This is a genomic window from Ramlibacter monticola (genome assembly GCF_016722785.1).
Classification (GTDB): domain Bacteria; phylum Pseudomonadota; class Gammaproteobacteria; order Burkholderiales; family Burkholderiaceae_C; genus Ramlibacter; species Ramlibacter monticola.
The window spans coordinates 511,103-621,059 of record NZ_JAEQNE010000003.1 but is presented as its reverse complement, the minus strand read 5'-3'; the positions used below and the strand labels follow the sequence as shown (position 1 = coordinate 621,059).

The 109,957-nt window shown below is 69.2% G+C and carries 112 protein-coding genes and 4 tRNA genes (2 of these 116 cut by a window edge); 37 read left to right on the top strand and 79 right to left on the bottom strand.

The window, feature by feature from the left end; all coding sequences use genetic code 11:
- From rpoB to JJ685_RS16485, 12 genes are all read right to left on the bottom strand, one after another.
- Positions 1–1,122, bottom strand: partial view of a DNA-directed RNA polymerase subunit beta gene (gene rpoB, locus JJ685_RS16540; RefSeq protein ID WP_201675353.1) — the 5' portion only. The gene continues 2,991 nt to the left of window position 1, outside the view; the window shows 1,122 of its 4,113 coding nt (coding positions 1–1,122); the start codon lies at positions 1,120–1,122; its stop codon lies beyond the left edge, outside the window.
- Positions 1,123–1,417: 295 nt separating this feature from the next.
- Positions 1,418–1,795 carry a 50S ribosomal protein L7/L12 gene (gene rplL / locus JJ685_RS16535; RefSeq protein WP_201675352.1) on the bottom strand — a complete coding sequence of 126 codons (378 nt, stop codon included), beginning with the start codon at positions 1,793–1,795 and terminating at the stop codon, positions 1,418–1,420.
- A gap of 51 nt (positions 1,796–1,846) precedes the next feature.
- Entirely contained in the window at positions 1,847–2,362 is a 516-nt protein-coding gene (gene rplJ / locus JJ685_RS16530; RefSeq protein ID WP_201675351.1) for a 50S ribosomal protein L10, read from the bottom strand.
- Positions 2,363–2,641: 279 nt separating this feature from the next.
- A complete protein-coding gene (gene rplA, locus JJ685_RS16525; protein ID WP_201675350.1) occupies positions 2,642–3,358 on the bottom strand; it encodes a 50S ribosomal protein L1 in 717 nt (238 codons plus the stop codon).
- Between the two features lie 3 nt (positions 3,359–3,361).
- Positions 3,362–3,793, bottom strand: a complete 432-nt coding sequence (rplK, locus tag JJ685_RS16520) for a 50S ribosomal protein L11 (protein WP_198970173.1) — start codon at positions 3,791–3,793, stop codon at positions 3,362–3,364.
- 119 nt (positions 3,794–3,912) lie between these two features.
- Complete coding sequence (gene nusG / locus JJ685_RS16515) at positions 3,913–4,512, bottom strand: transcription termination/antitermination protein NusG (protein ID WP_236599023.1); 600 nt, start codon at positions 4,510–4,512, stop codon at positions 3,913–3,915.
- A complete protein-coding gene (secE, locus tag JJ685_RS16510; RefSeq protein ID WP_201675349.1) occupies positions 4,512–4,895 on the bottom strand; it encodes a preprotein translocase subunit SecE in 384 nt (127 codons plus the stop codon). The genes nusG and secE overlap by 1 nt, the downstream gene beginning before the upstream one ends.
- Positions 4,896–4,987: 92 nt before the next feature.
- Positions 4,988–5,063, bottom strand: a tRNA-Trp gene (locus JJ685_RS16505).
- 57 nt (positions 5,064–5,120) lie between these two features.
- Positions 5,121–6,311, bottom strand: a complete 1,191-nt coding sequence (gene tuf / locus JJ685_RS16500) for an elongation factor Tu (RefSeq protein ID WP_201675348.1) — start codon at positions 6,309–6,311, stop codon at positions 5,121–5,123.
- Between the two features lie 42 nt (positions 6,312–6,353).
- A tRNA-Thr gene (locus tag JJ685_RS16495) sits at positions 6,354–6,428 on the bottom strand.
- A gap of 34 nt (positions 6,429–6,462) precedes the next feature.
- A tRNA-Gly gene (locus JJ685_RS16490) sits at positions 6,463–6,536 on the bottom strand.
- Positions 6,537–6,650: 114 nt separating this feature from the next.
- Positions 6,651–6,736 (bottom strand) — tRNA-Tyr (locus JJ685_RS16485).
- A 141-nt stretch (positions 6,737–6,877) separates the two neighbouring features.
- Between JJ685_RS16485 and JJ685_RS16480 the strand changes: the two genes are divergently transcribed.
- Complete coding sequence (locus JJ685_RS16480) at positions 6,878–7,957, top strand: patatin-like phospholipase family protein (protein ID WP_201675347.1); 1,080 nt, start codon at positions 6,878–6,880, stop codon at positions 7,955–7,957.
- 3 nt (positions 7,958–7,960) lie between these two features.
- Here JJ685_RS16480 and JJ685_RS16475 read toward each other — a convergent pair whose 3' ends face one another.
- From JJ685_RS16475 to JJ685_RS30125, 12 genes are all read right to left on the bottom strand, one after another.
- Positions 7,961–8,722: a uracil-DNA glycosylase gene (locus JJ685_RS16475; RefSeq protein WP_330901786.1), complete on the bottom strand. Its 762-nt coding sequence runs from the start codon at positions 8,720–8,722 to the stop codon at positions 7,961–7,963.
- Between the two features lies 1 nt (position 8,723).
- Complete coding sequence (trpC, locus tag JJ685_RS16470) at positions 8,724–9,512, bottom strand: indole-3-glycerol phosphate synthase TrpC (protein WP_201675345.1); 789 nt, start codon at positions 9,510–9,512, stop codon at positions 8,724–8,726.
- A complete protein-coding gene (gene trpD / locus JJ685_RS16465; RefSeq protein WP_201675344.1) occupies positions 9,509–10,546 on the bottom strand; it encodes an anthranilate phosphoribosyltransferase in 1,038 nt (345 codons plus the stop codon). Before trpD ends, trpC begins: the two co-directional genes overlap by 4 nt.
- A 21-nt stretch (positions 10,547–10,567) precedes the next feature.
- Positions 10,568–11,218, bottom strand: a complete 651-nt coding sequence (locus JJ685_RS16460) for a LysE family translocator (protein ID WP_201675343.1) — start codon at positions 11,216–11,218, stop codon at positions 10,568–10,570.
- A 9-nt stretch (positions 11,219–11,227) separates the two neighbouring features.
- Positions 11,228–12,271: a low-specificity L-threonine aldolase gene (gene ltaE, locus JJ685_RS16455; RefSeq protein WP_201675342.1), complete on the bottom strand. Its 1,044-nt coding sequence runs from the start codon at positions 12,269–12,271 to the stop codon at positions 11,228–11,230.
- Positions 12,268–12,840, bottom strand: a complete 573-nt coding sequence (locus JJ685_RS16450; protein WP_201675341.1) for an anthranilate synthase component II — start codon at positions 12,838–12,840, stop codon at positions 12,268–12,270. The genes ltaE and JJ685_RS16450 overlap by 4 nt, the downstream gene beginning before the upstream one ends.
- An 82-nt stretch (positions 12,841–12,922) precedes the next feature.
- Complete coding sequence (locus tag JJ685_RS16445; protein ID WP_201675340.1) at positions 12,923–13,369, bottom strand: GxxExxY protein; 447 nt, start codon at positions 13,367–13,369, stop codon at positions 12,923–12,925.
- Positions 13,366–14,886, bottom strand: coding sequence for an anthranilate synthase component I (gene trpE, locus JJ685_RS16440; RefSeq protein WP_201675339.1), 1,521 nt, complete (start codon positions 14,884–14,886; stop codon positions 13,366–13,368). Before trpE ends, JJ685_RS16445 begins: the two co-directional genes overlap by 4 nt.
- A 314-nt stretch (positions 14,887–15,200) precedes the next feature.
- Entirely contained in the window at positions 15,201–15,896 is a 696-nt protein-coding gene (gene gph, locus JJ685_RS16435) for a phosphoglycolate phosphatase (RefSeq protein ID WP_330901785.1), read from the bottom strand.
- Positions 15,897–15,926: 30 nt separating this feature from the next.
- On the bottom strand, positions 15,927–16,160 hold the full coding sequence (locus tag JJ685_RS16430) for a hypothetical protein (protein WP_201675337.1): 234 nt from the start codon (positions 16,158–16,160) through the stop codon (positions 15,927–15,929).
- 144 nt (positions 16,161–16,304) lie between these two features.
- Positions 16,305–18,461 (bottom strand): catalase, encoded by a 2,157-nt coding sequence (locus JJ685_RS16425; protein WP_201675336.1) that lies wholly within the window; start codon positions 18,459–18,461, stop codon positions 16,305–16,307.
- A 78-nt stretch (positions 18,462–18,539) separates the two neighbouring features.
- A complete protein-coding gene (locus JJ685_RS30125) occupies positions 18,540–18,662 on the bottom strand; it encodes a hypothetical protein (protein ID WP_269117405.1) in 123 nt (40 codons plus the stop codon).
- 227 nt (positions 18,663–18,889) lie between these two features.
- On the opposite strand from JJ685_RS30125, the gene JJ685_RS16420 reads away from it, so the two are divergent.
- The gene (locus JJ685_RS16420) at positions 18,890–19,150 is read left to right on the top strand and encodes a hypothetical protein (protein WP_201675335.1); all 261 of its coding nucleotides are present in this window, start codon (positions 18,890–18,892) and stop codon (positions 19,148–19,150) included.
- Between the two features lie 11 nt (positions 19,151–19,161).
- On the opposite strand, the gene rpe is transcribed toward JJ685_RS16420, so the two are convergent.
- Positions 19,162–19,848, bottom strand: a complete 687-nt coding sequence (gene rpe / locus JJ685_RS16415) for a ribulose-phosphate 3-epimerase (protein WP_201675334.1) — start codon at positions 19,846–19,848, stop codon at positions 19,162–19,164.
- Positions 19,849–19,905: 57 nt separating this feature from the next.
- On the opposite strand from rpe, the gene apaG reads away from it, so the two are divergent.
- From apaG to JJ685_RS16375, 8 genes are all read left to right on the top strand, one after another.
- On the top strand, positions 19,906–20,289 hold the full coding sequence (gene apaG / locus JJ685_RS16410; protein WP_201675333.1) for a Co2+/Mg2+ efflux protein ApaG: 384 nt from the start codon (positions 19,906–19,908) through the stop codon (positions 20,287–20,289).
- A gap of 10 nt (positions 20,290–20,299) precedes the next feature.
- On the top strand, positions 20,300–21,556 hold the full coding sequence (locus JJ685_RS16405; RefSeq protein ID WP_201675332.1) for a cation:proton antiporter: 1,257 nt from the start codon (positions 20,300–20,302) through the stop codon (positions 21,554–21,556).
- A complete protein-coding gene (locus JJ685_RS16400; RefSeq protein ID WP_201675331.1) occupies positions 21,549–22,748 on the top strand; it encodes a YbdK family carboxylate-amine ligase in 1,200 nt (399 codons plus the stop codon). The genes JJ685_RS16405 and JJ685_RS16400 overlap by 8 nt, the downstream gene beginning before the upstream one ends.
- A gap of 11 nt (positions 22,749–22,759) precedes the next feature.
- The gene (gene thiL, locus JJ685_RS16395; RefSeq protein WP_201675330.1) at positions 22,760–23,746 is read left to right on the top strand and encodes a thiamine-phosphate kinase; all 987 of its coding nucleotides are present in this window, start codon (positions 22,760–22,762) and stop codon (positions 23,744–23,746) included.
- A 208-nt stretch (positions 23,747–23,954) separates the two neighbouring features.
- A complete protein-coding gene (locus tag JJ685_RS16390; protein ID WP_201675329.1) occupies positions 23,955–24,776 on the top strand; it encodes a helix-turn-helix transcriptional regulator in 822 nt (273 codons plus the stop codon).
- A 19-nt stretch (positions 24,777–24,795) separates the two neighbouring features.
- A complete protein-coding gene (locus tag JJ685_RS16385; RefSeq protein WP_330901784.1) occupies positions 24,796–25,320 on the top strand; it encodes a thermonuclease family protein in 525 nt (174 codons plus the stop codon).
- A 62-nt stretch (positions 25,321–25,382) separates the two neighbouring features.
- Positions 25,383–25,856, top strand: a complete 474-nt coding sequence (locus JJ685_RS16380; protein WP_201675418.1) for a phosphatidylglycerophosphatase A family protein — start codon at positions 25,383–25,385, stop codon at positions 25,854–25,856.
- On the top strand, positions 25,850–26,335 hold the full coding sequence (locus JJ685_RS16375; RefSeq protein WP_408015474.1) for a CinA family protein: 486 nt from the start codon (positions 25,850–25,852) through the stop codon (positions 26,333–26,335). The genes JJ685_RS16380 and JJ685_RS16375 overlap by 7 nt, the downstream gene beginning before the upstream one ends.
- Positions 26,336–26,344: 9 nt before the next feature.
- On the opposite strand, the gene JJ685_RS16370 is transcribed toward JJ685_RS16375, so the two are convergent.
- The 13 genes from JJ685_RS16370 to JJ685_RS16310 all read right to left on the bottom strand — a co-directional run bounded on the left by JJ685_RS16370 (position 26,345) and on the right by JJ685_RS16310 (position 38,239).
- Positions 26,345–26,635: a hypothetical protein gene (locus JJ685_RS16370; protein WP_201675328.1), complete on the bottom strand. Its 291-nt coding sequence runs from the start codon at positions 26,633–26,635 to the stop codon at positions 26,345–26,347.
- A gap of 144 nt (positions 26,636–26,779) precedes the next feature.
- Positions 26,780–27,187: a putative toxin-antitoxin system toxin component, PIN family gene (locus JJ685_RS16365; RefSeq protein ID WP_201675327.1), complete on the bottom strand. Its 408-nt coding sequence runs from the start codon at positions 27,185–27,187 to the stop codon at positions 26,780–26,782.
- Positions 27,171–28,400: a THUMP domain-containing class I SAM-dependent RNA methyltransferase gene (locus JJ685_RS16360; protein ID WP_201675326.1), complete on the bottom strand. Its 1,230-nt coding sequence runs from the start codon at positions 28,398–28,400 to the stop codon at positions 27,171–27,173. Before JJ685_RS16360 ends, JJ685_RS16365 begins: the two co-directional genes overlap by 17 nt.
- A 1-nt stretch (position 28,401) precedes the next feature.
- Entirely contained in the window at positions 28,402–29,979 is a 1,578-nt protein-coding gene (locus tag JJ685_RS16355) for an RNA polymerase factor sigma-54 (protein WP_201675325.1), read from the bottom strand.
- A 26-nt stretch (positions 29,980–30,005) separates the two neighbouring features.
- Positions 30,006–30,791 carry an LPS export ABC transporter ATP-binding protein gene (lptB, locus tag JJ685_RS16350; protein ID WP_201675324.1) on the bottom strand — a complete coding sequence of 262 codons (786 nt, stop codon included), beginning with the start codon at positions 30,789–30,791 and terminating at the stop codon, positions 30,006–30,008.
- The gene (gene lptA, locus JJ685_RS16345; protein ID WP_201675323.1) at positions 30,791–31,447 is read right to left on the bottom strand and encodes a lipopolysaccharide transport periplasmic protein LptA; all 657 of its coding nucleotides are present in this window, start codon (positions 31,445–31,447) and stop codon (positions 30,791–30,793) included. Before lptA ends, lptB begins: the two co-directional genes overlap by 1 nt.
- A 109-nt stretch (positions 31,448–31,556) precedes the next feature.
- Positions 31,557–32,210: a thiol:disulfide interchange protein DsbA/DsbL gene (locus JJ685_RS16340; protein WP_201675322.1), complete on the bottom strand. Its 654-nt coding sequence runs from the start codon at positions 32,208–32,210 to the stop codon at positions 31,557–31,559.
- Positions 32,211–32,269: 59 nt separating this feature from the next.
- Positions 32,270–32,926, bottom strand: a complete 657-nt coding sequence (locus JJ685_RS16335) for an SPOR domain-containing protein (protein WP_201675321.1) — start codon at positions 32,924–32,926, stop codon at positions 32,270–32,272.
- 2 nt (positions 32,927–32,928) lie between these two features.
- Positions 32,929–34,602 (bottom strand): arginine--tRNA ligase, encoded by a 1,674-nt coding sequence (gene argS / locus JJ685_RS16330; RefSeq protein WP_201675320.1) that lies wholly within the window; start codon positions 34,600–34,602, stop codon positions 32,929–32,931.
- A gap of 41 nt (positions 34,603–34,643) precedes the next feature.
- Entirely contained in the window at positions 34,644–35,090 is a 447-nt protein-coding gene (locus JJ685_RS16325) for a DUF2214 family protein (protein ID WP_201675319.1), read from the bottom strand.
- Positions 35,087–36,019, bottom strand: a complete 933-nt coding sequence (locus tag JJ685_RS16320; protein ID WP_201675318.1) for a LysR family transcriptional regulator — start codon at positions 36,017–36,019, stop codon at positions 35,087–35,089. Before JJ685_RS16320 ends, JJ685_RS16325 begins: the two co-directional genes overlap by 4 nt.
- A 113-nt stretch (positions 36,020–36,132) precedes the next feature.
- Positions 36,133–37,317 carry a CaiB/BaiF CoA transferase family protein gene (locus tag JJ685_RS16315; RefSeq protein ID WP_201675317.1) on the bottom strand — a complete coding sequence of 395 codons (1,185 nt, stop codon included), beginning with the start codon at positions 37,315–37,317 and terminating at the stop codon, positions 36,133–36,135.
- Positions 37,310–38,239, bottom strand: coding sequence for a hydroxymethylglutaryl-CoA lyase (locus JJ685_RS16310; RefSeq protein ID WP_201675316.1), 930 nt, complete (start codon positions 38,237–38,239; stop codon positions 37,310–37,312). The genes JJ685_RS16315 and JJ685_RS16310 overlap by 8 nt, the downstream gene beginning before the upstream one ends.
- A gap of 109 nt (positions 38,240–38,348) precedes the next feature.
- Between JJ685_RS16310 and JJ685_RS16305 the strand changes: the two genes are divergently transcribed.
- Positions 38,349–39,086: an IclR family transcriptional regulator gene (locus JJ685_RS16305; protein WP_201675315.1), complete on the top strand. Its 738-nt coding sequence runs from the start codon at positions 38,349–38,351 to the stop codon at positions 39,084–39,086.
- A gap of 6 nt (positions 39,087–39,092) precedes the next feature.
- Here the strand turns inward: JJ685_RS16305 and JJ685_RS16300 are convergent, their stop codons facing one another.
- Positions 39,093–40,061, bottom strand: a complete 969-nt coding sequence (locus JJ685_RS16300; protein ID WP_201675314.1) for a Bug family tripartite tricarboxylate transporter substrate binding protein — start codon at positions 40,059–40,061, stop codon at positions 39,093–39,095.
- A gap of 127 nt (positions 40,062–40,188) precedes the next feature.
- Here JJ685_RS16300 and JJ685_RS16295 point away from each other — a divergent pair, with 127 nt between their 5' ends.
- The 9 genes from JJ685_RS16295 to JJ685_RS16255 all read left to right on the top strand — a co-directional run bounded on the left by JJ685_RS16295 (position 40,189) and on the right by JJ685_RS16255 (position 52,198).
- Positions 40,189–41,169: an amidohydrolase family protein gene (locus JJ685_RS16295; RefSeq protein WP_201675313.1), complete on the top strand. Its 981-nt coding sequence runs from the start codon at positions 40,189–40,191 to the stop codon at positions 41,167–41,169.
- 136 nt (positions 41,170–41,305) lie between these two features.
- A complete protein-coding gene (locus JJ685_RS16290; RefSeq protein ID WP_201675312.1) occupies positions 41,306–41,986 on the top strand; it encodes a haloacid dehalogenase type II in 681 nt (226 codons plus the stop codon).
- A gap of 24 nt (positions 41,987–42,010) precedes the next feature.
- Positions 42,011–44,212 carry a malate synthase G gene (locus tag JJ685_RS16285; protein ID WP_201675311.1) on the top strand — a complete coding sequence of 734 codons (2,202 nt, stop codon included), beginning with the start codon at positions 42,011–42,013 and terminating at the stop codon, positions 44,210–44,212.
- Positions 44,213–44,437: 225 nt separating this feature from the next.
- On the top strand, positions 44,438–44,902 hold the full coding sequence (locus JJ685_RS16280; RefSeq protein WP_201675310.1) for a (2Fe-2S)-binding protein: 465 nt from the start codon (positions 44,438–44,440) through the stop codon (positions 44,900–44,902).
- A gap of 11 nt (positions 44,903–44,913) precedes the next feature.
- Positions 44,914–47,136, top strand: a complete 2,223-nt coding sequence (locus JJ685_RS16275; protein ID WP_236599022.1) for a xanthine dehydrogenase family protein molybdopterin-binding subunit — start codon at positions 44,914–44,916, stop codon at positions 47,134–47,136.
- Between the two features lie 113 nt (positions 47,137–47,249).
- On the top strand, positions 47,250–49,688 hold the full coding sequence (locus JJ685_RS16270) for a DUF1631 family protein (protein ID WP_201675308.1): 2,439 nt from the start codon (positions 47,250–47,252) through the stop codon (positions 49,686–49,688).
- Between the two features lie 53 nt (positions 49,689–49,741).
- On the top strand, positions 49,742–49,957 hold the full coding sequence (locus JJ685_RS16265; RefSeq protein WP_408015473.1) for a cysteine-rich CWC family protein: 216 nt from the start codon (positions 49,742–49,744) through the stop codon (positions 49,955–49,957).
- A 68-nt stretch (positions 49,958–50,025) separates the two neighbouring features.
- Positions 50,026–51,429, top strand: a complete 1,404-nt coding sequence (locus JJ685_RS16260; protein WP_201675414.1) for a DHA2 family efflux MFS transporter permease subunit — start codon at positions 50,026–50,028, stop codon at positions 51,427–51,429.
- Between the two features lie 7 nt (positions 51,430–51,436).
- Positions 51,437–52,198: a class II glutamine amidotransferase gene (locus tag JJ685_RS16255; RefSeq protein WP_201675306.1), complete on the top strand. Its 762-nt coding sequence runs from the start codon at positions 51,437–51,439 to the stop codon at positions 52,196–52,198.
- 138 nt (positions 52,199–52,336) lie between these two features.
- On the opposite strand, the gene gshB is transcribed toward JJ685_RS16255, so the two are convergent.
- The 12 genes from gshB to JJ685_RS16195 form a co-directional block, all read right to left on the bottom strand.
- The gene (gene gshB / locus JJ685_RS16250; RefSeq protein WP_201675305.1) at positions 52,337–53,299 is read right to left on the bottom strand and encodes a glutathione synthase; all 963 of its coding nucleotides are present in this window, start codon (positions 53,297–53,299) and stop codon (positions 52,337–52,339) included.
- 96 nt (positions 53,300–53,395) lie between these two features.
- Positions 53,396–55,264 (bottom strand): potassium transporter Kup, encoded by a 1,869-nt coding sequence (locus tag JJ685_RS16245; protein ID WP_201675304.1) that lies wholly within the window; start codon positions 55,262–55,264, stop codon positions 53,396–53,398.
- Positions 55,265–55,392: 128 nt separating this feature from the next.
- On the bottom strand, positions 55,393–56,688 hold the full coding sequence (gshA, locus tag JJ685_RS16240) for a glutamate--cysteine ligase (RefSeq protein ID WP_201675303.1): 1,296 nt from the start codon (positions 56,686–56,688) through the stop codon (positions 55,393–55,395).
- Positions 56,689–56,785: 97 nt separating this feature from the next.
- The gene (locus tag JJ685_RS16235; RefSeq protein WP_201675302.1) at positions 56,786–58,066 is read right to left on the bottom strand and encodes a glutamate-5-semialdehyde dehydrogenase; all 1,281 of its coding nucleotides are present in this window, start codon (positions 58,064–58,066) and stop codon (positions 56,786–56,788) included.
- A gap of 7 nt (positions 58,067–58,073) precedes the next feature.
- Entirely contained in the window at positions 58,074–59,156 is a 1,083-nt protein-coding gene (holA, locus tag JJ685_RS16230; RefSeq protein WP_201675301.1) for a DNA polymerase III subunit delta, read from the bottom strand.
- 167 nt (positions 59,157–59,323) lie between these two features.
- Positions 59,324–60,592: an ornithine--oxo-acid transaminase gene (gene rocD / locus JJ685_RS16225; RefSeq protein ID WP_201675300.1), complete on the bottom strand. Its 1,269-nt coding sequence runs from the start codon at positions 60,590–60,592 to the stop codon at positions 59,324–59,326.
- 166 nt (positions 60,593–60,758) lie between these two features.
- Positions 60,759–61,256 (bottom strand): LPS-assembly lipoprotein LptE, encoded by a 498-nt coding sequence (locus JJ685_RS16220; protein ID WP_201675299.1) that lies wholly within the window; start codon positions 61,254–61,256, stop codon positions 60,759–60,761.
- Positions 61,253–63,868, bottom strand: coding sequence for a leucine--tRNA ligase (leuS, locus tag JJ685_RS16215; protein WP_201675298.1), 2,616 nt, complete (start codon positions 63,866–63,868; stop codon positions 61,253–61,255). Before leuS ends, JJ685_RS16220 begins: the two co-directional genes overlap by 4 nt.
- 34 nt (positions 63,869–63,902) lie before the next feature.
- Positions 63,903–64,319 (bottom strand): ExbD/TolR family protein, encoded by a 417-nt coding sequence (locus tag JJ685_RS16210; protein WP_201675297.1) that lies wholly within the window; start codon positions 64,317–64,319, stop codon positions 63,903–63,905.
- A 1-nt stretch (position 64,320) separates the two neighbouring features.
- Positions 64,321–64,980: a MotA/TolQ/ExbB proton channel family protein gene (locus JJ685_RS16205; protein ID WP_201675296.1), complete on the bottom strand. Its 660-nt coding sequence runs from the start codon at positions 64,978–64,980 to the stop codon at positions 64,321–64,323.
- A gap of 58 nt (positions 64,981–65,038) precedes the next feature.
- Entirely contained in the window at positions 65,039–65,917 is an 879-nt protein-coding gene (gene dapB, locus JJ685_RS16200) for a 4-hydroxy-tetrahydrodipicolinate reductase (RefSeq protein WP_201675295.1), read from the bottom strand.
- Between the two features lie 7 nt (positions 65,918–65,924).
- Complete coding sequence (locus JJ685_RS16195; protein WP_201675294.1) at positions 65,925–66,497, bottom strand: outer membrane protein assembly factor BamE; 573 nt, start codon at positions 66,495–66,497, stop codon at positions 65,925–65,927.
- A gap of 56 nt (positions 66,498–66,553) precedes the next feature.
- Between JJ685_RS16195 and fur the strand changes: the two genes are divergently transcribed.
- Positions 66,554–66,985 carry a ferric iron uptake transcriptional regulator gene (gene fur / locus JJ685_RS16190; RefSeq protein ID WP_201675293.1) on the top strand — a complete coding sequence of 144 codons (432 nt, stop codon included), beginning with the start codon at positions 66,554–66,556 and terminating at the stop codon, positions 66,983–66,985.
- A gap of 25 nt (positions 66,986–67,010) precedes the next feature.
- Here fur and hprK read toward each other — a convergent pair whose 3' ends face one another.
- From hprK to JJ685_RS16165, 5 genes are all read right to left on the bottom strand, one after another.
- Positions 67,011–67,961 carry an HPr(Ser) kinase/phosphatase gene (gene hprK, locus JJ685_RS16185; protein WP_201675292.1) on the bottom strand — a complete coding sequence of 317 codons (951 nt, stop codon included), beginning with the start codon at positions 67,959–67,961 and terminating at the stop codon, positions 67,011–67,013.
- 16 nt (positions 67,962–67,977) lie between these two features.
- Positions 67,978–68,445: a PTS sugar transporter subunit IIA gene (locus tag JJ685_RS16180; RefSeq protein WP_201675291.1), complete on the bottom strand. Its 468-nt coding sequence runs from the start codon at positions 68,443–68,445 to the stop codon at positions 67,978–67,980.
- Positions 68,446–68,577: 132 nt separating this feature from the next.
- Entirely contained in the window at positions 68,578–68,907 is a 330-nt protein-coding gene (gene hpf / locus JJ685_RS16175; protein ID WP_201675290.1) for a ribosome hibernation-promoting factor, HPF/YfiA family, read from the bottom strand.
- Positions 68,908–69,229: 322 nt separating this feature from the next.
- The gene (locus JJ685_RS16170; protein WP_201675289.1) at positions 69,230–69,403 is read right to left on the bottom strand and encodes a hypothetical protein; all 174 of its coding nucleotides are present in this window, start codon (positions 69,401–69,403) and stop codon (positions 69,230–69,232) included.
- Between the two features lie 25 nt (positions 69,404–69,428).
- Positions 69,429–69,626 carry a hypothetical protein gene (locus tag JJ685_RS16165; protein ID WP_201675288.1) on the bottom strand — a complete coding sequence of 66 codons (198 nt, stop codon included), beginning with the start codon at positions 69,624–69,626 and terminating at the stop codon, positions 69,429–69,431.
- 360 nt (positions 69,627–69,986) lie between these two features.
- Between JJ685_RS16165 and JJ685_RS16160 the strand changes: the two genes are divergently transcribed.
- The 5 genes from JJ685_RS16160 to JJ685_RS16140 all read left to right on the top strand — a co-directional run bounded on the left by JJ685_RS16160 (position 69,987) and on the right by JJ685_RS16140 (position 74,541).
- Positions 69,987–70,976, top strand: coding sequence for a magnesium and cobalt transport protein CorA (locus JJ685_RS16160; RefSeq protein WP_201675287.1), 990 nt, complete (start codon positions 69,987–69,989; stop codon positions 70,974–70,976).
- 35 nt (positions 70,977–71,011) lie between these two features.
- Positions 71,012–71,359, top strand: coding sequence for a hypothetical protein (locus JJ685_RS16155; RefSeq protein WP_201675286.1), 348 nt, complete (start codon positions 71,012–71,014; stop codon positions 71,357–71,359).
- Positions 71,360–71,420: 61 nt separating this feature from the next.
- Entirely contained in the window at positions 71,421–72,797 is a 1,377-nt protein-coding gene (locus tag JJ685_RS16150) for a porin (protein ID WP_201675285.1), read from the top strand.
- A gap of 14 nt (positions 72,798–72,811) precedes the next feature.
- Positions 72,812–73,732 carry a metal ABC transporter substrate-binding protein gene (locus JJ685_RS16145; RefSeq protein ID WP_201675284.1) on the top strand — a complete coding sequence of 307 codons (921 nt, stop codon included), beginning with the start codon at positions 72,812–72,814 and terminating at the stop codon, positions 73,730–73,732.
- On the top strand, positions 73,729–74,541 hold the full coding sequence (locus tag JJ685_RS16140; RefSeq protein ID WP_201675283.1) for a metal ABC transporter permease: 813 nt from the start codon (positions 73,729–73,731) through the stop codon (positions 74,539–74,541). The genes JJ685_RS16145 and JJ685_RS16140 overlap by 4 nt, the downstream gene beginning before the upstream one ends.
- Positions 74,542–74,596: 55 nt before the next feature.
- Here JJ685_RS16140 and JJ685_RS16135 read toward each other — a convergent pair whose 3' ends face one another.
- The gene (locus JJ685_RS16135; RefSeq protein WP_201675282.1) at positions 74,597–75,292 is read right to left on the bottom strand and encodes a 5'-methylthioadenosine/adenosylhomocysteine nucleosidase; all 696 of its coding nucleotides are present in this window, start codon (positions 75,290–75,292) and stop codon (positions 74,597–74,599) included.
- A 113-nt stretch (positions 75,293–75,405) separates the two neighbouring features.
- On the opposite strand from JJ685_RS16135, the gene JJ685_RS30530 reads away from it, so the two are divergent.
- On the top strand, positions 75,406–75,489 hold the full coding sequence (locus JJ685_RS30530) for a small membrane protein YohP (RefSeq protein ID WP_456320564.1): 84 nt from the start codon (positions 75,406–75,408) through the stop codon (positions 75,487–75,489).
- Between the two features lie 432 nt (positions 75,490–75,921).
- Here JJ685_RS30530 and JJ685_RS16130 read toward each other — a convergent pair whose 3' ends face one another.
- The 8 genes from JJ685_RS16130 to JJ685_RS16095 form a co-directional block, all read right to left on the bottom strand.
- Positions 75,922–77,523 (bottom strand): ABC transporter substrate-binding protein, encoded by a 1,602-nt coding sequence (locus tag JJ685_RS16130; protein WP_201675281.1) that lies wholly within the window; start codon positions 77,521–77,523, stop codon positions 75,922–75,924.
- Positions 77,524–77,572: 49 nt separating this feature from the next.
- Positions 77,573–78,592: a dipeptide ABC transporter ATP-binding protein gene (locus tag JJ685_RS16125; RefSeq protein ID WP_201675280.1), complete on the bottom strand. Its 1,020-nt coding sequence runs from the start codon at positions 78,590–78,592 to the stop codon at positions 77,573–77,575.
- Positions 78,589–79,611, bottom strand: a complete 1,023-nt coding sequence (locus JJ685_RS16120) for an ABC transporter ATP-binding protein (protein WP_201675279.1) — start codon at positions 79,609–79,611, stop codon at positions 78,589–78,591. Before JJ685_RS16120 ends, JJ685_RS16125 begins: the two co-directional genes overlap by 4 nt.
- 157 nt (positions 79,612–79,768) lie before the next feature.
- Positions 79,769–80,671 carry an ABC transporter permease subunit gene (locus JJ685_RS16115; protein ID WP_201675278.1) on the bottom strand — a complete coding sequence of 301 codons (903 nt, stop codon included), beginning with the start codon at positions 80,669–80,671 and terminating at the stop codon, positions 79,769–79,771.
- Position 80,672: 1 nt separating this feature from the next.
- Positions 80,673–81,686, bottom strand: a complete 1,014-nt coding sequence (locus JJ685_RS16110; protein WP_201675277.1) for an ABC transporter permease subunit — start codon at positions 81,684–81,686, stop codon at positions 80,673–80,675.
- Positions 81,687–81,845: 159 nt separating this feature from the next.
- Entirely contained in the window at positions 81,846–83,522 is a 1,677-nt protein-coding gene (locus tag JJ685_RS16105; RefSeq protein WP_201675276.1) for a long-chain-fatty-acid--CoA ligase, read from the bottom strand.
- A 136-nt stretch (positions 83,523–83,658) separates the two neighbouring features.
- Complete coding sequence (gene pntB / locus JJ685_RS16100) at positions 83,659–85,074, bottom strand: Re/Si-specific NAD(P)(+) transhydrogenase subunit beta (protein WP_201675275.1); 1,416 nt, start codon at positions 85,072–85,074, stop codon at positions 83,659–83,661.
- Positions 85,075–85,084: 10 nt separating this feature from the next.
- On the bottom strand, positions 85,085–86,746 hold the full coding sequence (locus JJ685_RS16095; protein ID WP_201675274.1) for a Re/Si-specific NAD(P)(+) transhydrogenase subunit alpha: 1,662 nt from the start codon (positions 86,744–86,746) through the stop codon (positions 85,085–85,087).
- Positions 86,747–86,877: 131 nt separating this feature from the next.
- Between JJ685_RS16095 and JJ685_RS16090 the strand changes: the two genes are divergently transcribed.
- Together JJ685_RS16090 and JJ685_RS16085 are read left to right on the top strand one after the other, a co-directional pair.
- The gene (locus JJ685_RS16090) at positions 86,878–87,996 is read left to right on the top strand and encodes a metallophosphoesterase (protein ID WP_201675273.1); all 1,119 of its coding nucleotides are present in this window, start codon (positions 86,878–86,880) and stop codon (positions 87,994–87,996) included.
- A 65-nt stretch (positions 87,997–88,061) separates the two neighbouring features.
- Positions 88,062–88,784 (top strand): hypothetical protein, encoded by a 723-nt coding sequence (locus JJ685_RS16085; protein ID WP_201675272.1) that lies wholly within the window; start codon positions 88,062–88,064, stop codon positions 88,782–88,784.
- On the opposite strand, the gene JJ685_RS16080 is transcribed toward JJ685_RS16085, so the two are convergent.
- The 4 genes from JJ685_RS16080 to JJ685_RS16065 form a co-directional block, all read right to left on the bottom strand.
- Positions 88,781–89,332 (bottom strand): diguanylate cyclase, encoded by a 552-nt coding sequence (locus JJ685_RS16080; protein ID WP_201675271.1) that lies wholly within the window; start codon positions 89,330–89,332, stop codon positions 88,781–88,783. The two genes, JJ685_RS16085 and JJ685_RS16080, sit on opposite strands and share 4 nt — an antisense overlap.
- The gene (locus JJ685_RS16075) at positions 89,329–89,751 is read right to left on the bottom strand and encodes an ExbD/TolR family protein (protein WP_201675270.1); all 423 of its coding nucleotides are present in this window, start codon (positions 89,749–89,751) and stop codon (positions 89,329–89,331) included. The genes JJ685_RS16080 and JJ685_RS16075 overlap by 4 nt, the downstream gene beginning before the upstream one ends.
- A complete protein-coding gene (locus JJ685_RS16070; RefSeq protein ID WP_201675269.1) occupies positions 89,751–90,176 on the bottom strand; it encodes an ExbD/TolR family protein in 426 nt (141 codons plus the stop codon). Before JJ685_RS16070 ends, JJ685_RS16075 begins: the two co-directional genes overlap by 1 nt.
- Positions 90,177–90,264: 88 nt before the next feature.
- Positions 90,265–91,029 (bottom strand): MotA/TolQ/ExbB proton channel family protein, encoded by a 765-nt coding sequence (locus JJ685_RS16065; RefSeq protein WP_201675268.1) that lies wholly within the window; start codon positions 91,027–91,029, stop codon positions 90,265–90,267.
- Between the two features lie 60 nt (positions 91,030–91,089).
- Here JJ685_RS16065 and JJ685_RS16060 point away from each other — a divergent pair, with 60 nt between their 5' ends.
- A complete protein-coding gene (locus JJ685_RS16060; protein WP_201675267.1) occupies positions 91,090–91,608 on the top strand; it encodes an NUDIX hydrolase in 519 nt (172 codons plus the stop codon).
- Positions 91,609–91,701: 93 nt separating this feature from the next.
- Here JJ685_RS16060 and JJ685_RS16055 read toward each other — a convergent pair whose 3' ends face one another.
- From JJ685_RS16055 to JJ685_RS16040, 4 genes are all read right to left on the bottom strand, one after another.
- A complete protein-coding gene (locus JJ685_RS16055; RefSeq protein ID WP_330901782.1) occupies positions 91,702–92,721 on the bottom strand; it encodes a D-2-hydroxyacid dehydrogenase in 1,020 nt (339 codons plus the stop codon).
- Positions 92,679–93,668 carry a Bug family tripartite tricarboxylate transporter substrate binding protein gene (locus tag JJ685_RS16050; RefSeq protein ID WP_201675266.1) on the bottom strand — a complete coding sequence of 330 codons (990 nt, stop codon included), beginning with the start codon at positions 93,666–93,668 and terminating at the stop codon, positions 92,679–92,681. Before JJ685_RS16050 ends, JJ685_RS16055 begins: the two co-directional genes overlap by 43 nt.
- A gap of 17 nt (positions 93,669–93,685) precedes the next feature.
- The gene (locus JJ685_RS16045) at positions 93,686–94,477 is read right to left on the bottom strand and encodes a class II aldolase/adducin family protein (RefSeq protein WP_201675265.1); all 792 of its coding nucleotides are present in this window, start codon (positions 94,475–94,477) and stop codon (positions 93,686–93,688) included.
- Between the two features lie 61 nt (positions 94,478–94,538).
- Complete coding sequence (locus JJ685_RS16040; protein ID WP_201675264.1) at positions 94,539–94,943, bottom strand: hypothetical protein; 405 nt, start codon at positions 94,941–94,943, stop codon at positions 94,539–94,541.
- A 454-nt stretch (positions 94,944–95,397) separates the two neighbouring features.
- Here JJ685_RS16040 and JJ685_RS16035 point away from each other — a divergent pair, with 454 nt between their 5' ends.
- Together JJ685_RS16035 and JJ685_RS16030 are read left to right on the top strand one after the other, a co-directional pair.
- Positions 95,398–95,763 (top strand): hypothetical protein, encoded by a 366-nt coding sequence (locus tag JJ685_RS16035; RefSeq protein WP_201675263.1) that lies wholly within the window; start codon positions 95,398–95,400, stop codon positions 95,761–95,763.
- Between the two features lie 174 nt (positions 95,764–95,937).
- On the top strand, positions 95,938–97,152 hold the full coding sequence (locus JJ685_RS16030) for an MnmA/TRMU family protein (protein WP_201675262.1): 1,215 nt from the start codon (positions 95,938–95,940) through the stop codon (positions 97,150–97,152).
- A gap of 117 nt (positions 97,153–97,269) precedes the next feature.
- On the opposite strand, the gene JJ685_RS16025 is transcribed toward JJ685_RS16030, so the two are convergent.
- Both JJ685_RS16025 and JJ685_RS16020 read right to left on the bottom strand, forming a co-directional pair.
- Positions 97,270–98,781 (bottom strand): tripartite tricarboxylate transporter permease, encoded by a 1,512-nt coding sequence (locus JJ685_RS16025; protein ID WP_201675261.1) that lies wholly within the window; start codon positions 98,779–98,781, stop codon positions 97,270–97,272.
- 9 nt (positions 98,782–98,790) lie between these two features.
- A complete protein-coding gene (locus tag JJ685_RS16020) occupies positions 98,791–99,279 on the bottom strand; it encodes a tripartite tricarboxylate transporter TctB family protein (protein WP_201675260.1) in 489 nt (162 codons plus the stop codon).
- A 111-nt stretch (positions 99,280–99,390) separates the two neighbouring features.
- Here JJ685_RS16020 and JJ685_RS16015 point away from each other — a divergent pair, with 111 nt between their 5' ends.
- Positions 99,391–100,080 carry a response regulator transcription factor gene (locus JJ685_RS16015; RefSeq protein ID WP_201675259.1) on the top strand — a complete coding sequence of 230 codons (690 nt, stop codon included), beginning with the start codon at positions 99,391–99,393 and terminating at the stop codon, positions 100,078–100,080.
- On the top strand, positions 100,077–101,465 hold the full coding sequence (locus JJ685_RS16010; protein ID WP_201675258.1) for a sensor histidine kinase: 1,389 nt from the start codon (positions 100,077–100,079) through the stop codon (positions 101,463–101,465). The genes JJ685_RS16015 and JJ685_RS16010 overlap by 4 nt, the downstream gene beginning before the upstream one ends.
- Before the next feature lie 40 nt (positions 101,466–101,505).
- Here the strand turns inward: JJ685_RS16010 and ssb are convergent, their stop codons facing one another.
- The 3 genes from ssb to JJ685_RS15995 form a co-directional block, all read right to left on the bottom strand.
- Positions 101,506–102,006 carry a single-stranded DNA-binding protein gene (gene ssb, locus JJ685_RS16005; protein ID WP_201675257.1) on the bottom strand — a complete coding sequence of 167 codons (501 nt, stop codon included), beginning with the start codon at positions 102,004–102,006 and terminating at the stop codon, positions 101,506–101,508.
- 47 nt (positions 102,007–102,053) lie between these two features.
- Positions 102,054–103,259 carry an MFS transporter gene (locus JJ685_RS16000; protein ID WP_201675411.1) on the bottom strand — a complete coding sequence of 402 codons (1,206 nt, stop codon included), beginning with the start codon at positions 103,257–103,259 and terminating at the stop codon, positions 102,054–102,056.
- 149 nt (positions 103,260–103,408) lie between these two features.
- Positions 103,409–104,029, bottom strand: coding sequence for a hypothetical protein (locus JJ685_RS15995; protein ID WP_201675256.1), 621 nt, complete (start codon positions 104,027–104,029; stop codon positions 103,409–103,411).
- Positions 104,030–104,212: 183 nt separating this feature from the next.
- Between JJ685_RS15995 and uvrA the strand changes: the two genes are divergently transcribed.
- Together uvrA and JJ685_RS15985 are read left to right on the top strand one after the other, a co-directional pair.
- A complete protein-coding gene (gene uvrA, locus JJ685_RS15990) occupies positions 104,213–107,110 on the top strand; it encodes an excinuclease ABC subunit UvrA (protein ID WP_201675255.1) in 2,898 nt (965 codons plus the stop codon).
- 32 nt (positions 107,111–107,142) lie between these two features.
- Positions 107,143–107,397 (top strand): GlsB/YeaQ/YmgE family stress response membrane protein, encoded by a 255-nt coding sequence (locus JJ685_RS15985; RefSeq protein WP_201675254.1) that lies wholly within the window; start codon positions 107,143–107,145, stop codon positions 107,395–107,397.
- Positions 107,398–107,419: 22 nt separating this feature from the next.
- Here the strand turns inward: JJ685_RS15985 and pyrF are convergent, their stop codons facing one another.
- Positions 107,420–108,262 carry an orotidine-5'-phosphate decarboxylase gene (gene pyrF, locus JJ685_RS15980; RefSeq protein WP_201675253.1) on the bottom strand — a complete coding sequence of 281 codons (843 nt, stop codon included), beginning with the start codon at positions 108,260–108,262 and terminating at the stop codon, positions 107,420–107,422.
- Between the two features lie 72 nt (positions 108,263–108,334).
- On the opposite strand from pyrF, the gene JJ685_RS15975 reads away from it, so the two are divergent.
- Positions 108,335–109,957, top strand: partial view of an ATP-binding protein gene (locus JJ685_RS15975; protein ID WP_201675252.1) — the 5' portion only. It continues 339 nt past the right edge of the window; only the first 1,623 of its 1,962 coding nucleotides appear in the window; its start codon is at positions 108,335–108,337; the stop codon falls past the right edge of the window.

Sequence of the window (109,957 nt, the reverse complement as noted above, 5' to 3'; positions counted from 1 at the left end):
GATGGCGACGCGGGCGGCGAACTCGTCGACGGTCTCGTCGATTCGCAGCGTCTGCGACATGTACGGACCCTGGTCCAGCTCGTTCGTGTAGATCGCCTGGATTTCCTGGATGCCGGCGGCGCGCAGCTTCTTGAGCAGCGCCTCGGTCAATTCGTCGTTGGCCTTGGCGATGATCTCGCCCGTGTCCGGGTCGATGATGTTGCGCGCGACCACGCGGCCCACGAGGTAGTCCTCGGGCACGCTGATGTGCGTGGTGCCGGACTGCTCCAGCTCGCGGGTGTGGCGGGCGGTGACGCGCTTGTCCTTCGCCACCACGACCTTGCCGGACTTGTCGGTCAGGTCGAAGCGGGCGACTTCACCGCGGATGCGCTCGGGCACGAACTCGAGCTGTGCGCCGCTGTCCATCAGGCGGAAGTTGTCGTTGACGAAGAAGTTCGCCAGGATGGTTTCCGGCGTCAGGCCGATGGCCTTCAGCAGGATGGTGACCGGCATCTTGCGGCGGCGGTCGACGCGGAAGTACAGCACGTCCTTCGGGTCGAACTCGAAGTCCAGCCAGGAGCCGCGGTAGGGAATGATGCGGGCCGAGAACAGCAGCTTGCCGGAGCTGTGCGTCTTGCCCTTGTCGTGCTCGAAGAACACGCCGGGCGAGCGATGCAGCTGCGACACGATCACGCGCTCGGTGCCGTTGATGATGAACGAGCCCTTGTCCGTCATGAGCGGCACTTCGCCCATGTAGACCTCCTGCTCCTTCACTTCCTTCACCACCTTGGATTGGGGCGTGGAAGACTCGCGGTCATAGATGATCAGCTGCACCTTCGCGCGCACGGCGGAGGCGTAGGTCAGGCCGCGGGTCTGGCACTCGCGCACGTCGAACGCGGGCTTGGCCAGGTTGTACTCGATGAACTTCATTTCCACGAACCCGTTGTGCGACACAATGGGGAACGCGGAATCGAACGCAGCCTGCAGGCCCTCGATGGTCCGTTTCTGGGGCGGAAGGTCGGCTTGGAGGAAGGCGGTGTACGCATCCTTCTGCATCTGCAGCAGGTACGGCACTTCGAGCACGCTGGCGCGCTTGCCGAAACTCTTGCGGATGCGTTTGCGTTCGGTGTAGGAATAAGCCATGAGTTCTCCGGGCTATCAAGCTCGTGGGCAACTGACGCGCCCCCACACCAGCGAAGGGGTGGGCGGCGTTCTTGGCGGGTTGGCCACTACCAACCTTGGCGGACGGCCCGGCATTGCACCAGGCCCGAACCAAGCAGTTCTCTGCAGTCGGATCAGAGAACACTAGGAAACCGGTTGGAGTGGCGGGCCGAACGTTCGTTCGGCACAACAAACCACCCGGTTTCCTGCTGCTCTCTACAAGCGGCAAAGGCTGGAGGCCTTTTGATCAGCCTCCAGCCTTCCAGGGTGAACGGAATTACTTCAGTTCGACCTTGGCGCCGGCGTCTTCCAGCTTCTTCTTGGCAGCTTCGGCGTCGGCCTTGTTCATGCCTTCCTTGACGGCCTTCGGAGCGCCGTCGACCAGGTCCTTGGCTTCCTTCAGGCCCAGGCCCGTGATTTCACGGACGGCCTTGATGACGCCGACCTTCTGCGCACCGGCTTCCATCAGCTGGACGGTGAACTCGGTCTTCTCTTCCACGGCGGCGGCGGCCGGGCCGGCACCACCAGCGGCCGGGGCGGCCATGGCGGCGGCGGACACGCCGAACTTCTCTTCAATGGCCTTGACCAGGTCATTGAGTTCCATGACGGACATGCTGTCCAGGGCCGTCAGAAATTCGTCTTTGTTGAATGCCATTTTGAACTTTCCAGAATAAGTTGGTGATCCGTAGGGCTGCTCGGCCGGCGCTTACGCGGCGGCGGGTTCGGCGGCAGCGCCTTCTTCCTTCTTCTTCGCCAGAGCGCCCAGCACCACGGCGGTGCGCGAAATGGGCGACATCAGCAGGCCGCAAAGCTGGGCCAGCAGAACTTCCTTGGAGGGAATGTTCGCCAGCTGCTTGACGCCGTTGACATCCAGGGCCTTGCCCGCGAACGCGCCACCGCGAATGACCAGCTTGTCGTTGGTCTTCGCGAAGTCGGCCACCACCTTGGCGGCGGCCACAGCGTCCACGGAGAAGCCGTAGATCAGCGGACCGGTCATCTGGTCGCCAATCACTTCGAACTGGCTGCCCTGCACGGCGCGGCGGGCCAGGGTGTTCTTCAGAACACTCAGGTCCACGCCAGCACCGCGCGCGGCCACGCGCAGCTTCGTCATGTCGGCGACCGTGATGCCGCGGTATTCCGCCATCACCAGCGTTTGAGCTTTAGCGGCGAGAGCGGTCACTTCTTCGACGACCGCTTCCTTCTCACTGCGATTCAGACTCAAGGTCTACTCCTTCAATTGCGCTTGGGGAGGCCCCTTGCGCGCCCTTGTTTAAGCGACCAACTGTCTTCGGAAATCTCTCGAAATCTTTCAGTCAGCGGGATCGCCATCTGCGTTGGCTTTCACTGATTAAGCGGACTCGCGCCCGCGCCAACGGTCTTGGATGGCCCGCCGGGTTGCCCCTGCGGCCCACCACACTGGCCGATTGCCTTGCGGCAAGCGGCCTGATCAGAGGTGCCAGAGCAGCGCGCTACGCGCTCCTGATCCGGCACCTGTTCATTACTAGGCCTGCGCGGCCGCTGCTTGCGCGTTCAGGGTCTGCAGGTCGACGCGGACACCCAGGCCCATCGTCGAGGACACGGCCACCTTGCGCAGGTACACGCCCTTGCTGGAAGCCGGCTTGGCCTTGTTCAGCGCATCGATCAGCGCGACCAGGTTGCCCTGCAGCTTGGTCGATTCGAACGAGCGGCGGCCGATGGTGGCGTGGATGATGCCGGCCTTGTCGGCGCGGAACTGCACCTGGCCCGCCTTCGCGTTCTTCACCGCGGTGGCGACGTCCGGCGTCACGGTGCCGACCTTCGGGTTCGGCATCAGGCCGCGCGGACCGAGGATCTGGCCCAGCTGGCCGACCACGCGCATGGCGTCCGGCGCGGCGATCACCACGTCGAAGGGCATGTCGCCGGCCTTGACCTTGGCAGCCAGGTCGTCCATGCCGACGATGTCGGCGCCGGCAGCCTTGGCTTCGTCGGCCTTGGCGCCCTGGGCGAACACGGCGACGCGCTTGGTCTTGCCGGTGCCGTTGGGCATCACGACCGCGCCGCGAACGACCTGGTCGGACTTCTTCGGGTCGATGCCCAGCTGCACGGCCACGTCGATGGACTCATCGAACTTGGCGGTGGCGGCATCCTTGACCATGCCGAGGGCGGCGTTCAGGTCGTACAGCTTGGTGCTGTCGGCCTTGCCCTGCAGGGCCTTCTGCTTCTTCGTGAGCTTTGCCATGATTTACAGGCCCTCCACGTTGACGCCCATGGAGCGGGCGGAACCAGCCAGCGTGCGGACCGCGGCGTCGACGGACGCGGCGTTCATGTCCTTCATCTTGGTCTTGGCGATTTCCTCGAGCTGCGCACGGGTGATCTTGCCGACCTTGTCCGTGTGCGGCTTGGCGGAGCCCTTGTCCAGCTTGATCGCCTTCTTGATCAGCGTCGTCGCCGGAGGCGTCTTGATGATGAACGTGAAGCTCTTGTCCGCGAACGCGGTGATCACCACCGGCAGCGGCAGACCGGGCTCGACGCCCTGGGTCTGGGCGTTGAACGCCTTGCAGAACTCCATGATGTTCAGGCCGCGCTGGCCCAGCGCGGGGCCGATCGGGGGCGACGGGTTCGCCTTCCCGGCCGGGACTTGCAGCTTGACGAAGCCGACAATCTTCTTAGCCATGGTTCGATTTCCTTGCGGGTGATAGCGCCTCGGTCTCCCGACCTTGGCTCCCCGGGGTTGGGGCTCTTGCGGGATACGTCCTGCGCCGAGCCGGCGAGCGCAGGAACGAGGGATTCAGTTCAGGTCTTCTCGACTTGCGAGAACTCGAGTTCGACCGGCGTCGCACGACCGAAGATCGTGACCGACACGCGCACCTTGCTCTTCTCGTAGTTGACTTCCTCGACGGTGCCGTTGAAGTCGGTGAACGGGCCGTCCTTGACGCGCACGTACTCGCCCACGGTGAATTCGACCTTGTGGCGCGGCTTCTCCACGCCCTCTTCCATCTGGCCCATGATCTTGGCGACTTCGTCGTCGCTGATCGGGGCCGGGCGGTTCTTGGCGCCACCGACGAAGCCGGTCACCTTGTTGGTGTGCTTCACCAGGTGCCAGGTGTCGTCGTTCATGACCATCTGCACCAGCACGTAGCCGGGGTAGAAGCGGCGCTCGGAGGTGCGCTTCTGGCCGTTCTTGATCTCGACGACTTCCTCGGTGGGCACCAGGATGTCGCCGAACATGTCCTGCATGCCGGCGCGGTTGATGCGCTCCTTGATGTTGCGCTCCACCGCCTTCTCCATGCCGGAGTAGGCGTGGACGACGTACCACCGCAGGTCGGGATTCTTGGCCTTGGCCTCGACGCCGGGGACCGGGGTCGGGGCCTGGGTGTTTTCGGTCTCGCTCATTACTTCTTCCAGCCCAGGATCAGGTCGTAGAACACCCATTCGAGCGTCTTGTCGGTCAGCCACAGGAACAGGGCCATGATGACGACGAAGCCGAACACGTAGGCCGTCATCTGGATCGATTCCTTGCGGGTCGGCCAGACGACCTTCTTGGTTTCCTTGACGGCGTCGCGGCCGAAGGCGATGAATTCCTTGCCCGGCTCGGACGTGAAGAACACGGCGACCGCGGCGATGAGGGCGACGATCAGCACGCCCCACTGGGCGATCTGACCCTGCTTGCCCAGCATGTAGAAGGCAGCGAGGCCGGCGATCACCAGCGCGATGGCGGCACCCACCTTCGCCTTGTCGGCGCTGGTGGTGACGGTTTCAACTTGGGTCGTTGCCATGGAGAGGCGATTTCCTGCTTCAATCTCGGCGCCGTTGAAGACACCGAAGCCCGTCTCGCGGACGGGCTTGGTTGTGGGGGATGCCACTCAGGTGGCAGGGGCAGTAGGAATCGAACCTACAACCTTCGGTTTTGGAGACCGACGCTCTGCCAATTGAGCTATACCCCTCCGTGACCGGTTTTCGGGGAACTCGGCATTATCGCCGACCCCGAAAGACCTTGCTCTTTACTCCATGATCTTGGCGACGACGCCGGCGCCGACGGTCTTGCCGCCTTCGCGGATGGCGAAGCGCAGGCCTTCTTCCATGGCGATCGGGGCGATCAGCTTGACCGTGATCGTCACGTTGTCGCCGGGCATGACCATTTCCTTGTCCTTCGGCAGCTCGATGGAGCCGGTCACGTCGGTCGTGCGGAAATAGAACTGCGGGCGGTAGTTGTTGAAGAACGGCGTGTGGCGGCCGCCCTCGTCCTTGCTCAGCACGTACACCTCGGCGGTGAAGTGCGTGTGCGGCTTGATGGAGCCGGGCTTGCACAGCACCTGGCCGCGCTCGACTTCTTCACGCTTGGTGCCGCGCAGCAGGATACCGACGTTGTCGCCGGCCTGGCCCTGGTCCAGCAGCTTGCGGAACATTTCCACGCCGGTGCAGGTGGTCTTCTGCGTGGTCTTGATGCCCACGATCTCGATTTCCTCGCCGACCTTGATCACGCCGCGCTCGATACGGCCGGTCACCACGGTGCCGCGGCCGGAGATGGAGAACACGTCTTCCACGGGCATCAGGAAGGTGCCGTCGATGGCGCGCTCGGGCGTGGGGATGTAGCTATCCAGCGCATCGGCCAGCTTCATGATGGCCTGCTCGCCCAGCTCGCCCTTGTCGCCTTCGAGCGCCAGCTTGGCCGAGCCCTTGATGATCGGGGTGTCGTCGCCGGGGAAGTCGTACTTGGACAGCAGCTCGCGCACTTCCATCTCGACCAGCTCCAGCAGTTCGGCGTCGTCCACCATGTCGGCCTTGTTCAGGAAGACGATGATGTAGGGCACGCCCACCTGGCGGCTCAGCAGGATGTGCTCGCGCGTCTGGGGCATCGGGCCGTCGGCGGCCGACACGACCAGGATGGCGCCGTCCATCTGGGCGGCACCGGTGATCATGTTCTTCACGTAGTCGGCGTGGCCGGGGCAGTCGACGTGCGCGTAGTGGCGGTTGGCCGTCTCGTATTCGACGTGGGCGGTGTTGATCGTGATGCCGCGGGCCTTCTCTTCGGGGGCCGCGTCGATCTGGTCATAGGCTTTGGCTTCGCCGCCGAACTTGGTCGACAGGACGGTGGTGATCGCCGCCGTCAGGGTCGTCTTGCCATGGTCCACGTGGCCGATCGTGCCAACGTTGACGTGCGGCTTGGTCCGCTCGAATTTGCCTTTTGCCATTTTTTTCGACTCCGAAAAAAGTAACGATCACTACCCAAAGACTGGTGCCCTTGGCGGGAATCGGACCCGCGACCTCTCCCTTACCAAGGGAGTGCTCTACCACTGAGCCACAAGGGCGAAATTCTTCTCGCTGCGCCGTCGATGCCGTTCGTGGAGCGGGAGACGGGAATCGAACCCGCGTCATTAGCTTGGAAGGCTAAGGTTCTACCATTGAACTACTCCCGCGTCGGGGTGGCTCAACGGCCTTTCGGCTTTCCGACCCGGGCGCCCGCTTCGAACGCCTTGCTGCCACAAACTCATCAACCGACACACTCGCCTCGCTTCCCAATCAAGGAAAGCTGGTGGAGGAGGCTGGATTCGAACCAGCGTAGGCGTAAGCCAACAGATTTACAGTCTGCCCCCTTTAGCCACTCGGGCACCCCTCCGCGAGGAACCTCGGACTATAGCACGGTTCGGACGCGCAGACGGCCTGTCGACCTACAAGAGCCCCTGCACTCCTGAGAGGAGGCTGACAGCCGCAGCTCGGCTGTAACCCGCCGCCGCATGGATGTTGCTAGGGTGAGTGCATGCGAACTCTCAATCTGGCCCTGCAGGGCGGCGGCTCGCACGGCGCCTTCACCTGGGGCGTGCTGGACGCACTGCTCGAGGACGGACAGCTGGACTTCGAAGGCCTCAGCGGCACCAGCGCCGGCGCGCTCAACGCCGTCGCGTTCGCCAGCGGCTGGGCCACTGCCGAGGCGGCGGGGCGTGACCCCCGAGAAGGCGCCCGCGAGCGCTTGGCGGCCGTGTGGCAGCGTGTTTCCGCTTGGGGCAGCCTCGGGAGCCTGCCGCAGCAGTTCCTCCGCATGCTGGGCGGCGGCGTGCTCTCGCCGTACCAGAGCAATCCCCTCGGCCTCAACCCGCTGCGCGACCTGCTGGAGGCGGAGATCGATTTCGTTGCGATCGCCGCACATCCGCGCCTGAAGGTGTTCGTTTCCGCAACACATGTGAACACCGGGAGGGCGGTGGTCTTCAGCGGCCGGAAGCTGGATGCCAAGACGGTGCTCGCGTCGGCCTGCCTGCCCCTCCTGTTCCATGCGGTGGAGATCGACGGCGAACCCTATTGGGACGGCGGCTTTTCCGTCAATCCCGCGCTTTCGCCGCTGATCAGCGAGTGCGATTGCAGCGACCTGCTGCTGGTGCAGATCAATCCGCTGCGCCGGGGCGAAACCCCGCGCACGACGGCCGAGATCCAAGACCGCATCGGCGAACTGACCTTCAACGCCAGCCTGCTGACGCAGATGCGCGCCATCGACTACGTGAACCGGCTGGTGGCCGAGGGCGCCGTGACGGACCCTCAATGCCGCGCGGTGCGCGTGCACCGCATCGACGGCGGCGCCGCGCTCCAGGCGTATCCGGGTTCGAGCCGTGCCTCGGCGGACGCGGTGATGATCACGCGGCTGTTCGAAGCCGGGAGGGCCGCCGCCCACGTGTGGCTGCGACGGCATTTCGCGGCCATCGGCCAGCACAGTACGGTGGACATCCAGCGCGATTACCTGGACGACACGCGGATGGCGGTGCCCTCTTCGCGGCCGCCGGCTACCCTGATCGCGGCGCCGGGGTTCCGGCCGTGGCTGGCGCGCCTGCTGCGGCACGCGCGCCGCTGACGCTCAGAAGACGCCGGTGACGCCCCGCTCGGCCAGCCACTCGCGGGCCTGCCCGAAGCAGCCGCTGCCCAGGAAAGGGACCGGCGGCCGGCTCGCCGACAGCGGAGAAGGATGGTTGGTCTCCAGCACGAGGATCTCGCGCCCGTACTGCGCCGCGTGGGCGCGGATCAGGTCGGACTTGGCCTGCGCGTGCGCGCCCCACAGCAGGTAGGCGCAGGGCGAAGCCGTCGCGGCGACCAGCGACAGGAGCCGGTCGGTGAGCAGCTCCCAGCCCCTTTTCGCATGGCTGGCCGGCTGCCCGTCTTCCACCGTGAGGCAGGCATTGAGGAGCAGCACGCCGGAACGCGCCCAGCGCAGCAGCGAGCCGCTCTGAGGCGTTTCGCCCAGTTCCTTGAAGATGTTGCGCAGCGAGGGCGGGTGCTTCACTCCGTCCGCGACCGAGAAGGCCAGGCCCTCGGCCTGGCCGGGCCCGTGGTACGGGTCCTGCCCGAGCACCACCGCGTGCACGCTGGACAGGGGCGTGAGCTCCAGGGCACGCAGGGGATGGGGCGGATAGACCACCGCGCCCGCCTCCAGCCGCGAGCGGATGAAGGCCGCCAGCGCCTGCCCCTCCGGGCTCGCCAGGAACTCCTCGACGGCGGGCCGCCAGCCCTCCGCCAGCGGCCAGTCCTCCGGCTGCCAGGCCGCCAGCCGTTTCGGCTGCGCCTGCGGCTCGAGATCGGCCCATGGCAGTTCGCCCTGCGCCGCGGTCTTGCGCCTCGCCACGTCAGTGAAACAGCGCGGCCAGCGCCTCGCCCGGATCTTCCGCCCGCATGAAGGCCTCGCCGACCAGGAAGGCATGCACGCCGGCGGCGCGCATCGTCTGCACGTCCTCGCGCTTCAGGATGCCGGACTCGGTGACCAGCAGCTTGCCGGCGGGCACGTCCTTCAGCAGGCCCAGCGTGTTGTCCAGGCTCACCTCGAAGGTGCGCAGGTTGCGGTTGTTGACGCCCACGAGCGCGGTCTTCAGTTTCAGCGCGCGCTGCAGTTCCTCGCCGTCGTGCACCTCCACCAGCACCGCCATGTCCAGGCTGCGGGCGACCGCCTCCAGCTCCGCCATCTGCGCGTCGGACAGGCAGGCGGCGATCAGGAGGATGCAGTCGGCGCCCATCGCGCGCGCCTCGTACACCTGGTAGGGGTCGATCATGAAGTCCTTGCGCAGCACCGGCAGGTCGCAGGACGCGCGGGCCTGCTTCAGGTAGTCCGGCTGGCCCTGGAAGAACTGGCGGTCGGTCAGCACCGAGAGGCAGGCCGCGCCGTGCTCGGCATAGCTCTGCGCGATGTCGGCCGGAATGAAGTCCTCGCGCAGCACGCCCTTGCTGGGACTGGCCTTCTTGATCTCGGCGATCACCGCGGACTGGCCGGCGGCGATCTTCGCGCGCAGGGCGCCTTCGAAATCGCGCGTGAGCACGCGGCTGAACGCGTCCTCGCGCATCGCCTCCAGCGACTTCTTCTTCTTTCCGGCGGCCACTTCCTCGCGCTTGACCGCGACGATCTTTTCCAGGATGTCGCTCATGCCCGGGTTCCCAGCGCCTTGGACACGCGCACGAGTTGCTCCAGCTTGCCGCGGGCCGCACCGGATTCGATCGCGACGCGGGCCTTGTCGATTCCGTCGCGGATGCTGGCCGCCACGTTGGCCGCGTACAGCGCGGCTCCCGCATTGAGCATCACCACGTCGCGCGCGGGGCCCGCCTTGTTGTCCAGCACTTCGCGCATCATGGCGAGCGACTCCTCCGGGGTGGAGACCTTGAAGGCGCGGTTGCTCGCCATCGGCACGCCGAAGTCCTCGGGGTGGATCTCGTACTCGGTGATCTCGCCGTTCTTCAGCTCGCCCACCATGGTGGCCGCGCCCAGGCTCACTTCGTCCATGCCGTCGCGGCCGTAGACCACCAGCGCGTGCTCGGCGCCCAGGCGCTGCAGCGCCCGGACCTGGATGCCGACCAGGTCGGGGTGGAACACGCCCATCAGGATGTTGGGCGCGCTCGCCGGATTGGTCAGCGGCCCCAGGATGTTGAAGATGGTGCGCACGCCCAGTTCCTTGCGCACCGGGGCGACGTTCTTCATCGCCGGGTGGTGGTTGGGCGCGAACATGAAGCCGATGCCGGTCTCGGCGATGCACTTGGCGATCAGCTCCGGCGACAGGTTGATGTCGAGGCCCAGCGCCTCCAGCACGTCGGCGCTGCCGCTCTTGCTGGACACGCTGCGGCCGCCGTGCTTGCTCACCTTCGCGCCCGCGGCCGCGGCCACGAACATCGAGCAGGTGGAGATGTTGAAGGTGTGCGAGCCGTCGCCGCCGGTGCCGACGATGTCCACCAGGTGCGTCTTGTCCCCCACGTTCACCTTGGTGGAGAACTCGCGCATCACCTGCGCCGCGGCGGTGATCTCGCCGATCGTCTCCTTCTTCACCCGCAGGCCGGTGATGAGGGCGGCGGTCATGACGGGCGACAGCTCGCCGCTCATGATCAGCCGCATGATCTTCAGCATCTCGTCGTGGAAGATCTCCCGGTGTTCGATCGTGCGCTGCAGCGCTTCCTGCGGGGTGATGGACATGGCGTGCTCCTCGGTCGTCGTTTATCGGGTGGGATTCTCGGCCAGGGCCAGCTTCAGCCCGAAGCCCATGAACATGAGGCCGGCGGCGCGATCCAGCCACCGGAGGCTGCGCTGCACGGCGCCGCTGCGCGCGACCCAGGCGGCGGCCAGCGCCCAGCCGGAGTTGATCGCGACGGTGTTGATGTTGAAGACGACGCCCAGCCCCAGGAAGGCGAGCGCCTCGTTCCCGGCGTCGGGCGGGATGAACTGCGGCACGAAGGCGAGGAAGAAGATCGCGACCTTCGGATTGAGCGCGTTGGTCAGGAAGCCGCCGCGGAAGACGCTCCACAGGCCGGTGTCCCCGGAGGCCGGCGGCGAACTTTGCGACTCCCAGCGCTGCGCCGCGGATTTCGCCAGCAGCAACCGGGCGCCGACGTACAGCAGATACACCGCGCCCGCCCACTTCAGCAGGTTGAACGCCGTCGCCGAGGCCGCGATCAGGGCGCTCACCCCCACCGCCGCCGCCACGATGTGCACGAAGCACCCGGCGCTGACCCCCACCGCGGCCACCACGCCCGCCTTCGCGCCGCGCCGGATCGCGTTGCCCACGATGTAGAGCACGTCCGGCCCGGGCGTCAGGTTCAGCAGGACCCCCGCCACGACGAACAGGAACAGGTGCTGGGCGTCCGGCATGGCCTGTCCTTACTGGCGAAAGAACGAGCGGACCGCCGTGACCACGCGGTCGATCCCAGCCGCGTCGACATCCAGGTGGGTCACGAAGCGCAGCCGGTAAAGACCGGTGGCCAGCACGCCCTCGTTCTTGAGGTGCTGCAGCAGTTCCGCCGAGCGTTCACGCGCCGGCCCCAGCAGGTCCACGAAGAGGATGTTCGTCTCCGGCACGTCGAAGGCCATCCCCTCGATGCCCTCCAGGCCCTCGGCCAGCCGCCGGGCCAGCGCGTGGTCCTGTGCGAGGCGCTCGACGTGGTGGTCGAGCGCGTAGCTCGCCGCCGCGGCCAGCAGGCCCGACTGCCGCATGGCGCCGCCGGCCATCTTGCGGATGCGCCGCGCCCTGGCGATCAGTTCCTTCGAGCCGCACAGCGCGGAGCCCACCGGCGCGCCCAGTCCCTTGCTGAAGCACACCGACACGCTGTCGAACAGGGAGGCGATGCGGTGCGCCTCGGTGCGCGCATCGCTGCCGTTCGTGGCGGCCTGCGCCACCGCTGCATTGAAGAGGCGGGCGCCGTCGAGGTGGGTGGACAGCCCGCGCGAGTGCGCCAGCTTCGTCGCCTTTTCCAGGTACGTCTGCGACAGGACCTGGCCGCCCAGCGTGTTCTCCAGCGCCAGCAGTTTCGTGCGGGCGAAGTGCGGGTCGTCGGGCTTGATCGCCGCCTCGATGTCGCCCAGGGCCAGCGAGCCGTCCGGCTGGTGGTCCAGCGGCTGCGGCTGCACGCTGCCGAACACGGCGGCGCCGCCGCCTTCCCAGCGGTAGCAGTGCTGCATCTGGCCGACGATGTATTCGTCGCCGCGCTGGCAGTGCGCCAGCACCCCGCACAGGTTGCTCTGGGTGCCGGTGGGCACGAACAGGGCGGCCTCGAACCCGAGCTGCGAAGCGATCTTCTCCTGCAGCGCGTTCACGCTGGGGTCGTCGCCGAAGACGTCGTCGCCGAGGGGTGCCGCCGCCATGGCAGCGCGCATGCCCGCGGTGGGCTGGGTGACGGTATCGCTGCGCAGGTCGACGGGTTTCACTTCGCTTGCTCCAGGAAGTTCTTCAGCATCGCGTGGCCGTGTTCCGTCAGGATCGACTCGGGGTGGAACTGCACGCCCTCGATGGGCAGGGACTTGTGCCGCACGCCCATGATCTCGCCGTCGTCCGTCCAGGCGGTCACCTTCAGGTCCGTGGGGCAGCTCTCGCGCTCGATGGCCAGCGAGTGGTAGCGGTTCACCGTGAACTTCCCGGGCAGGCCGGCGAAGACGCCTTCCTGCGTCGTCGTGATTTCGCTCGTCTTCCCGTGCATCAACCGCTGCGCCCGGATGATCCTGCCGCCCAGGGCCGCGCCGATGGACTGGTGGCCGAGGCACACGCCCAGGATCGGCAGCTTGCCCGCGAAGTGCCGGATCGCCGCCACCGAAATCCCCGCTTCCGCCGGCGAGCAGGGGCCAGGGGAGACCACCAACCGGTCGGGCCGCTTCGCCTCGATCTCCTCCAGGGTGATCTCGTCATTGCGGAACACCTCCACCTCGGCACCCAGTTCCCCGAAGTACTGCACGAGGTTGTAGGTGAAGCTGTCGTAGTTGTCGATCATCAGGAGCTTCATGGCCGGATCCCGTCAAAACAAAATACCGAACGCAGAGGGCGCAGAGAATACGCAGAGGACGCAGAAGAAGAAACGTGAGTCCTCATAGCTTGTTCACCAGTCGGTGGATGCACTTCACGACGGGGAAGGCATGGAAATTGATGAGCAATCCAAGCTTGTACCCGGACACTCTCAGATAAGAGAGCAACTGCGCCCGATGGATGTCGGTCACGGCGTCCATCGCCTTGAGTTCGACGATGACCGTCTTTTGCACTATGAAGTCCGCGCGATAGAGGATGCCCAGGTCGCGGCCCTTGTACTGTCCCGAGATCGGAACTTCCCGGTCGAATTGCAAACCGCGCTCGGCCAGCTCGATGGCGAATGCAGCCGAATAAGCACTTTCCAGCAGGCCAACACCAAGCAGCCGCTGCACTTCCACGGCCGCACCGATGATCCCGTGAGAACAGTCATTTTCAATTGGCTGTTCCTTCTGCGTCCTCTGCGCATCCTCTGCGCCCTCTGCGTTCGGCTGTGGGGTTTGGAAGTTCATTCCAAACCCTCCTCCACCAGCTCACTCGCCCGCAACAGCGCCCGCGCCTTCGCCTCCGTTTCCTTCCACTCCAGCTCCGGAACCGAATCCGCCACCACTCCCGCCGCCGCCTGCACGTGCAGCGTCTGGTCCTTGATGATGCCGGTGCGGATGGCGATGGCGACGTCCATGTCGCCGGCGTAACTCAGGTAGCCGCAGGCGCCGCCATAGATGCCGCGCTTGTTCGGCTCCAGCTGGTCGATCAGCTCCATCGCGTGCACCTTGGGCGCGCCGGTCAGGGTGCCCGCCGGGAAGGTCGCCTTCAGCACGTCCATGTTGGTCATGCCCTCGTTGAGGATGCCTTCGACGTTGCTCACGATGTGCATCACGTGGCTGTAGCGCTCCACCACGAAGGCTTCCGTCACCTTGACCGATCCGGTCTTCGCGATCCGGCCGATGTCGTTGCGCGCCAGGTCGATCAGCATCACGTGCTCGGCCCGCTCCTTGGCATCGCCCAGCAACTCCTTCTCCACCGCCTTGTCGACCTCCGGCGTGGCCCCGCGCGGACGCGTGCCCGCCAGCGGGCGGATGATGATCTTCTCGCCCTCCGGCGTGTGCTCGTGCCGCACCAGGATCTCCGGCGAGGCCCCCACCACGTGGAAGTCGCCGCCCTTCTCGTCCGCGCCCGTGAAGTTGTAGAAGTACATGTACGGGCTCGGGTTGAGGGAACGCAGCGCCCGGTACAGCGACAGCGGCGACTCGGTGTAGCGCTTCTTGATCCGCTGGCCCACCTGCACCTGCATGAAGTCGCCCGCGGCGATCAGTTCCTTGGCGCGCTCCACGGCCTTCAAGTAGTCGGCCTTGGCGAATTCGCGTTCGGCCGTGAAGGTCTCGGTCTGCCTCACCACCGGCGCGCTCACGGAGTACTTCAGCTGGTCCTTCAGCTCCCGCAGGCGCCGCTTGCCGTTGCCGTAGGCCTCGGGCCGCCCCGGGTCGACGTAGACGATCAGGTACAGCTTGCCCGAGAGGTTGTCGATGACGGCGAGTTCCTCGCACTGCAGCAGCAGGATGTCCGGGCAGTGCAGGGTGTCCGGCGGACAGGTGTGCTCCAACTTCTTCTCGATGTAGCGGACCGTGTCGTAGCCGAAATAGCCGGCCAGGCCGCCGCAGAAACGCGGCAGCCCGGGCCGCAGCGCCACCTTGAAGCGCTTCTGGTAGTCGGCGATGAAGTCCAGCGGGTTGCCGTGTTCCGTCTCCACCACCTGACCGTCGGTGACGACCTCGGTCTTCGCGTCCGCGCCGAAGCCGCTCGCGCGCAGCAGGGTGCGCGCCGGCAGCCCGATGAAGCTGTAGCGGCCGAAACGCTCGCCGCCGACGACGGACTCCAGCAGGAAACTGAGCTTGCCGCCCCCCTTGGCATGCGCCAGCTTCAGGTACAGCGACAAGGGCGTTTCGAGGTCCGCGAAAGCCTCGGCGATGAGGGGGATGCGGTTGTAGCCCTGCAGCGCAAGGCTCTTGAATTCGAGTTCGGTGATCAAGGGGGAGCCTCCACAAGCTCGGCGGCCTCAACGCTTCGGGCCGCGGGATCCGGACGGTGCCTCTGGTGAGGCGCGGGGGCACGGGCGGGCCCCGTGCGAATCAGGTGCGCACTTGGACAGGCTTGCGCCAGGGCCAGGCCCCCCGGTCGCTGCAACCTGTGATCGTCGTGCGGTGGATGAACATACGAGGCAGTGTAGCAAAGGCATTCCGCCCCGCCCGTCCCTCGTGAAAGCCGCGGGCGGACGCGCAGGACATGGGCGGTACTGCAGCGTTCCGCGGTCCGGGAATGGGAGGTCCGTCCAGCGCCGGGCGCTCAAGCGCGCATCCGCTTCAACAGCTCCGGCAATTCGGCGAGCGAATCGACGAAACCATCCGCGTCCACGCCGCGCACCGGCTCGCCGTGGTTGTACCCGTAGGTCACCAGCACCACCGGGCAGCCGGCCGCCCGCGCGGCGGTGGCGTCGTTGCGCGAGTCGCCGATCATGAGGGTGGCGGCCGGTTCCGTGCCGAGCGCCTCGCAGGTCTTGCGCAGCGGCAGCGGATCGGGCTTCTTGCGCTCGAAGGCGTCGCCGCCGAACACCACGCCGAAGTCCCCCGCCAGCCCCTTGGCCGCCAGCAGGCCGCGGGCGAACTCGCCGGGCTTGTTGGTCAGGCAGGCGAGGCGCAGGCCGGCCGCGCGCAAGGCCGCGATGCCTTCCACCACGCCGGGATAGACGATGGCCGCCTGGCCGTTGAGGCCGCGATAGGCCCGCAGGTAGACCTCCATTGCGTGCTCGAAGAGCGAAGGGGCGGCGCCGACGTGGACGAGCGTCTCGCGCAGAAGGTGTTCCGTGCCCTTTCCGATGAACCCGGCGACCACGCCGGCGCCGACCGGCGGCAGCCGAAGCTCGGCCAGCATGGCGTTCAGGGCGGCGGTGAAATCACCGAGGGTGTCGACCAGGGTGCCGTCGAGATCGAGGATCGCGGCGCGCAGGGGAAGAGGAAAGGGAAGGCGGGGCGGGAAAGTCACCCGCCGCATTGTCGCCGTTCAGCGCGCGGTTCAGCGCCAGTGCCGGCTGCTTCCGCCTTCGTACCCCGATCCGTCCACATCCGGCTGGACGCGCGTCCACGCCTGAGCGGGTTTCACCTTGGACTGGCGCGACGGCGCCGGGTTGTCGACAGCGCACCTGCGCGCATGCACCTGCACCTCGCCCTGCCGCTCCGGGTCGAGCGAGGTGAAGCCGCGGCCTGCGCTCCAATGCTGGCGGCCGGCGGCCTGGTTGCTGGACGACATTCGGTTCTCCCCTGTGTACAACGGAAGGCCGGCAGCGCGCCGGCCACCGCCTATTGAGCCGTCATCGCGGGGACGACACAGTCAGTCCATCCGACATCGCCACGTGGGATTTGTCCTACGAACGGCCGCGCCGGCGGCCCTCGCTCAGGCGGGCACCTGCTCGACCAGCGCGCGGCTCCAGTGCCTGTGCTTCGCGATCGCGGCAATGAAGTCCTGGCCGAGCTGCAGCCGGGCGGTCGGTTCGTTCGTGCCGACGATCACGCCGGCCGGCGGCGGCCCCTCCGCCAGCTCGACCCCGACGCGCCGCAGGATCTCGACCGACTCGCCGATGAGGCACAGCGGCTTGCAGTGCTTGAAGGCCTCCAGCACGAAGTGCACGGCATCGCCGTCCTTCATCAGCGCCTGGGCCGCCGCCGCGCCGCCGGGCACCAGCACCGCATCGAACATTACGGACGACATGGTGAGGAAGGTGTGGTCCACGGGAACCTGCTGGCCGGACGAAGACGCCAGCGTGCCCAGGTGCGCCGCCACCACCCTGGTGATCGCGCCGGCGTCCAGCAGCGCCTGCTGGATGACCTTGAAGGCGCCCAGTTCCACGCCCTGCGCCATCACCACGGCGACCTTGCGCGTCTGGATGCCGCCGCCGTTGCCCTCCATGCTGAGCGAGGGGGAGAGCTCCAGCGTCGACTTGGCGCGCGGCTCGCGAAACCCGGCGCGGCCGGCCGCCGAGCGCGCATCGGGCGGGCTGATCCCCAGCGGCTCCGCGACCTTGCGCGCCAGCCGCGCGTCCACGTGCGCCAGGTTGTCGACCACGCGCTGGCGGATCGCCGGCGTCTCCACCCGCGACAGCTCGAACTGGAAGGCCGCGATGATGTGCTCCTTCTCCGCAGCGCTCTGGCTGTTCCAGAACAGCGTCGCCTGGGTGAAGTGGTCGTCGAACGTGGGGCTGCGGCGCCGGGTCTTGGGCGGCTCCACTTCCTCGGCCAGGCTCTGGAACCCCTGCTCGCCGCCATCGACCCGGAACTCCGAGCCCGTGCCCAGCGTGTTCGGCTCGTACGACACGCGCCCGCGCGGGATCGTCATGCGGTGCATGCCGCCGCGCTGGAAGTTGTGGACCGGGCAGACGCCGCGGTTGATCGGCAGCTCCTGGAAGTTCGGCCCGCCCAGGCGCGCCAGCTGCGTATCCAGGTAGGAGAACAAACGGCCCTGCAGGAGGGGATCGTTGGTGAAGTCGATGCCCGGCACGATGTGGCCGGGGTGGAAGGCCACCTGCTCGGTCTCGGCGAAGAAGTTGTCCGGGTTGCGATGCAGCACCATGCGCCCGATCACGGTCACGGGAACGACTTCCTCCGGCACCAGCTTGGTCGGGTCGAGCAGGTCGAATCCGAGCTTGTCCGCGCGGTCCTCGTCGACCAGCTGCAAGCCCAGTTCCCACTCCGGAAAGTCGCCGCGCTCGATCGCCTCCCACAGGTCGCGGCGGTGGAAGTCGGGATCCCGGCCTGCGATCTTCTGCGCCTCGTCCCACGCCAGCGCGTGCTTTCCCAGCTTGGGCCGCCAGTGGAACTTGACGAAGTGCGAGGCGCCACGCGCGTTGACGAAGCGGAAGGTGTGCACCCCGAAGCCTTCCATCATCCGGTAGCTGCGCGGGAGGGCCCGGTCCGACATCAGCCACATCAGCATGTGCGAGCTCTCGGGCATCAGCGAGACGAAGTCCCAGAAGGTGTCGTGCGCGCTGGACGCCTGCGGCATCTCGTGGTGCGGCTCCGGCTTCAGCGCGTGCACCAGGTCCGGGAACTTCATCGCGTCCTGGATGAAGAACACCGGCATGTTGTTGCCCACCAGGTCGTAGTTGCCTTCGCGGGTGTAGAACTTGACGGCGAAGCCGCGCACGTCGCGCACGGTGTCGGCCGAGCCACGCGAGCCGACGACGGTGGAGAAGCGCACGAACACCGGCGTGCGGCTACCCACCTCCTGCAGGAAATCCGCCTTGGTGTACTCCACCAGGGGCCGGGTCAGCTCGAAGTAGCCGTGGGCGGCAGCGCCGCGCGCATGCACGACGCGCTCGGGGATGCGCTCGTGGTCGAAGTGGGTGATCTTCTCCCGCAGGATGAAGTCTTCGAGCAGGCCCGGGCCGCGGATGCCGGCCTTCAGCGAGTTGTGGTTGTCGGGCAGCACCACGCCGTGGTTGGTGGTGAGCTGACTTTCCGGTCCCTGCGTGAAGGCTTCGAGCTGTTTCTGGCGGTTGGCGACGGCGTCGCCGACCTTCGACTTGCGCGAGCCCTCCGTGCGGGAAGAGGCCATGTATGACTCCTGTGGGCCAGGGAGAGGGAACGGGACGGCAGGGGCGGCAGGTCCGCCTGCGCGGGAAGGGCGACGGCGTCAGTTCGCGTCGAGTTCGAACAGCACGTCGAACACGCGTGCCACGGCGGCGGTCGCCAGCACGCCTACCCCGGCGGCCGCGAGCCACACCAGCCAGACGAACACGACCGGTTCGATCTCCATCCGCTGCTCCCTTCTTGCATTGGGTCTTCGGTCCCCGCATTGGACCAAGCCTCAGCCGGGCTGCCCGTAGCCCCTCAGCGGGCGAGTTTGTGAGCGGGCACCGCCTCGGGCCGTAGGATGGCTCCCACACGGGCTTGGGCATCCCGCTGGCGGCGCAGCGCAAGGCGCCGTCCTACCGCGGCCGGGCGGGCCGCGCGCCACCATGCACCGATCCAAGGAGAGTTGCCATGAACCGCAAGGAACGCCACGAGGTGCCCGCCCCGACAGGGGGCAACACAGTCACCGCGCAAGGCGAGACCTCGCAGCCGAAGGCGCAGACGCCCAACGAGGTGGACGAGTCCAGCCACAGCCAGGCGGCCGACAACCCCGGCGCGCGCCGCAAGGGCGAGATCGCGCACGACGACGCGATGAAAGGCCTGCAGGACACCACCAAGGGCAAGGAACTGGACGCGACCTACCAACGCGTGCGCAAGGAAGGATCGCGCTGAGTCCCAGGGTCTCAGCCCTTCAACTGGCCCCGCATCGCCTCGATCACCCCCCGGTAATCCGGCTTGCCGAAGATCGCGCTCCCCGCCACGAAGGTATCCGCTCCCGCGGCCGCGACCCGCGCGATGTTGTCGGCCTTGATCCCGCCATCCACCTCGAGCCGGATGTCCCGCCCGCTCGCGTCGATGCGCTTGCGCGCCTGCTCGATCTTGCGCAGGGCCGAATCGATGAAGCCCTGCCCCCCGAAGCCGGGGTTCACGCTCATGATCAGCACCAGGTCGATGTCGTCGATCACCCAGTCCAGCACGTCCAGCGGTGCGGCCGGATTGAACACCAGCCCCGGCTTGCAGCCCGCGGCGCGGATCGCCTGCACGCTGCGATGGACGTGGGTGGACGCGTCCGGGTGGAAGGTGATGTAGTCCGCGCCCGCCTCGGCGAATGCCTGGGCCAGTGCGTCGACCGGCTGCACCATCAGGTGCACGTCGATCGGCACCGCGGCGCCGGCGGCGGTCTTCGCGTGCGGCTTGAGCGCCGAACAGATCATGGGACCAAAGGTGAGGTTCGGCACGTAATGGTTGTCCATCACGTCGAAGTGGATCCAGTCGGCCCCGGCCGCGATCACGTTGCGCACCTCCTCGCCCAGGCGGGCGAAGTCGGCGGACAGGATGGAGGGGGCGATGCGGAAGGTGCGCGTGCTCATGGCCTAATTGTCGCCGAGCGTCCCCGTCGAGCTCGGGGACGGTTTACATTGGCAGCCATGCCTCGCTATGCCTTCCGGGTCGACGTGCAGCCCCGCTTCCTGCCGGAGCAGTCCGTGCCCGACCAGAATGTGTGGACCTTCGCGTACACCATCACCATCACCAATACCGGCGAGGTGCCGGCGCAGCTCATCTCCCGGCACTGGATCATCACCAACGAGCTCGGCGAACTCGAGGAGGTCAAGGGGCTCGGGGTGGTGGGCCAGCAGCCGCTGCTGAAACCGGGCGAATCCTTCGAATACACCAGCGGCTGCCGCCTGCGCACCGCCAGCGGCAGCATGCAGGGGCACTATTTCTGCGTGGCGGAGGACGGCGAACGCTTCGAGGTGGAGATCCCGGCATTCGTGCTCGACGACGGCAGCAGCCGGCGCGTTCTCCACTGAGCGCCCGACCATGGACCAGGTGATGGCCATCTGGGCCGACTGGCTCAAGCCGTCGGCGGGACTGCCTACCGTGCAGTGGTCGCTGCTGCTCGCACTCGCGGCGGCCGCGGGCCACTTGCTGCAGCGCTACTCGGGCCTGCCGAAGGTGGTGGGCTACTCGATCGTCGGCACCCTCGCCGGGCTCGCGGGTTTCTCCGGCGCCGAGTGGCCGCTGCAGGGCGTGTCCCTGTTCCTGCTGGAACTGGGCGTCTCGCTGGTGCTGTTCGAGTCGGGCGGCCGCATCGCGCTGCGCTGGTTCCGCCACAACCCGATGGTGCTGGTGCAGAGCCTGATGGAATCGCTGCTCACCGCCGTCGCCGTGTACCACGTGCTGCGCTGGCTGGAAGTCCGCGCCAACGTCGCCGAGGGCCTGGCGCTGATCTCGATGGCGGCCTCGCCGGCCGTGCTGGCCCGCGCCGTGCTGGACACGCGGGCGACCGGGGCGGTCACCGAGCGCGCGCTGGCGCTTTCCACGCTGAGTTGCTTCTACGCCCTGGCGCTGGTGAGCGCGCGGGCCGGCGCGCTGCACCGCGACCAGACGGCGCTGGTCGCGACGCTGTATCCGGTGGGCGTGGTGCTGGGCGTCTCCTTCGTGGTCGGCGCGCTGCTGGCCCTGGCGCTGCGTTCGGCGCTGCGCTTCATGAGCCCCAGCAGCGAGAACACCTCGATGCTCCTGATCGCGCTGATCGCCGCCGGCACCGCGCTGGCCGCGCACTTGGGCGGCTCGGCGCCGCTCGCCGCGCTGATCGGCGGGCTGATGCTGAAGCAGCTGCATCCGCGGCCCTGGTCCTGGACGCGCCAGCTCGGCACCGCGTCCTCCCTGCTCACGATGCTGATGTTCGTGCTGGTTTCCGTGGTCGCGGCCAAGGCGGACTGGAATCCCGCGGTGGCGGGACTGGTCGGCGTCGTCGTGCTCACCCGCTTCCTGGCCAAGCTGCTGGGCGTGGTCGCCGGCAACTTCGGCAGCGGCACGAGCTGGCGCCAGGCGATCTGGACCGGCTGCGCGATGTGCCCGATGTCCTCCATCGCCCTGCTGATGGTGTCGCAGTTCATGGCCGCGTCGATGGCGCTCGGCTCGCGCATTGCCAGCATCGCCTTGCCGGTGATCCTGCTGATGGAGATCCTGGGCGCCATCATCACCGCCTTCGCGATCTACCGCGCCGGCGAGAGCGTCAAGCCCTGGGTGCCGCCCGGCCCGCTGGCCGGTGCCGGAGAGCTGAATGGGTAGGCCGACGGAGCCCGGCCTGCACGTGCCCGCTTCCGTGCCCGCGCCGACGCCGGCGCCGGCACCGGAGCTGGAGCCCTTCCGCCAGTCGGCCGCGCTGTCGCTCGGCGTGGAGCTGGAACTGCAGCTGGTCAACACCCACGACTACGACTTGGCGCCCTATTCGGCCGAGATGCTGCGCCTGGTCGAGAAGGTCTCGCTGCCCGGGTCGGTGGTGCCGGAGATGACCTCCAGCATGATCGAGTTCTCCACCGACGTGTGCCATTCCGCGAGCGAAGTGCTGGGGCAGCTCACGATCATCCGCGACGCGCTGGTGCGCTGCGCCGACAAGCTGAACATCGCCTGCGTCGGCGGCGGCACCCATCCGTTCCAGCAGTGGCACGAGCAGCGCATCTATGACCGCCCGCGCTTCCGCCAGCTCTCGGAGCTGTACGGCTACCTCTCCAAGCAGTTCACCATCTTCGGCCAGCACGTGCACGTCGGCTGTCCCGACGCCGACAGCGCGCTGCTGATGCTGCACCGCATGTCGCGCTACATCCCGCACTTCATCGCGCTGTCGGCCAGCTCGCCCTTCGTGCAGGGGCAGGACACGCAGTTCGATTCCGCGCGACTCAATTCGGTGTTTGCCTTCCCGATGTCGGGCCGCGCTCCCTTCACGCTGCGCTGGAGCGAGTTCGCCCGCTTCTTCGCCAAGAGCACGCGCACCGGCGTGATCAAGAGCATGAAGGACTTCTACTGGGACATCCGGCCGAAGCCCGAGTACGGGACGATCGAGATCCGCGTGTTCGACACGCCGCTGACCATCGAGCGCGCCGCCGCCCTCGCCGGCCTCGTGCAGTCGCTCGGCGCCTGGTTCCTGCAGGAGCAACCCTTCGTGCCGGAGGAGGACGACTACATGGTCTACACGTACAACCGCTTCCAGGCCTGCCGCTTCGGGCTGGAGGCGGTCTACGTGGATCCGCCCACGGGCGAGCACCTGCCCCTGCGCGAACACATCCTGCTCACGCTCGACCGGGTGGCGCCGCATGCGCGCGAGCTGGGCGCCGGCGCCGCCATCGAGATGCTGCGCGACAGCGCCGAGCGCGGCGTCAACGATGCCCTCTGGCTGCGCGAGACGCAGGGGCGCGAACGCCTGCTGGCCGAGATGGTGCGGCAGGCGGCGGAGCGATTCCGGGGCCGGCAGGCGACGGGTTAAGCTCCTGCCCCATGGGCGAGTTCGACCTGATCGCACGCTATTTCGAGCGTCCCGTGCGGCGCAATCCGCTCGGCGTCGGCGACGACTGCGCGCTGCTGCAGCCGGCACCCGGCATGCAGCTGGCCGTGTCCACCGACCTGCTGGTGGAAGGGCGGCACTTCCTGTCCACCGTCGACCCGCGCCGGCTCGGCCACAAGGCGCTGGCCGTCAATCTCAGCGACCTCGCGGCCTGCGGCGCGCAGCCGCTGGCCTTCACTCTGTCGCTGGCCCTGCCCCGGGTTGACGAAGCATGGCTGGCCGGCTTCGCCGAAGGCCTGTTCGCGCTGGCCGACGTGCACGCATGCGAGCTGGTGGGCGGCGACACGACGGGCGGTCCGCTGGCCATCAACATCACGGTGTTCGGCGAAGTGCCCGCCGGGCAGGCCCTGCTGCGTTCGGGCGCCCGGGCGGGCGACGACGTGTGGGTGAGCGGCACCCTGGGCGATGCGCGGCTGGCGCTGGAGGCGTTCCGCGGCACGGTCTCGCTGCCGCAGGAGGTGTTCGAGGCGGCCCGCCGCCGCCTCGAGCTGCCGCAGCCGCGGGTGGCGCTCGGCTGCGCCCTGCGCGGCGTGGCCAGCGCCGCGATCGACCTCAGCGACGGCCTGGCCGGCGACCTCGGCCACGTCCTGCGCCGCTCGGGCGTCGGGGCCTCGCTCCCGCTGGCGCTCGCACCGCAACTGCTGGCAGCGACCGCCGCGGGGCTGCAGCTCGATGCGCAACGGGTCGAGGAATTCGTGTTCGCCGGCGGCGACGATTACGAGCTGGCCTTCACCGCGCCCGCCTCGCGGCGCGAAGCCGTGCTGGACGCCGCCCGCAGCGCCGGCACGCCGGTCACCCGCATCGGCGGCATCGAGGCCGCGCCGGGGCTGCGCCTCCTCGACGCCAGGGGACAAGCGGTCGTACGGAAGTTCGCCGGCTTCGATCACTTCCGCACCAGCCCGGCGCACGACGCCGGGTAATCCCACCCCGGTCTTTCCCCGGTTCACCCGTTTGGGCGATGGCGGGAACGTGCATTGTGACCAGACTTGCTCGCCAAGCACACAACAAGAACGACGCAGGGAATGGCCTCAATTGCAGTATGTCAAGCTGCCTACCCGCCATGGGCGGCGACCCGCAAGGGCCGCCGCAGCGTCGTCGCCGCGCGCCGCAACGCGCCGCCACGACGATATGGCTAACCGCAGCAACCTCCTCGCCCCGACAGACCCGAAGCTGCTGGACGTGATCCACAGCATCCACGCCGCCGCGCGCGACCCCAGCCTGTGGCCCGGCGTGCTGCGCAAGGTGGTCGCCATCGTCGGCGGCCAGCAGCCCCCCCGGCCGCCGCGCGAGGCGCCCGAGGATGGCCTGCCGACGGAGGCGCTCGACCCCCGCGCGCACGAACTTCAGGGCGTCGCCCATGCCGCGCTCGCCGCGCTCGAGCGGCTCAACTTCGGGGTGCTGCTGCTCGGCCCCGACGGCGAGCTGCAGCACGCCAACAAGCGGGCCGACGACATTTCGCGCCGCACACGCGCCTACTCCGTCGGCACCGCCAGTCGGCTGCAGGCCTCGGTCCCCGCGCAGTCCGTCAAGCTGTACAAGGCGGTGCAGCTTGCGTCGCAGCTCGGCGCCTCGCGCGACATGCCCGGCACGCCGCTGCGCCTGCGCGGCGTGAGCGGCGGCGAAGTGCACGCCTTCGTCGTGCCCGTGCCCGCGGACACGCAGCACTTCGAGAAGTCGGTGGTCGCCCTGATGTTCGTGGCCGATCCGCACTCCACGCTGGCGAACTTCGCGGAGAAGCTGCGCCAGATCTACCACCTCAGCCCCACGGAGGCGCAGCTCGCCGAGGCGCTGGTGAACGGGCGCTCGCTCAAGCAGTTCGCGGTGGAGCGCGGCACCAGCCTGAACACCGTGCGCACGCAGCTGCGCTCGCTGGCCGCGAAGGTGGGCGCGAAGCGGCAGCTCGACGTCGTGCGCTGCCTCCTCACGGGGCCCGCGGTGCTGGACCTGTAGGCTGCGGCAGGGAACCGCGGTGCCGCTTCTTCCGCGCGCCCTGCTGCTCGCCCTGGCCCTGGCGGCTTCCGCCGCCGCACCGGCAGCGAGCTTCCGCGGCGTCGTCACGCACGTCACCGACGGCGATACGCTCTGGGTGCGGCCGCGGGAAGGCGGCGAGGCGATCGAGATCCGGCTGCTGCACCTCGACGCCCCCGAAGGCTGCCAGTCCCACGGTGCGGAGGCGAAGCAGGCGCTGCGCGAACGCGTCCTGCACCAGCCGGTGCGGGTGCACACCGAAGGCCTCGACGACTACGGCCGCCAGCTCGCCCGCATCCGGCAGGGGCGCGAGGACATCGGCGCCTGGCTGGTGCGCCAGGGGCACGCCTGGTCCATGAGTTTCCAGGGCAAGCCCGGGCCCTACGCGCGGCTGGAGCTGCGGGCCCGTGACGCAAGGCGCGGCCTGTGGGCGCTGCCCGGCGCGCTCGACCCGCGCAGCTTCCGCAAGCGTTTCGGCCGCTGCCAGCCGGGATCGCGCGCGCCAGCGGCTACCATGCGCGGGTGACGCTTCCTGCCTCCCTCGCCGTTCCCGATCCGCTGGCCCCCCGGCGCCCGACGGCCGGCTTCATGCTGTCGCACCCGGCGCACGTCGTGGCGCTCGGTTTCGGTGCCGGCCTCTCGCCCGTCGCACCGGGGACGTGCGGCACGCTGCTGGCCTGGGCCGCCTTCCTGCTGCTCCAGCACTGGCTGGCGCCGGCCCAGATCGGCGAGCTGATCGCGCTGTCGCTGCCGCTCGGCTGGTGGGCCTGCAGCGTGACGGCCGGCCACCTGGGCTCGCCCGATCCCTCGTCCATCGTGTGGGATGAGATCGTCTGCTTCTGGATCGTGCTGTGGCTGGTGATGCCGGCCGGCTGGATCGCGCAGCTCTCCGCCTTCCTGGTGTTCCGCTACTTCGACGCCGCCAAGCCCGGGCCCATGGCCTGGGCCGACCGCCGCTTCAAGGGCATGGGCTGGCGCGGCGGCTTCGGCATCCTGGCGGACGACCTGATGGCGGCGTTCTGCACGCTGCTGGTGATCGCACTCTGGAGGACGCTCTGGTGAGCGCCGCCACCGAGGCGCTCTGCGAGCGGCTCGCCGAGGCGCTGCTGGCGCGCGGCTGGATGATGGCGACCGCCGAAAGCTGCACCGGCGGCATGATCGCCGCCGCCTGCACCGACCTGGGCGGGTCGAGCCTGTGGTTCGAGCGCGGCTTCGTCACCTATTCCAACGAGGCCAAGCAGGAACTGCTCGGCGTCGACCCGGAGTTGATCACCCGGCACGGTGCGGTCAGCGAGGTCGTCGCGCGCGCCATGGCCTTCGGCGCCGTGCGCCATTCGCGGGCCCGGGTGGCGGTTGCAGTCACCGGAATTGCGGGGCCGACTGGGGGAAATCCCCAAAAACCGGTGGGGACGGTGTGGTTCGGATTCCAGGTGGACGGCCACCTGTCCAGCGAAACGCGCCTGTTCGATGGCGACCGGGCGGCGATCCGCGCTGCCGCGGTGCAGCACGCGCTGGAGCGCGTGCTGGGATTGCTTCCCTGAGGGCGGGCCTCAGTTGGGCGACCCGGCCCGGGTGGCCGCGCGGTGGTTGGCCCGCACGCGGCGCTGCTTGACGAGCCGCGGTAGCAGGAAGGTGCGGCGCATTCCCTCGGCGGCGCTGGCCGCGGTGGACTTCATGTCGTGGCCCAGGATGGCCAGTTCCTCGTCGATTTCCGCGATCCGGTCGCCCCATTTGCCCGTCTGCATCTGGTCCGTGGCGAGCACCATGCGCAGCGCCAGCAGGTTGCGCACCAGCCTGGCATTGCGTTCTTCCGTCTGTTGGGGGTTGGGGGCAGTGTTCACGATGTCACTCTCTTCTCTGGATACCAAGCATGACACGTGCCTGCCCGAGTACCTGTCGGAACGATACGGTTGTGACAGCGGTTTCGGCCTACCCCTGACGTAGTACCCCACCCCGTCCGGGGCGGGAAAGAGGCGAACCCGGCCTCAGTCGGCGAACCGGGCCGTGGCGGTGACTTCCAGGCGCTCCAGCCGCTTCCTCATCCGCAGCACCTCGCGGTCCTTGGACAGGAGGGTGCAGCGGTGCGCCACCGCCAGGTCGATGAACTTCTGGTCGTCCGGGTCGCCGCAGGTGACGCTGGCCCTGGGTGGATCGTCGACCAGCCGGGCGTGGCGGTCGAAATCCGCCAGCACGGCCGACTCGTCGCCGCGCTGGGAGGCGACGCGCTCGGCCAGCTTGGGGTAGCGCAGCACGCGCGCCAGTTCCTCGCGCATGGCGGCGGTGGCCAGCCAGCGCAGCTCGCCGGCACCGAGCCGCCGCGACAGCGGCTGGACCTGCGGGTCATCGAACACCAGCAGGTCCAGCACGATGTTGGTGTCAAGAACCAGCTGCATCCTCGCCTCCGGCGCGCGGTGCGCGGGCCGAGCCGGCCACCATGTCGAAGCGGAACAGGCGGCATTCCAGCGGTCCGTTCCACATCGGGACGCGGCGCGTCTCTTTCAGCCGCATGCGACCCGGCAGCTTCGCGTCGGGCGACAGCACCCAGGCGGTCCAGCCGGCGTAGTTGCGCTTCCAGTGCGTGGCGAGCTGGGCGAAGAAGTCGCCCGCCTGCTCCATCTGGGCGCGCTCGCGGCCGCCGCGGCCGGGGCCCGCGATGCCGCCGGCCTCGATGCGCTCGCCGTAGGGCGGATTGAGCAGCATGACCCCCGGCTCCGAGGGCGGCATGCGCTGCAGCGCATCGCCGCCGCGCAGTTGCACGGCGTCGCCGACGCCGGCCCGCTGCGCGTTGCGCTGCGCGAAATCGACCATGCGGAAGGCGACATCGCTGCCGAACACCGGCGCGGTGGGCGCGCGCCGCGCGGCCTGCGCCTGCGCCTTCAGGGCGGCCCAGTCCGCCGCCAGGTGCGGCCGCAGGCGCTCAAAGCCGAAGCGCCGCAGCAGGCCGGGCGCGATGTTGCACGCGAGCTGCGCCGCCTCGATCGCGATGGTGCCGCTGCCGCAGCACGGGTCGTACAGGGGCACGGTGGCGTCCCAGCCGCTCGCGACCAGGATGGCGGCGGCCAGCGTCTCCTTCAGCGGCGCCTCGCCCTTGTCCTCGCGCCAGCCGCGCTTGAACAGCGGCTCGCCGGAGCTGTCGATGTAGAGCGTGACGGCCTCGGCCGAGAGATGGGCGAACAGGCGCACCGCGGGCCGCTGCGTGTCGACGTCGGGCCGCACGCCGCCGCGCGCGCGGAAGCGGTCGGCCACGGCGTCCTTGATGCGCAGAGCGGCGAAATTGAGGCTCTTGAGCGGGCTCTGGTGCGCGGTCAGCTCGATCTTGAAGCTCTCGCGCGGCGTGAACCAATCCTCCCAGGCGACGGCGGACGCGGCTTCGTAGAGGTCCGGTTCGGCGCGGTACGGGCGGTGCGCCAGCTGCACCAGCACGCGCTGCGCGAGGCGGCTGTGCAGGTTGAGCTTCATGACCTCGGGCCAGCCGGCGGCGAGCTGGACGCCGCCGCGGGCGGTGCGCAGCTCGCGCGCGGAGGGGCCGGCGATGCGCGCGACTTCCTCGGCCAGGTAGGTCTCGACGCCTCCCGCGCAGGGGAGGAACAGTTGGAGGGAACTCACGTCACAGCGCCTTGCGCAGGTTGGCGGGGGCGATCCGCAGCGCCTCGCGGTACTTGGCGACCGTGCGGCGGGCGCACTCGATGCCCTGCTCCTTCAGCATCTCGGAGATCTGGCTGTCCGACAGCGGCTTCTTGGCGTTCTCGGCGGCGACGAACTGCTTGATCAGCGCCCGCACCGCGGTGCTGGAGGCGTTGCCGCCGGTCTCGGTGCCCAGCGCCGAGCCGAAGAAGTACTTCAGCTCGAAGGTGCCGAAAGGCGTGGACATGTACTTGGCCGTGGTCACGCGCGAGATGGTGGATTCGTGCAGGCCCAGTTCGGCGGCGATCTCGCGCAGCACCAGCGGGCGCATCGCCAGCTCGCCGTGGATGAAGAAGTTGCGCTGCCGCTCCACGATGGCGGTGGACACGCGCAGGATGGTGTCGAAGCGCTGCTGGATGTTCTTGATGAACCAGCGGGCCTCCTGCAGCCGCTGCTGCAGCGCCTGGTGGCCCTCGCCCCGGTGCGACTTGAGCGCGCCGGCATAGACGTCGTGCACGCGCAGCCGCGGCATCACGTCGGGATTGAGCTGCACCCGGAAGTTGGCGCGCGAGCCGCGGCCCACCTGGGTGACGATCACGTCCGGCACCACGACGTTGCGCTCGACGTCGATGAAGCGCCGGCCCGGCTTGGGCTCCAGCCGCGTGATCAGGCCGATCGCCGCGCGCACGCAAGCCTCCGCCTCGCCGCACAGCTGGGCCAGCCGCTTGACGTCACGCTTGGCGAGCAGGTCGATCGACTGCTGGCAGATCTTGAGCGCCGCGGCGCAGGCCGCGACGTCCTCGTCCTCCTCGTCCTGCTGCATGGCCTTGAGCTGCAGCGTCAGGCATTCGGACAGGTTGCGGGCGCCGACGCCGGGCGGGTCCAGCGTCTGCAGCAGTCGCAGCGCCACCGTGAAGCGGTGCACCAGTTCTTCCTGCTGCTCCAGGTCGTCGGGAGCGAGGCCGGCGGCCAGTTCCTCCAGCGGTTCCTCGAGGTAGCCGTCGTCGTTGAGCGATTCGATCAGGAAGCGCAGCGCCATGCGGTCGACCTCGCCGAGGCGCAGCGCCAGCGCCTGGCGGTGCAGCCAGGACTGCAGCGACTCGTTGCCGCGGGCGAGCTCGGTCGCGTCCACTTCGTCGTCGTCGCCGTTGTTGTTGCGCTTGGCCGCCGGGGCTTCGCCGCCCCACTCGCCGTCGTCGGGCACGGTCTCGGTGCTGCCATCGCCTTCCCAGCTCGGGTCGTCGCTGGCGTAGTCGCCGCCTTCGGATTCCGTCTCGGAGGAAGTGGAAGAAGTGGTGGTCGCGCTTTCCTGCACGCCGGCGGTCGCGCCCTCGAAGCCGGTCTCGGGCTCGTCGACCGCCGCGCGCTGGTCGGCCACGGCAATGCCGAACTCCTCCCCGGCGTCCTCGGACTGGACCTCCAGGAAGGGATTCTCGTCCAGCATCTGCTGGACTTCCTGGCCCAGTTCCAGCGTGGACAGCTGCAGCAGCCGGATCGACTGCTGGAGCTGCGGTGTCAGCGCCAGGTGCTGCGAGACACGAAGTGCCAGTCCCTGCTTCATTCTCCTCCCGTCATTCCCCTCTACCCCTACATCCGGAAATGTTCGCCGAGGTAGACCCGGCGCACATCCGCGTTATTCACAATATCGGCCGGCGTTCCCTGCGCCAGCACGCGCCCTTCGCTGATGATGTACGCGTGATCGCAGATCCCGAGGGTTTCCCGAACGTTATGGTCGGTGATCAGCACGCCGATGCCACGCGACTTGAGGAAGCCGATGATCCGCTGGATCTCGATCACGGCGATCGGATCGATGCCGGCGAAGGGTTCGTCCAGCAGGATGAAGCGCGGCTGGGTGGCCAGCGCCCGGGCGATCTCGACCCGGCGTCGTTCGCCGCCCGACAGCGCCACCGCCGGCGAATCGCGCAGGTGATCGACCCGCAGGTCCTGCAGCAGGCCGGTCAGGCGGCGCTCGATCTCGCTGCCGGGCAGCCGCTTGCCGTCCGGCCCCTGCTGCAATTCCAGCACGGCGCGCACGTTCTCGGCCACGTTGAGCTTGCGGAAGATCGACGCTTCCTGCGGCAGGTAGGACAGGCCCAGGCGCGAGCGGCGGTGGATCGGCATGTGCTCCACCGACCTGCCGTCGATGGAGATCTCGCCGCCGTCGGCGCGCACCAGCCCCACGATCATGTAGAAGGAAGTTGTCTTCCCCGCGCCGTTGGGCCCGAGCAGGCCCACCACCTCGCCGTTGTCCACGGCCAGCGTCACATCCTTCACGACGTTGCGGCCGCCATACGACTTCTGCAGGTGGCGCGCCTCCAGCCGGCTGGCCACCACGACGGGCGCTTCCACGTGGACGGTCTCGGAGTCGCCCATCAGCGGGTCTCCGGGGGCAGGTTGGGCGTGGCGCGCAGGCGGGCGGACGCCGGCTGGGCCGGGAGCACCGCCGCCGCGCGCGGGCCGGAAGCGGCCCCGGCCGGCGCGGAGGCCGTCGGGCGCGGCGCCAGCGTGGCGCGCACGCGGCCGCCCGGATTGGCCGGCGTGGCGGTGCCGGCGACCGCGCCATCGACCGTGAACTGGTCGTTGGTGTTGTCGTAGGTGATGACGGCGCCGCTGGTCTCGTCGTTGATCGTGGCGCCGCGCAGCCGCCGCATCTCGGCGCGGCCGATGAAGCGGACCTTGTCGGCCTTGCCGTCGTACTCGATGGTCTCGGCCTCGCCCTCGATGAATTCCTCGACGCCGTCGCGCTTCTGGCGGAAGAAGGCCAGCCGGCCGGCCTCGGCCGTCACGGTGCCGAACTGGTAGCCCTCCGGATCCTGCCGGACCACCATCTTCGCCCCGCGGATGACGATCGTGCCCTTGGTCACCACCACCTTGCCCGTGAACACGCTGGTCTGCTGCAGGTCGTCGTAGCGCAAGGTGTCGGCCTCCACGTTCATGGGCTTGGTGCGGTCGGCCTTCTCGGCGCCGGCGGGGACGACGGCCAGGACCAGGAGGAGTGCGATGGCGAGACAGGCAGGCTTCTTGTTCATAAAGGCACGAATCTTGCTGCGATTGTATCCATCCCAGATGAAAAAGCCCGCGTCCGCGGGCTCTTTCGACGACTGGCAAGCCATCTTGCCGTGCTTTATTCCTGGCCTGCTACTTGGCCTTGCGCGCCTCGGAAACCAGGAAGTCCACCACCTGCAGGCAGCGGTCCATGTTGCCGGAGAGGTCGCCGTCCGTGTACCAGCGCCCGGCGATGCCCATGGCGGGAACGCCCTGCACTTCGTACTGGTCCTGCAGCTGGCGGGCGCGGCGCGCCTTGGTCTGGACCGTGAAGGAGTTGTAGGCCTCCTGGAATCGGGCCCGGTCGACGCCGTTCTTCTCGACGAAGGCCAGGATCAGGTCTTCGCGGTTGGTCGGCTGGCGCTTGTTGTGGATCTCGTCGAAGACCCTGGCGTGCAGCTCTTCGACCTTGCCCAGCGCCTCCAGCGCGTAGTACAGGCGCTGCTGCGGCACGAAGTCGTCGCGGAAGGCGACCGGCACGCGGTGGAAGTACACGTCCTGGGGCAGCTTCTTCGCCCAGGCGGCGAGCTTGGGCTCGAAGGCGTTGCAGTGCGGGCAGCTGTACCAGAAGAACTCGATCACCTCGATCTTGCCGGCCGGCGCGCCGTCCGGCGGGACGATCTTGTCCAGGCGGCGGAAGTGCTTGCCCTCTTCAGGCCGGCCCTGCGCCAGCACGAGCCCCGGCAGGCCCAGGGCGGCAGCTCCCAGCACGGCGCCGGTGGCCACCGAAAATTCCCGTCGATTCATTGCTTGTGACTCCTTGAACTCCCTGTGAGCGGCGCGCGCGGGCTTGGTTCCGCGGCCGCTCAGCGCTGCACGCGCACCAGCGCGGTTTCGAAGCCGCCGGCGTCCAGCTTTTCCTTCTGGCGGTCGGCGTCGTCCTTGCTGCTGAAGGGGCCGACGCGCACCCGGAAGACCTGCCGGCCGGACTGCTCGCGCTCCGTGACCTTGGCCTCGATGCCCATGAGGGACAGCTTGGCGCGCTGCGCCTCGGCGTCCTCCGGCGTGCGGAAGGCACCGGCCTGCACGAAATAGAGGAAGGGATCGCTGCCGCCGCCGGCCCGCGCGGCAGCGAGCTCGCCCAGCGGGTCGGCCGGGGCCGGACGGCCGGCCACCGCGGGCGGCACGGGCTCCTTGTCCTTCTCCTTCGGCCTTTCCGCTTCCTTCGTCTCGGCCGGCTTGGGCGCCTGCGCGGCGGGCGCGGCCGGCGCGGAGGCCGCCACGCCCGGCGCGGGCGGCAGCGGCTTGGCCGGGTTCTTGCCGTACAGGGGCGCGTTCGGATCCCAGTTCTGGTTCTTGCGGGACTCGGCGGCATCCTGCTCCGCCGAGCGGCTGGGGCCCTTGTTCAGGAAGGGGACCGGGACCTTGGTGACGTACACCGCCACCGCGAGGGCGGCGGCGAGCCCCAGGACCACGCCGATGATGATTCCGACGAAAACGTTGCCGCTTTGCTTCTGTTTCATGCTCACATCTTGTGGGGGGCACTCACCCCCAGCACAGCCAGTCCATTGTGCAATACCTGCGCGACCGCGGCCACGAGGGCCAGCCGCGCCCGCTTCAGGGTTTCGTCGTCCACCAGGATCCGTTCGCTGTCGTAGTAGCTGTGGTAGGCCGCGGCCAGCTCGCGCAGGTAGAAGGTGATGTCGTGCGGCGCGAAATCCGCGGCCGCGGCGGCCAGCACGTCGGGGTAGCGTGCCAGCTGCAGCATCAGGTTCAACGCGGCCGGGTGCTCCAGCGAGGACAGGTCGGCGCCCGGCAGCGTCGCCGCGTCGCCGCCCCAGGCGGCCAGGACGGAGCAGATGCGCGCGTGCGCATACTGGACGTAATACACGGGGTTGTCGTTGTTCTGCGCCAGTGCCAGGTCGACGTCGAACACGTATTCGGTGTCGGGCTTTCGCGACAGCAGGAAGAAGCGCACCGCGTCCTTGCTGGTCCACTCGATCAGGTCGCGCAGGGTCACGTAGCTGCCGGCCCGCTTGGAGATCTTGACCTCCTGGCCGCCGCGCATCACGCGCACCATGGTGTGCAGCACGTAGTCGGGGTAGCCCTCGGGCACGCCGACGCCGGCGGCCTGCAGGCCGGCGCGCACGCGCGCGATGGTCCCGTGGTGGTCGGTGCCCTGGATGTTCACGACCTTGGTGAAGCCGCGCTCCCACTTGGTGATGTGGTACGCGACGTCCGGCACGAAGTAGGTGTAGGTGCCGTCGCCCTTGCGCATGACGCGGTCCTTGTCGTCGCCGTACTCGGTCGACTTGAGCCACAGCGCGCCTTCGTGCTCGTAGGTCTTGCCGTTGTCGCGCAGGCGCTGCACCACCGTGTCGACCTTGCCGCTGGTGTAGAGGCTGGACTCGAGGTAGTACTGGTCGAAGCGCACGGCGAAGGCCTGCAGGTCCAGGTCCTGTTCGTGGCGCAGGTAGGCCACGGCGAACTGGCGGATGCCGTCCAGATCCTCGGCATCGCCGCTGGCCGTGTACTCGCGGTCGTCCGACCGGACCGTCTTCTTCGCCAGGAAGTCGTCGGCGATGTCCTGGATGTAGTCGCCGTTGTAGGCGGCCTCGGGCCAGCCGGCATCGCCCGGCTTGAGGCCGCGGGCGCGCAGTTGCACGCTGGTGGCCAGGGTCTGGATCTGCACCCCCGCGTCGTTGTAATAGAACTCGCGGTGGACGTTCCAGCCCTGGGTGGCGTAGAGGTTGCAGATCGCGTCGCCCAGCGCGCCCTGGCGGCCGTGGCCGACGTGCAGCGGCCCCGTGGGATTGGCCGAGACGAATTCGACCAGGACGCGGCGGCCGTGCAGCGGCTGCTGGCCGAAGCCGCCGGCGGCGGCGAGCACCTCGCGCACGACCTGCTGCTTGGCGGCCGCCTTGAGGCGGACGTTGAGGAAGCCCGGGCCGGCGATCTCGACCGCTTCGGCCCATTGCTGGAACGCGGGCGCGGCCAGCAGGCTTTCACGCAGGGCTTCGGCCACCTGGCGCGGGTTGCGCTTGAGGGGCTTGGCGAGCTGCATCGCGGCGGTGACGGCGAAGTCGCCGTGGGCGGCGACCTTGGGGCTTTCGAACGCAGCCTTCTCGCCGGCACCCGGCGACAGCTGTTCCAGCCCGGCCGCGAGGGCGGCGAGCAGTTCTTGTTTCGCTTGGAGCATCGGGGGATTTTACGAGGGGGGTGTAACCCACCTGTGAGCGGCTACCTGCCGCCGAAGCCCCGGGCCAGGAACACCGCCGCCAGCGGGATCAGCGGCACGATGTGCGTGCTGACCATGACCATCCGCCGCACCTGCGTGACCTCGCCTTCCGTCGGCAGGGCCGGCAGGGCCGCCCGCCAGCGGCGGAACCGCAGCGTCGGGCGCAGCGACAGCGCGAGGAGGACCACCGTCGCCGTGAGCTTCAGGTGCAGCAGCCAGTTGGTCCAGTACCAGCCCGCGCCCTTGATGCCCCAGGCGGCCCGCGCCAGCCCGGTGAGCACCACCGCGAGCAGCGCGACCCAGTAGATGCGGTCCACCCGCACCAGCCGCTCGACGACCCGCGCGTTGATCCACTCCGTGCGGCACAGCGCCGCCTCGCTGGTGGCGAAGACGATCAGGGCGAAGATCGCGGACAGGTGCAGGAAGGCGAGGATGGATTCGAGGATCATGAGGTGGCGCCCGCCATCCAGAAGCGCGGCTGGGCGTAGTGGTGCTTGAGGAAATCGATCCACAGCCGCACCCGCAGGGGCAGGTGCTTGCGCTGCGGGAAGACGGCGTAGATCCCGTTGGGCGGCGCGGCGAACGGGGCGAGCACCTCGGCCAGGCGCCCTTCCGCGATCTCCTGCTCCACCTCCCAGGTGCTGCGCCAGGCGATGCCGAAGCCCTGCAGGCACCAGTCGTGCAGCACCTGGCCGTCGGAGCAGTCGAGGGGGCCGAGGGGCTTGATGTGCAGGATCTCGCCCTCGCCGTTGCGCCCCGGCACCATGAAGGCCCAGCCGCGCGTCTGCGAGGCATCGCTGGAGAGCGTCAGGCAATCGAAGCGCGCCAGGTCGCTGGGATGCTCGGGGGTGCCATGCCGGCGCAGGTAGGCCGGCGTGGCGACGCAAAGGCGCCGGTTGTCGGCAAGGCGCACCCCCACCAGCGAAGAGTCCGGGAAGTCGCCCACCCGCACCGCGCAGTCGAAGCCCTCGCCGGCCACGTCCACCACGCGGTCGCTCAGGTTCAGCGACACGGTCACGTCGGTATGCAGTTCGCGGAAGCGGGGCACCAGCGGGGCGACATGGCGGCGGCCGAAGCCCGCCGGCGCGGTGACGCGCAGGTGCCCGCTCGCCTTGACGCCGCCGGCGCTGACGCTCGCCTCCGCGTTGGCGATGTCGGCCAGCAGGCGCTGGCAGTCCTCCAGGAAGGCGCTGCCTTCGTGCGTCAGCGTGATGCGGCGCGTGGTGCGCACCAGCAGCTTGACGCCCAGCCGCTCTTCCAGCGCATCGAGGCGCCGGCCCATGATGGCTGGCGCCACGCCTTCGGCCCGGGCCGCGGCCGTCAGGCTGCCGCGCGTGGCCACGGACACGAAGGATTCGAGCTGCTTGAGCTTGTCCATGCAGCGCGGATTATGGCCGCGCCGGTCACGAATCAGCGCTCGGATTCGGCGGATTACCCCGAAACTCGCGCGCTTCCTTCGCCGTGGCGAGGGCAGCGGCGAGGAAATTGAATTCAATCGTTCCCGGTGGCCTGGGGGGTCAATCGCGCGATCTCCTCCTCGCCGTAGCCCAGCTCGCGCAGCAGCGCGGGGCCGTGCTCGTTGAACTTCGGCGGCTGCAGGCGCAGCCCGGGGCGGTGGCCGTCCACCGTGAAGGGCAGCAGGGGCACGCGGGTCTGGCGGCCGTCGGGCAGTTCCAGCGGGGCAAGCCCGCCGGTGGCACGGAGGTGCGGATCTTCGAACAGGTCCTGCGGCTTCGTGATGGGCGCGAAGGGCAGCCCGCTGCGCTCGAAGATCGCGCTCAGTTCGGCGGCGCTGTGGCTGGCCAGCCGCTCGCGCAGCGTCGGGATCAGCCACTCGCGGGCGCGCACGCGGTCGTTGTTGGTCTTCAGGCGTTCGTCGGCGTACAGGTCGGCGTAGCCGAAGGCCTCGCAGAAGATCTTCCACTGGGTGTCGCTGACGGCGGCCAAGAAGATCTGGTCGCCGTCGCGCACGGTGAACACGTCGTACACCGCCCAGGCCGAGATGCGCGAGGGCATCGGCGCCGCCGGCTTGCCCGTGACGGCGAACTGCATCATGTGCTGCGCCACCAGGAACACGTTGTTCTCGAACAGCGCGCTCTGCACCTCCTGGCCGCGGCCGGTCTTCTCGCGCTGGGCCAGGGCCGCCATCGCGCCGATGGCGCCGAACATGCCGCCCATGATGTCGTTGACGCTGGTGCCGGCGCGCAGCGGATCGCCCGGGCGGCCGGTCATGTAGGCGAGGCCGCCCATCATCTGCACCACTTCGTCGAGCGCCGTGCGGTGGTCGTAGGGGCCGGGCAGGAAGCCCTTGTGGCTGACGCAGATGAGGCGCGGGTTCAGCTTCGACAGGGTCTGGTAGTCGAACCCCAGCTTTCTCATGGTGCCGGGCTTGAAGTTCTCGCTGACGATGTCGGCGGTGGCGATGAGTTTCAGCGCCGCCTCCCTGCCCTCCGGCGTCTGCAGGTCCAGCGCGATGCTCTTCTTGTTGCGGTTGAACAGCGGATAGAAGCCGGCGCCGGAGCCGAGCAGCCGGCGCGTGTTGTCGCCCTGCGGCGGCTCCACCTTGATCACTTCGGCGCCGAGGTCGGCCAGCACCATGCCGCAGGTGGGCCCCATCACCATGTGGGTGAATTCGACGACGCGGATGCCTTCATAAGGCAGCGTGGTTTCAGCCATGCGCCACCTCCCGCGCGAAGCCCTTGGGCAGGCCCGCTTCCGGGGTCATGCCGTAGAGCGGCTCGCCCGGCAGGCCCTCGGCCAACGGAGTACGCGCCGCGATCAGCTTCTCCAGGTTCACGCCGGTGCGCACGCCCATGGCCTCGAACATGAAGACCAGGTCCTCCGTCACCACGTTGCCGGAGGCGCCGGGCGCGTAGGGGCAGCCGCCCAGGCCGCCGAGCGAGCTGTCGAAGGTGCGCACGCCGACGTCGTGGGCCGCGAGGCAGTTGGCCAGGCCGAGGCCGCGGGTGTTGTGCAGGTGGGCGGCGCCGGTCCGGTCGCCGACCTCGGCGAACATGCGCCGGAAGAGGCGCCGCACCTGCGCCGGGTTGGCCATGCCGGTGGTGTCCGACAGGCCGGATTCGTCGGCGCCCGCTTCGATGGCGGCGGCCGCGAGCCGCAGCACGTCGTCCTCCGCGACCTCGCCCTGCAGCGTGCAGCCGAAGGCCGTGGAGATGTTGGCCTCCACCTGCACGCCAGGCGCGGTCGCGTCGCGCAGTTCGACGATGCGGCGCACCTCCTCCACCATCTCCTCGCGCGTCTTGCGCACATTCGCGAGCGAGTGCGCCGCGCTCGCCGACAGCGGGATCGTGAGCTTGTGCGCGCCCGCCTCCAGCGCGGCCTCGGCGCCGCGCACGTTCGGCACCAGTGCCATCACGGTGAGGCCCGGGAGCGTGCGGGCGAAGGCCACCACTTCGGCCGCATCGGCCATCTGCGGCAGCAGCTTCGCGGGCACGAAGGAAGCGACTTCGATCTCGCGCAAGCCGGCCGCATGCAGGGCCGTGAGCCAGCGCTTCTTGTGTTCGGTGGACATGGTGGCGGCCACGGATTGCAGGCCGTCGCGCGGGCCCACTTCGCTGATCAGGACATCGGGGGTCATGGAAATCCAGGGGGTCGCCGGCGGCTTGCCGGCCGGGTCGCCGTTCTGTACCATAGAACGGCGTTCTCTTCCTGAACATCCTCGCCCGGCCCCGGGCCGCTGTCAACCCATGCCCCGAGACTCCTCCGCCCCTGCGATCGAACCGGCTTCCGCTCCCGGCGGCGCCGCCGCCGTCGACCGCGCCCTGACGCTGCTCGCGGCCTTCCGCTCGGGCGACACCGCACTCTCGCTGGCGGAGCTGGCCGCGCGCACGGATCTCTACAAGAGCACCGCCCTGCGCCTGCTGGCCTCGCTGGAGCACGCCGGCATGGTGCAGAAGCTGGAAGACGGCCGCTACGGCCTGGGCGCGGAGGTGGCGCGGCTGCACGGCATCTATGCCGCGTCCTTTTCCCTGGACCGGGTGGTGCTGCCGGTGCTGAAGAAGCTGGTGCAGGCCACCGGCGAGAGCGCGGCCTACCACGTGCTGCAGGGCCAGGGGCCCTCGCTGGCGCGGCTGTGCCTGTTCCGGGTCGACTCGCCGCACCCCGTGCGCGACCACATCCGGGCCGGCGACGTGCTGCCGGCGGACCGCGGCACCGGCGGCCGCGTGCTCATGGCCTTCGACGCGGCGCGCCAGCACGACGCGAGCACCCGCGACCGCCGCCTCTACGCGCAGATCCGCGAGCGCGGCTTCCATGCCGCGGTGGGCGACCGCCTCGCGGAGGTGGGGGGCATCTCCGCGCCGGTCTTCCGGGCGGACGGCAGCCTCGCCGGCGCGGTCACGCTGACCATGCCGGCGCACCGCTACGACCAGCGGCTGGCCAAGGCGGTGCTGGAGGCTGCGCGCAGCCTGAGCGGGAAAGTGTGAGCCGCCTTATTCGGCCTTGTAGCCCGAGGCCTTGATCGGCCCCTCCCAGCGCTTCAGGTGCGCGGCCTGCATCGCCGCGAGTTCCGCGGCCGGCGCGTGGTTCGGCACCAGGCCGAAGCCGTAGATCTTCTCCTGGATCACGGGGTCCTTCAGCGCCTCGGCCACCGCGCGGTCGATGCGGTTCACCGCCTCCACCGGCGTCCCGGCGGGGGCGTAGAGGCCAAAGAAGGCATCGGCGGAGGTGTTGATGCCGATCTCCTTGAGCGTCGGCACGTCGGGCAGCGCGCGGTTGCGCTGCTCGCCCGTCACCGCGAGGATCCGCACCTTGCCGGCCTTGTGGTGCTCGATGGTTTCGGAGGCGGTGTCCACCATCAACGGGATCTGGCCGCCGATCAGGTCCTGCGCCGCGGGCGCGCCGCCGCGGTAGGCGATGTGCGTGATCGGCACGCCGGCCACCTGCGACAGCAGCAGGCCGGCGAAGTGCGGCACCGTGCCCGCGCCCGAGGTGCCGTAGCTCGCCTTGGCCGGATTGGCCTTCATCCACGCCAGCACCGACTTCAGGTCGCCCTGCGGCGCGCCGGGACCGGTGGTCACCGCGAAATCGAAGGTGACCAGGCGCGACACCGGCGTGAAGTCCTTGATCGGGTCGTAGGGCAGGTTGCTGTACAGGTGGGGCGCGATCACCAGCGCGCCGCTCGGCGACAGCACCAGCGTCTGGCCGTCCGGCGCGGCGCGCTTGAGTTCGCCCAGCACCACGCGGCCGGCGGCGCCCGGCTTGTTCTCGACGATCACGTTCTGGTTCAGCGACACGCGCAGCTTGTCGGCGAGCAGGCGCGCGATCACGTCGGCCGAGCCGCCGGGCGGGAAGCCGACCCAGATGCGCGTCGTGCGTTCCTGCGCGAAGGCCGCGGGCGCGGCGAGCGAGGCGACGGCGAGGGTGGCGGCCGCGAGCGCGGCGAAATGGCGGCGTTTCATGGGAAGAGTCTCCAGCGGGTGCGAATCATTTAATATATTAAACGTAAAGCATCTGCGTCCCGCTGCCCATCCGGTCGCACCCGGAGCGGCGCCCCACCCCCATCCCCCAGGCAAGGAGAAGCCCGCGATGACCGTCATCGACGTCCATACCCACATGTTCACGCACAAGTGGCTGCAACTGCTGCAGGAAAAGAGCGGCATCTACAACGTGCAGGTGCGCCCCGACGGCCAGCGCGAGGTGTTCCGCGGCAACACCCCGGTGGTGATCCCGCAGAAGGGCCACTTCGACTGGGAGCTGCGTATCGAGCACATGAACCAGGCGAAGATCGACGTCTCGGTGGTCTCGCTGACCTGCCCCAACGTGTACTGGGGCGGCGAGGAGATCAGCGTGCTGGCCGCGCGCGAAGCCAACGACAACGTGGCCGAGGCGCAGTCGCGCTACCCGGACCGCATCCGCTGGTTCGCGTCGCTGCCCTGGGAGTACCCGCAGCGCGCCGTGGAGGAACTGGAGCGCGCCTGCGCCAAGGGGGCGGTCGGCGTGATGGTGCTGGCCAACGTCGCCGGCAAGAGCCTCACCGACCCGATGTTCGCGCCCATCTGGCGGGCGATCGACCAGCGCAAGCTGCCGGTGCTGGTGCACCCGACGGACCCGCCCGGCGTCGACCTGATGGACATGAGCAAGTTCGACCTCTCCTGGTCGGTCGGCTTCATGTTCGACACCACGCTCGCGATCACGCGCATGATCTTCGAGGGCTTCTTCGACCAGTACCCGGACCTGAAGATCATCGCCTCGCACGGCGGCGGCACGCTGCCGTATCTCGTGGGCCGGTTCGAGAAGGGCGACGAGGTCGAGCTGCCGTCGCGCCGGCAGATGAAGCGCAAGCCCACCGACTACCTGCGCCACATCTACTACGACAGCATCACCTACGACCTGCGCCCGCTGCAGTACCTGATCAGCGTCGTGGGCCACGAGCACGTGATGTTCGGCACCGACTGGCCGCACTGGGTGCACGACACGAAGGGCTCGTTCGCCAATACGGCGGCGCTGCCGGAGGCGCAGATGCGGGCCATCCGGTCGGCCAACGCGCAGAGGGTGTTCGGCTTCTGAGCGGTGTAGCGCCACTCGATTTTCCGTAATGCGGAACGATTTTTCGCTTGCTGCACCGCATTACGATTATTTGAGTCACTGATTCATCGACTCCACGGTCATTAATGCGATCTGGAGTTCGTAATACAGTACCGCCATGGATCATCCCAAGGCGGTGCTGTTCGATGCCTACGGCACGCTCTTCGACGTCTACAGCGTGGGCCTGCTCGCGGAACAGCTCTTCCCCGGGCAGGGGCAGGCGCTGTCGGTCCTCTGGCGCGACAAGCAGATCGAGTACACGCGCCTGGTCACCACCAGCAGCGAAGGCGCGCACTACCAGCCCTTCTGGGAGCTGACCCGCGCTTCCCTGCGCTACGCGTGCAAGCGGCTGGGCCTCGCGCTCACGGCGGAGCACGAGCAGCACCTGATGAACGAATACCGGCACCTCTCCGCCTTCCCGGAGAACCGCGAGGTGCTGCAGGTGCTGCGGACGCGCGGCATCCCCACCGGCATCCTGAGCAACGGGGACCCGCAGATGCTGGGCGTCGCCGTGCGCAGCGCCGGCCTCGAGGGGCTGCTGGATCACGTGATCAGCGTCGACACCGTGCGCAAGTACAAGACGCATCCCGAGGCCTACCGCCTCGGCGTGCAGGCGTTGAAGCGGCCCGCCAGCCAGATCCTGTTCGTCAGCTGCAACGCCTGGGACGCGCTGGGCGCGACCTGGTTCGGCTACCGCACCTTGTGGGTCAACCGCTACCGCCTGCCCTTCGAGGAACTGGGCACGCAGCCCACGCGCACCGGCAGCACCCTCGACGACGTCCTTTCATTTTTCGAGTAAACGGCAATTTCAGGAGAAGAGAACATGACCAGCCGCACGACGATCCACTCCCTCGAGGTGGATACCGCCCTCCAGCGCTTCATCGACGACGAGGTGCTGCCCGTCGTGGGCGTCGACCGCGCGACGTTCTGGCAGGGCTTCGACGCCCTCGTGCGCGACCTGTCGCCCAAGAACGCCGCCCTGCTGGCCGAGCGCGACCGCCTGCAGTCCGAGCTGGACGCGTGGCACAAGAAGAACCCCGGCCCGATCCGGGACCTGCCCGCCTACCGCGGCTTCCTCGAGAAGATCGGCTACCTGGTGCCGCCGCCCAAGGGCGCGAAGGCGACCACCGCGAATGTCGACGCCGAACTCGCCCTGCAGGCCGGCCCGCAGCTGGTGGTGCCCATCCTCAACGCCCGCTACGCGCTCAACGCCGCCAACGCGCGCTGGGGCTCGCTGTACGACGCCCTCTACGGCACCGACGTGATCCCCGAGAGCGGCGGCGCCGACAAGGGCCCCGGCTACAACGAGGTGCGCGGCCAGAAGGTGATCGCCCGCGCCCGCCAGGTGCTGGACCAGGCCGCGCCGCTGGCGAGTGGTTCGCACGTCGACTCCACCGGCTACAAGGTGGTGGACGGCAAGCTGGTGGTCACGCTCAAGGGCGGCCAGTCGACCGGGCTGAAGGACCCGGCGAAATTCGTCGGCTACCAGGGCGACGCGTCCGCGCCCTCCTCCGTGCTGCTGAAGAACAACGGCCTGCACCTCGACGTGCTGGTCGATCGCAGCAACGCCATCGGCGCCACCGACCCCGCCGGCATCGCCGACATCGTGGTGGAAGCCGCGCTGTCCACGATCCTCGACCTCGAAGACTCCATCGCGGCCGTCGACGGCGAGGACAAGCTGCACGGCTACCGCAACTGGCTGGGCATCCTGCAGGGCACGCTGACCGAGCAGGTCACCAAGGGCGCGCGCACCTTCACCCGCGGCCTGAACAGCGACCGCATCTACCGCACCCCGCTGGGCGACGGCGAAGTGCGGCTGCACGGCCGCTCGCTCCTGTTCGTGCGCAACGTCGGCCACCTCATGACCAACCCGGCGATCCTCTGGAACAAGGGCCAGGAGATCTTCGAAGGGATCATGGACGCGGTGATCACGACCGCCATCGCCATGGTCGACCTGCAGGGGAAAGGCGCGAACGGCATCCGCAACTCGCGCACCGGCTCCATCTACATCGTGAAGCCCAAGATGCACGGCCCGAAGGAAGCGGCCTTCGCTTCCGAGCTGTTCGGCCGCGTCGAGCAGGTGCTGGGCCTGCCCGCCGACACGGTGAAGCTGGGCATCATGGACGAGGAGCGCCGCACCAGCGTCAACCTGCAGGCCTGCATCGCCGAGGCGGCCGCGCGCGTGGCCTTCATCAACACCGGCTTCCTCGACCGCACCGGCGACGAGATGCACACGGCCATGTACGCCGGCCCGATGATCCGCAAGGGCGACATGAAGTCCAGCGCCTGGATCCAGTCCTACGAGCGCAGCAACGTGCTGGTGGGCCTGGCCAGCGGGCTGCGCGGCCGCGCGCAGATCGGCAAGGGCATGTGGGCCATGCCGGACCTGATGGCCGCGATGCTGGAACAGAAGATCGTGCACCCCCGCGCCGGCGCCAACACCGCCTGGGTGCCCTCGCCGACGGCGGCCACGCTGCACGCCCTGCACTACCACATGGTCGACGTGTTCGCCGTGCAGCGCGAGCTGGAGGAAGTGAACTACGAGGCCGAGCGCGAAAAGCTGCTGACCGGCCTGCTCACCGTGCCGGTCGCTCCCGAGGTGAAGTGGAGCGCCGAGGAGCGCCAGCAGGAGCTGGACAACAACTGCCAGGGCATCCTGGGCTACGTGGTGCGCTGGGTGGACCAGGGCATCGGCTGCTCCAAGGTGCCGGACATCCACAACGTGGGCCTGATGGAAGACCGGGCGACGCTGCGCATCTCCAGCCAGCACATCTGCAACTGGCTGCTGCACGGCGTGGTCACCGAGCAGCAGGTGCGCGACACCTTCCAGCGCATGGCCGCCGTGGTGGACAGGCAGAACGCGGGCGACCCGCTCTACAAGCCGATGACCGGCCGCTTCGACACCTCGGCCGCCTACCGCGCCGCGCTGGACCTGGTGTTCAAGGGCAAGGAGCAGCCGAGCGGCTACACCGAGCCGCTGCTGCACGCCTGGCGCCTGAAGGTGAAGGCCGCGGCGGCGCGCTGATTCGGCACCGCGCGGGGGTCGGGTTCTTCCAGAACGCAAAAGCCGCAAAGGTTTCGCGAAAGCCGCAAAGGAAATCCTTGATTGGATTTCACCTTTGCGGCTTTTGCGCGCTTTTGCGGCTTTTGCGTTGAATCTCCCCGATCAAGCTCAGCACTCGTTTCCCACCTAGTCACCCGCCAGTCGCGTCCCTACACTCGGCCTCCCTCGTCCATCAGGGGAGTTCGAATGGCCAAGATCACCCTGCGCGTCAACGGCGCGAGCCGCAGCCTCGACGCCGATCCGCAGATGCCGCTGCTCTATGCGCTGCGCAATGACCTGGAACTCAAGGGGCCGCGCTTCGGCTGCGGCAAGGGCCAGTGCGGCGCCTGCTCGGTGCTGGTCGACGGCAAGGTCGTGCGCTCCTGCAGCACCCCGATGGAGCGCGTCGCCGGCAAGTCCGTGACCACGCTCGAAGGGCTGGGCAGCAGCGCGAAGCCCAGCGTCGTGCAGCAGGCCTTCATCGACGAACAGGCCGCGCAATGCGGCTACTGCTCCAACGGCATGGTGGTCGCCGCCACCGCGCTGCTGAAGGAGAACCCGCACCCCAGCGATCAGCAGATCCGAGAGGCGCTCGCGCACAACCTATGCCGCTGCGGCACCCACGTGCGCATCGTCAAGGCCGTGCAGCGCGCGGCGCAGCAACTCGCCTGAAGGAGGCCGCCATGGATCGCAGACTGTTCCTGCAAACCGGCGCCGCCCTGGGCCAGGCGCTCGTCATCGGCTTCGGCGGCCTGCCCGCCCCCGCGGCTGCCAAGTCCATGCGCAAGGAGGCACTCGATGCCTGGCTGGCGGTCGGCGCCGACGGCCGCATCACCGTCTACAGCGGCAAGGTCGACCTCGGCACCGGCGTGCGCACCGCGCTCACGCAGATGGTCGCCGACGAACTCGAGGTGCCGATGGAGCGCATCGCCCTCATGATGGGCGACACGGCCACCACCATCGACCAGGGCCAGACCGCCGGCAGCCTCAGCATCAGCGTGGGCGGCCAGCAGTTGCGCCGCGCTTGCGCCACCGCGCGCCAGGCCCTGGCGACGCGCGCCGCCACCGCTTGGGGCGTGGGCCCGGACGAGGTCGTATTCCAGGGCGACGGCTTCGTGCGCCTGCAGGCCGATCCCGCGAAGAGCGCCAGCTATCCGAGCCTGCTCGCCGAGGGCATCCAGGCGATCGAGGTCGACCCGAAGGCGCCGCTGAAGAAGGCCTCCGCGCACCGCTTCGTCGGCAAGTCGGTCAAGCGCCTCGACATCCCGGCCAAGGTGACCGGCGAGTTCACCTACGTGCACGACATCCGCCTGCCCGGCATGGTGCACGCGCGCGTGCTCCGGCCCGACGCGATCCAGGCCAGCCTGATGTCGGTCGACGAAACCGAGGCGAAGCAGCTCCCCGGATACCTCGGCACGGTGCACAAGGGCAACTTCCTCGCGGTGCTGGCGAAGACCGAATGGGAGGCCGTGCAGGCCGCGCAGAAGGTCCGTCCGACGTGGTCGGTGTGGAAGGGCCTGCCGGCGCAGGACCGCATGATGGAGACCTGGCGCGCGCAGCCGGTCGTGAAGACCGAGCCGCGGCCCAGCCACGGCGACGTCGATGCGGGCCTGCAGCAGGCCGCGCGCACCTTCAAGGCGAGCTACGAGTTCGGCATCCACTCGCATGCCTCGCTCGGGCCGTCCTGCGCGGTGGCGCGCGCCGAAGGCGGCAGCCTGGAGATCTGGTCCCCCTCGCAGGCCACGCACTCGCTGCAGACCGAGGTCGCCCTCATGCTGGGCACGCAACCCGCGAAAGTGCAACTGCATTACGTCGACGGCTCCGGCTGCTACGGCCGCAACGGCCACGAGGACTGCACTGCCGATGCGGCGCTGGCGGCCACCCTTCTCTCGGAGAAGACCGGCCAGCCGGCCACCGTGCGCGTGCAGTGGATGCGCGACGACGAACACGGCTGGGACCCCAAGAGCCCGCCGACGGTGGTCGACCTCGAGGCCGGCCTCGACGCGCAGGGCGGCGTCACGGCCTGGAAGTCGCGCTTCATCATCGCGATGCAGAACGGCACGCTGGAGGAGTTCCCGCTGCTGGCCGCCGTGCATTCCGGCGTGGCCAAGAAGGGCAGCTACACCGGCAACATCGCCCACAACAGCGACGTCGAGTACGCCTTCCCGGCGACGCTCACCCGCGTCGACCGCGTCGGCAACGCCTTCCTGCGCACCGCCCACCTGCGCACGCCGGGACGCATGCAGAACAACTTCGCCAACGAGTCCTTCTTCGACGAGCTGGCGGCAGCCGCCCGCAAGGACCCGGTGCAGATGCGCCTGGCCTACCTGAAGGACCCGCGCAGCCGCGAGGTGATCGAGGCGGCGGCGAAGATGGCGGGCTGGCAGGCGCGCCCCGCGTTCAGCGCGCCCATGCCGGGTGCGGTCGCGCGCGGCCGCGGCTTCGCCTACATCCGCTACCAGAACGAGCACACTTACGTCGCGATGGTGTGCGACGTCGCGGTCGACCGCGCCAGCGGAAAGATCCGCGTCGAGCGCGTCTTCTGCAGCCACGACTGCGGCCAGGTGATCAACCCGGACGGCGTGGTCAACCAGGTGGAGGGCGGCATCGTCCAGACCATCAGCCGCACGCTGCTGGAGGAAGTGCGCTTCGACGCCAGCCGGGTGACCACCACGGACTGGGCCAGCTACCCGATCCTGACCTTCCCCGAGGTGCCGAGGATCGAGGTGCAGGTGATCAACCGGCCCGAGGCACCGCCCTGGGGCGCCGGCGAGATGGCGGCGGCGATCGTGCCGGCGGCAATTGGTAACGGTGTGTACGACGCGGTGGGCGTGCGGCTCCGCAGCGTGCCCTTCGTTCCCTCGCGGGTGCTCGCCGCCCTGGCCGCGGCCCCGAAGGTGTCGTGAAATGGCCACCGTCCGGCGCGCGAGCGGTCGCGCCGGGCGGGGCGTCATTGCCGGGCTGACCGGGCCGGGGTCTAATGGCGCGGTTCGAGGGAACCGTTGGGTCAATGTCCGTTGTGAATCAAACCGTCTCGCGCAGCATGGGCGAGGCCGTCGGTGCCTCCGCGCGCCTGATCGAAAAGTGCGTCGACCAGGCGGTCGCGAGCCTGCAGCAGGCAGAATCGGCCGCCACGGGCGAGCAGCGCCAGCTGCTGTCCGACGCCTGGCGCCAGCTGCTGAATCAACGCGTCGCTTTCAGGAACCGCTTTCCCCGTTCCCTCGGCACTGCCTTCGAAGCCGAGGCCGGCGAGAGGCCGCGCGCCGCGACGCCGCGCGACGAACTGCCGACGCTGTCGCTGTCCCTGGTGGACGACACGGAGATCTCCCGCACCATCGAGACCTCGCGGCTCGCGCAGCAGCTCACGGCAACGCTGGAGCGCCCGCTGCACGAACTGGATGCCCTCATGAGCAGCGCGCTGGGGCTGCCGACGATCCAGCCCGAGCGCAATCCGCTGCGACCCGCCGTCTACGCGCAGGCGCTGCGCGAAATGATGGTCGAAGACCATCCCGATCCCGCCTGGCCCGCGCTATGGCTGCGGCACATGGCCGCGCCGCTGGCGCAGGAACTCGAGCAGGTCTACAAGGCCCAGACGCATTTCCTGACCCTGCAGCGGGTGAGCGCGGCCAACTACCGCCTGCGCACCTCCGCCAGCCCGTCGCGCCCGGCCCCGCTGGGCGGGATGTCGCGACCGGCGCCCCTGGGCGGCATGTCGCAGCCCGCGCCCCTCGGGGGCATGTCGCGGCCTGCGCCTCTCGGAGGCATGTCGCAGCCCGCGCCCCTGGGCGGGACGGGCCCGCGCGGGCCCGCATGGCATGGCCAGCCCGGTTCGGGCGCCGTGCCCCTCGATCCTTTCGGCCAGTCCGGCTTCTCCGGCTTCGCGGACCTGCCGGTGCGCAACGTCGAAGGCGGGCGGCTGCAGCAGTTCCTGCTGCGCGGCGAGCCGCAGGCGCATCGCCCGCTGGCACCCAGCTATTACGCGCAGGTCGACGCCGAACTGCGCGCGCTGGAAGCGGCACTCGACGAGGCGCAGCCCTACGACGAGCGCGCGGTGCGCCGGCAGCTGCACGTGCCGGCCGTGGACCGGCAGGCCCGCCAGGTCGACACCGACAGCCCGCTGCCGGAGGACTGGGGCCGCTTCAAGGCCGCGCGCGAGCGCGCCCTGGTGCGCGGGCGGCTCAAGAAGGAGGCGCGCGAGGTCGGCCAGGTCTACGGCCTGGAAGTCGTGCGGCGCCTGGTGGACCGCGTGGCCGACGATCCGCGCCTGCTCGCTCCCGTGCGCGAGGCGATCGTGGGCCTGGAGCCCTCGCTGTTGCGCCTGGCGATGGTGGCCCCGCGCTTCTTCAGCGATGCCGAACACCCCGGCCGCCTGCTGGTGGAGAGGGTGGCGGAGCGCAGCTTCCGCCACAACGACGAATTCAGCGTCGAGTTCCAGAGCTTCCTGGGGCCGGTGGCGCGCAGCTTCCAGCGCCTCAACGAGATCGACCCGGTCGAGAGCGCGGACCCGTTCCGCGCCGCGCTGACGGACCTGCAGGCCGCCTGGGCGGCGCAGGACGCGCTCGACGACGAGCCGCAGCGCAAGGTGCTCGACGCCGTGCAGTTCGCCGAGCGGCGCCAGCACGAGGCCGACCGCATCGCGAGCGAATTCCGCCAGCGCTCCGACCTCGAAGGGGTGGACGAGGCCGTGCGCGAGTTCGTCCTCGGCTCCTGGGCGCTGGTGGTGGCGCATTCGCGGCTCACCCAGCCTGAACGCGGCATCGACCCCGGCGGCCACATCGCCGTCATCACCGACCTGCTGTGGAGCGTCAAGCGCGACCTGACGCTGCGCGACCCCGCGAAGGCCTTCGAGGTGATCCCGCGCGTGCTCATGAAGCTGCGCACCGGGCTCACCATGCTGGGCCAGCAGCCCTCCGAGAGCGAGGGCTTCTTCCTGCAGCTGGAAGCGCTGCATCGCCCGGTGATGAAGCTGCGGGCGCGTCATCGCCACGGCAGCGTGGCGGCGCCCGAGCCGCCGCCCGTGACACGGCCGCCGCAGCCGGCCCGGGCGCCCGACGAGCCCTGGATGGGGCCGCAGGAACTGCACGCCGCAGGCTTCGAGGAGGGGCCGCCGACCGGCCCGGCCCCGCTGGCGACCCCCAGCGGCCACGCGCCGCTGGAAGAGAGCGGACAGCTCACCGCGCAGGAAGTGGACGCGATGGTGGAGCGGCTTTCGACCGGCTGCTGGGTGGACCTCCACGCGCGCCAGCACTGGCGCCGCGCCCGCCTCAAGTGGGCCTCCGAGAAGCGCACGCTGTTCCTGTTCGTCAGCCACGGAGGCCAGCCGCATTCGATGACGCGGCGCAGCCTGCAGAAGCTGCTGAGGGAACGGCTGCTGCGCCTGGTGGACAGCGAGGCCGTGGTGCCGCGCGCGCTGGAGCGGCTCGCCGAGTCCGCCCCCGCACCCGCCCCCGCCGCCTGAGATCCCGGTCGGCCGGGCCACCTGCCCGCGCCGAACCCGCTACGATGCGCCCCGTGGACGCCGCCGCCCCGAACCCCTCCCTCTGCCCGCTCTGCGGCCAGCCGAACCGCTGCGCCATGGAGCTGGAACGCGAAACCGGCGTGAAGCAGGAAGCCTGCTGGTGCGCGGGCGCCACCTTCGGACCCGAGCTGCTCGCGCGCGTGCCGCCCGAGGCCCAGCGCCGCGCCTGCATCTGCCCCGCCTGCGCGCGCGGCGGCGCCAGCGCGTGAGCGTCGCGGAAGCCGGCTCGGTCGCCGTCCTGCGGGAACGACACGGCCCCAACTACCGCTGGCTGCTGATGATGGCCCTCATGGTCGGGGTGATGGCCTCGATCATGTCCTCCACCGTCGTGAACGTGGCCATCCCGGACATGAGCCACTACTTCGGGCTCAACCAGGAACGCGCGCAGTGGGTGAGCTCCGGCTTCATGGTGGCGATGACCATCTCGATGCTGACCACGCCCTGGCTGCTGGCGCGCTTCGGCTACCGCCGCACCTACGTCGGGACCATGGTGCTGCTGATGGCCGGCGGCATCCTCGGCGGCGTCGCGATGCAATACCCGCTGGTGCTGGGCGCGCGCGTGGCCGAAGGCTTCGCCGCCGGCGTGGTCCAGCCCATCCCCGCCATCATCATGCTGCGCGCCTTCGAGCCCCACGAGCAGGGTCGCGCCAGCGGCATGTTCGGCATGGGCGTGGTGCTGGCGCCGGCGCTCGGGCCCAGCATCGGCGGCCTGCTGGTGGACGGGTTCGGCTGGCGTTCCATCTTCTTCATGGTGGTGCCCTTCTGCCTGGCGTCGATCTGGCTCGCCTACCGCTACGTGCCGACCACGGCGCCCGGCGGCGGCATCGCCGCGAGCGGCGGCACGCGGCTGGACTGGCGCGGCCTGGTGCTCGGGAGCGTCGGCACGCTGTGCCTGCTCAATGGCCTGCTGGAGATCCGCGGCGGCGACCCCCGGCTCGCCGGCGGCCTGCTGCTCGGCGCGTTGGCGGCGCTGGCCGCGATGATCGCCTGGCTGCGGCGCGCCCGCCGCAGCGGGCGCGAGGCGCTGATCAACCTGGACCTGTTCGGCTACCGCACCTACACGATGGGCACGCTGGTGGCCTTCATCTACGGCATCGCCCTGTTCGGCTCGACCTACCTGCTGCCGGTGTACATGCAGACGGGCCTGCAGCTGCCCGCCTCGCACGTGGGCACCATCCTGCTGCCCTCCGGCATCGTGCTGGCGATCACGATCGGCCTGGCCGGGCGGCTGACCACGCGGCTGCCCACGCGCGTGCTGGTGGGCGTCGGGCTGCTGCTGCTGGCGCTCTCGTTCGCGCTGATGCCCACCGTGCACCTGGAGACCGGCCTGTGGGTGCTGGTGGCCTGGGCGATCCTGGGCCGCATCGGGCTGGGCTTCATCCTGCCCTCGCTGAACCTGGGCGCGATGCGGCCGCTGGCCAAGGCCCTGATCCCGCAGGGCGCCAGCGCCATCAACTTCCTGCGCATGCTGGGCGGCGCGGCCGGCGTGAGCCTGTGCGCGATCGTGCTGGAGTGGCGGCTGGCAGCGCACGGCGACGCGCTCACCCGCCCCGGCACCAGCCCGGCGCGCCTGGCGGCCTTCAACGAAACCTTCCTGCTGCTGGCGGCGATCTGCGCCCTGGCGCTGGTGGCGGCCTGGCAGTTGCGCGACCCGCCCGGAACCGTGCCCACTGAAGAATAATCACCCCATGTGCCAGCTGCTGGGGATGAACTGCAACACGCCCACGGACGTGACGTTCAGCTTCGCCGGTTTCGCCCAGCGCGGCGGCCGCACCGACGAGCACGTGGACGGCTGGGGCATCGCCTTCTTCGAGGGGCTGGGCCTGCGCCACTTCGTGGACCACCTGCCGGCCTGCGAGTCGCCGGTGGCGGAACTGATCCGCCGCTATCCGATCAAGAGCCGCAACGTCATCGCGCACATCCGCAAGGCCACGCAGGGCCACGTGGCGCTGGAGAACTGCCATCCCTTCGTGCGCGAGCTGTGGGGCCGCTACTGGGTGTTCGCGCACAACGGCGACCTGCAGGACTTCCAGCCGCGCCTGCACGCCAGTTTCCGCCCCGTGGGCAGCACCGACAGCGAGCGGGCCTTCTGCTGGCTGATGCAGGAGATGTGGAAGTCGCACGCCGGCGTGCCGAGCGTGGAGGAACTGACGCTGACGCTGCGCGAGCTGACGCCGTCGATCGCGAAGCACGGCCGCTTCAACTTCCTGCTGTCGAACGGTGACGCGCTGTGGGCGCACTGTTCGACGAACCTTTGGTACGTGGAACGCAAGCATCCGTTCACGCATGCGCACCTGGCGGACGAGGACCTGAGCATCGACTTCGCCCAGCACACCACGCGGGACGACAAGGTGGCGGTGGTGGTGACGGCGCCGCTGACGGTCAACGAGCCGTGGACGCAGTTCGCGCCGGGGGAGCTGAAAGTGTTCGTGGACGGGCAAGCTGTTTGAAACCAGGCAGCCGAACGCAGAGGGCGCAGAGGTTACGCAGAGAACGCAGAAGAACATCCATCAATAAGATTTTTTCTGCGCCCTTTGCGTAACCTTTGCGCACTCTGCGTTCGGCTGCCTGGTTTTGGCCGTCAAGCCCTAAAGCACCGTCCGATCCCGAGCCACCGCCTCCTCCATTGCATCCACGAACATTGCCGGCACGTCGAAGCCCGTCTGCTGCATGATCTCCTGGAAGCAGGTCGGGCTCGTGACGTTGATTTCGGTGAGGCAGTCGCCGATCACGTCCAGGCCGATCAGCAGCAGGCCGCGTTCGTTCAGCCGCGGGCCGATGGTCTCGGCGATCTCGCGGTCCCGTTCGGAGATCGGCTGCGCCACGCCCTTGCCGCCCGCCGCCAGGTTGCCGCGGATCTCGCTGCCCTGCGGGATGCGCGCCAGGCAGAACGGCACCACCTGCCCGCCGATCACCAGCACGCGCTTGTCGCCCTGCGAGATCTCCGGCACGAAGCGCTGCACCATGATCGTGGTCGCGCCCTGCTGGTTCAGCGTCTCGATGATCGAACCCAGGTTCAGGCCCTCGGGCCCGACGCGGAAGATGCCCATGCCGCCCATGCCATCCAGCGGCTTCAGGATGATCTCGCCGTGCTCCTCGTGGAAGCGCCGCACCTCGTCGGCCGAACGCGTGACGAGCGTGGGGCTCACGAACTGCGGGAACTCCATGATCGCCAGCTTCTCCGGGTGGTCGCGCAGCGCCGCCGGCCGGTTGAACACCCGGGCGCCCTCGCGCTCCGCCTGCTCCAGCAGGTGGGTGGCGTAGAAGTACTCGCTGTCGAAGGGCGGGTCCTTGCGCATGATCACCGCATCGAAGTCCTTCAGAGGCCGCACGCTGGTCTGGCGGACCTGGAACCAGTCCTCCTCGGCGCCCGTGAGCGTGACTTCGCGCACCTCCGCGTGCACCAGTTCGCCCGAGCGCCAGGTGAGGTGGCGCGGCTCGCAGGCGGCGATGCGGTGGCCGCGCCGCTGCGCCTCCCGCATCATCGAGAAGGTCGTGTCCTTGTAGATCCTGAAGACCTCGAGCGGGTCGGCAACGAAGAGGATGTTCATCGGCGTGGCAATGCTGTTCGCGCCACTGTCGCACAAAACGCGGCGGGTCGCTGCTCCCGCCCCCGGGCGGCCCTCCTCGCGGCGCGAGCGCAGCGCTCAGATTTCGACCTTGGATCCCAGTTCGACCACCGAGTTGTTCGGCAGGTTCAGGAAGTCGGCCGCGGCGCTCGCGTTGTGGTGCATCTGCGCGAACAGCTTCTCGCGCCAGCTCGCCATGCCGCCGCCGATGGAGGGCACCACGTTGTCGCGCGACAGGAAGTAGCTGGTGGTCATGGGCTCCAGCTCGCAGCCGCGATTGCGGATCTGCTCCAGCGCCCGGGGCACGTCGGGATCGTTCTTGAAGCCGTAGTGCAGGATCACCTGCCAGCAGTCGTGCCCCAGCGACTCGATCTCGGCGCGGCGATTCAGCCCGATCCAGGGCACCTCGTGGTTGCGCACCGTGACGAACAGGTTGTGCTCGTGCAGCACCTTGTTGTGCTTCAGGTTGTGCAGCATCGCGTTGGGCACCGCGCCGGGCTCCGCCGTGAGGAAGACGGCCGTGCCGGGAACGCGCAGCGGCGGCGCGGCGAACACCGATTCGAGGAAGCTCGGAAGGTCGATGGCGTCGGTCTTGAGCTTCTCGTTCAGGATATAGCGGCCACGCTTCCAGGTGGTCATCAGCGTGAAGATGCAGCCGCCGATCAGCAGTGGGAACCAGCCGCCCTCGAACAGCTTCAGCAGGTTGGAGGCGAAGAAGGCGAAGTCCACCAGGAAGAACACGCCGGTGGCGGCGATGCACAGGGCCAGCGGATAGTTCCAGCCGTAGCGGATCACGAAGAAGGTCAGCGTGGTGGTGATCAGCATGTCCAGCGTCACCGCGATGCCGTAGGCCGAAGCCAGCGCGCTGGAGGAGCGGAACATCACCACCGCGACCACGATCGCGACGAACAGGCCCCAGTTCACCGCCGGCACGTAGATCTGGCCGGTGTCGCGCACGCTGGTGTGCTGCACGTTCAGGCGCGGCAGGTAGCCGAGCTGCACGACCTGCTTGGTCACGCTGAAGGCGCCGGTGATCAGCGCCTGCGAGGCGATCACCGTGGCCATCGTCGCCAGCACCACCAGGGGCAGCAGCGCCCAGTCCGGCGCCATCATGTAGAAGGGGTTCTTCACCGCCTCCGGGTTCGCCAGCAGCAGCGCGCCCTGGCCGAAGTAGTTGAGCGTCAGCGCCGGCATCACGGAGCTGAACCAGGCCAGCCGGATCGGCTTCTTGCCGAAGTGGCCGAGGTCCGCGTAGAGCGCCTCGGCGCCGGTGACGCACAGCACCACCGCGCCCAGGATGATGAAGGCGGTGCCCGGCTGGGTCCACATGAAGCCCAGCGCGTAGTACGGGTTGAGCGCCTTCAGGATCTCGGGGTGCTGCAGGATGTGCGAGACGCCCAGCACCGCGATCGTCATGAACCACACCAGCATGATCGGCCCGAAGAAGCGGCCGATGCCGCCGGTGCCGCGCTTCTGCACGAAGAACAGCATCAGCAGCACCACCAGCGTGAGCGGGATCACCCAGTCCTTGAAGCGCGGCGAGACCACCTCCAGGCCCTCGACCGCGGAGAGCACCGAGATCGCCGGCGTGATGACGCCGTCGCCGTAGAACAGGGAGGTGCCGAAGATGCCGACACCCAGCAGCACCCTGCGCAGGCGCGGCTTGCCCTTGACCGCCTGGGACGCGAGCGCCAGCATTGCGATGAGGCCGCCCTCGCCGTTGTTGTCGGCCCGCAGCACGAGCACGACGTACTTCAGCGAGACGATGACCGTCAGCGTCCAGAAGAAGATGGACAGGATGCCGTAGACGTTCGGGATCGTGAAGGGGACGTGGTGGCCCCCGAACACTTCCTTCACGGCATACAGCACGCTGGTGCCGATGTCACCGTAAACGACGCCGATGGCGCCAAGCGTGAGCGCCGCAAGGGAAGATCTCGAGTTCTGCACGAACGGCCCCGTCCCGGGCCCGGAATGCCGGCGGGGTCTTGAACTTGGGATCGCTATTGTGCGCCCACCCCCCTGCCGCAGGGCTGCATGTTGCCACGCAACCACTGGACCCGGATCGCTTCCGTCAGTCAGTCATAGGTTTCCGCCGCCGGATCGGTGGCTTCCAGCTCGTAGCTGGCTGCCAGCATCGCCAACCGGCCGATCACGCCGTACATGTAGAAGCGGTTCGGCGCGCTGGCGCCCGGCTTCTGTCCGGGCTGAGGTAAGCGCGTACTCTCGGCAAAGGCGAGGGGCACATAGACCGCGCCAGGGGCGTTGAGGTTCTCGTCGATCCCGCGGTCGGCGTGCACGCGGTAAAAGCCGCCCACCACGTAGCGGTCCATCATGTACACCACCGGCTCGGCCACGGCGTCGTTGATGCGCTCGGCCGTGAGCACGCCTTCCTGGATGATGACGTCGGTGATCGCCTTGCCGCCCTTGACGACCGGCGGCTTGTTCTTCGGCCGGTCGCGGATCTGGTCCAGGTCCTTGACGTCGCGCACCGTCATGATGCCCATGCCCTCGCTGCCGTAGTCGGCCTTCACGACGACGAAGGGCTTCTCGTTGATGCCGTATTCCTTGTACTTGCGGCGGATCTTCGCCATCAGGGCATCGACGTTGGCGCGCAGGCAGTCCAGCCCTTCCGACTTGGCGAAGTCCAGCTCGCCGCAGCGGTTGAACAGCGGGTTGACCAGCCAGGGATCGATGCCCAGCATCTTGCCGAAGCGCTTGGCCACGTCCTCGTAGCTCTGGAAGTGGCGGCTCTTGCGCCGCACCGACCAGCCCGCGTGCAGCGGCGGCAGCAGGTACTGCTCGTGCAGGTCCTCCAGGATGCCGGGCGCGCCGGCCGTGAGGTCGTTGTTCAGCAGGATGGTGCAGGGGTCGAAGTTCTTCAGGCCCAGGCGGTGCTTGCCGCGCACCACCGGCTCCAGCGTGACGGGGTCGTCGTGCGGGATCTGGATGGTGGTCTGCTTCTTGATGTCCGGGTCGATCGACCCCACCCGCACGTTCAGCCCGGCCATGCGGAAGATGCGCTGCAGCTGGGCGATGTTGCTCAGGTAGAAGCTGCTGCGCTTGCCGTTCTCCGGCACGATCAGGAGGTTCTTCGCCTCGGGGCAGATCTTCTCCACCGCGGCCATCGCCGCCTGCACGGCCAGCGGCAGCATCTCGGGGGTCAGGTTGTTCCAGCCGCCGGGATAGAGGTTGGTGTCCACCGGGGCCAGCTTGAAGCCGGCATTGCGGACATCCACCGAGCAGTAGAAGGGCGGGGTGTGCTCCATCCACTCCAGCCGGAACCAGCGTTCCACCGCGGGCATGGATTCGAGGATGCGCTGCTCGAGTTCGTTGATCGGGCCGGTCAGGGCCGTGATGAGATGCGGAACCATGCGGCCTTCTTGTTCTGGATGTCCTGGCGGAATCCCAACCGGGGAATTTTAGGAGCTGGGGGCAAGCGAGGTGCTTGCAAGAGGCACGCGCGGCGCCTCAGGTCCGCACTTCGCCGTTGCCCAGCACGATCCACTTCAGCGAGGTCAGGCCTTCGATGCCCACCGGGCCGCGCGCGTGGAACTTGTCGGTGCTGATGCCGATCTCCGCGCCCAGCCCGAACTCGAAGCCGTCGGCGAAGCGCGTGCTGGTGTTGACCATGACGCTGGCCGAATCGACCTCGCGCAGGAAGCGCTGGGCGTGCACGTGGTCGCGCGTCAGGATCGCGTCGGTGTGGTGCGAGGAATAGCGGTTGATGTGGGCGATGGCCTCGTCCACGCCGGCCACCACCTTCACGCTGATGATGGGGGCCAGGTACTCCTCGGACCAGTCCTGCTCGGTCGCCTCCTGCACGTTGGCGCCGGGCAGCGTCTGCAGGATCGCCCGGGCTTCCGGGTCGCAGCGCATCTCGACGCCTTTGGCGGCGAACACGGCGCCGATCTTCGGCAGGAACTCCTTCGCCACGCCGCGCGCCACGAGCAGGCCTTCGCTGGCGTTGCAGGGGCTGTACTTCTGCGTCTTGGCGTTGTCGGTGACCTGCACCGCCAGTTCCAGGTCGCAGGGATCGTCGACGTAGGTGTGGCAGTTGCCGTCCAGGTGCTTGATCACCGGCACCTTCGCTTCGCGCGAGATGCGCTCGATCAGGCTCTTGCCGCCGCGCGGGATGATCACGTCCACCGACTCGGGCATGGCGATCAGGCGGCCCACGGCCTCGCGGTCGGTGGTCTGCACCAGCTGCACCGCCTCGGCGGGCAGGCCGGCCTGCGCCAGCGCCTGCTGCACCAGGCGCGCCAGCGCCTTGTTGGATTCGATCGCCTCGGAGCCGCCGCGCAGGATGCAGGCGTTGCCGCTCTTGATCGACAGGCTGGCGGCCTCGATCGTCACGTTGGGGCGGCTCTCGAAGATCATGCCGAAGACGCCGAGCGGCACGCGCATCTGGCCCACGCGGATGCCGCTGGGCTGCTGCTTCATGCCGATCACCTCGCCGATGATGTCCGGCATGGCGGCGAGCTGCTCGCAGCCGACCGCCAGGGTCTCGACGATCTTGGGGGTGAGCTTGAGCCGGTCCACCAGCGGCGCGGCGAGGCCGGCCTCGGTGGCGCGGGCGACGTCCTTGGCGTTGTCGGCCTGCAGGCTTTGCACGCTGCCGCGCAGCAGGGCGGCCAGGGCGAGCAGGGCCTTCGCCTTCTCCGCCGCCGACGCCGAAGCCATGCGCGCCGACGCCTGCCGGGCCTGCAGGCCCAGGGTGTGCATGTATTCAGAGACGTTCAGGGCGTTCATGCCCCGATTATCGGGTCTTGTGCCCTCCCCCCGCCGGGGCGGGGCTGGCGACCGCGAGGCAGAGGTCCATGGCCAGGCGGTGCAGTGCCTGCCAGCCATCGGTCGGCCAGCCCGGCGTCTTCAGGCCCTTGACGATCCCGTCGACCACGTGCGCCGAGTGCAGGAGCTGGTCCAGCATCGGGGCGGTCAGCCGCGGCAGCACCCGCTCGAACAGCTTTTCCTTCGCCCCCCAGACCCGCTGCTCGCGCAGCGCCATCGGCAGCGGCTGCCCGGTGGAAAGCGCGTCCCTGACGCGCTTGAGCGCCCGGATGTCCTCGGCCAGCGTGTAGTGCACCAGCACCTCGGCCTCGCCTTCGGCCTCCAGCCCCTCCAGCATCCGCTGCACCCGCGCTGCCTTGCCCGCCAGGACCGACTCGGACAGCTTGAACACGTCGTAGCGGGCGACGTTCAGGACCGCGCTCTCCACCTGCGCGAAGCGCAGTTCGCCGGCCGGGTACAGCAGCGCCAGCTTCTGGATCTCCTGGTGCGCCGCGAGCAGGTTGCCTTCGACGCGATCGGCGAAGAACTGCAGGGTGCGCTGGCCCTCCTCGCCCGCGGCGACGCGCTGGTTCTGCTGCGCCAGGCGCTGGGCGATCCACTGGGGCAGCGCGCCGCGCTCGATGGTCTGCAGTTCGATCGCGACCCCGTGGCCTTCCAGCGCGCCGAACCAGGCGGTCTTCTTCGTCTGGAAGTCCAGCCGGGGCAAAAGCACCAGGGTGAGGGTGCTGTCGTTGCCGGCGGCGCTTTCGGCGATCTGCTGCAGGGCGGCGCCGCCCTCCTTGCCCGGCTTGCCGGAGGGGATGCGGATCTCGACGATCTGCTTGTCCGCGAACAGGCTCAGCGAGCCGCCGGAGGCGAGCACGGCGCCCCAGTCGAAATGGGCGCCCGCGACGGCGTGCACCGTGCGCTCCGTGTGACCCTGCGCACGCGCCGCCGCCCGGATCGCGTCGGCGGCCTCCTGCACCAGCAGCGGCTCGTCGCCGTGCAGGGTGTAGAGCGGGCGCAGCCCGCGCTGCAGGTGTTGCGGGAGTTGCGCGGCGGCCAATTGCATGCGGGGAGTTTAGCGGGGAGCCGGATTCGGACAGCCGAACGCAAAAGCCGCAAAAGGAAGAACAAAAGCCGCGAAAAACCTCGATTCAATGAATCTTCTTTCGCGGCTTTTGCGCCACTTTGGCGGCTTTTGCGTTAAGGCTTCGGTCTTCTTCCTACGTTACCTGCTCACGCGCCAGCGGGCCGCGTGCGCAGCCCCAGCTCGCGGCACTTCTCCACCGCCACGCCGCGGAAGATGTCCACCGCCCGGTCCATCAGGTCCTGCGTGATCGTCAGCGGCGGCGCGAAGCGGATCACGGTTTCGTGCGTTTCCTTCGACAGCACGCCGGCGGCCGCCAGCCGCAGCACCATGTCGCGCGCGGTGGTGCACGTCGGCTCGATGTCCACGCCGATCCACAGGCCGCGGCCGCGCACGTCGCGGATCAGGGGGGCGACCTCGGCCTGCACCTCGCGCAGGCGCCGGAACAGGTACTCGCCCTTGGCGGCGCACTGGTCCACCAGGCCTTCCTCCTGCAGGACCTTCAGGCCCTCCAGCGCGACGGCCGCCGCCAGCGCGTTGCCGCCGAAGGTGGAGCCATGGCTGTTCGGCACGAACACCTGCATCACCTTGTCGTCGGCGCAGAACGCGCTCACCGGCAGCAGGCCGCCGCCCAGGGCCTTGCCGAGGATCAGCGCGTCGGGCCGGATGCCCTCGTGCTGGAAGGCGAACCAGCGGCCGGTGCGCCCCAGGCCGGCCTGCACCTCATCGTCGATCAGGAGGATGTCCTTCTGCGTGCACCACTCGCGCAGGTCCCGGAAGAAGCCCGCCGGCGGCACGATCACGCCCGCTTCGCCCTGGATCGGCTCCACCAGCACCGCGCAGGTGTGCTCGGTGGCCGCCGCCTTGACGCTCTCCATGCCCCCGTAGTCGAAGTGCTGGAAGCCGTCGCAGAAGGGGCCGAAGCCGCTGCGGTAGTCCTGCTCGCTGGAAAAACCGACGATCGTGCTGGTGCGCCCGTGGAAGTTGCCGCGCGCCACCAGGATGCGCTGCATGCCGTCCGGGATGCCCTTGACGCGATGCCCCCAGCGGCGGGCGCACTTGATCGCGGTCTCCACCGCCTCGGCGCCCGTGTTCATGGGCAGCGCGCGCTCGAAGCCGGTGACCTCGCTGAGCTTTTCCAGCAGCGGGCCCAGCGTGGTGCTGTAGTAGGCCCGGGACATGACGGCGACTTTCTTCAGCTGGGCCTCCGCCGCCGCCACGATGCGCGGGTGCAGGTGGCCGTGGCTGACCGAGGAGTACGCGCTCATCATGTCGATGTACTCCTTGCCTTCCACGTCCCACACGAGGCAGTCCTTCGCGTGGTCGACCACCACCGGCACGGGCGCGTAGTTGCGGGCGCCGTAGCTGCCCTCCTTCTGGATGAAGGTCTGGCTGACAGGGGTTCCGGTGGCATCCATGCGAGCTCCCGACGGGTCTTACTAAGATGAGGCCACGGCGCGGCGCGCGCAAGAGCGCCGGCGCGGCATTAGTTCCCGAAGCGTCGCACTGCCGGACCGGCGGAGCTGTAGGGGAAACACCGGAGGCCCTGAAGGCCCCCCGGCGACCGGCTGCCCCGGCCGTGTCTTACAGGGTCTTGAGGGCCGCCAGCCGGCGCATCAGCTGCTGCACCAGGTCGGTCTGCATGTTCCGGTACAACATCGCCTCCTCGGCCTCCTTGGACAGCACGGCGGCCTCGTTGAAGCTGATATCGCGCTGCTGCAGCATCTCGGTGTCGGGGATCAGCTCCTTGCCCTGGGGGGTGCGGAGCTTGAACCGGATGCGCGTGCGCAGCTGGAATTCGCGCACCTGGCCGGTGGAGTTGAGGCCCACCACCACCTTCTCGCGCAGCTCGGTGGGCAGGTCCAGGATCACACGCGCCTGCTTGGTGTCGGCGCTCGCCGGCAGCACCTTCAGCCGCCCGTCGGCCGCCAGGCTGCGCCGCAGCTCGTTGGCGATCGGCGAGCTGGTCGGCGCATTGACGGCGATCGAATCGAAGGCGAACTCGGGCGCCTTGCGCAGCTCGAAGCCGCAGCCGGCGAGCAGCGCTGCCGCCCCTGCGGCGATCACCAGCCTGCGCTTCATACGACCACGTTGACCAGGCGGCCCGGCACCACGATCACCTTCTTCGCCGTCGCCCCGCCGGCGAACTTCTGGAAGCTCTCGCTCGCCAGCGCGATCTTCTCGATCTCCGACTTGTCGGCGCCGGCGGGCACCAGGATGGCCCCGCGGTGCTTGCCATTGACCTGCAGCACCAGTTCGACCTCGTCCTGCTTCAGCGCGCCCTCGTCGACCTTCGGCCAGGGCGCGTCGAGCAGGTCGCCCAGGGCGGCTGCGTAGCCCAGTTCCTTCCACAGCGCATGGGTGACGTGCGGCGTGGCCGGGTACAGCACGCGCAGCAGGATCGCGAAGCCCTCGCGCAGCGCGGCGTCCGCGCCCGGCTCGCCGTTGCCCTTGAAGTCCTCCAGCGCGTTGAGCATCTTCATCGCGCCCGACACCACCGTGTTGTACTGCATGCGCTGGTAGTCGTAATCCACCTGGCGCAGCACCATGTGGACCTCGCGCCGCAGCGCCTGCGCCAGCTTGCCCGAGGCCGCCGCGGGGGCCGCCGCCGCCGGGCCGAGTTTCAGCGCGAAGTTCCAGATGCGGCGCAGGAACCGGTAGCTGCCTTCCAGCGCGGCGTCGTTCCACTCCAGCGTCGCTTCCGGCGGCGCCGTGAACATCGTGTACAGGCGCGCGGTGTCGGCGCCGTACTTCTCGATCAGGTCCTGCGGGTCGACGCCGTTGTTCTTGGACTTGGACATGGTCGTCCAGCCCTCGTAGGTCACCGGCTGGCCGTCGGCCTTGGCCTTCGCCGAGATCACCTTGGCGTGCTCGTCGCGCTCGATGTCCAGTTCGTGCTGCCAGAAGTACTGCTTGCCGGTGGTGGTGCGCGAGAACGCCTCGTTCAGCACCATGCCCTGCGTCAGCAGGCGGGTGAACGGCTCGGCGATCTTCACCAGGCCCAGGTCGCGCATGACCTTGGTCCAGAAGCGCGCGTACAGCAGGTGCAGGATGGCGTGCTCGATGCCGCCGATGTACTGGTCCATCGGCATCCAGTAGTCGGTGCCGGCGGCGACCATCTTTTCGGCATCGCGCGGGTCGCAGTAGCGCATGAAGTACCACGAGGAGTCCACGAAGGTGTCCATCGTGTCGGTCTCGCGCCGGGCCGGCTTGCCGCACACCGGGCAGGTGCAGGCGAGGAAGTCCTCGCGGCGGTTCAGCGGGTTGCCGCTGCCGTCCGGCACGCAGTCCTGCGGCAGCACCACCGGGAGGTCCTTCTCGGGCACCGGCACGGCGCCGTGCTCCTCGCAGTGGATGATCGGGATCGGCGTGCCCCAGTAGCGCTGGCGGCTGACACCCCAGTCGCGCAGGCGCCAGGTGGTCTTCTTCTCGCCCAGGCCCTTCTGCTGCAGGTGGTGCGCCACCGCGTTCACGGCGTCCTTGTAGTTGAAGCCGCTGAAGATGTCGGAGTTGATCGTGACGCCGTTCTCCTTGTCGGCGTACCACTCCTGCCACCTCTTGTAGTCGTACGCCTGCCCGTCGACGTGAACGACCTGGATGATCGGCAGGCCGTACTTCAGCGCGAAGGCGAAGTCGCGCTCGTCGTGGCCGGGCACGCCCATCACGGCGCCGTCGCCGTAGCCCATGAGCACGTAGTTGCCGACCCACAGGTCCACCGGCTCGCCGGTGAGCGGGTGCGTGACCTTCAGGCCGGCGGGCATGCCCTCCTTTTCCTTCAGGGCCAGTTCGGCTTCGGTGGTGCCGCCCTTCTTGCACTCCTCGATGAAGGCGGCGAGCTTCGGGTTGCCCTTGGCCGCCTGCGTCGCGAGCGGGTGCTCCGGCGCGACGGCGGCGAAGGTCACTCCCATGATCGTGTCGGCGCGCGTCGTGAACACGTACATGCGCCCGTCGCCGATCAGCTGGCCGTCGTCGCCGCGGATGTCGTGCGTGAAGGCGAAGCGCACGCCCTCGCTGCGGCCGATCCAGTTCTCCTGCATCAGCTTGACGCGCTCGGGCCAGCCACCCAGGTCCTTCTGCACGAAGTCGAGCAGTTCCTGGGCGTACTCGGTGATCTTGAGGTAGTAGCCGGGGATCTCGCGCTTCTCCACGACGGCGCCGGTGCGCCAGCCCTTGCCGTCGATCACCTGCTCGTTGGCCAGCACCGTCTGGTCCACCGGGTCCCAGTTCACGACCTGGGTCTTGCGGTAGGCGATGCCCTTTTCCAGCATCTTCAGGAACAGCCACTGGTTCCACTTGTAGTACGCCGGGTCGCAGGTGGCGATCTCGCGCGACCAGTCGATGGCCAGGCCCATGGCCTGCATCTGGCTCTTCATGTAGGCGATGTTCTCGTACGTCCACTTCGCCGGCGGCACGCCGTTCTTCAGCGCCGCGTTCTCCGCCGGCAGGCCGAAGGCGTCCCAGCCCATGGGCATCAGCACGTTGTAGCCGTTCATGCGCAGGTAGCGCGTCAACATGTCGTTGATCGTGTAGTTGCGCACGTGCCCCATGTGCAGCTTGCCGCTGGGATAGGGCAGCATGGAACAGGCGTAGAACTTCTTCTTCCGCGTGTCCTCGGTCACGCGGTAGGCGTCGCGCGCGGTCCATTCGTCCTGCGCCGCCTTCTCGACGGCGAGGTGGTTGTACTTGTCGTCCATGGTTCCGAAATTCTAGGGGCTAGGGGAATGGCCCCTATTTGGCGGGTTCGGCCACGAAACCGATGCGGCTCAGGCCCGCCTTGTGCGCCACGCCCATCACCTCCACCACCCGCCCGTAGGGCACGGTGGTGTCGGCGCGCAGCTGGATCTCGGTTTCGGGGTTCTGCTTGGCCGTCGCCGCGAGCTGGTCGGCCAGCTCCAGCGCGGTGACGGGTTTGTCGTTGAGGAAGGCCTGGCCGGCGCGGTCCAGCACCAGCGTCACGAAACGCGGCGCGTCGGCCGCCTGCGTGCCCTCGGCGCGCGGCAGGTCGAGGCGGATCGAGCTGGCCAGCAGGGGCGCCGTGATGATGAAGATCACCACCAGCACCAGCATCACGTCGACCAGCGGCGTGACGTTGATCTCGCTCATGGGCTCCTGGCCCTTGGTACGTTCCAGGCGGCCGAAGGCCATGTCAGGCGGCCGCGACGGGCGTCGCCGGATGGGTCAGCAGCTCGCGCAGGTCGCGCGCGAAGCCCTCCAGGTCCGCCTCGATGCGGCCGATCAGCCGGCCGAAGATGTTGTAGCCCAGCACGGCCGGGATGGCGACGGCCAGGCCGGCGGCCGTCATGATCAGCGCCTCGCCGACCGGGCCGGAGACCTTGTCGATCGTGATCTGGCCGGCGCTGGCGATGCCCGTGAGCGCGTGGTAGATGCCCCAGACGGTGCCCAGCAGGCCGACGAAAGGCGCGGTGGAGCCCACCGTGGCCAGCAGGACCTGCCCGAACTGGAGCTTGAACAGCACGCCGTGCAGGGCATTGCGCAACACCCGCGTGAGCTGCTGCGACTTGTCGCCGGCGGCGGCCAGCGAGCCCGCCCCCTGCACCTCGGTGGCGGCGATGAGCGGCAGCACCAGGGCGTCGCGGTCGAAGGCGGCGACCTTGTCCCGGCCCTCGTGCACCGAACCGGCCTGCCAGAAGGCGGTGGTGCTGCGGGCGACGTCGACGCCGGCCCGGCGCAGCATCCAGCCCTTCCACAGGATGACCACCCAGCTCGACACCGACATGGCCAGCAGCAGGACCGCCACCACCTGGGTGACCGCGTCGCCCTGGCGGAAGAGATCGAGGAAGCTCATTCGATCCGCCGCCGGGCCGCCCCAAGGCGGATCGCGCCCCCCTCGGGGCCGTGGGGGGTCACGACCGCAGGCCCAGGACGTCGAACATGTCGAACAGCCCTTTTTCCTGCCCGGCCAGGAAGCGCACGGCCCGCAGGCTGCCCTGCGCATACGTGGCGCGGCTGGCCGACTTGTGCGTGATCTCGATGCGCTCGCCGGTGCCGGCGAACAGCACCGTGTGGTCGCCGACGATGTCGCCGCCGCGGATGGTGGAGAAACCGATGGTCGACGGGTCGCGCTCGCCGGTGACGCCCTCGCGCGCGTACACGGCGCACTGCTTCAGGTCGCGGCCCAGGGCCTCGGCGATCACCTCGCCCATCTTCAGCGCGGTGCCGGACGGCGCGTCCACCTTGTGGCGGTGGTGCGCCTCGATGACCTCGATGTCGTAGCCGGTGGACAGCGCCCCGGCGGCCATCTCCAGCAGCTTCAGCGTGACGTTGACGCCCACGCTCATGTTGGGCGCCATCACGATGGCGATGTCCTTCGCCGCCTCGACGATCTCCGCCTTCTGGGCCTCGGTGAAACCGGTCGTGCCGATCACCATCTTGACGCCGCGCTCGCGGCACGCCTTCAGGTGCGCCAGGGTGCCTTCGGGGCGGGTGAAATCGATCAGCACGTCCGCGTGGCCGAGGCCGGCGCCCAGGTCGGCCGTCACCGGCACGCCGCTGGCGTGGCCCAGGAAGGCCGCGGCGTCGTTGCCGATCGCGGGGCTGGAGGCGATGTCCAGCGCGCCGGCCAGCCGGCAGTCGTCGGAGGCGCGGATCGCCTCGATCAGCATGTGGCCCATGCGGCCGGAGGCGCCCGCCACCGCCACGCGGTGTTCGGAGCTGCCCTGGGGCGGCCGTTGCGTGGCGCCGGCCACGGCCACGTTCTTCAAAGCCTGCGTGCCTTTGGTCATGCGGTCCTCAGCGCGCGGGGGCCTCGAGGGGCGGGTAGTTGGTGGGACCCGCTGGCGCGGGCGGCGCGGCCGGCGGGGCGGGTTCCGCCGGCGCGGCGGCGGCCGGCGCCCGCGTGCCGGCGGCGCGCAGTTCGTCTTCGCTCGCCTCCAGCTTCGGCACCTTGCCGGCCTTGCGGCGGTTGTCCAGCGTGGAGACGAATTCGGCCTCGCTGGGCATGGCCTCGCCGCCCTCGGTGCGCTCCAGGGCGTCGCCCTTGAAGAACACGGCCAGGTGGCGCTGCTGGGGCGGCACGCCCTGGCGCCTGAGGGTGAAGACGTAGTCCCAGCGGTCGCCGTGGAACAGGCTGCTCACCAGCGGGGTGCCCAGGACCTGGCGGACCTGGTCGCGGCTCATGCCGGGCTGGAGCGCCTGCACCTGCTCGCGGGAGATGAAATTCCCCTGCACGACCTCCACCTTGTAGGGAGTCAGGGCCGTGCTGACACGGTTGCCCATGTTGTCGAAGGAGCCGCAGCCGGCCAGTAGTAAGAGAGCCACAACCGGGAGCGTGACTCGCGGCTGGCGCAAGAGACTGACGAGCATGGGACAGGCGGGGGAGAGGCCAGGCGATATGATCGGGGCATTGTAGCGGCAGCACCATGTCCAACATCGACGAACTCAAGAGCACCGGCCTCAAGGCGACGCTGCCCAGGCTGAAGATCCTGGACGTGTTCCAGAAGGGCTCGCAGCGGCACATGACGGCGGAAGACGTGTTCCGCATCCTGCTGGAGGAGCGCTCGGACATCGGCCTGGCGACCGTGTACCGCGTCCTGACGCAGTTCGAGCAGGCCGGCATCCTGACCCGCAGCCACTTCGAGAGCGGCAAGGCCGTCTACGAGCTGAACGAAGGCACCCACCACGACCACCTGGTCTGCCTGGACTGCGGCCGCGTCGAGGAGTTCTACGACGCCGAGATCGAGAAGCGCCAGCACGCCGTGGCCAAGACCAAAGGCTTCCAGATCGCGGAGCATGCGCTGAGCCTGTACGCGCATTGCACGAAGCCGAACTGCCCGAACCGGCCGCAGAAGTAAACCCCCGCCTTCGCGGGATCGACGGCTAGCCGCCCTTTTCCATGGCGCGGCGATGCCGCTCCACGAATTCCTGGTACGTATCCACCCCCCGCAGCTGCAGGATGGTGTTGCGCACCGCCGCCTCCACCAGCACGGCCATGTTGCGGCCGGCCACCACCGGGATCACGGCCTTGCGTACCGGCACGCCCAGCACGTCCTGCGTGAGCGGCTCGTAGGGCAGCCGCTCGTACTCGCGCTCCATGGTCTCGCGCCGCACCAGGTGCACGATCAGGCGCAGCCGCATCTTCCGCCGCACGGCCGTCTCGCCGAAGATGGCCCGGATGTCCAGCAGGCCGATGCCGCGCACCTCCAGCAGGTTCTGCAGCAGCTCGGGGCAGCGGCCCTCGATGGTGGTCTGGTTGACCCGGTACAGGTCGACGGCGTCGTCGGCCACCAGGCCGTTGCCGCGGGTGATCAGTTCCAGGCCCAGTTCGCTCTTGCCCAGGCCGGATTCGCCGGTGATCAGCACGCCCAGGCCCAGGATGTCCATGAACACGCCGTGCATGGACGTCCGCTCGGCGAAGTGCTTGGACAGGTAGGCCCGCAGCACGTCGATCACGAAGGCCGAGGGCTCGTGAGTGGCGAACATCGGGATCTGCGCCCGCTCGCACATGGACAGCAGCGCCTCGGGGGCGGTCTGGTTGTCCGTCAGCACCAGCACCGGCGGTTCCAGCGTGACGATGCGGGAGATGCGGCGGGCACAGTCCTCGGCCGTCGCGTTGGTCAGGTAGGCGACCTCGCGCGCGCCCAGGATCTGGACCCGGTAGGGGTGGATGTAATTCAGGTAGCCGACCAGGTCCGCGCCCGAGCGCGCGGCGCGCACGGCGACCTCGTCGAAGCGCCGTTCGGACGCACCCAGCCCGGCGACCCACTCCCATTTCAGCTGGGAGCGATGGTCTTCGAACAGGACGTCGGCGCTGACGACGGTAGGCTTCAAGCGCTCGCGAACCTCATTACTGCGATTGGGCGGATTGCCAGGTGGCGATGAGCTGATGGAGCTGCGTGCTGTCGCCGCTGGTCTTCATCTTCTCGCGCAGGGGCGCGTCGCTCAGCAGCTCGGCGATCTCCGACAGGATCTCCAGGTGCTTCTGCGTGGCGGCCTCGGGCACCAGCAGGAAGATCAGGAGCTTGACCGGCTGCTCGTCGGGCGCATCGAAGCCGATCGGGTGGGCCAGCTGGAACAGCGCCGCCATTGGCGCCTTCAGGCCCTTGATCCGCCCGTGCGGGATGGCCACGCCGTGGCCCAGCCCGGTGGAACCCAGGCGCTCCCGGGCGAACAGGCTGTCGGTGATCAGCGCGCGCGACAGGCCGTGGAGGTTCTCGAACAGGAGCCCGGCTTCCTCGAAGGCCCGCTTCTTGCTGGTGGCGTCGACGCCGACCAGGACCTGGGCGGGCGGCAGGATGGACGCTAGGCGATTCATGGTAACTGGGCCGAATTATGCACGCGTGACAGCCCTACTCCGTAAACCGGGGGGTCGGCGTCAATCCCCTTAATGAACGAGGCCCGCACATCGCGGGCCTTGTCGGTACTTACGGTCGCTGGGATCCTTCCGTCACATCACGCGTTTGGCCGATTCGTGGTGGTGGTCCTGCACCCGGGACTTGTGGCGCCAGACCTGGCGGTCCAGCTTGTCGACCAGTTCGTCCAGGGCGGCGTACAGGTCTTCGTGGGAGCTCTCCGCGAAGAGGTCGTTGCCCTTCACGTGGATCTTGCATTCGGCGCGCTGCCTTCGCTCCTTCTCCTGGTTCTTCTCGACGGTGAGTAGGACCTTGATATCGACGACTTGCTCAAAGTGACGGGTGATGCGATCGAGCTTGGTGGTCACGTAGTTCCGCAGGGCGGGGGTTACTTCGAGGTGGTGACCGCTGATCGTCAGGTTCATGGAGCCTCCTGTTGCACTCGCTCGGGTTGGTGGCGCCGGTCCGTGGCGCCCGGAAGGATGCTTCGAATCTGCAGATAGCTTGCGATTCACTATGCCCGCGGTGTCATCAAAAGGCAATTGATTTCCCTCAAGGCCGAGGCGTGAATGGAAATGACACGAAGTGCGGTTCGTAAGTGCCCGTGCGTGCTCGCGTTTCGACGCAAACACACGTCGCCGGCCCGTGCGCGAACGCCCAATGAAAAGCGGCCCCGAAGGGCCGCAAAGAATCTCGGGGCGGACCGGCGGTCCACCCCTTGACAGGAATGCGTTCAGCCGGCGGCGCTCAACGAAGGCGCCACAGCGCGGCGGCATCCAGCCGGTTCCAGCCGCCCACGGCGGCCTTCGGATGCGCCTGGGCGCCCGGGCGCTCCAGGTTGGCGTGCTCCACGCGATCGGCCTGCGGCTTGTCGCGCGGCGTGTCGCTGTAACGGTTGCTGGTCTTGGGTTCCTTGAACATGGAGTGCTCCTGCCGGTGGGGGGCGTCAGCTGCCGCTGCCGGTGCTGGGGGTGCGTTTCGGGTCCTGCGAAGGTCCGCTGGCGAGTTCCGCATGCCGCACGATGAACGGCCACGCGTGACCGCTTCGGGGGCGACGCGAGGCCAAGGTGTTCTCCTTGGCTTCGGCGGCGGCGGGACGCCAGTTCGAGCGGCTGGCGTTCGGGTCGGTCGCTAGCTGGATCATCTCGGCTCCTTGCAGGTACTTGGGAGGGCCTTGCAGCCCTGCGATGGAATCAATGTAGGGCCGGCTCCTGAGCCGTGGTGTCGGACGTTCTGGCCCAGCCGTGTAGGATTTGTCCTGCGCCTGGCACAACAGTAAGGGTCTTGCCGGATGGACGCCGCGGCCCCTTGCTGCCAGCGCAATGCCGAGCCGCACGCCCGCCGCCGGTGCGGGCGCGGCATAATCGCCCATCCTTTTCACGCAGGAGAGCACTCCTTGGAAACCAGCCCTAGTCGGCGGCTTTCCGGGTGACTGGCCGAGATTCCAGTCGTTCCGGAAGCTGACCTTCGCGCCCAGCCCCGAACCCATTGGAATCGAAGCCCGATGCTCAATATCTTCACGCTCGCCAACGGCCGCCTCTTCCAGGAAGAGATCGAGTCGCTGGAGGAGCTCTCCCGCTTCCAGCCGATCTGGGTGGACCTCGAGGCGCCCACGCCGGAGGAGAAGCGCTGGGTCAAGCAGTACTACGGCCTGTCCATCCCCGAAGACGCGATGGATGAGGACATCGAGGAGTCGGCCCGGTTCTACGAGGAAGACAACGGCGACCTCCACATCCGCAGCGACTTCCTGATCGCCGGCGACGACGAGCCGCGCACCGTGCGCGTGGCCTTCATCCTCAACCTCATGAACAACGCGCTGAAGAGCCACGGCGTGCTGTTCTCCATCCACGACGAGGACGTGCCGGTGTTCCGGCTGCTGAGGCTGCGCGCGCGCCGGGCCCCCGGCCTCATCGAGGACGCGAAGGAGGTGCTGCTGAAGCTGTTCGATGCGGACGCCGAATATTCGGCCGACACGCTGGAAGGCATCTACGACGAGTTGGAGAAGGTCAGCCGGCAGGTGCTGGCGGGCGAGGTGAGCGACACGCTGGCCGGCGAGGTGCTGGAAGCCATCGCCCACCAGGAGGACCTGAACGGCCGCATCCGCCGCAACGTGATGGACACGCGCCGCGCGGTCAGCTTCATGATGCGCAGCCGCATGCTCAGCGCCAGCCAGTTCGAGGAGGCGCGGCAGATCCTGCGCGACATCGAATCGCTGGACAGCCACACGGCCTTCCTGTTCGACAAGATCAACTTCCTGATGGACGCCACCGTCGGCTTCATCAACATCAACCAGAACAAGATCATCAAGATCTTCTCGGTGGCCAGCGTGGCGCTGCTGCCGCCGACGCTGGTGGCCAGCCTGTACGGCATGAACCTGCAGTTCCCGGAGATCCAGGTGCTGGGACGCGCGGCCTACCCCTACGTGCTGTTCATGATGGCGGCCAGCGCGCTGGTGCCCATGTGGTACTTCCGCAAGCGGGGCTGGCTGCGCTGACGCGGTTCGCGGCGCGCGCGTAAGATCGTCGGCGCATGACGCTCGCGCCCATCCGTCGGCTGATCGCCGCCCGCCAGCTGGGCTGGCTGCTGGCGCTCGCCCTCTGGTTGCCCATGGCGCAGTGGGCCGCGGCCACCCACGCGCTGCTGCACCTGCACGCCAGCGTGTCGGAGCAGCATGACCGGCCCGCGCAACTGCCCGACTCCTGCGAAACCTGCGTCGTCGCGGCCGCGGTGACGGGCGCGGCACCCGTCGCCGAATTCAGCCCCCCGGAGCCCCTGCAACTGCCCGAACTGCAGCCGCCGGCCCGGCCGACCTCCTTCGTCCCGCTGTCGCCGCGCGCCGGGTACGACAGCCGCGCCCCGCCCTCCCTGCACGCCTGAAGCCTTCCCGGCCCCACGTCGCGTCGCGGCGTGGCCTGCTTCCATCGTGCAAGGAGACGCCATGCCAGTCCGCGCATTGCGCCGTGCAGCCGCCGCGGCGTGCCTGGCCGCAGGCGGCGCAGCAGCGCAGCCCGCCCCCGATACCCAGGCCCTGCGGCGCGAGATCGACGCGCTGCGGGCCGACTACGAGAACCGCCTGCAGGCGCTGGAGCGGCGACTGCAGGCCGCCGAAGCGGCGGTGGCGCAGCAGCCTCCGGCACCGGCCGCCTCCCCCGTCCCCGCCCCCGTGCCTGCGACGCAGCCCACCGCGGCCGGACGCGGCCTGCTGGACCTGTCGCTGATCCTGTCCGGCCAGTACATCCACACGCAGCTCGACCCCGCCACGTACCGCATCCGGGGCTTTCCGCTGCCGCCCGGGGCGGAGATCGGCCCCGGGACCCGCGGCTTCAGCCTCGCCGAGACCGAGCTCACGCTCTCGGCCCATGTGGATCCCTGGTTCCGCGGCGTGGCCACCGTCGCCTTCACGCCGGAGAACGAGGCCGAGGTGGAGGAGGCGTTCGTGCAGACCACCGCGCTCGGCCACGGCTTGAGCGTGAAGGCGGGCCGCTTCCTGTCCAACATCGGCTATCTCAACCCGCAGCACTCCCACGCCTGGGACTTCGCCGACGCGCCGCTGGCCTACCAGGCCATGCTGGGCGCGCAGTTCAAGGACGACGGCGTGCAGCTCACGTGGCTCGCGCCCACCGAACGCTTCTTCGAGCTCGGACTCGAGGTGGGGCGGGGCCGCAGTTTCCCTGGGACCGATACCGCGCGCAACGGTGCCGGCGCGGTGGCGGCGATGGCGCACGTCGGCGACGACATCGGCGCCAGCCACAGCTGGCGCGCGGGCCTGTCGTACCTGCGGGCCAGGGCGAACGGCCAGGAACTGGCCACCAGCGGCCCGGGCGGCAACGAGGTCGCCAGCGCCTTCACCGGCCGCACCTCGGTGTGGATTGCGGACGCGGTGTGGAAGTGGGCCCCCGAGGGCAATGCCACCCGGCGCAATTTCAAACTGCAGGGCGAGTACCTGCGCAGCACGCGCGAGGGCGAGCTCATGGTCGATCCCGCCGGCCCCGCGCCGGCCGCCGGCCTGCGTGCCGTGCAGTCCGGCTGGTACCTGCAGGGCGTCTACCAGTTCAGGCCGCGCTGGCGCGTCGGCTTGCGCACGGAACGCCTGGATCCCGGCACGCCCGACCTCGGCGCCAATGCGGGACTGCTGGACATCGACACCGGCCGGGCGCGCAAGACCACCCTGATGCTGGAACACGACCCCAGCGAGTTCTCGCGGATCCGCCTGCAGGTCGCGCAGGACCGGGCACGACCTGGCGACGCGAGCGACCTGCAGTGGTGGCTGCAATACCAGATGAGCCTCGGCGCGCACGGCGCGCACGGTTTCTGATCGGAGGACGGACCATGATTTCAATCCCCAGACTGTTCCTTGCCGTCGTCCCGCTGGCGCTGGGGGCGTTCGCCGCGCCGGCCCAGGCCGCCCTGCGCGTGCTCGCCTGCGAGCCCGAATGGGCCGCGCTCGCCCAGGAGCTGGGCGGACCCCTGGTGGAGGTGTCCTCCGCCACCACCGCGCAGCAGGACCCGCACCAGGTGCAGGCTCGCCCCAGCCTGATCGCGCAGGTGCGCAACGCGGACCTGGTCGTCTGCACCGGGGCCGAGCTGGAAGCCGGCTGGCTGCCGGTGCTGCTGCAGCAGTCCGGCAATGGGAAGGTGCAGCCGGGGCAGCCGGGGAACTTCGCGGCGGCCGATTTCGTCCGCAAGCTCGAGATCCCTGCCAGCGTGGACCGCTCGCAGGGTGACGTGCACGCGGCCGGCAACCCGCACATCCAGACCGACCCGCGCAACATCGCCACCGTGGCGACGCAGCTCACCGGCCGGCTGCAGCAGGTGGACGCCGGCCATGCCGGCGACTACGCGCAGCGCGGCGCGGCGTTCCAGCAGAAGTGGCAGCAGGCGATGGCGCGCTGGGGAACGCAGGCGGCGCCGCTGCGCGGCGTGGCGGTCGTCTCGCAGCACAAGGGCTACGTCTACCTGTACGACTGGCTGGGGCTGAAGGAGGTGGCCGTGCTGGAGCCCAAGCCCGGCGTGGAGCCGAGCGCCGCGCACCTGCAGACCGTGCTCGCGGCCCTGAAGGCGACGCCGGCCCGGATGGTGATCTCCTCGGCGTACCAGGATCCGAAGCCGTCCGAATGGTTGTCGCGCAATGCCGGCATCCCGGCGGTGCGGCTGCCCTTCACCGTCGGCGGCAGCGACGCGGCGAAGGACCTCGTCGGCCTGTTCGACGACACCCTGGCGCGTCTGCTGGCAGCGGGGACCGCGAGATGAGCGCGGGCACCCTGGACCACCTGTCCATCCTGTGGCCCGCGTTCGCGGCCGGGCTCCTGGTGCTCGCCACGCACGTGCCGCTGGGGCAGCAGGTGCTGGAACGCGGGATCGTCTTCATCGACCTCGCCATCGCGCAGATCGCGGGACTCGGCGTGATCGCCGCCGATGCGCTCGGCCTGCCGGAAGGCGGCCTCACCGTCCAGCTGGCGGCGGCCTGCGCCGCGCTCGGCGGGGCCGCCCTGCTCGCGTGGACCGAGCGTCGCGCCGGCCGCCAGCAGGAGGCGCTGATCGGCGTGCTGTTCGTCCTGGCCGCCTGTGCCGGCCTGCTGCTGCTCGCGGGCAACCCCCACGGCGGTGAACACCTGAAGGACCTCCTGGTGGGCCAGATCCTGTGGGTCGGCCCCGGCCAGCTCCTGGCGCTGGCGGGGCTCACCCTGGTCCTGCTCGCCGCGATGGCTTCCGGCGCCCTGCGGCGGCTGGGGCGCTTCGGTTTCTACGCGGCGTTCGCCGTCGCCGTCACCGCGTCGGTGCAACTGGTGGGCATCTACCTGGTGTTCAGCAGCCTGATCATTCCGGCCCTGGCCACCTCGCACCGCAGCGGCCGCGGCCGGGTGGTGGTCGGCTATCTGTGCGGTGCGGCCGGCTATGCGGCGGGGCTGGTGCTCTCCGCGCTGTTCGACCTCCCCTCCGGACCGACCATCGTCTGCGCGCTGGCGGTGGTGGCGGTGGCGCTGTCCGCGCCGCGCCTGTTCGCGCGCTCCGCGGTTGGCGCCCCCGCGGATGAACCCGGGTTCCAGCCGCATCGCTGAAGCGCGCAGGAATCCTGGTTCAGCGTGCCGTTCGACCTCGAGGAGCCGAGAGGCCTCAGCCTTCCAGCAAGGCCTTCACGATGGCCGCCGAATGGCGGCTCGCCACCTGGTCGATGAAGCTGAGGAAGTCGCCGTGCGCTTCGTCGTCGGCACGGTCGGAGACCGTGCGCACCGCCGCGAAGGGCAGGCCGTAGTCGCGGCAGACCTGGGCGAAGGCCGCCCCTTCCATCTCCACTGCGAGGGCCTCGGGCAGCGCGCGCTGCAGGGCCTGGCTCTCGAGGGCGCTGGCGACGAAGCGGTCCCCGCTCACGACGAGGCCGCTGTGCACGTGCGTGCCGTGCAGCGCCTTGCGCACGGCGGCGGCCAGTTGTTCCGTGAGCGCGGGATCCGTGTCGAACTGCGCGGTGCCATAGAGCGGCACCTCGTAGCGCGGGAACAGCGGCGAGGCGTCGAGGTCGTGCTGCAGGAAGCTGCGGGCGATCACCACGTCGCCCCGGTTCACGCCCGGCGCCAGTCCGCCGGCGACGCCGGTGAAGACGATGCGATCGACGCCGAAGCGTTCGATCAGCGCGGTGGCCGTGGTTGCCGCCGCCACCTTGCCGATGCGCGAGAGCACCGCCACGACCTCCTGCCCGTGCAGGTGCCCGACCCAGTAGTCGCGTCCGCCGACGGCCTGCTTCTGCTCGTCGGGGAGCAGGGCGAGCACGGCGGAGAGTTCCTCCTGCATGGCACTGACGATGGCGGTTCGCATGGGCGGATTGTGCGTGAAAAGCCGAGAAAGCCGGACCGCCGCCATCAAGGATGGCCTACTTCGCCGCGGCTGCGTTCGGCCAGACTCGGGCGATCGTCTAAGGGAGCCCGGACATGAGAGTCATCCTGTGGATCATCGGCATCATCTTCCTCGTGGGGCTGCTGGTCCTGTTGGGACTGGGGAAGCTGATCTTCTGAGGTCGGAAGGAAAGGTTCTTCCGGGGAGGCTGCTGGAGGGGGTTCATACCCGCCGGATGCGGGAAGCCGCGGGTGGGCGCACTGGCTTTCTTGCCGGACCAGAGCGGGGCTGTCCGTCTCTGCGACTGTCCCCCGGCGCGGATGAGAACCGCGCCCCGGGTGAGCGCGGCGCCCGCGCCTCCTCCTTTATGTCGCCGAGCCGGACAGCCCCGCTCTGGTCCTGCGCCGCGCCGGGTTCGGGCGCAGCGGCTCCGTTGACGCGTGCCGCAAGCCGGCCGCCGCAAGAAGCAGGTGCGCGAGGGAAGCTGCCTGATCCGCGCGGTGCGCGGGACCACGTAGGGCCTGTTCGCCTCGCGAAGTAGCAAAGAAAAAGGGCCGCTCGCGCGGCCCTTCCGGGGAAGCCCTGCATCCCGCCCTCGCGGGATGACGGGATTACTCCTTGATGTCCACGCCGTAGAAGGTGTGGCGGCCGAAGGGGCTCAGCTTGAAGTCGACGACTTCCTTGCGCACCGGCTTCAGCTGCACCGCGTGGGCGATGGTCAGCCAGGGCTCCTGCTGCTTGAAGATCACCTGCGCCTGCTTGTACAGCGCGTCGCGGTCGGCCGGCTTGGTCACCGTCTTGGCCTTCAGCACCAGGTCCTCGAAGGGCTGGTAGCAGAACTTGGCCACGTTGGAGCCGTTGGTCTTGGCCGAGTCGCAGCCCAGGAGGGTGTGCAGGAAGTTGTCCGGGTCGCCGTTGTCGCCCGTCCAGCCCAGCATGCCCATCTGGTGCTCGCCGTTCTGCATGCGCTTGCGGTACTCGCCCCACTCGAAGGTCTTGATCTCGACCTTCACGCCGATCTTGGCCAGGTCGGCCTGCATCAGTTCGGCGATGCGCTTGGCGTTCGGGTTGTAGGGGCGCTGCACCGGCATGGCCCACAGGTCGGTGGTGAAGCCGTCCTTCAGGCCGGCCTGCGCCAGCAGCTTCTTCGCGCCTTCCGGATCGTAGGGGTCGTCCTTGATCGCGTCGTTGTACGCGGACATGGTCGGCGGGATCGGGTTCTTGGCGATCACGCCGGTGCCCAGGTACACGCCGTCGAGGATGGCCTTGCGGTTGATCGCCATGCTGACGGCCTTGCGCACGCGCACGTCGTCGAAGGGCTTCTTCGTCACGTTGTACGCCATGTAGCCGATGTTCAGGCCCGGCTGCTCCAGCACCTGCACCTTCGGGTCCTTGCGGATCGCCTCGAGGTCGGCCGGGTTCGGGTAGGGCATGACGTGGCACTCGCCCTTCTGCAGCTTGGCCCAGCGCACGGAGGCATCCGGCGTGATCGAGTAGACCAGGTCGTCCAGCTTGGCCTTGCCGCCCCAGTACTGCGGGAAGGCCTTGTAGCGGATCACCGCGTCCTTCTGGTACTGGACCAGGAAGAAGGGCCCGGTGCCGATCGGCTCCTGGTCGATCTTCTCGGGCGTGCCGGCCTTCAGCATCGCGTCGGCGTATTCCTTCGACTGGACCGCCGCGTAGGGCATGGCCAGGTTGGCGAGAAAGGGCGCCTCGGGCTTGTTCAGCGTGATGCGGATGGTGGCGTCGTCCACCTTCTCCACCGACTTCAGCAGCTTGGGCAGGCCCATGTCGTTGAAGTACGAGTGGTTGGTGCTGGTGACCTTGAAGAAGGGATGGTCCTCCTTCCACTGGCGCTCGAATGCGAACAGCACGTCGTCGGCGTTGAAGTCGCGCGTGGGCTTGAAGGCGCGGTGGTTGTGCCACTTCACGCCCTTGCGCAGGTGGAACGTGTAGACCGTGCCGTCGGCGGAGATGTCCCACGTCTCGGCCAGGCCGGGCACGACCTTGGTGCCGCCGCGCTCGAATTCGACCAGGCGGTTGTAGACCGGCTCGCTGGCGTCGAACGAGGTGCCGGTCGTGTTGACGCCGGGATAGAAGTTCTCGGGGCTGCCTTCGGAGCAGAACACCAGCGTCTTGGCGCCGGCGCCCGCCGCGGCGGCGAGCGCCAGTGCGGCGATGGCGAAATGCTTGCTGAAGGGGACACGCTTCATAGGGGCTCCTTGATTGGGTTCCGGCCTGCACCGGGAAAGGCCATCATTCTCAGGCGGGCACGGCCGTGTTTCGGGCCTCCTGCTCCTCGGGGAAACCCTTGACCAGGAAGTCGTCCGCAAAGTGACAGGCTACGAGGCGCTCGTCCACCGGCCGCGGCAGCGGGCGCTGCGCGTGGCAGACCTCCTGCGCGTACGGGCAGCGGCTCGAGAACACGCAGCCCGCCGGCGGATGCAGCGGCGAGGGCAGTTCGCCCTGCAGCACGATGCGCTTGCGGCTGCGCCCGCCGATGCCCGGCGTGGAGGCCAGCAACGCGTGCGTGTACGGGTGCAGCGGGCGGCCGAAGATCTTCTGCCGCGGGCCCTGCTCCATCACGTGACCGAGGTACATCACCAGCACGTCGTGCGCGATGTGACGCACGACGGCGAGGTCGTGCGAGATGAACAGGTAAGCCAGCTTGAGTTCCTGCTGCAGGTCCGCGAGAAGGTTCAGGACCTGGGCCTGGATCGACACGTCGAGCGCCGACACCGGCTCGTCCGCCACCACCAGCTTCGGCCCGGGCATCAGCGCGCGGGCGATCGCGATGCGCTGGCGCTGGCCGCCGGAGAACATGTGCGGGTAGCGGTTGGCGTACTCGGGCCGCAGGCCCACCTGCGCGAGCATCGCGCGGGCCCGCTCGGCGCGCTCGGCGGCCTTCAGGTCCGTGTTGATCGCCAGCGGCGCCTCCAGCACCGCGCTGATCTTCTTGCGCGGATTGAGCGAGCCGTAGGGGTTCTGGAACACCAGCTGCACCGCCTGCCGCAGGCGCCTGGTTTCGCTGGCGGGCGGGTTCACCGCGTCGGTGCCGTCCAGCACCAGCGAGCCGTGCGTGGGCTTCTCGATCAGCGACACCATGCGCGCCAGCGTGGACTTGCCGCAGCCCGACTCGCCCACCACCGCGAGCGTGCGCCCCTCTTCCAGCGTGAAGGACACGCCGCCGACCGCCTGCAGCTGCGCCGGCTCGCGGAACATGCCGCGGCGGATCGGGTAGACCTTGCGCAGGTCCTTCGCTTCGACGACGACCCTGCTCATGCCACCTCCTGCTGCACGCGCACCGGCTTGTCGCGTTCCATCTTCACGCCCCGCTCGGAATCCCCCAGCGGATAGTGGCAGCGCACCTGCCCGCCCTGCCAGGCGCGCAGCTCGGGCCGCGCGGCCTGCGAATGCGCGGTGGCATAGGCGCAGCGCGGCGCGAACAGGCAGCCGCCCGGGCGGTCGAACACGCCGGGCACCACGCCGGGAATGGTGGCGAGCCGGTGGCCCACTTCGCCCTGCTCCGGCAGCGCGGCCAGCAGGGCTTCGGTGTAGGGGTGCTGCGGCTCGGCGAACAGCTTGTCCACGCGCTGCTGCTCCATCACCTGGCCGGCGTACATCACGGCCACGCGCTGCGCCATCTCGCTGACCACGCCCATGTTGTGCGTGATCAGCACCAGGGCCATGCCGCGGTCCTTCTGCAGGTTGCGCAGCAGGTCGAGGATCTGGGCCTGGATCGTCACGTCCAGCGCGGTGGTCGGCTCGTCGGCGATCAGCAGGCGCGGGTTGCAGGAGATCGCCATCGCGATCATCACCCGCTGGTTCATGCCGCCGGAGAGCTGGTGCGGGTAGTCGTTCATGCGCGAGGCCGCGGCCGGGATGCCCACCTGTTCCAGCAGCTCGATGGCCTGGCGGTGGGCGCCCTTCTTGTCCAGCGGCGAATGCTGCAGCAGGGCCTCCACCAGCTGGTAGCCGATGGTGAAGCAGGGGTTCAGGCTGGTCGTGGGCTCCTGGAAGATCATGGCCATGTCCTTGCCCACGAGGCGCCGGCGCTCCTTGTGGGAGATGCCCAGCAGGTCGTTGCCGGCGAAGCGCAGCGTCTTCGCGCGCACGCGCCCGGGCCAGGCGATCAGGCCCATGAGGGCCATCATGGTCACGCTCTTGCCGGAGCCGGACTCGCCGACGATGCCCAGCACCTCGCCCTGTTCCAGCGTGAGGCTCACGCCCTCCACGGCGTGCATCACGCTGCCCTGGGTGGGGAATTCGACGTGGAGGTCTTCGATTTCTAAAAGGGGCATGGTTAAAAACCAGATACCGAACGCAGAGGGCGCAGAGATTGCGCAGAGGACGCAGAAGAAAACCAGGGAAGGATTTCATTCATTTCATTGCATTCCTTCTGCGTCTTCTGCGAATCCTTTGCGCCCTCTGCGTTCGGCTGTTGGGTTTTGACTTCGTTCAACGCTTCAACTTCGGATCCAGCGCATCGCGCAGGCCATCGCCCATCAGGTTGAAGGCGAGCACGGCGACCAGGATCATCAGGCCGGGAAAGGTCACGACCCACCAGGCGCGCAGCACGAATTCGCGCGCATCGGCCAGCATCGTTCCCCATTCGGGCGAGGGCGGCTGCGCGCCCAGGCCCAGGAAGCCCAGTGCCGCGGCGTCGAGGATGGCGGTCGAGACGCCCAGCGAGGCTTGCACGATCAGCGGCGCCGCGCAGTTGGGCAGCACCTCGCTGAACATCAGCCGCAGCGTGCCGGCGCCGCTGACGCGCGCGGCCGTCACGTAGTCCCGCGAAGTCTCGGCGATCACCGCGGCACGCGTGATGCGCACGTAGTGCGGCAGCACCACCACCGCCACCGCCAGCATCGCGTTGACCAGCCCCGGCCCCAGTATCGCCACGATGACGATGGCCAGCAGCAGGCTGGGCAGCGTCAGCAGGATGTCCATGAAGCGCATGATGGTGATCTCGGTGATCCCCCGCGCGAAGCCTGCGACGAGGCCCAGCGCGATGCCCACCGCCATCGCGATCGCCACCACCGCGAGGCCGATCGACAGCGACAGGCGCGAGCCCCAGATCAGGCGCGAGAGGATGTCGCGGCCGATCGCGTCGGTGCCCAGCAGGTACTGCACCGAGCCGCCCTCCTGCCACGCCGGCGGCTTGAGGAAGGCCGCGCTGTTGGTGACGTCGGGCGCGTGCGGCGCGATCCAGGGCGCGAACAGCGCCAGCAGCAGCAGGAAGGCGACCACCGCCATGCCGCCGACGGCGCCCTTGTTGGCGGAGAACGAGATCCAGAACTCGCGCAGCGGCCCCGGCGGGGCGGCGGGCACGGTCGCGGCGGGGGGAAGCACGGCGCTCATTTCAGTGGCCTCCCTGGCGGATGCGCGGATTGATCAGGCCGTAGGCCACGTCGACCAGCAGGTTCACGGTCATCACCATCACGCCGAGCAGCAGCATGCCGCCCTGCAGCACCGGGTAGTCGCGCCGGTTGATCGCCTCGATCAGCCACTTGCCGACGCCCGGCCAGGAGAAGATGGTCTCGGTGAGGATGGCGCCGGTGAACAGCACGCCGACCTGCAGCCCGATCACGGTGACCACGGGGATCAGCGCGTTGCGCAGCGCGTGCACGCCGATCACGCGCAGCGGCGGCAGGCCCTTGGCCCGCGCGGTGCGGATGTAATCCTCGCCCAGCACCTCCAGCATGGCCGAGCGCGTCATGCGCGCGATCACCGCCAGCGGATTGGTACCCAGCACGATCGCCGGCAGCACGAGGTGCTTCAGCGCGGAGAGGAAGGCGCCCTTCTCGTCGGACAGCAGCGAGTCGATCAGCAGGAAGCCGGTCTTCGGCTCGATGTAGTACTGCACCGCCAGCCGGCCGGACACCGGCGTCCATCCGAGCTGCACCGAGAACAGCAGGATCAGCAGCAGCCCCCACCAGAAGATCGGCATCGAGTAGCCGGTCAGCGAGGTGGCCATCACGCCGTGGTCGAACACCGAATTGCGCCGGACCGCCGCGACGATGCCCGCCGGGATCCCGAGCAGCAGCGCGAACAGGATCGCGCAGACCGCGAGCTCGATGGTCGCGGGGAACAGCGCGAGGAACTCGCGGATCACCGGCTCCTGGGTGATGACGGACTTGCCCAGGTCCCCGTTCATCACGCGCGAGATGTAGATGCCGTACTGCACCAGGACCGGCTTGTCGAAGCCGTATTCCTGCACCAGCTTGGCATGGCGCGCGGGGTCGATGCCGCGCTCGCCGGCCATGGTCTCGATGGGATCGCCGGGAACCAGCCGGATCAGGAAGAACGCCAGCAGCGTCATCCCGAAGAAGGTCGGGATGACCAGCGACAGGCGGGTCAGGATGAAACGGAACATGGGCGCGATTGTCGCGCAATGTCTGGAAACTTCTTAACGCAAAAGCCGCGAAGGCGACGCAAAAACCGCAAATAGAAAGAGCACTCCAGGAAGGGCTTCCCCACCTGTCCTTTCGCGGCTTTCGCGTCCCCTTTGCGGCTTTTGCGTTCTGGCTGTTTCCTACTTCTTGTCCCGCAGCTCCCGCCGCAGGATCTTGCCCACCGGCGTCTTCGGCAGGTCGGTGCGGAACTCGATCACCCGCGGCTGCTTGTAGCCGGTCAGGTTCGCGCGGCAGTACTCGCGCACCCGGTCCTCGGTGAGCGATGCATCCTTCTTCACGATCACCAGCTTGACCGCCTCGCCGGTCTTGTCGTCCGGCACGCCCACCACGGCGCATTCGGCCACGCCCGGCAGCATCGCGACCACGTCCTCCACCTCGTTCGGGTACACGTTGAAGCCGGACACCAGCACCATGTCCTTCTTGCGGTCGACGATCTTGAAGTAGCCGCGCTCGTCCATGGTGCCGATGTCGCCGGTCTTGAACCAGCCATCGGCCGTCATGACCTTGGCGGTCTCGTCGGGGCGCTGCCAGTAGCCCGCCATCACCTGCGGGCCCTTGATCGCGATCTCGCCCGGCTGGCCCTGCGGCACCTCCCGGCCCTCGTCGTCGATGCACTTCATCCACGTCGAGGAAAGGGGCACGCCGATGGTGCCGGTGAATTCCTTGCTGGTCACGGGGTTGCAGCTGGCCGAAGGCGAGGTCTCGGACAGGCCGTAGCCCTCGCACACCGGGCAGCCGGTCTTCTCCAGCCACAGCTTCGCCACGGCGCCCTGCACCGCCATGCCGCCGCCCACCGAGACCTTCAGGTTGGACCAGTCCACCTTGCCGAAGTCGGGGTGGCGGGCCAGCCCGCCGAACAGCGTGTTGACCGCCGGGAAGGTGTGGAACTTGTACCTGGACAGCTCGTTCAGCACGGCCGGCAGGTCCCGGGGATTCGGGATCAGGATCAGCTTCGCGCCGGTGCGCAGCGACAGCATCATGCCGACCGTGAAGGCGAAGATGTGGTACAGCGGCAGGGCGCACACGCCGGTGGGCTGCTCGCCGGCCGGCACCTTGCCCATCATGGGCTGGTTCCAGGCCTCCGACTGCAGCACGTTGGCGATCACGTTCCGGTGCAGCAGCACCGCGCCCTTGGACACGCCGGTGGTGCCGCCGGTGTACTGCAGCACGGCGACGTCGTCCGGCTTGATCTCAGGCTTGCGCACGGTGCTGCGGCTGCCCTGGGCGATGGCATCCTTGTAGCGCACGGCGCCCGGCAGGTTGTACGCCGGCACCATCTTCTTGACCTTGCGCACCACGTAGTTGACCAGCGCGCCCTTGGCGAAGCCCAGCATGTCGCCCATGCTCGCCAGCACCACGTGCTTCACCGGCGTCGCCGCGATGCACTGCTGCAGCGTGTTGGCGAAGTTCTCGATGATGACGATCGCCTTGGCGCCGCTGTCCTTCAGCTGGTGCTCCAGTTCGCGCGGCGTGTACAGCGGGTTGACGTTCACCACCACGCAGCCGGCGCGCAGGATGGCCGCGACCGCCACCGGATACTGCGGCACGTTGGGCATCATGATCGCCACCCGGTCGCCCTTGGCCAGGCCCAGGCCCTGCAGGTACGCGGCCAGCGCGCGGCTGTAGGAGTCGGTCTCGCCGAAGCTCACTTCCTTGCCCATGAACACATAGGCCGTGCGGGCGGCGAACTTGACGAAGCTCTCCTCCATCAGCTGGACCAGCGAGTGGTACTGCGAAGGATCGATGTCGGCGGGCACGCCTTGCGGATAGGCAGCCAGCCAGGGGCGGTCGTTCATGCGAGTCTCCAACTTTCTTCTTTCTGCAATGACCGGCGGCAAATGGACAAATGACGGGTCGCCCCGTCATCCGCCACCCGTCGCCGGGTCACTGGTTTCCGTCATTGTCTCAGGGTCCGCCGTGCGAACCCCGACCTCAGGCCTTCAGCGCACCGAGCACCTCGTCCAGCATCTTCTTGGCGTCGCCGAACAACATGCGGTTGTTGTCCTTGTAGAACAGCGGATTGTCGACCCCCGCGTAGCCGGAAGCCATGCTGCGCTTCATGACGATGGAGGTCTTCGCCTTCCAGACTTCCAGCACCGGCATGCCGGCGATGGGGCTCGTCGGATCGTCCTGCGCGGCCGGGTTCACGATGTCGTTGGCGCCGATCACCATGGCGACGTCCGTCTGCGGGAAGTCCTCGTTGATCTCGTCCATCTCCATCACGATGTCGTAGGGCACCTTGGCTTCGGCCAGCAGCACGTTCATGTGGCCGGGCATGCGGCCCGCCACCGGGTGGATGCCGAAGCGCACGTTGACGCCCTTCTCGCGCAGCAGCTTGGTGATCTCGAAGACCGTGTGCTGGGCCTGCGCCACCGCCATCCCGTAGCCGGGCACGATGATGACGTTCTTCGATTCGCGCAGCAGTTCCGCGGTTTCCACGGCGGCGATCGGCGAGACCTCGCCGGCCGGTTGGGCGCCGGCGCCAGCCGCCGCGGGCGCGCCGCCGCCGGTGCCGAAGCCGCCGGCGATCACGCTGATGAAGTTGCGGTTCATCGCGCGGCACATGATGTACGAGAGGATCGCGCCCGAGGAGCCGACCAGCGCGCCCACCACGATCAGCAGGTCGTTGCTCAGCATGAAGCCGGTCGCGGCCGCGGCCCAGCCCGAGTAGCTGTTCAGCATGGAGACCACCACCGGCATGTCGGCGCCGCCGATGGCCATCACCATGTGCACGCCGAACAGCAGCGCGATCGCGGTCATCACGATCAGGGGCGTCATGCCGGCGCCGATGGTTTCGGCGTGCAGGAACACGCGACCGAACCAGATCACGATCAGCAGGCCGAGCAGGTTGAGCCAGTGGCGGCCGGGCAGCAGGACGGGCTTGCCGCCGATCTTCCCGGACAGCTTGCCGAAGGCGATGATGGAGCCGGAGAAGGTGACGGCGCCGATCAGGATGCCGACGTAGATCTCCATTTCGTGGATCGACTTCTCGGCCGGCGTCGCGAACACGGTCGACGTGTCGACGTAGCTGGCGAAGCCCACCAGGCAGGCGGCCAGGCCGACCAGGCTGTGCATCAGCGCAACCAGTTCCGGCATCTGCGTCATCTGCACCTTCTTCGCGGCGAAGAGACCGATGCTGCCGCCGACGACGAGGGCCGCGACGATCCAGGCGTAGCCGCCGGCCGTGACGCGCGGGCCGAACACGGTGGCCACCACGGCCACGGCCATGCCGATCATGCCGAACACGTTGCCGCGGCGCGCGGTCTCGGGATTCGAGAGGCCGCCCAGGCTCAGGATGAACAGGATGGTGGAGCCGATGTAGGAAACGGTGGAGAGGCTTGCGTTCATTTCCGTCCCCTTACTTGCGGAACATCGCCAGCATGCGCCGCGTGACCGCGAAGCCGCCGAACATGTTGATGGCCGTGAGCGTCAGCGCGACGACGGCCATGCCGAGGATCAGCAGGTTCGCCCGGTTGGCGCCCCCGTCGGTGAGCGGCGGCGCCACCTGGATCAGCGCGCCGATGGCGATGATCGAGGAGATGGCGTTGGTCACGCTCATGAGCGGCGTGTGCAGCGACGGCGTCACGTTCCAGACCACCATGTAGCCCACGAAGCAGGCCAGCACGAACACGGTGAAGTGCGCCAGGAAGCTGGCCGGCGCGTACAGGCCGACGAGCAGGAACAGCACCGCGCCGACGCCGAACACCGTCGCCAGCGACTTGGCCGACATCGGCTCGCTGGAACCGTGGCCGTGCCCCTTGGACGCAGGCGCCGCGACCGCGGGCTTGGCCTGCTGCGGCGCCGCGGCCGGGATCTTCGGCGGCGGCGGCGGCCAGGTGATGCCGCCCTCCTTGATCACGGTGAGGCCGCGGATGGCGTCGTCGTCCATGTTGACGTCGATCACGCCGTCCTTGGTCTTGCACAGCTCCTCGGTCAGGCGCAGCAGGTTGTTCGAGTACAGCGTCGAGGACTGCTTGGCCAGGCGGCTCGCCAGGTCGGTGTAGCCGACGATGGTGACGCCGTGCTTCACCACGGCCTGGCCGGGCTCGGTCAGTTCGCAGTTGCCGCCCTGCTCGGCCGCCATGTCGACGATCACGCTGCCCGGCTTCATGCTCTTGACCATGTCCGCGGTGATGAGCTTCGGCGCGGGCTTGCCCGGGATCAGGGCGGTCGTGATGATGATGTCCACTTCACGGGCCTGCTTCGCGTACATCTCGCGCTGGGCCTTCTGGAAGCCTTCGCTCATGACCTTGGCGTAGCCGCCGCCGCCGGAGCCTTCTTCCTCGTAATCGACCTTGACGAATTCGCCGCCCAGCGACACGACCTGGTCGGCGACCTCGGCGCGCGTGTCGTTGGCGCGCACGATGGCGCCCAGGTTGGCGGCGGTGCCGATCGCGGCGAGGCCGGCGACGCCGGCGCCGGCGATGAAGACCTTGGCCGGCGGGATCTTGCCCGCGGCCGTCACCTGGCCGTTGAAGAAGCGGCCGAAGGCGTTGGCCGCCTCGATGACCGCGCGGTAGCCGCTGACGCCGGCCATGGAGGTCAGCGCATCCATCTTCTGCGCGCGCGACAGCTGGCGCGGCAGCGAGTCGATGGCGAGCACCGTGGCCTTCTTGCCGGCCAGCTGCTGCATCAGCTCGGGATTCTGCGCCGGCCAGATGAAGCCGATCAGGGAGCCGCCCTCGCGCATCAGCGCGACTTCGTCCGGGCTCGGGGCGCGCACCTTGAACACGATGTCCGACCGGGCCCAGAGTTCGGCGGCGGTCGGCACGACCTCGGCGCCGGCGGCGCGGTAGGTTTCGTCGCTGAAGTTGGAGGCGTCGCCGGCGCTGCTTTCGACGGCGACCGAGAAGCCCAGCTTCACGAGCTTCTCCACGACCTCGGGGACGGTCGCGACGCGCTTCTCGCCGGGCGCGGTTTCCTTCGGCACTCCGATCAGAGATGCCTTCTTGATGGTTTCGGGGGGAGCGGCAACACGGGTATCACCCGCCGCGCTCTCGGCAGGGACGGCAATCTGCATGGACGTTTCTCCTGGTTGGAGCCTGGTTGATCTCGCGGGCTGGGGATAGCCTTTCCGCGAGCTTACATGAAAGCTTGATGAGCTCCCCCCCATCGAAGCAGGGGGCAAACTCACGCGAGTCGGATCCCGGCATGTCGCTGCTCACCGTCCTCGCACTCTCCGCGACGCTGCACCTGTACATCGCGGCGCGCGTCACGCCGCAGCTGCCCTGGCCCGCAGGCGCGGCCTTCGTGGCCCTCCTGGTCGCCTCGGCGCTGCTGGTCCCCCTTTCGCTGCTCGCACGGCGGGTGCTGCGCCCGCCCGCTGCCGACCGCCTTGCGTGGGCCGGCATGCTGTGCATGGGACTCTTCTCCTCACTGCTGGTCCTGACTGTCATGCGAGACCTGATGCTGCTCGCGCTGGCTGTGACGAACCTTGACCAGCCGCAATGGGAAGAGAACACGGCCGCCGCCGTGCCGCTGCTGGCGCTGGCACTGTCGCTGATTGGCCTCATCAACGCGCGGCGCACGGCGCGCGTGGTGCGGGTGCCCGTCCCGATCGCCGGCCTGGCCGCGCCGCTGGATGGCTTCCGCATCGTGCAGATCAGCGACATCCACGTCGGGCCCACGATCAAGCGCGACTACCTCGAGGCCATCGTCGCGCGCGTGAACGCCCTGCGGCCGGACCTGGTCGCCATCACCGGCGACCTGGTGGACGGCTCCGTGCAGGAACTCGCCAGCCACGTGGCGCCGCTCGCGCAGCTGAAGTCGCGCCATGGCAGCTTCTTCGTCACCGGCAACCACGAGTACTACTCGGGCGTGCACGGCTGGATGCGCGAGCTGCAGCGGCTCGGCGTGCGCGTGCTGCACAACGAGCACGTGGTGCTGCACCACGACGGCGCCGACCTCGTGCTGGCCGGCGTGCCCGATTACGGCGGCCACCACTTCGACGCGCAGCACCGCAGCGACCCGGCCCAGGCCGTGCAAGGCGCCCCCGCGGGGGCCCCGCGCGTGCTGCTGGCCCACCAGCCGCGCACCGCGCCCGCCGCCGCGGCCGCGGGCTTCGACCTGCAGCTCTCGGGGCACACGCACGGCGGCCAGTTCCTGCCCTGGACCTTCCTCGTGCCGCTGCAGCAGCCCTATACCGCGGGCCTGCACCAGCTCGACCGCTTGTGGATCTACGTCAGCCGTGGGACCGGCTACTGGGGTCCGCCCAAGCGGATCGGTGCACCATCTGAAATTGCCGAGCTGCTTCTGGTGCCGTCCGTCTAGGTCCTACAGGCCAGCGAGGCTTTGTCTGACATAGCTGAGCTTGAACCCTACCGAACACTGGCCGCATGGCACGTACGGCTTTCCTCCCGTTTCCCCTCTCCGGCGCCGGCGCATCCAACGTCATCTACCTCGGCGCCGCCCTCTGCCGACGCAAGTTCGAACTGTTCTATCCCGATGGATTCGAGGACGAGACCTATCTCGTGGCCGAGCGCTCGCACAAGGAGCGCGCCCACCTGGAGTGGGAGGCCGAGCTCGGCCCGGCCTCGTTCCGCAAGCTGCTGGCACGCGGCGAGTTCCGCGCCGTCGCCGACGCCGCGGTGCGAATCGAGTCGCGCGCCAACCTGCTGTTCTCGTTCGAGCGCATGGCCTTGCGCGATGCGGTGAAGAGTCCGGCCGGCGCGCGCCTGTTCGCCACCGAGCTCTACGCCTGGCTTTACGGGCACGGCTCGCCGCAACGGCGCTTCAACGACTGGCTGGAGGCGCTGCGCGACCTGCCGCAACGCAAGAGCCGGCTCCTCACCTGGCCGGTGGCGACCGTGTTCGGCTTCATCGCGCGCCCCGACCGGCACCTGTTCTTCAAGCCGCGCGCGACCCGCAAGGCGGCACACCTCTACGGCTACGCCCTGGACTACGACACGCAGCCGGCCTGGTCGCGCTACCAGGACCTGCTGACCTTCGCCGCGGTGCTGCGCCGCGACCTGGACCGCAAGCCGGGCTTCAAGGCGCGCGACATGATCGACCTGCAGTCCTTCATGTGGGTGCAGGGCGCGCCGGAGTACGAACCCTAGGCGTAGGGCCGGCGCTCGCGCAGGCAGCGCCAGGTCTCCTCCACCAGCGGCACCACGTTCAGCAGCAGCACGGCGATGCCGGCGCCCAGCAGGTAGTCGCGCGGCCAGGGCACGTCCTTCAGGCGCATGTCGAGGTCCGGCGTGTCCTGCGCGAACAGGGCCATCACCTGGTCCCAGTTCATCATGGCCAGCAGCGCCAGCAGCACCAGGGGCAGCAGTTCCATGTAGCTGTGGACCATCTGCTCGAAGGGACGGATCTGGCGCCGCCGCGCGGTGTAGCGCAGTTCCATGTAGGTGGTCAGCTCGTGCGCCAGGAAGGCGGCGAAGACGATCAGCAGCACGCCGGCATCGGGCTCCAGCAGGACCGCGGCGAAGAGCGCCACGCCGCCCTCGGCCAGCAGGACCCAGTGCAAGGCGTTCTCGCCGAGACCGCTGGTGCGCTCGATGCGCGTGCGGCGATGGCAGGCCCAGTCCGCCAGTCCCGCCGCGATCCACAGCGGCACCACCCCGTACATCAGCACCAGGCTGGCGACTTCCTGCGTGTTCATTCCGCGTACTGCTCCGTGCCGACGAGGCCGATCTTCACCAGCCCGAGCCGCTGCGCGCTGGTGAGAGCGGCCGCAACGGCATCGTACTTCGCGCGCGGATGCGGCCGCAGGTGGATCTCGGGCGGGTTCGGCGCCGCGGCGGCCTCGCGCAGCCGCGCCTCCAGCGCGCCGCGGTCGGCCAGCGGCTCGTCGTTCCAGACGAAGCGGCCGGCGGCGTCGACTTCCAGCTGCACGATCGCGGGCGGCTCGGCCGGCACCGGCGCATCGCGCCCCGGCAGTTCCATCGCCACGGCATTCAGCCGCACCGGGATGGTAATGATCAGCATCACCAGCAGCACCAGCAGGACATCCACCAGCGGCGTGGTGTTGATGTCCACCATCGGCTCGGGATCGGGCTCGCTGCCGGCGCGGATGTGCATCAGCGCCCCGTGGGTTCGGTGAGGAAGCCGATGCGCGCGACGCCCGCCTGCTGCGCGGCCAGCACCACGCGGCCGACCGGCGCGTAGTCGGCGCGCGCGTCGCTGCGGATGTGCACCTCGGGCTGCGGCTGCATCGCGGCGGTCTTCCGCAGCAGTTCGACCAGCGCGAGCCGATCCGGCAGCGGCGTGTCGAACCAGTAGGTCGCGCCCTGCGCGTCGATCGTGATGATGACGTTCTCCTGCTGGGCGTCGACCTGCCGGTTCTGCTCGCGCGGCAGCGAGACGGCGATCGAGCTGTTCACGACCGGGATCGTGATGAGGAAGATGATCAGCAGCACCAGCATCACGTCCACCAGCGGCGTGGTGTTGATCTGGGCAATCAGCGGGTCCTCGCCTTCGGCCGGGTCGCGGTAGCGGATGGCCATCAAGCCTCCGACGAGCCGCCCCTGGGAGGCTCGAGCCTCCTCGGGGGGCAGCGACTGCACGCAGTGAGGCGCGTGGGGGTCGACATGGTCAGCCTCCCTTGCCGCCGGTGGCCAGCAGGACCGTGTGAAGGTCGGAGCCGAAGGCGCGCACCGTGTCCATCGCCACCTTGTTGCGGCGGACGAGCCAGTTGTAGCCCAGCACCGCGGGCACGGCGACGGCGAGGCCGAGGGCCGTCATGATCAGCGCCTCCCCCACCGGGCCGGCCACCTTGTCGATGGAGGCCGTGCCCGAGGCGCCGATGCGCACCAGCGCGTTGTAGATGCCCCAGACGGTGCCGAAAAGGCCCACGAAAGGCGCGGTGGAGCCCACGGTGGCCAGCACCGCCAGGCCTTCCTGGGTGCGGCTGTGCACGGCCGCGACCGCGCGCTCGATGCTCTGCGCGACCCAGGTGTTGAGATCGACCTTGCCGATCAGGCCTTCGTGCTTGCGGGTGGCTTCCAGCGCCGACTCCGCGATGAAACGGTAGGGGCTGCCCGACTGGAGGGCGGCGGCGCCCTGCTGCACCGAGTCGGCCTTCCAGAAGCTGTCGTTGGCCGCGCGGCCCTGGCCGCCGAGGCGGCGCTGGGCCAGCAGTTTGGAGAGCAGCACGTACCAGCTCGCCAGCGACATGATCGCCAGGATGACGAGCGTCGCCCGGGAGACGATGTCGCCTTGGGCCCACAGCGCCGCCAAACCGTAGGGATTGGCCACGGGCGGCACCGCCGCGGCCTGGATGGGCGGCAGCGTGCCCTGCGCCAGCGACGCGAGGGGAGCCAGGACGAGGGAGAACGACGCGACGACGCGAGGGGGCATGGAGGAGGGACCCGGAGCCTTGGTCGCCCAATTCTGTCTCAACCAATCAATAATCGGCCAATGAGCAATCGTTGGCGACCCAGCGTGACCGTGGCTGCGGTGATCGAAAAGGACGGCCGCTTCCTGATGATCGAGGAAGAGACTTCCGAAGGCCTGAAGATCAACAACCCGGCCGGCCACCTCGATCCGGGCGAGACGCCCGCGGAGGGCTGCGCCCGCGAAGCCCTGGAAGAGACGGCCTGGCGCTTCCGCCCGACCGCGCTGCTGGGGGTGTACATCTCGCGCTTCCAGCGTTCCACCACGGGCGAGGACATCACCTACCTGCGGTTCGCCTTCACGGGCGAGCTGGGCGAGCACGTGGCCGGCCGGGCGCTGGACCACGGCATCGTGCGCACGCTGTGGATGACGGCCGACGAGCTGCGGGCGACGGCGGACCGGCACCGCAGCCCGCTGGTGCTGCGCTGCCTCGACGACTACCTGCAGGGGGTGCGGCTTCCGCTCAGCGCGGTGTATTGCGACCCGAGCATCTACGGGCCGGAGAGCCAGGACGAGACTCAGGCGGTCGAGGAATCCGACTAGGCCCTCCGCCAGGATGCGGGGGTGCGCCAATTCGCCTTGATCCGCGCCCGCCGCGCGATGTCCTTCCAGATCCCCTGCCCTCCTTCTGCGCGTTCAGGCAGCCAGGTGGTGCGGGGTTTCGCCCGCGCACCAGCGCCGCAGGTTGTCCAGGAACAGGCGCTCGACGCGCGCGGCGTTGCCGTCGGAAGCGCCGGCGCTGTGCGGCGTGGCGATCACGTTGGCCAGCTTCCACAGCGGCGAATCCGCGGCCAGCGGCTCGTGCGCGAACACGTCGAGGAAGGCGCCGCCTAGCCGGCCCGAGCGCAGGGCGTCCACCAGCGCCGGTTCGTCGACGAGTTCGCCGCGCGCCACGTTCACGAGCCGCGCGCGCGCCGGCAGCAGCGCCAGCGCCTGCGCGTCGACGAAGCCTCGGGTCGTGTCCGTGAGTGGGCAGGCCAGCACGAGCCAGTCGGCCTGCGGCAGCACTTCGCGCAGGCGCGTGCAGGGAATAGTGGCGAAATCCTCGCCCGCCGGCCGGTCCTGCTGCCGCACCACGGTCACGCGCAGGCCGAAGGCCCGCAGCAGGCGCGCGATCTCCTGCGCGACCGGGCCCCAGCCCACCAGCACCGCGTGCTGGCCGTCGAGGTCGCGCGGCAGCCCGGAGGCGATGAGGGGCGCCCACGTGCCGGCGCGCTGCGCGTCCCACAGCCGCGGCAGTTCGCGCGCCAGCGCCAGCACGCCCGCCAGCGCGCTGTGCGCCACCACGAGTGCATTCGCGCCCGATGCCGTGCTCACCTGCACGCCGCGCGCGCGCAGCCGCTGGTACACCGGCCGGTCCACCCCGGCCGAATGGATCTGCAGCCAGCGCAGCGAAGGTGCGGCCTCGAGCGCGTCGTAGAACGCGCGGGTGGCCGGCTGCAGCTCGAACTTGGTGGACAGGCCGGTGACGTCGCGACTGACGAAGGCCACGTCCGCATCGACCCCGGCTTCGGGCCCCACCCGCACGTACGCCCGCTCGCCGAGCACCGCGGCGATTCCGCCCGCGAGCCGCTCGCCGGCCGCGCGCGAAAGCAGGATGCGCAGCGGCGCGCTCACTCCGCGGTGGCCCTCGACTCCCGCACGATCCCCTTCCACTTCTCGTACTCCTTCTGCACGAAGAGGCCGAACTGCGAAGGCGTGCCGCCGACCGGGTCGGCGCCTTCGCGGATCATCTGGTCCTGCAGCGCGGGCAGCGCCTCGTTGACCGCCTTGTTCAACTCCGCGATCACGGCCGGCGGCGTGCCCCGGGGCGCGAAGAAGCCGAACCAGGAGCCGGCCTCGAAGCCGGGGAAGCCGCGCTCGGCCACGGTGGGCGTGTCGGGCAGCGAGCGCGAGCGGTTGGCGCTGCTGACCGCCAGCGCGCGCAGCTTGCCGGCCTGGATGTGCTGGATCACCGAGGGGATGGTCGCGAACATGAACTGCACGCGGCCGGCCAGCAGGTCCTTCAGCGCCTCCGCGCCCTTGTAGGGAATGTGCGTGGTCTCGGCGCCGGTGCGCTGGGCCAGCATGTAGCCGGAGAGGTGCGAGGAGGTGCCGATGCCGGTGGAGCCGTAATTGAGCTTGCCCGGATTCGCCTTCGCGTACGCGACGAACTCCTCGATCGTCTGCACCGGCAGCGAGGGATGCACCACCAGCACGTTGGGCACCTCGGCGATCTGCACCACCGGCACCAGCTCGGTCAGCGGGTTGACGTTCAGCCTGGTGTAGAGCGTGGGGTTGACCGCCATCGGCCCCACCGAGTTGACGATCAGCGTGTAGCCGTCCGGTGCCGAGCGCGCCGCCAGCTCGGTGCCGAGGTTGCCGCCGGCGCCCGGCTTGTTGTCGATCACGAAGGGCTGCCTGAAGCGCTCGCTCAGCTTCTGGCTCACCGCGCGCGCCAGGATGTCGGTGGTGCCGCCGGCGGTGAAGGCCACCAGCACGCGCACCGGCTTGTTCGGATAGTCGCCGGCCTGTGCGAAGGCGAGGCCCGCGGGCGCGAGCGCGAGCGCGAGGGCGAGGGCGAGCAGCAGGCTGCGCCGCAGGGCGGAACGAAGCGTGTACATGCGGATCTCCCTGAAGTTCAGTCGCGGTAGCCCGGGGCCATGCGATCCAGCTTGCGCAGCAGCGCCGGCCACTCCATCACGCCGTACGGGCGGCGGGTGCCAGGCTGGTAGTTGTTCCAGGTCTCTTCCAGCACCTCCTGCGGCACCGCGCGCAGCGGGGTGTTGCAGGACATGGCGGCGATCTGCGAGCGGCAGGACAGCTCCAGCCGGTGGGTCCAGTTGAAGGCCTCGCCGCAGGTGCGGCCCACCACCAGCACGCCGTGGTTGCGCAGGACCAGGGCCTCGCCCGTGCCCAGGTCGCGCAGCAGCGATTGCTGTTCGGCCGTGTCCAGCACCACGCCCTGGTAGTCGTGGTAGCCGACCTTGAGGAAGCGCATCGCCGTCTGCGTGATCGGCAGCAACCCGCACTCGAGCGCCGACACCGCCATCGACGCCCAGCTGTGCGTGTGGATCACGCAGCCCACTTCGGGACGCGCGCGGTGCACGGCGCTGTGGATCACGTACCCGGCCTTGTTGACGCCGTAGTTCAGCGGACCGAAATCGGGCGAGGACAGGACGTTGCCGTCCAGGTCGACCTTGAGCAGGCAGGACGCGGTGATCTCCTCGTACATCATCCCGTAGGGGTTGATCAGGAAGGCGCCTTCCTGGTCCGGCACGCGGGCGGAAATGTGGTTGGCCATCATGTCGGCCATCCCGTACAGCTCGACGAGGCGGTAGCAGGCCGCGAGGTCGACGCGGGCCTGCCACTCGGCTTCGGAGCAGCGCCCCTGCAGGGAAGGAATCTCCAGGACGCCCGGCTTCTTCTGCACTGCTTTCTCCTTCGCGAGGACGCCGGCAGCGTAAGGGCCGCCGGCGGCAGCGGCATCGGGGTTACTTCGGACAGGTCCCCGACAGCGCCTGGCCGATCACCGCCGGCGCGTTCAGCAGGCCGTTGACCGTGCCCGGCCGGCCGTCGCCGCGCAGGCAGTCCTGCCGCGCGGCCTCCCCCATGCCCTCGGCCAGGCCGTCCCGGGGCTGGCCGCGGCGCAGCTGCTCGTTGGCCATGTCGGCCAGGCTGCGCCGCTGCGGCGGCCGGTAAGGGCCCTGCAGGGACGGCAGCGGCGAGGGCGGCAGGATGACGGGTGCCGGCGGCAGCGCCGGCGGACGCGCAACCGCCGGCGGCGCGACGCCGGGGGTGCCCCAGCCGGGCGCCGGGGCCGGGGCCGGGACGGGCGTGGCGGATCCGGCTTGCGGCGCGCCTGGGGCGACAGGGGCGTCGATGGGAGGGCCTTGCACGCGGGGGGGCACGTGTGCCGGTGGGGCGGCAGGCGCCGGCGCCGGCGCCGGAGCTGGTGCGACGGGCGCGGCGACCGGGGGTGCCGGTGCCGGGACCGGAGCTGGCGCGGGGACTTCGACGGGGGCGGGCGCCGGGGTCGGGGTCGGGGTCGGGGTCGGGGTCGGGGCCGGGGCCGGGGCCGGGGCCGGGGCCGGGGCCGGGGCCGGGGCCGGGGCCGGGGCAGGCGCTGGCGCTGGGGTCGGGGGAGCGACAGGTGCAGGAGCGGGGACTGGCGCAGGCGCGGGTGCCGGTGCCGGCGCAGGAACGGGTGCTGGTGCCGGTGCCGGTGCTGGCGCCGGAGCAGGAACCGGTACGGGAGCAGGAGCAGGAACCGGGGCTGGCGTGGGAACAGGCGCCGGTGCCGGTGGCGGCTCCGGAACGGGCGCCGGCGCCGGAGGAGTCTCCGGCACGGGAATGGGCGCCGGTACCAGCTCCGGCGGCGGCGCGGGCGCCGGAACCGGCACCGCCGGCGGCGGCACCGCAACCGGCGGCGGCTCCGGACGTTCCGGCCGCGTCGGCTCCGGCTCGGCCCGCAGCCGCGGCGCCGGCGCTGCCTCGACCGCGGGCGCATCGGGCGATTCGCGGCGGCTGCGGCGCTGGCGCGACTCGCCCGGCTGCGGCAGCGTGGCGGTCGCCTGCAGCGGCAGGCTGGACTCCGGCCGCAGGCTGAACAGGGCCGGCGGCTCCCCCTGCACCCCGGGCGGCGCCGGCCGGGTGATGGCATTGCTGCGGGGGGCAGGAGCCGCCGGCGGAGGCGGTGTCGGCCGGACGGCCTGGTAGACCACGTAGCGCACCGCCTGCTGCACCGGGGCGTACTGCAGCAGCATCCAGGCCAGCGCGACATGCAGCGCCCCCGTGGCGGCCAGCGCCTGGGGCGACATGCGCTGCCGCGGCAGCGTCGCGCGAGTGGGCCGTTGGAGCATGGGGTTTGGGCCGGCTGGGATAATCGCACACATGGTTCGCAAGCCACGTGTCGTCGTCGGTCTCAGCGGGGGCGTGGACTCCGCCGTCAGTGCCTGGCTGCTCAAGCAGCAGGGTTACGACGTGGTCGCCATCTTCATGAAGAACTGGGAAGACGACGACGACAGCGAGTACTGCTCCTCCAACGAGGACTTCGTCGACGCCGCCGCCGTCGCCGACGTGATCGGCATCGAGATCGAGCACGTCAACTTCGCCGCCGAATACAAGGACCGGGTGTTCGCCGAATTCCTGCGCGAGTACCAGGCCGGCCGCACGCCCAACCCGGACGTGCTGTGCAACGCCGAGATCAAGTTCAAGGCCTTCCTCGACCACGCCATGCGCCTGGGCGCGGAGAAGATCGCCACCGGGCATTACGCCAGGGTCCGCTGGTGCCCGGCGAACCCTGGCGAGCCCGGTGGGCCGGATCAGGAGCCGCACGCGACCGCGTGCGGCAGCGCCCGGGTGCGCGAGCGTGCGGGCCGTTTCGAACTGCTCAAGGGCCTGGACGACAGCAAGGACCAGAGCTATTTCCTGCACCGCCTGGACCAGGCGCAGCTGGCCAGGACGCTGTTCCCGGTGGGCGAGCTGCGCAAGACCGAGGTGCGGCGCCTCGCCGCCGAGATCGGCCTGCCCAACGCGAAGAAGAAGGACTCGACCGGGATCTGCTTCATCGGCGAACGCCCCTTCCGCGAATTCCTGAACCGCTACATCCAGAAGGAGCCCGGCCCGATCAAGGACCCGAAGGGGCGCGTGATCGGCAGGCACGTGGGCCTGTCCTTCTACACCCTCGGCCAGCGCCAGGGACTGGGCATCGGCGGCATCAAGGAAAAGGGCGCCCAGCGCGGCGGCGGCGAGCATGCGCCCTGGTTCGTGGCGCGCAAGGACGTCGCGAAGAACACGCTGTGGGTCGTGCAGGGCCACGACCATCCCTGGCTGCTCTCCCAGGCGCTGGACGCCGACGACGTGAGCTGGACCGCCGGCGAGCCGCCGGCCCCCGGCGCCTACGGCGCCAAGACGCGCTACCGGCAGGCCGATGCGGCCTGCACGTTGTCTTCCGCGGCAGGAGGCTTCCGGCTGGAGTTCGAGGAGCCGCAATGGGCGGTCACCCCGGGGCAGTCGGCCGTGCTGTACGACGGCGAGGTGTGCCTCGGCGGCGGGGTGATCTCGGCTGCGGTGGCCGCCGCCGTCGAACCGGCCCTCGGCGGCTGAGCCAAGCCCCGGCCCCTTCGAGCGGCGAGCTGCCGCAGGCGCAGGCCGGCGTCGCGGGCCCCGCCGAAACGACGCAGGGCGGCAACGCCGCCCCGCGCACCGAGGACGTCGGCGCCCTCAGTCCTCCACGAAGGCTTCCTCGCGCTTCGCCTTGATCGAAGGCAGCGCGACGATCACGACCAGGAGCAAGGCGGCCGCGAGCAGGCCCGCCGAAAGCGGGCGCGTGACCAGCACGCTCCAGTTGCCGCGCGACAGCAGCAGCGCCCGTCGCAGGTTTTCTTCCATCATCGGCCCCAGGATGAATCCGAGCAGCAGCGGCGCCGGCTCGCATCCCAGCTTGATGAACAGGTAGCCGACCACGCCGAAGATCGCCACCAGCCAGATGTCGAACACGTTGTTGTTGGTGGAGTAGACCCCGATCGCGCAGAACAGCACGATGGACGGGAACAGCCAGCGATAGGGCACCGTCAGCAGCTTGATCCACATGCCGATCAGCGGCAGGTTCAGGATCACCAGCATCAGGTTGCCGATCCACATCGAGGCGATCAGGCCCCAGAACAGCTGCGGGTTGCTGGTCATCACCTGCGGGCCCGGCTGGATGTTGTGGATGGTCATGGCGCCCACCATCAGCGCCATCACCGCGTTGGGCGGGATGCCCAGCGTCAGCAGCGGGATGAAGGAGGTCTGCGCGCCGGCGTTGTTGGCCGACTCGGGGGCCGCCACGCCGCGGATGTTGCCGCGCCCGAAGGGCACTTCACCGGGCTTGAGCTTGGTCTTCTTCTCCACCGTGTAGGCGGCGAAGGAAGCCAGCAGCGCGCCGCCACCGGGCAGGATGCCCAGCATCGAACCCAGCGCGGTGCCGCGCAGCACCGCGGGCAGCATGCGCTTGAAGTCCTCCAGCGTCGGGAACAGGCCCTGCACCTTGGCCGTGAACACCTCGCGGTGCTCGTCGCTCTTGCCCAGGTTGGAGATGATCTCGCCGTAGCCGAACACGCCCATGGCGATGGTGATGAAGCCGATGCCGTCGGTCAGTTCCGGGATGTCGAAGGAGAAGCGCGCGACGCCGGAGTTCACGTCGGTGCCCACCAGCCCCAGCAGCAGCCCCAGCACGATCATGCCGATCGCCTTGATCAGCGAGCCCGAGGCCAGCACCACGGCGCCGATCAGGCCCAGCACCATCAGCGAGAAGTATTCGGCCGGGCCGAACTTGAAGGCGACTTCCGTCAGCGGGGCGGCGAAGGCGGCCAGGATCAGCGTGCCGACGCAGCCGGCGAAGAACGACCCGAGGCCTGCAGCCGCCAGCGCGGGGCCGGCGCGGCCCTGGCGGGCCATCTGGTAGCCGTCGATGACTGTCACCACCGAGGACGACTCGCCCGGCAGGTTCACCAGGATGGCCGTGGTGGAGCCGCCGTACTGCGCGCCGTAGTAGATGCCGGCCAGCATGATGAGGGCCGACACCGGCGGCAGCGCATAGGTGGCCGGCAGCAGCATGGCGATTGTCGCCACGGGGCCGATGCCGGGGAGCACGCCGATCAGCGTGCCGAGCAGGCAGCCGATGAAGGCGTACAGCAGGTTGATCGGCGTGAAGGCGACGCCGAAGCCGATCGCGAGGTTGGAAAACAGGTCCATGGAGAAGCCTCAGGCCGAAAGGAAACTGGGCCACACCTGCATCTGCAGCCGCAGCAGCCAGATGAAGGCGACGTAGCTGCCGGCCGCCAGCACGGCGGCGAGTACGGCGACTTCCTTCGCCTTGAACTCCTCGCCCGCGAGGCTGGCCAGGAAGGTCAGGGCGAAGATGGCGACGACCAGCCCCATCGCCGGGATCCCCAGCGAGGGCAGTCCCCCGAGCAGCACACCGAAGACGCAGTTGGCCGCGATGATGAATCCCAGGGGCTTCCAGGCCCAGGCGCCGATCCTGTCGCCGTCGGGCGTCTCGATCAGCAGGGATTCGGCCAGGATCCCGCAGCCGAGCGCGGCCAGCAGGATGCCCAGGATGAGCGGGAAGTAGCCCGGGCCCATGCGGGCCGGGTCACCGACGGTGTAGTGGGTGGACCCGATCGCGAACGCCACCCCAACGAGCGCGAACATCAGCCCCGAATAGAAGTCTTTCTGGCTTTTGATTTTCATGGATTGTCTCCGGACGGCCGTTTATCGGCCCGGGGGTCTGACCGGACCCTGACCCACCCGGTGCGTGAAACCACTTACACGAATGCGCCGCGGGCGGGTTAAATACTGCTCATGCGTGTCCTGCTGGTGGAAGACGACCCGACCTTGCGAGAAATGATCCGGCGCAGCCTGCAGGACGCCGGCTGCCGCGTCGACGAAGCCGGCACCATCGCAGCCGGGGACCACATCTGGCGCATCCAGAGCTTCGACGTGGTCGTGCTGGACCTGAACCTGCCGCACACGGAGCACGCGCTCAGCGGGCTGGGCAGCGGCCTGTCGCTGCTGCGCGCCGCGCGGGCCCGCGGCGACGCCACGCCGGTGCTGGTGCTGACCGCGCGCAACCGCACCTCGGAGCGCGTCGAAGGCCTCAATGCCGGCGCCGACGACTACCTGGGCAAGCCCTTCGACCTCGTCGAACTCGAGGCGCGCCTGCGCGCGCTGGTGCGCCGCAGCCAGGGCACGGCCGACCACGTGCAGGTCGGTGCGTTGGCGCTGGACCGGCGCGCGCGCAGGATCCTCCTGAACGGCGAGCACCTGCAGCTGCCCGCGCGCGAGTTCGAAGTGCTGTGGGAGCTGATGACGCCGGCCGGCCGGGTGGTCAGCAAGCGCGAGCTGTCGATGAAGCTGTCCGAACTCGACGAGCTGCTGACGGAGAACGCGCTGGAGGCCTTCATCTCGCGCCTGCGCAAGCGCCTGGTCGACTCGGGCGTGCAGATCCGCACCCTGCGCGGCCTCGGCTACGTGCTGGAGGAAGCGCGGTGAGGCTGGCGCACGGGCGTCCCTCCCTTCGCCAGAACGTGCTCCGGCACGTGCTGGTGTGGCTCGGGCTGGCGTGGCTGCTCGGCTCCATCGTGACGGTGGGCGTGGGCCAGTGGTTCACGCAGCGGGCGTTCGACCGCGCCCTGCTCGACGACGCGCACCTCATCGCATCCAAGGTGGAAGTGCGCGACCGCCAGGTGGCCCTGCAGCTCACGCCGGGCGAACTGCACGCGGTGCTGTTCGACCAGCACGAAACCATGCTGTTCAGCGTGCGGGGCGCGGACGGGGCGCTGCTGGCCGGCGACCGCGCGCTGCCCCCGCCGGCGGCCTCCCTTTCCGACACCGGCCATCGCTTCCGTCAGGCGGAAATCGACGGGCGGTCCTTCCGCCTCGTGGTGCTGGCGGTGAACCGGCCCGTGCCCTTCACGGTGACCGTGGCCCAGAGCACCAGCGAGCGCGCCGCGCTGCTGCGCGAGCTGCTCGCCTTCTCGCTCGCCCCGCAGGTGCTGCTGCTCGGGGTGCTGGCGTGGCGCCTGCGCCGCAGCATCACCGCCGACATCGCGCCGCTGTCCCAGCTGCGCGCCGCGGTGGAGGAACGGCAGGCCGGGGACTTCACGCCGGTGCCGGTGCGGGCCGACTCGGCCGAAGTGCACGCGCTGGCCCAGTCGATCAACATGCTGATGGAACGGCTGGAGGAAAGCGCCCGGGCCCAGCGCGAGTTCACCGGCAACGTCGCCCACGAACTGCGCACCCCGCTGGCCGGCATCCGGGCCCAGGCCGAATACGGGCTGCGGCACCGCGATCCGGAGGTCTGGCGCGAACAGCTGCAGGGCATCGCCGCCAGCGAGACGCGCGCCAGCCAGGCGCTGGACAAGCTGCTGGCCCTGGCGCTCGCCTACGAGGCCGGCACGGCGCTGCAACTGGCTCCCGTGCGACTGGACCACGCGGTGCAGGAGGCGGTGCTGCGCTTCCTGCCGCGCGCCGACCGGCAGGGGGTGGACCTCGGCGCGGAAGGCGTCGATGCGCCCAGCACCGTGCAGGCGGACCTGACGCTGGTCGAAGGCATCCTGGACAACCTGCTGGAAAACGCCCTGCGGCACGGCACCACGGGCGCCGACGGCCGGCCGGTGGTCACGGTCGCCGTGCAGCGCGAAGGGGAACGCACCGTGCTTTCGGTGCAGGACAACGGGCCCGGCATCCCGCCGGAACGCCGCTCCGAGATGCTCAAGCGCGGCGTGCGAGGCGTGGGCCAGCCCTCCTCGGGCACGGCGGGCGGAGTGGGGCTGGCGCTGGTCACCTTCTACGCGCAGTTGCTGAAGGCACCGGTGAGCTTCGGCAGCGGCCCGGACGGCCGCGGCTGGCGCTGCGCGATCGTGTTCGGGGGCTGAGGCGCGCGCCGCGACGGCGGCCGCGCGCCGGTGGGGTGCGTCAGAACGGGATGTCGTCGTCCATGTCGTCGAAGCCGCTGGCCGGCTTCGAGGCGGGACGCTGGCCGCCGCCGGCACCGCCCGCGGGGGCGCGGCTCGGGGGCGCGGAACGGCGCGGCGCGCTGTCGTAGCCGCCGTCGTCGTCGCCCGAGGGCGAGCCCATGCCTTCGCGCTTGCCCAGCATCTTCATCTCGTCGGCGCGGATCTCGGTGGTGTACTTCTCGATGCCGTCCTTGTCCGTCCACTTGCGGGTGCGCAGGCTGCCTTCGACGTAGACCTGCGAGCCCTTGCGCAGGTACTCGCCAGCGATTTCGGCCAAGCGATCATTGAACACCACGGAGTGCCACTCCGTGGCTTCCCGCATCTCGCCGCTCTGCTTGTCCTTCCAGCGCTCGGTGGTGGCGATCCTGACGTTGCAGACGCGGCCGCCGCTCGGGAACGTGCGCGTCTCGGGGTCGCGCCCCAGGTTGCCGACGATGATGACCTTGTTGACGGATGCCATGGAAACTCCTCTATGGGCTCGATTATCGGGCCTGCGCCCCGGCCCGGTTACGTGGCCTCTGCCTCTTCGGCGAGCACTTCTTCCGCCGTCTGCCGCGGACGCGGCGCCTGCATGGGCCAAGCGGCCACCAGCCACACCAGCAGCAGGGCCGCCGAAACGCCGAACAGTCCTGTGGGTCCAACGGTCTTGGACAGCCAGCCGCCGACCGCCCCGCCGGCAAAAAATCCCAGCGATTGCAGTGTGTTGTACACGCCGAGCGCGGCGCCCCGCGACTGGGGCGGCGCCAGCCGCGAGGCCAGGCTGGGCTGGGTGGCCTCCAGCACGTTGAAGCCGCAGAAGAACAGGAACAGCAGCACGGCGAGCACCGGCAGGGCGGGCGCGTGCGCCACGGCCAGCAGGCCCAGTTGCACCACCAGCACGATCCCGATGGCGGCCAGGAAGACCGCGCGCAGGTAGCCGCGCCGCTCCAGCGCGAACACGCCGCCCATGACCACGAAGGAGGCGACGACGGTCGGCAGGTACACCTGCCAGTGGCGGTCCTTGGCGAGGCCGGCCTGCACCAGCAGCGCCGGCAGTGCCACCCACATGGCGAGCTGCACCGCGTGCAGCACGAACACGCCGACGTCCAGCCGCAGCAGCGGGGCGTGCTTCAGTACGTCGGACAGCCGCCCGCGCGGCACATTGGCGTGCTGCTGCGGCGCGGGCGGCGTCCACCACAGCACGACGGCGATGCAGGTGAGCGCCAGCACGCCGGTGACCGCGAACAGCCCGTGCAGGCCGATGCGCGCCGCCAGCATGGGCGCGGCAACCAGCGACACGGCGAACATCAGGCCGATGCTGGCGCCCACCAGGGCCATGGCCTTGGTGCGAACGATGTCCCGGGTCTGGTCGGCCAGCAGCGCCGTCACCGCGGCGGACACGGCGCCGGCGCCCTGCACCGCGCGCCCGACCACCAGCCACAGGAGACTGGGCGCCGCGGCGGCGATGAAACTCCCCGCCGCGAACACGATGAGGCCGATCACGATCACCCGCTTCCGGCCGTAACGGTCGGACGCGAGCCCGTAGGGGATCTGCAGCACGCCCTGGGTCAGGCCGTAGATGCCCATGGCAAGGCCGACGAGGGCCGGATCGCCGCCGCCGGGGTAGCGCGCCGCCTCCAGCGCGAACACCGGCAGCACCAGGAACAGCCCGAGCATGCGGGCTGCGAAGATCACGGCCAGGGAGCCGCTGGCACGGCGCTCGGCCGGCGTCATGCGGCTCGCGCCGGCGGGAACAGGGTTGGAAGTCACGGATGGGGAGATCTGCTGGCGGACGCGACCGTCCGGCGAAAGGCAGGATTCTCCCGCATCGGGGAAAGCCCGGGACCGGGGTCCCGGGATTCACGCGCGCCGCGCGCCAGGGATCAGAGCTTCGGGATGCCGGCGGCGAACCAGCCGCCCGCATTCGCGGCGCTCTGGCCCGCGTTCAGGATCAGCAGTACCGGGTTGGGGCAGTCGAGCGGCTGGTTCAGCACGTTCAGCTGTCCGCGCAGGCGGAAGTCGCCGTTCTCCTCCAGCGGCACCGACTCTTCGGAAGTGAACTTCACGAGGGTGGCGCCGGCGCCGCAGTACAGGCGCAGGCGCACGCTGGCGCCGGCGTTGTGGCCGACGTTGCCGCCGCCGAGGAGCAAGCCCTTGCCGCGCGCGTCGAAGCTGCCGTCTCTGTTCACCTGGGCCTTCAGGTCCGCGATCACCCAGGGCCGGCCCGGGGGTGGCGTGTCATTGACATTGTTCGCCGCCGCAGCCCCGCCGGTAGGATTCGCGTTATTGGCGCCAGCCCAGGTGGCCGGGACTACACCGATGCCGCCGTCGAACCGTGCGGCAGCGACTCCGGGCAGCGCCTGCGCCTGCGCCATGTCGGTCGCGAACAGCGCCACCGCGAGCAAGGCAGCCAATACGGCACCGGCAAGCAGGCGGAGCATCGCCGCCTGCGCCCAGAATTGCTTGCGGGTGAAGTGCGAGACAGGATAGTACGGACGCGACATCGTTTCCTCCGTGGGCTGGGTGGTATCGGATTAACGCCTTGCCTCTGCTAATCATTCCATTTCTGTAACAATTTTCATCCTCACTTACGACTAGCTGCTCCGGTCGGGCTGAACCAACCGCCGCGTGCGCCGCACCCGTCCGGCGTTCTATGATTTCGGGTTTTCCCTTGGTGAGCGCGACCCTTGAACGACAAGACGGACGGCAAGTACCTGCATGAGGCCCTCGGCCAGCGGATCAGCATCCGCGGGGCGCGCACGCACAACCTGAAGAACATCGACCTCGACCTGCCGCGCTACCGGCTGGTGGTGATCACCGGCCTGTCCGGTTCGGGCAAGTCCTCGCTGGCCTTCGACACGCTCTATGCGGAGGGCCAGCGGCGCTACGTCGAAAGCCTCTCGGCCTATGCGCGGCAGTTCCTGCAGCTGATGGACAAGCCGGACGTCGACGTGATCGAGGGCCTGTCGCCCGCGATCTCCATCGAGCAGAAGGCGACCAGCCACAACCCGCGCTCCACCGTGGGCACGGTGACCGAGATCCACGACTACCTGCGCCTGCTGTTCGCCCGCGCCGGCACGCCCTACTGCCCGCTCCACGGGCTGCCGCTGCAGTCCCAGACCGTGTCGCAGATGGTCGACGCGGTGCTGGCGCTGCCGGAGGACACGCGCCTGATGGTGCTGGCGCCGGTGGCGCGCGAGCGCAAGGGCGAGTTCGCCGAACTCTTCGCCGAGATGCAGGGCCAGGGCTACGTGCGCTTCCGCGTCGGCGGCGAGGTGTTCGATTTCGACAGCCTGCCGAAGCTGAAGAAGGCGGAGAAGCACGACATCGACGTCGTCGTCGACCGCCTGAAGGTCAAGCCGGAGGTCCAGCAGCGGCTGGCCGAGAGCTTCGAGGCGGCGCTGCGGCTGGCCGACGGCCGCGCCATCGCGGTGGAGATGGAGTCCGGCCGCGAGCACCTGTTCAACGCGAAGTTCGCCTGCCCGGTCTGCCACTACTCGATCGCCGAACTGGAGCCGCGCCTGTTTTCCTTCAACTCGCCGGTGGGCGCCTGCCCCAGCTGCGACGGCATCGGCACGATGGAGTTCTTCGACCCGACCCGGGTGGTCGCGTTCCCCGAGCTGTCGCTGGCCGGCGGCGCGATCAAGGGCTGGGACCGGCGCAATCCCTACTACTTCAGCCTGATCGAGAGCCTGGCGCGCCACTACAAGTTCGACGTCGATCTGCCCTTCCAGGACCTGCCGCCGGAGGTGCGCAAGGTGCTGCTGCACGGCTCCGGCGAGGAGGAGATCCGCTTCACCTACGCGCTGGAGAGCGGCGCGTCGGCCGGCAGGAAGGTGTCGAAGAAGCACCCCTTCGAGGGCATCCTGCCCAGCATGGAGCGCCGCTACCGCGAGACCGATTCGGCCGCGGTGCGCGAGGAGCTGGCGCGCTACCGCAGCCTGCAGCCCTGCCCCGCCTGCGCCGGCACGCGCCTGCGCAGCGAGGCGCGCCACGTCCGGCTGGGCGAAGGCGAGCAGGCGCGCGCGATCTACGAGATCGGGCACATGACGCTGCGCGAAAGCCACGCCTGGTTCCAGGCGCTCAAGCTGCGCGGCGCCAAGGCGGAGATCGCCGACAAGGTGGTGCGCGAGATCGGCGCCCGGCTGCGCTTCCTCAACGACGTGGGGCTCACCTACCTGAGCCTGGACCGCAGCGCCGAGACGCTCTCGGGCGGCGAGGCGCAGCGCATCCGCCTCGCCTCGCAGATCGGCTCCGGCCTCACCGGCGTCATGTACGTGCTGGACGAGCCCAGCATCGGCCTGCACCAGCGCGACAACGACCGCCTGATCGGCACCCTGCAGCACCTGCGCGACCTCGGCAACAGCGTGCTGGTGGTGGAGCACGACGAAGACATGATCCGCGCGGCCGACTACGTGGTGGACATGGGCCCCGGCGCCGGCATCCACGGCGGCGAGGTGGTGGCCCAGGGGACGCCGCCGGAGGTGATGGCCAACGAGGCCTCGCTCACCGGCCGCTACATGTCGGGCTCGCTGAAGATCCCGGTGCCCGCGAAGCGCAACCGGCTGGGCGAGATGCCGGACCCGCAGGTGATCCGCATCGCCGGCGCGCACGGCAACAACCTGAAGGACGTGACGGTGGAGATCCCGGTCGGCCTGCTCACCTGCGTGACGGGCGTGTCGGGCTCGGGCAAGTCCACCCTCGTCAACGACACGCTCTATGCCGCGGTGGCGCGCGAGCTCTATCGCGCCCACGAGGAGCCGGCGCCGCACGAGGGCATCGAGGGCATCGAGCACTTCGACAAGGTGATCAACGTCGACCAGTCGCCGATCGGCCGCACGCCGCGCAGCAACCCGGCGACGTACACCGGCCTGTTCACGCCGATCCGCGAGCTGATGGCGGAAACGGCGCTGGCCAAGGAGCGCGGCTACGGACCGGGGCGCTTCTCCTTCAACGTGTCCGGCGGCCGCTGCGAGGCCTGCCAGGGCGACGGCGTGGTGAAGGTGGAGATGCACTTCCTGCCCGACGTCTACGTGCCGTGCGACGTATGCCGCGGCCAGCGCTACAACCGCGAGACGCTGGAAGTGCAGTGGAAGGGCCGCAACATCGCGCAACTGCTGGACATGACGGTGGAGGATGCCCACGCCTTCCTGAAGCCGGTGCCGGCCATCGCGCGCAAGCTGCAGACGCTGCTGGACGTGGGCCTGTCGTACATCAAGCTGGGGCAGTCGGCGACCACGCTCTCGGGGGGCGAGGCGCAGCGCGTCAAGCTGGCGCTGGAACTGTCCAAGCGCGACACCGGCCGCACCCTCTACATCCTGGACGAGCCGACCACCGGCCTGCACTTCGCCGACATCGACCTGCTGCTGAAGGTGCTGCACCAGCTGCGCGACGCCGGCAACACCATCGTCGTGATCGAGCACAACCTGGATGTGATCAAGACGGCGGACTGGATCGTCGACATGGGTCCGGAGGGCGGCGACGGCGGCGGCACGGTCGTGGTGGCGGGCACGCCGGAGGAAGTCGCCGCCCATCCGAAAAGCCACACTGGCCACTACCTCAAGCGCTTGCTGCAGCCCTCTTGAGGTAGTCTCCGCCCGTGTCCTAGGGGAACCCCATGTCGATCATCATCACCATCGTCGTCGGATTCATCGTGGGCCTGATCGCGCGGGCCGTGAAGCCGGGCGATGACCGGATGGGCCTCATCATGACGACCATCCTGGGCGTCGCCGGCGCCTTCATCGCGAGCTACCTGGGCCAGGCACTGGGTCTCTACGGCCCGAACGAGCCGGCCGGCTGGATCGCCTCGGTGATCGGCGCGGTGATACTGCTGGTCATCTACGGGCTGGTGCGGGGGCGGCGGACCCCCTGAGCCCCCCCCGGTCGGCCACGCCTCAGGGCAGGTCCGACATCACCGGCAGGCTGGCACGCAGCAGTTGCTGCGTGCGCAGTGCCTCCGCCCGCGCCGCCTCGGCGAAGTCGATGCCGCTGGACGCATAGAGGATGGAGCGCGAGGAGTTCACGACGATCGGTCCCTTGGCGCGCCAGCCCGCGCGCACCGTCGCCTGCGCGTCGCCGCCCTGCGCGCCCACGCCGGGAATCAGCAGCGGCAGCGTGGGCGCGAGGTCGCGCACCCGCTCGATCTCGTTCGGGTAGGTCGCGCCGACCACCAGCCCCAGTTGCCCGTTCAGGTTCCAGCTGCCCTGCGCCAGCCGCGCGACGTGCTCGTACAGCAGCGGCTGCCCTTCCACGGACGCGAGCCGCTGGTTCTGCAGGTCGTCGCCCCCCGGGTTGGAGGTGCGGCACAGGAGGAAGGCGCCCTTCTCCGGGTACTTCAGGTAGGGCTGCACCGAGTCGAAGCCCATGAAGGGCGACAGGGTCACGGCGTCGGCGCCATAGCGTTCGAAGGCTTCGCGCGCGTACTGCTCCGCCGTCGAGCCGATGTCGCCCCGTTTCGCATCCAGGATCACCGGCACGTGCGGGTAGTTGGCGCGCAGGTGCCGCATCAGCTGTTCCAGCTGGTCCTCGGCGCGGTGGGCCGCGAAGTAGGCGATCTGCGGCTTGAAGGCACAGGCCAGGTCCCCGGTCGCATCGACGATGCGGGCGCAGAATTCGTAGATGCGCGCCGTGTTGGACGTCATTCCCAGCGGGAAGCGCGTCGGTTCCGGGTCGAGGCCCACGCACAGCATGGAGCCATTGCGCTGTTGCGCGCCCTGCAGCATCTCGAGGAAGGTCATGCGCTGATTTTAGGAGGCTGCGCGGCAGGGAAACGGGACGGCGCCGTATGATCGCAGCAGCTGCCGACCAGGATGAGCGCCTCCCAGCTTCCCCGTCCCACCGCCGACCCCGCCGCCCACGGGCACCGGACCATCGCCCTCCTGCGCGCCACCCTCGACGCCACCGCCGACGGCATCCTGGTCGTGAGCGCCGGGCGCGAGATCCTGCTGCGCAACCGCCAGTTCCTGCGCATGTGGAACATCCCGCCGCACCTGGCGGAGGCCCCCACCGGAGAACTGCTGCCTTTCATCCGCGAGCAGCTGAAGGACCCGGACCAGGACCTGCGCCAGCTCGATGCTCTGCTGCGCACGCCCGAGGCCGATGACTTCGCGCTGATCGAGTTCATGGATGGCCGCGTATTCGAGCGCTACGCCACGCCGCTGCAGCTGGAGGACGGCACCGACGCGCGCGTCTTCAGTTTCCGCGACATCACCGCGCGGCTGGCCGCGGAAAAGGAGGCCCACCAGGCCAAGGAGGCGGCGGAGACGGCCAACCGGGCGAAGAGCGATTTCCTCGACAACGTCAGCCACGAGATCCGCACGCCGCTCAACGGCGTGCTGGGCCTCACGCGGCTGCTGCTGGCGGAGGAGCTTTCGCCCCGGCAGCGCCGCTACGTCGAACTGGCCGACGCCAGCGCCGCCTCGCTGATGGGCCTGATCGAGGACCTGCTGGACCTGGGCAAGATCGAATCCGGCCGCATGGAGCTGGAATTCGCGCCCTTCCGGCTCGACGAACTGCTGGACGAACTGCACGACATCTACGGCCTGAGGGCCCAGGAGAAGGGCCTGCGCTTCAGCCTGGAAGTCGACCCGCAGGTGCCGCAGGCCGTGCGCGGAGACCCGGGCCGGCTGCGCCAGATCCTGAACAACCTGCTATCCAACGCCCTGAAGTTCACCGCCCAGGGCGAGTTCGGGTTGATGGTGGGCCGCAGCCGCAGCCGCATGCTGCGCTTCACGGTGTACGACACCGGGATCGGCATTCCCTTCGAGGTGCAGCAGCGCCTGTTCACGCGCTTCACGCAGGCGGACCGCGCCACCGGCCGCCGCTACGGCGGCACCGGCCTGGGCCTCGCGATCGTCAAGCAGCTCTCCGACATGATGGGCGGCACCATCCTGCTGCAGAGCGAGCCGGGCCGCGGCACCTCGCTGCGCTGCGAGCTGCCGCTGCAGGAACTGCCGCTGAAGGAGGTGCCGCGGCGCCCATCCGTGCAGGCGTCCGCGCCCGCGCCGCGTCTGGCCACCCGCGTCCTGGTGGCCGAGGACAACGAGACCAACCAGGTCGTCGTGCGCGGCCTGCTGGCGCAGGCGGGCTACCAGGACGTGACCCTCGTCGGCGACGGCGAGGAAGCGCTCGCCGCCATCGCCTCCTCCGAGTTCGACCTCGTGCTGATGGACTGCCGCATGCCGCGCCTGGACGGCTACGAGGCGGCGCGCCGGCTGCGCGCGCAGGGCTTCACGCAGCCGATCATCGCGCTCACCGCCAATGCCGCCGCCGGCGAGCGCGAACGCTGCCTCGCCTGGGGCATGAACGACTATCTGTCGAAGCCGGTCGATGCCGCCCGGCTCGCGCAGGTCCTGGCAGAGTGGACGGGGCGCCCGGTGCCCGCGCCCACGGCCGCGGCCGAGCCGCAGCCTTCGGCCGGGGCCGCAGCGTCG

What these genes read in the sequence shown, in the direction of transcription:
- gshB (WP_201675305.1), bottom strand. Translation starts at nt 53,299, where the DNA reads ATGAACATCCTCTTCGTTGCCGACCCGCTCGAGGTCTTCAGGATCTAC.
- rpe (WP_201675334.1), bottom strand. Translation starts at nt 19,848, where the DNA reads ATGAGCACGCGCACCTTCCGCATCGCCCCCTCCATCCTGTCCGCCGAC.
- secE (WP_201675349.1), bottom strand. Translation starts at nt 4,895, where the DNA reads ATGGCAACGACCCAAGTTGAAACCGTCACCACCAGCGCCGACAAGGCG.
- hpf (WP_201675290.1), bottom strand. Translation starts at nt 68,907, where the DNA reads ATGAACCTGACGATCAGCGGTCACCACCTCGAAGTAACCCCCGCCCTG.
- lptA (WP_201675323.1), bottom strand. Translation starts at nt 31,447, where the DNA reads ATGAACAAGAAGCCTGCCTGTCTCGCCATCGCACTCCTCCTGGTCCTG.
- JJ685_RS16430 (WP_201675337.1), bottom strand. Translation starts at nt 16,160, where the DNA reads ATGTCGTCCAGCAACCAGGCCGCCGGCCGCCAGCATTGGAGCGCAGGC.
- JJ685_RS16195 (WP_201675294.1), bottom strand. Translation starts at nt 66,497, where the DNA reads ATGCTCGTCAGTCTCTTGCGCCAGCCGCGAGTCACGCTCCCGGTTGTG.
- JJ685_RS16420 (WP_201675335.1), top strand. Translation starts at nt 18,890, where the DNA reads ATGAACCGCAAGGAACGCCACGAGGTGCCCGCCCCGACAGGGGGCAAC.
- JJ685_RS16125 (WP_201675280.1), bottom strand. Translation starts at nt 78,592, where the DNA reads ATGAGCAGGGTCGTCGTCGAAGCGAAGGACCTGCGCAAGGTCTACCCG.
- JJ685_RS16155 (WP_201675286.1), top strand. Translation starts at nt 71,012, where the DNA reads ATGACGCTCGCGCCCATCCGTCGGCTGATCGCCGCCCGCCAGCTGGGC.
- JJ685_RS16020 (WP_201675260.1), bottom strand. Translation starts at nt 99,279, where the DNA reads ATGAAAATCAAAAGCCAGAAAGACTTCTATTCGGGGCTGATGTTCGCG.
- JJ685_RS16300 (WP_201675314.1), bottom strand. Translation starts at nt 40,061, where the DNA reads ATGAAACGCCGCCATTTCGCCGCGCTCGCGGCCGCCACCCTCGCCGTC.
- ssb (WP_201675257.1), bottom strand. Translation starts at nt 102,006, where the DNA reads ATGGCATCCGTCAACAAGGTCATCATCGTCGGCAACCTGGGGCGCGAC.
- JJ685_RS16145 (WP_201675284.1), top strand. Translation starts at nt 72,812, where the DNA reads ATGATTTCAATCCCCAGACTGTTCCTTGCCGTCGTCCCGCTGGCGCTG.
- JJ685_RS16210 (WP_201675297.1), bottom strand. Translation starts at nt 64,319, where the DNA reads ATGGCCTTCGGCCGCCTGGAACGTACCAAGGGCCAGGAGCCCATGAGC.
- JJ685_RS16170 (WP_201675289.1), bottom strand. Translation starts at nt 69,403, where the DNA reads ATGTTCAAGGAACCCAAGACCAGCAACCGTTACAGCGACACGCCGCGC.
- JJ685_RS30125 (WP_269117405.1), bottom strand. Translation starts at nt 18,662, where the DNA reads ATGGAGATCGAACCGGTCGTGTTCGTCTGGCTGGTGTGGCTCGCGGCC.
- JJ685_RS16000 (WP_201675411.1), bottom strand. Translation starts at nt 103,259, where the DNA reads ATGACGCCGGCCGAGCGCCGTGCCAGCGGCTCCCTGGCCGTGATCTTC.
- JJ685_RS16340 (WP_201675322.1), bottom strand. Translation starts at nt 32,210, where the DNA reads ATGAATCGACGGGAATTTTCGGTGGCCACCGGCGCCGTGCTGGGAGCT.
- tuf (WP_201675348.1), bottom strand. Translation starts at nt 6,311, where the DNA reads ATGGCAAAAGGCAAATTCGAGCGGACCAAGCCGCACGTCAACGTTGGC.
- fur (WP_201675293.1), top strand. Translation starts at nt 66,554, where the DNA reads ATGTCCAACATCGACGAACTCAAGAGCACCGGCCTCAAGGCGACGCTG.
- JJ685_RS16295 (WP_201675313.1), top strand. Translation starts at nt 40,189, where the DNA reads ATGACCGTCATCGACGTCCATACCCACATGTTCACGCACAAGTGGCTG.
- JJ685_RS16285 (WP_201675311.1), top strand. Translation starts at nt 42,011, where the DNA reads ATGACCAGCCGCACGACGATCCACTCCCTCGAGGTGGATACCGCCCTC.
- JJ685_RS16255 (WP_201675306.1), top strand. Translation starts at nt 51,437, where the DNA reads ATGTGCCAGCTGCTGGGGATGAACTGCAACACGCCCACGGACGTGACG.
- JJ685_RS16260 (WP_201675414.1), top strand. Translation starts at nt 50,026, where the DNA reads ATGATGGCCCTCATGGTCGGGGTGATGGCCTCGATCATGTCCTCCACC.
- JJ685_RS16140 (WP_201675283.1), top strand. Translation starts at nt 73,729, where the DNA reads ATGAGCGCGGGCACCCTGGACCACCTGTCCATCCTGTGGCCCGCGTTC.
- JJ685_RS16085 (WP_201675272.1), top strand. Translation starts at nt 88,062, where the DNA reads ATGGCACGTACGGCTTTCCTCCCGTTTCCCCTCTCCGGCGCCGGCGCA.
- JJ685_RS16165 (WP_201675288.1), bottom strand. Translation starts at nt 69,626, where the DNA reads ATGATCCAGCTAGCGACCGACCCGAACGCCAGCCGCTCGAACTGGCGT.
- JJ685_RS16460 (WP_201675343.1), bottom strand. Translation starts at nt 11,218, where the DNA reads ATGCCGGACGCCCAGCACCTGTTCCTGTTCGTCGTGGCGGGGGTCCTG.
- JJ685_RS16030 (WP_201675262.1), top strand. Translation starts at nt 95,938, where the DNA reads ATGGTTCGCAAGCCACGTGTCGTCGTCGGTCTCAGCGGGGGCGTGGAC.
- JJ685_RS16380 (WP_201675418.1), top strand. Translation starts at nt 25,383, where the DNA reads ATGCTGTCGCACCCGGCGCACGTCGTGGCGCTCGGTTTCGGTGCCGGC.
- JJ685_RS16310 (WP_201675316.1), bottom strand. Translation starts at nt 38,239, where the DNA reads ATGACCCCCGATGTCCTGATCAGCGAAGTGGGCCCGCGCGACGGCCTG.
- JJ685_RS16180 (WP_201675291.1), bottom strand. Translation starts at nt 68,445, where the DNA reads ATGAATCGCCTAGCGTCCATCCTGCCGCCCGCCCAGGTCCTGGTCGGC.
- JJ685_RS16405 (WP_201675332.1), top strand. Translation starts at nt 20,300, where the DNA reads ATGGACCAGGTGATGGCCATCTGGGCCGACTGGCTCAAGCCGTCGGCG.
- JJ685_RS16075 (WP_201675270.1), bottom strand. Translation starts at nt 89,751, where the DNA reads ATGCACATCCGCGCCGGCAGCGAGCCCGATCCCGAGCCGATGGTGGAC.
- rplA (WP_201675350.1), bottom strand. Translation starts at nt 3,358, where the DNA reads ATGGCAAAGCTCACGAAGAAGCAGAAGGCCCTGCAGGGCAAGGCCGAC.
- dapB (WP_201675295.1), bottom strand. Translation starts at nt 65,917, where the DNA reads ATGACCAAAGGCACGCAGGCTTTGAAGAACGTGGCCGTGGCCGGCGCC.
- JJ685_RS16110 (WP_201675277.1), bottom strand. Translation starts at nt 81,686, where the DNA reads ATGTTCCGTTTCATCCTGACCCGCCTGTCGCTGGTCATCCCGACCTTC.
- rocD (WP_201675300.1), bottom strand. Translation starts at nt 60,592, where the DNA reads ATGGATGCCACCGGAACCCCTGTCAGCCAGACCTTCATCCAGAAGGAG.
- thiL (WP_201675330.1), top strand. Translation starts at nt 22,760, where the DNA reads ATGGGCGAGTTCGACCTGATCGCACGCTATTTCGAGCGTCCCGTGCGG.
- JJ685_RS16060 (WP_201675267.1), top strand. Translation starts at nt 91,090, where the DNA reads ATGAGCAATCGTTGGCGACCCAGCGTGACCGTGGCTGCGGTGATCGAA.
- gshA (WP_201675303.1), bottom strand. Translation starts at nt 56,688, where the DNA reads ATGGTTCCGCATCTCATCACGGCCCTGACCGGCCCGATCAACGAACTC.
- JJ685_RS16290 (WP_201675312.1), top strand. Translation starts at nt 41,306, where the DNA reads ATGGATCATCCCAAGGCGGTGCTGTTCGATGCCTACGGCACGCTCTTC.
- JJ685_RS16065 (WP_201675268.1), bottom strand. Translation starts at nt 91,029, where the DNA reads ATGCCCCCTCGCGTCGTCGCGTCGTTCTCCCTCGTCCTGGCTCCCCTC.
- trpD (WP_201675344.1), bottom strand. Translation starts at nt 10,546, where the DNA reads ATGTCCATCACCCCGCAGGAAGCGCTGCAGCGCACGATCGAACACCGG.
- JJ685_RS16120 (WP_201675279.1), bottom strand. Translation starts at nt 79,611, where the DNA reads ATGCCCCTTTTAGAAATCGAAGACCTCCACGTCGAATTCCCCACCCAG.
- JJ685_RS16425 (WP_201675336.1), bottom strand. Translation starts at nt 18,461, where the DNA reads ATGGCCTCTTCCCGCACGGAGGGCTCGCGCAAGTCGAAGGTCGGCGAC.
- JJ685_RS16335 (WP_201675321.1), bottom strand. Translation starts at nt 32,926, where the DNA reads ATGAAACAGAAGCAAAGCGGCAACGTTTTCGTCGGAATCATCATCGGC.
- JJ685_RS16325 (WP_201675319.1), bottom strand. Translation starts at nt 35,090, where the DNA reads ATGATCCTCGAATCCATCCTCGCCTTCCTGCACCTGTCCGCGATCTTC.
- JJ685_RS16205 (WP_201675296.1), bottom strand. Translation starts at nt 64,980, where the DNA reads ATGAGCTTCCTCGATCTCTTCCGCCAGGGCGACGCGGTCACCCAGGTG.
- pyrF (WP_201675253.1), bottom strand. Translation starts at nt 108,262, where the DNA reads ATGACCTTCCTCGAGATGCTGCAGGGCGCGCAACAGCGCAATGGCTCC.
- JJ685_RS16280 (WP_201675310.1), top strand. Translation starts at nt 44,438, where the DNA reads ATGGCCAAGATCACCCTGCGCGTCAACGGCGCGAGCCGCAGCCTCGAC.
- JJ685_RS16315 (WP_201675317.1), bottom strand. Translation starts at nt 37,317, where the DNA reads ATGGCTGAAACCACGCTGCCTTATGAAGGCATCCGCGTCGTCGAATTC.
- JJ685_RS16090 (WP_201675273.1), top strand. Translation starts at nt 86,878, where the DNA reads ATGTCGCTGCTCACCGTCCTCGCACTCTCCGCGACGCTGCACCTGTAC.
- JJ685_RS16150 (WP_201675285.1), top strand. Translation starts at nt 71,421, where the DNA reads ATGCCAGTCCGCGCATTGCGCCGTGCAGCCGCCGCGGCGTGCCTGGCC.
- JJ685_RS16320 (WP_201675318.1), bottom strand. Translation starts at nt 36,019, where the DNA reads ATGGACAAGCTCAAGCAGCTCGAATCCTTCGTGTCCGTGGCCACGCGC.
- JJ685_RS16095 (WP_201675274.1), bottom strand. Translation starts at nt 86,746, where the DNA reads ATGCAGATTGCCGTCCCTGCCGAGAGCGCGGCGGGTGATACCCGTGTT.
- rplL (WP_201675352.1), bottom strand. Translation starts at nt 1,795, where the DNA reads ATGGCATTCAACAAAGACGAATTTCTGACGGCCCTGGACAGCATGTCC.
- JJ685_RS16135 (WP_201675282.1), bottom strand. Translation starts at nt 75,292, where the DNA reads ATGCGAACCGCCATCGTCAGTGCCATGCAGGAGGAACTCTCCGCCGTG.
- JJ685_RS16130 (WP_201675281.1), bottom strand. Translation starts at nt 77,523, where the DNA reads ATGAAGCGTGTCCCCTTCAGCAAGCATTTCGCCATCGCCGCACTGGCG.
- JJ685_RS16070 (WP_201675269.1), bottom strand. Translation starts at nt 90,176, where the DNA reads ATGGCCATCCGCTACCGCGACCCGGCCGAAGGCGAGGACCCGCTGATT.
- pntB (WP_201675275.1), bottom strand. Translation starts at nt 85,074, where the DNA reads ATGAACGCAAGCCTCTCCACCGTTTCCTACATCGGCTCCACCATCCTG.
- JJ685_RS15995 (WP_201675256.1), bottom strand. Translation starts at nt 104,029, where the DNA reads ATGTCGCGTCCGTACTATCCTGTCTCGCACTTCACCCGCAAGCAATTC.
- JJ685_RS30530 (WP_456320564.1), top strand. Translation starts at nt 75,406, where the DNA reads ATGAGAGTCATCCTGTGGATCATCGGCATCATCTTCCTCGTGGGGCTG.
- apaG (WP_201675333.1), top strand. Translation starts at nt 19,906, where the DNA reads ATGCCTCGCTATGCCTTCCGGGTCGACGTGCAGCCCCGCTTCCTGCCG.
- JJ685_RS16400 (WP_201675331.1), top strand. Translation starts at nt 21,549, where the DNA reads ATGGGTAGGCCGACGGAGCCCGGCCTGCACGTGCCCGCTTCCGTGCCC.
- JJ685_RS16025 (WP_201675261.1), bottom strand. Translation starts at nt 98,781, where the DNA reads ATGGACCTGTTTTCCAACCTCGCGATCGGCTTCGGCGTCGCCTTCACG.
- JJ685_RS15985 (WP_201675254.1), top strand. Translation starts at nt 107,143, where the DNA reads ATGTCGATCATCATCACCATCGTCGTCGGATTCATCGTGGGCCTGATC.
- argS (WP_201675320.1), bottom strand. Translation starts at nt 34,602, where the DNA reads ATGCTCCAAGCGAAACAAGAACTGCTCGCCGCCCTCGCGGCCGGGCTG.
- JJ685_RS16105 (WP_201675276.1), bottom strand. Translation starts at nt 83,522, where the DNA reads ATGAACGACCGCCCCTGGCTGGCTGCCTATCCGCAAGGCGTGCCCGCC.
- JJ685_RS16365 (WP_201675327.1), bottom strand. Translation starts at nt 27,187, where the DNA reads ATGCAGCTGGTTCTTGACACCAACATCGTGCTGGACCTGCTGGTGTTC.
- JJ685_RS16275 (WP_236599022.1), top strand. Translation starts at nt 44,914, where the DNA reads ATGGATCGCAGACTGTTCCTGCAAACCGGCGCCGCCCTGGGCCAGGCG.
- JJ685_RS16355 (WP_201675325.1), bottom strand. Translation starts at nt 29,979, where the DNA reads ATGAAGCAGGGACTGGCACTTCGTGTCTCGCAGCACCTGGCGCTGACA.
- JJ685_RS16080 (WP_201675271.1), bottom strand. Translation starts at nt 89,332, where the DNA reads ATGAACACGCAGGAAGTCGCCAGCCTGGTGCTGATGTACGGGGTGGTG.
- JJ685_RS16480 (WP_201675347.1), top strand. Translation starts at nt 6,878, where the DNA reads ATGCGAACTCTCAATCTGGCCCTGCAGGGCGGCGGCTCGCACGGCGCC.
- JJ685_RS16450 (WP_201675341.1), bottom strand. Translation starts at nt 12,840, where the DNA reads ATGAAGCTCCTGATGATCGACAACTACGACAGCTTCACCTACAACCTC.
- holA (WP_201675301.1), bottom strand. Translation starts at nt 59,156, where the DNA reads ATGCAATTGGCCGCCGCGCAACTCCCGCAACACCTGCAGCGCGGGCTG.
- JJ685_RS16220 (WP_201675299.1), bottom strand. Translation starts at nt 61,256, where the DNA reads ATGAAGCGCAGGCTGGTGATCGCCGCAGGGGCGGCAGCGCTGCTCGCC.
- trpC (WP_201675345.1), bottom strand. Translation starts at nt 9,512, where the DNA reads ATGAGCGACATCCTGGAAAAGATCGTCGCGGTCAAGCGCGAGGAAGTG.
- JJ685_RS16305 (WP_201675315.1), top strand. Translation starts at nt 38,349, where the DNA reads ATGCCCCGAGACTCCTCCGCCCCTGCGATCGAACCGGCTTCCGCTCCC.
- JJ685_RS16160 (WP_201675287.1), top strand. Translation starts at nt 69,987, where the DNA reads ATGCTCAATATCTTCACGCTCGCCAACGGCCGCCTCTTCCAGGAAGAG.
- lptB (WP_201675324.1), bottom strand. Translation starts at nt 30,791, where the DNA reads ATGGGCGACTCCGAGACCGTCCACGTGGAAGCGCCCGTCGTGGTGGCC.
- JJ685_RS16050 (WP_201675266.1), bottom strand. Translation starts at nt 93,668, where the DNA reads ATGTACACGCTTCGTTCCGCCCTGCGGCGCAGCCTGCTGCTCGCCCTC.
- JJ685_RS16035 (WP_201675263.1), top strand. Translation starts at nt 95,398, where the DNA reads ATGGGCGCCGGTACCAGCTCCGGCGGCGGCGCGGGCGCCGGAACCGGC.
- JJ685_RS16235 (WP_201675302.1), bottom strand. Translation starts at nt 58,066, where the DNA reads ATGAACGCCCTGAACGTCTCTGAATACATGCACACCCTGGGCCTGCAG.
- rplK (WP_198970173.1), bottom strand. Translation starts at nt 3,793, where the DNA reads ATGGCTAAGAAGATTGTCGGCTTCGTCAAGCTGCAAGTCCCGGCCGGG.
- JJ685_RS16390 (WP_201675329.1), top strand. Translation starts at nt 23,955, where the DNA reads ATGGCTAACCGCAGCAACCTCCTCGCCCCGACAGACCCGAAGCTGCTG.
- nusG (WP_236599023.1), bottom strand. Translation starts at nt 4,512, where the DNA reads ATGAGCGAGACCGAAAACACCCAGGCCCCGACCCCGGTCCCCGGCGTC.
- JJ685_RS16015 (WP_201675259.1), top strand. Translation starts at nt 99,391, where the DNA reads ATGCGTGTCCTGCTGGTGGAAGACGACCCGACCTTGCGAGAAATGATC.
- JJ685_RS16445 (WP_201675340.1), bottom strand. Translation starts at nt 13,369, where the DNA reads ATGAACTTCCAAACCCCACAGCCGAACGCAGAGGGCGCAGAGGATGCG.
- leuS (WP_201675298.1), bottom strand. Translation starts at nt 63,868, where the DNA reads ATGGACGACAAGTACAACCACCTCGCCGTCGAGAAGGCGGCGCAGGAC.
- JJ685_RS16115 (WP_201675278.1), bottom strand. Translation starts at nt 80,671, where the DNA reads ATGAGCGCCGTGCTTCCCCCCGCCGCGACCGTGCCCGCCGCCCCGCCG.